The sequence below is a fragment of the Paenibacillus doosanensis genome (assembly GCF_025060755.1).
In the GTDB taxonomy this organism is placed as follows: Bacteria; Bacillota; Bacilli; order Paenibacillales; family NBRC-103111; genus Paenibacillus_S; species Paenibacillus_S doosanensis.
Genome location: NZ_JANYUY010000008.1, coordinates 57,149 through 164,017, shown reverse-complemented (window position 1 = coordinate 164,017; position 106,869 = coordinate 57,149). Strand labels below are relative to the sequence as shown.

Annotated in this window: 93 protein-coding genes (1 of these 93 running past the window's edge); 70 read left to right on the top strand and 23 right to left on the bottom strand. The window is 54.9% G+C overall.

What is annotated here, in order from left to right; translation table 11 throughout:
• The 3 genes from N0M98_RS09330 to arfA form a co-directional block, all read left to right on the top strand.
• Positions 1 to 254: transposase (locus tag N0M98_RS09330; RefSeq protein ID WP_259617646.1), on the top strand; the 254-nt coding region annotated here is incomplete at its 5' end.
• A gap of 566 nt (positions 255 to 820) precedes the next feature.
• Complete coding sequence (locus tag N0M98_RS09325) at positions 821 to 1,813, top strand: LacI family DNA-binding transcriptional regulator (RefSeq protein WP_259617645.1); 993 nt, start codon at positions 821 to 823, stop codon at positions 1,811 to 1,813.
• 246 nt (positions 1,814 to 2,059) lie between these two features.
• Positions 2,060 to 3,574 (top strand): arabinosylfuranosidase ArfA, encoded by a 1,515-nt coding sequence (gene arfA / locus N0M98_RS09320; protein WP_249861673.1) that lies wholly within the window; start codon positions 2,060 to 2,062, stop codon positions 3,572 to 3,574.
• A 241-nt stretch (positions 3,575 to 3,815) separates the two neighbouring features.
• Here the strand turns inward: arfA and N0M98_RS09315 are convergent, their stop codons facing one another.
• Positions 3,816 to 4,586 carry an IclR family transcriptional regulator gene (locus tag N0M98_RS09315; RefSeq protein ID WP_249861674.1) on the bottom strand — a complete coding sequence of 257 codons (771 nt, stop codon included), beginning with the start codon at positions 4,584 to 4,586 and terminating at the stop codon, positions 3,816 to 3,818.
• Positions 4,587 to 4,839: 253 nt separating this feature from the next.
• Between N0M98_RS09315 and N0M98_RS09310 the strand changes: the two genes are divergently transcribed.
• From N0M98_RS09310 to N0M98_RS09285, 6 genes are all read left to right on the top strand, one after another.
• Positions 4,840 to 6,228, top strand: a complete 1,389-nt coding sequence (locus tag N0M98_RS09310; protein WP_259617644.1) for an MFS transporter — start codon at positions 4,840 to 4,842, stop codon at positions 6,226 to 6,228.
• Positions 6,200 to 6,973: a 5-oxoprolinase subunit PxpB gene (gene pxpB / locus N0M98_RS09305; protein WP_259617643.1), complete on the top strand. Its 774-nt coding sequence runs from the start codon at positions 6,200 to 6,202 to the stop codon at positions 6,971 to 6,973. Before N0M98_RS09310 ends, pxpB begins: the two co-directional genes overlap by 29 nt.
• 4 nt (positions 6,974 to 6,977) lie before the next feature.
• Entirely contained in the window at positions 6,978 to 7,982 is a 1,005-nt protein-coding gene (locus tag N0M98_RS09300; RefSeq protein WP_259617642.1) for a 5-oxoprolinase subunit C family protein, read from the top strand.
• A 12-nt stretch (positions 7,983 to 7,994) separates the two neighbouring features.
• Positions 7,995 to 8,774, top strand: coding sequence for a LamB/YcsF family protein (locus N0M98_RS09295; RefSeq protein WP_249861678.1), 780 nt, complete (start codon positions 7,995 to 7,997; stop codon positions 8,772 to 8,774).
• 18 nt (positions 8,775 to 8,792) lie between these two features.
• Positions 8,793 to 10,487, top strand: coding sequence for an FAD-binding protein (locus N0M98_RS09290; RefSeq protein WP_259617641.1), 1,695 nt, complete (start codon positions 8,793 to 8,795; stop codon positions 10,485 to 10,487).
• 68 nt (positions 10,488 to 10,555) lie between these two features.
• Positions 10,556 to 10,867 (top strand): 2Fe-2S iron-sulfur cluster-binding protein, encoded by a 312-nt coding sequence (locus tag N0M98_RS09285; protein ID WP_249861680.1) that lies wholly within the window; start codon positions 10,556 to 10,558, stop codon positions 10,865 to 10,867.
• A gap of 167 nt (positions 10,868 to 11,034) precedes the next feature.
• On the opposite strand, the gene N0M98_RS09280 is transcribed toward N0M98_RS09285, so the two are convergent.
• Positions 11,035 to 12,129 carry a Fic family protein gene (locus tag N0M98_RS09280; RefSeq protein ID WP_249861681.1) on the bottom strand — a complete coding sequence of 365 codons (1,095 nt, stop codon included), beginning with the start codon at positions 12,127 to 12,129 and terminating at the stop codon, positions 11,035 to 11,037.
• Positions 12,130 to 12,339: 210 nt separating this feature from the next.
• On the opposite strand from N0M98_RS09280, the gene N0M98_RS09275 reads away from it, so the two are divergent.
• Positions 12,340 to 13,104, top strand: coding sequence for an exodeoxyribonuclease III (locus N0M98_RS09275; protein ID WP_249861682.1), 765 nt, complete (start codon positions 12,340 to 12,342; stop codon positions 13,102 to 13,104).
• A gap of 137 nt (positions 13,105 to 13,241) precedes the next feature.
• Here N0M98_RS09275 and N0M98_RS09270 read toward each other — a convergent pair whose 3' ends face one another.
• On the bottom strand, positions 13,242 to 15,506 hold the full coding sequence (locus tag N0M98_RS09270; protein WP_249861683.1) for a helix-turn-helix domain-containing protein: 2,265 nt from the start codon (positions 15,504 to 15,506) through the stop codon (positions 13,242 to 13,244).
• 227 nt (positions 15,507 to 15,733) lie between these two features.
• Between N0M98_RS09270 and N0M98_RS09265 the strand changes: the two genes are divergently transcribed.
• The 12 genes from N0M98_RS09265 (at position 15,734) to N0M98_RS09210 (ending at position 28,100) form a co-directional block, all read left to right on the top strand.
• On the top strand, positions 15,734 to 16,639 hold the full coding sequence (locus tag N0M98_RS09265) for an ABC transporter permease (RefSeq protein ID WP_259617640.1): 906 nt from the start codon (positions 15,734 to 15,736) through the stop codon (positions 16,637 to 16,639).
• 16 nt (positions 16,640 to 16,655) lie between these two features.
• Positions 16,656 to 17,537, top strand: a complete 882-nt coding sequence (locus N0M98_RS09260) for a carbohydrate ABC transporter permease (RefSeq protein WP_259617639.1) — start codon at positions 16,656 to 16,658, stop codon at positions 17,535 to 17,537.
• 53 nt (positions 17,538 to 17,590) lie between these two features.
• Positions 17,591 to 19,225, top strand: a complete 1,635-nt coding sequence (locus tag N0M98_RS09255; protein WP_259617638.1) for an extracellular solute-binding protein — start codon at positions 17,591 to 17,593, stop codon at positions 19,223 to 19,225.
• A 28-nt stretch (positions 19,226 to 19,253) separates the two neighbouring features.
• On the top strand, positions 19,254 to 20,273 hold the full coding sequence (locus N0M98_RS09250) for a Gfo/Idh/MocA family protein (RefSeq protein ID WP_259617637.1): 1,020 nt from the start codon (positions 19,254 to 19,256) through the stop codon (positions 20,271 to 20,273).
• Positions 20,266 to 21,285: a Gfo/Idh/MocA family protein gene (locus N0M98_RS09245; RefSeq protein ID WP_249861688.1), complete on the top strand. Its 1,020-nt coding sequence runs from the start codon at positions 20,266 to 20,268 to the stop codon at positions 21,283 to 21,285. The genes N0M98_RS09250 and N0M98_RS09245 overlap by 8 nt, the downstream gene beginning before the upstream one ends.
• A 37-nt stretch (positions 21,286 to 21,322) precedes the next feature.
• A complete protein-coding gene (locus N0M98_RS09240) occupies positions 21,323 to 21,907 on the top strand; it encodes an HAD-IIIA family hydrolase (protein WP_259617636.1) in 585 nt (194 codons plus the stop codon).
• A 189-nt stretch (positions 21,908 to 22,096) separates the two neighbouring features.
• A complete protein-coding gene (locus tag N0M98_RS09235) occupies positions 22,097 to 23,740 on the top strand; it encodes an ABC transporter substrate-binding protein (protein ID WP_259617635.1) in 1,644 nt (547 codons plus the stop codon).
• A 158-nt stretch (positions 23,741 to 23,898) separates the two neighbouring features.
• Positions 23,899 to 24,426, top strand: coding sequence for a hypothetical protein (locus N0M98_RS09230; RefSeq protein WP_249861691.1), 528 nt, complete (start codon positions 23,899 to 23,901; stop codon positions 24,424 to 24,426).
• A gap of 248 nt (positions 24,427 to 24,674) precedes the next feature.
• Positions 24,675 to 25,289: a nucleotidyltransferase family protein gene (locus tag N0M98_RS09225; RefSeq protein WP_249861692.1), complete on the top strand. Its 615-nt coding sequence runs from the start codon at positions 24,675 to 24,677 to the stop codon at positions 25,287 to 25,289.
• 118 nt (positions 25,290 to 25,407) lie between these two features.
• Positions 25,408 to 26,463, top strand: coding sequence for an ABC transporter ATP-binding protein (locus N0M98_RS09220; RefSeq protein WP_259617634.1), 1,056 nt, complete (start codon positions 25,408 to 25,410; stop codon positions 26,461 to 26,463).
• On the top strand, positions 26,460 to 27,272 hold the full coding sequence (locus tag N0M98_RS09215) for an ABC transporter permease (protein ID WP_249861694.1): 813 nt from the start codon (positions 26,460 to 26,462) through the stop codon (positions 27,270 to 27,272). Before N0M98_RS09220 ends, N0M98_RS09215 begins: the two co-directional genes overlap by 4 nt.
• Before the next feature lie 6 nt (positions 27,273 to 27,278).
• Positions 27,279 to 28,100, top strand: a complete 822-nt coding sequence (locus tag N0M98_RS09210) for an ABC transporter permease (protein WP_249861695.1) — start codon at positions 27,279 to 27,281, stop codon at positions 28,098 to 28,100.
• Between the two features lie 216 nt (positions 28,101 to 28,316).
• Here the strand turns inward: N0M98_RS09210 and gerQ are convergent, their stop codons facing one another.
• From gerQ to N0M98_RS09190, 4 genes are all read right to left on the bottom strand, one after another.
• Positions 28,317 to 28,766, bottom strand: a complete 450-nt coding sequence (gerQ, locus tag N0M98_RS09205) for a spore coat protein GerQ (protein WP_375295466.1) — start codon at positions 28,764 to 28,766, stop codon at positions 28,317 to 28,319.
• A gap of 194 nt (positions 28,767 to 28,960) precedes the next feature.
• A complete protein-coding gene (locus N0M98_RS09200; RefSeq protein WP_259617632.1) occupies positions 28,961 to 29,788 on the bottom strand; it encodes an aldo/keto reductase in 828 nt (275 codons plus the stop codon).
• 160 nt (positions 29,789 to 29,948) lie between these two features.
• Positions 29,949 to 31,505: an ABC-F family ATP-binding cassette domain-containing protein gene (locus N0M98_RS09195; RefSeq protein ID WP_249861698.1), complete on the bottom strand. Its 1,557-nt coding sequence runs from the start codon at positions 31,503 to 31,505 to the stop codon at positions 29,949 to 29,951.
• A gap of 522 nt (positions 31,506 to 32,027) precedes the next feature.
• On the bottom strand, positions 32,028 to 32,537 hold the full coding sequence (locus N0M98_RS09190; protein ID WP_249861699.1) for a GyrI-like domain-containing protein: 510 nt from the start codon (positions 32,535 to 32,537) through the stop codon (positions 32,028 to 32,030).
• A gap of 795 nt (positions 32,538 to 33,332) precedes the next feature.
• On the opposite strand from N0M98_RS09190, the gene N0M98_RS09185 reads away from it, so the two are divergent.
• From N0M98_RS09185 to N0M98_RS09175, 3 genes are all read left to right on the top strand, one after another.
• Positions 33,333 to 33,734 carry a hypothetical protein gene (locus tag N0M98_RS09185; protein WP_259617631.1) on the top strand — a complete coding sequence of 134 codons (402 nt, stop codon included), beginning with the start codon at positions 33,333 to 33,335 and terminating at the stop codon, positions 33,732 to 33,734.
• Between the two features lie 131 nt (positions 33,735 to 33,865).
• Positions 33,866 to 38,662, top strand: coding sequence for an NEAT domain-containing protein (locus tag N0M98_RS09180; protein WP_259617630.1), 4,797 nt, complete (start codon positions 33,866 to 33,868; stop codon positions 38,660 to 38,662).
• Positions 38,663 to 38,872: 210 nt separating this feature from the next.
• Complete coding sequence (locus tag N0M98_RS09175; RefSeq protein WP_259617629.1) at positions 38,873 to 40,186, top strand: sulfatase family protein; 1,314 nt, start codon at positions 38,873 to 38,875, stop codon at positions 40,184 to 40,186.
• A 48-nt stretch (positions 40,187 to 40,234) separates the two neighbouring features.
• Here N0M98_RS09175 and N0M98_RS09170 read toward each other — a convergent pair whose 3' ends face one another.
• Positions 40,235 to 41,098, bottom strand: coding sequence for a helix-turn-helix transcriptional regulator (locus N0M98_RS09170; protein WP_249861703.1), 864 nt, complete (start codon positions 41,096 to 41,098; stop codon positions 40,235 to 40,237).
• A gap of 449 nt (positions 41,099 to 41,547) precedes the next feature.
• On the opposite strand from N0M98_RS09170, the gene N0M98_RS09165 reads away from it, so the two are divergent.
• Positions 41,548 to 42,951, top strand: coding sequence for an SGNH/GDSL hydrolase family protein (locus tag N0M98_RS09165; protein WP_259617628.1), 1,404 nt, complete (start codon positions 41,548 to 41,550; stop codon positions 42,949 to 42,951).
• A gap of 71 nt (positions 42,952 to 43,022) precedes the next feature.
• Here N0M98_RS09165 and N0M98_RS09160 read toward each other — a convergent pair whose 3' ends face one another.
• On the bottom strand, positions 43,023 to 43,928 hold the full coding sequence (locus N0M98_RS09160) for an amidoligase family protein (RefSeq protein WP_259617627.1): 906 nt from the start codon (positions 43,926 to 43,928) through the stop codon (positions 43,023 to 43,025).
• A gap of 432 nt (positions 43,929 to 44,360) precedes the next feature.
• Between N0M98_RS09160 and N0M98_RS09155 the strand changes: the two genes are divergently transcribed.
• The 24 genes from N0M98_RS09155 to ptsP all read left to right on the top strand — a co-directional run bounded on the left by N0M98_RS09155 (position 44,361) and on the right by ptsP (position 70,340).
• Positions 44,361 to 45,809 (top strand): response regulator, encoded by a 1,449-nt coding sequence (locus N0M98_RS09155; protein WP_259617626.1) that lies wholly within the window; start codon positions 44,361 to 44,363, stop codon positions 45,807 to 45,809.
• A gap of 20 nt (positions 45,810 to 45,829) precedes the next feature.
• On the top strand, positions 45,830 to 47,641 hold the full coding sequence (locus N0M98_RS09150) for a cache domain-containing sensor histidine kinase (protein ID WP_259617625.1): 1,812 nt from the start codon (positions 45,830 to 45,832) through the stop codon (positions 47,639 to 47,641).
• 84 nt (positions 47,642 to 47,725) lie between these two features.
• The gene (locus tag N0M98_RS09145; RefSeq protein ID WP_259617624.1) at positions 47,726 to 49,255 is read left to right on the top strand and encodes an extracellular solute-binding protein; all 1,530 of its coding nucleotides are present in this window, start codon (positions 47,726 to 47,728) and stop codon (positions 49,253 to 49,255) included.
• Positions 49,256 to 49,299: 44 nt separating this feature from the next.
• Positions 49,300 to 50,073: an AraC family transcriptional regulator gene (locus N0M98_RS09140; protein WP_259617623.1), complete on the top strand. Its 774-nt coding sequence runs from the start codon at positions 49,300 to 49,302 to the stop codon at positions 50,071 to 50,073.
• Positions 50,074 to 50,232: 159 nt separating this feature from the next.
• Entirely contained in the window at positions 50,233 to 51,069 is an 837-nt protein-coding gene (locus tag N0M98_RS09135; protein ID WP_249861710.1) for a phytanoyl-CoA dioxygenase family protein, read from the top strand.
• Between the two features lie 15 nt (positions 51,070 to 51,084).
• Positions 51,085 to 52,146, top strand: coding sequence for an amidohydrolase family protein (locus tag N0M98_RS09130; RefSeq protein ID WP_249861711.1), 1,062 nt, complete (start codon positions 51,085 to 51,087; stop codon positions 52,144 to 52,146).
• 38 nt (positions 52,147 to 52,184) lie between these two features.
• Positions 52,185 to 52,595, top strand: a complete 411-nt coding sequence (locus N0M98_RS09125; RefSeq protein ID WP_249861712.1) for a Rieske (2Fe-2S) protein — start codon at positions 52,185 to 52,187, stop codon at positions 52,593 to 52,595.
• A 12-nt stretch (positions 52,596 to 52,607) separates the two neighbouring features.
• Complete coding sequence (locus N0M98_RS09120; RefSeq protein WP_259617622.1) at positions 52,608 to 53,678, top strand: amidohydrolase family protein; 1,071 nt, start codon at positions 52,608 to 52,610, stop codon at positions 53,676 to 53,678.
• A 190-nt stretch (positions 53,679 to 53,868) separates the two neighbouring features.
• Positions 53,869 to 54,903 (top strand): Ldh family oxidoreductase, encoded by a 1,035-nt coding sequence (locus tag N0M98_RS09115; RefSeq protein WP_249861714.1) that lies wholly within the window; start codon positions 53,869 to 53,871, stop codon positions 54,901 to 54,903.
• A gap of 35 nt (positions 54,904 to 54,938) precedes the next feature.
• On the top strand, positions 54,939 to 56,450 hold the full coding sequence (locus N0M98_RS09110; protein ID WP_249861715.1) for an extracellular solute-binding protein: 1,512 nt from the start codon (positions 54,939 to 54,941) through the stop codon (positions 56,448 to 56,450).
• Positions 56,451 to 56,468: 18 nt separating this feature from the next.
• The gene (locus N0M98_RS09105) at positions 56,469 to 57,428 is read left to right on the top strand and encodes an ABC transporter permease (RefSeq protein WP_259617621.1); all 960 of its coding nucleotides are present in this window, start codon (positions 56,469 to 56,471) and stop codon (positions 57,426 to 57,428) included.
• Between the two features lie 14 nt (positions 57,429 to 57,442).
• The gene (locus N0M98_RS09100) at positions 57,443 to 58,321 is read left to right on the top strand and encodes a carbohydrate ABC transporter permease (RefSeq protein ID WP_249861717.1); all 879 of its coding nucleotides are present in this window, start codon (positions 57,443 to 57,445) and stop codon (positions 58,319 to 58,321) included.
• A 50-nt stretch (positions 58,322 to 58,371) separates the two neighbouring features.
• The gene (locus N0M98_RS09095; protein ID WP_259617620.1) at positions 58,372 to 59,670 is read left to right on the top strand and encodes a hypothetical protein; all 1,299 of its coding nucleotides are present in this window, start codon (positions 58,372 to 58,374) and stop codon (positions 59,668 to 59,670) included.
• 61 nt (positions 59,671 to 59,731) lie between these two features.
• Positions 59,732 to 60,613, top strand: coding sequence for an NAD(P)-dependent oxidoreductase (locus N0M98_RS09090; protein WP_259617619.1), 882 nt, complete (start codon positions 59,732 to 59,734; stop codon positions 60,611 to 60,613).
• Positions 60,610 to 60,888: a YciI family protein gene (locus tag N0M98_RS09085; protein ID WP_259617618.1), complete on the top strand. Its 279-nt coding sequence runs from the start codon at positions 60,610 to 60,612 to the stop codon at positions 60,886 to 60,888. The genes N0M98_RS09090 and N0M98_RS09085 overlap by 4 nt, the downstream gene beginning before the upstream one ends.
• A gap of 277 nt (positions 60,889 to 61,165) precedes the next feature.
• On the top strand, positions 61,166 to 63,265 hold the full coding sequence (locus N0M98_RS09080) for a BglG family transcription antiterminator (protein ID WP_249861721.1): 2,100 nt from the start codon (positions 61,166 to 61,168) through the stop codon (positions 63,263 to 63,265).
• A gap of 27 nt (positions 63,266 to 63,292) precedes the next feature.
• Positions 63,293 to 63,736, top strand: coding sequence for a PTS sugar transporter subunit IIA (locus N0M98_RS09075; protein WP_249861722.1), 444 nt, complete (start codon positions 63,293 to 63,295; stop codon positions 63,734 to 63,736).
• Positions 63,733 to 63,996 carry a PTS sugar transporter subunit IIB gene (locus tag N0M98_RS09070; RefSeq protein ID WP_249861723.1) on the top strand — a complete coding sequence of 88 codons (264 nt, stop codon included), beginning with the start codon at positions 63,733 to 63,735 and terminating at the stop codon, positions 63,994 to 63,996. Before N0M98_RS09075 ends, N0M98_RS09070 begins: the two co-directional genes overlap by 4 nt.
• A 26-nt stretch (positions 63,997 to 64,022) precedes the next feature.
• Positions 64,023 to 65,318 (top strand): PTS ascorbate transporter subunit IIC, encoded by a 1,296-nt coding sequence (ulaA, locus tag N0M98_RS09065; RefSeq protein ID WP_259617617.1) that lies wholly within the window; start codon positions 64,023 to 64,025, stop codon positions 65,316 to 65,318.
• 197 nt (positions 65,319 to 65,515) lie between these two features.
• Positions 65,516 to 66,508 (top strand): phosphotriesterase family protein, encoded by a 993-nt coding sequence (locus N0M98_RS09060; RefSeq protein ID WP_249861725.1) that lies wholly within the window; start codon positions 65,516 to 65,518, stop codon positions 66,506 to 66,508.
• A 13-nt stretch (positions 66,509 to 66,521) separates the two neighbouring features.
• On the top strand, positions 66,522 to 67,274 hold the full coding sequence (locus N0M98_RS09055) for a creatininase family protein (protein ID WP_249861726.1): 753 nt from the start codon (positions 66,522 to 66,524) through the stop codon (positions 67,272 to 67,274).
• A gap of 47 nt (positions 67,275 to 67,321) precedes the next feature.
• Positions 67,322 to 68,056 carry an SIS domain-containing protein gene (locus N0M98_RS09050; RefSeq protein WP_259617650.1) on the top strand — a complete coding sequence of 245 codons (735 nt, stop codon included), beginning with the start codon at positions 67,322 to 67,324 and terminating at the stop codon, positions 68,054 to 68,056.
• A gap of 257 nt (positions 68,057 to 68,313) precedes the next feature.
• Entirely contained in the window at positions 68,314 to 68,583 is a 270-nt protein-coding gene (locus tag N0M98_RS09045) for an HPr family phosphocarrier protein (RefSeq protein ID WP_259617616.1), read from the top strand.
• Positions 68,583 to 70,340: a phosphoenolpyruvate--protein phosphotransferase gene (ptsP, locus tag N0M98_RS09040; RefSeq protein ID WP_259617615.1), complete on the top strand. Its 1,758-nt coding sequence runs from the start codon at positions 68,583 to 68,585 to the stop codon at positions 70,338 to 70,340. Before N0M98_RS09045 ends, ptsP begins: the two co-directional genes overlap by 1 nt.
• Positions 70,341 to 70,502: 162 nt before the next feature.
• On the opposite strand, the gene N0M98_RS09035 is transcribed toward ptsP, so the two are convergent.
• A complete protein-coding gene (locus N0M98_RS09035; protein ID WP_249861729.1) occupies positions 70,503 to 71,432 on the bottom strand; it encodes a phosphotransferase family protein in 930 nt (309 codons plus the stop codon).
• Between the two features lie 200 nt (positions 71,433 to 71,632).
• Here N0M98_RS09035 and N0M98_RS09030 point away from each other — a divergent pair, with 200 nt between their 5' ends.
• Complete coding sequence (locus N0M98_RS09030; RefSeq protein WP_259617614.1) at positions 71,633 to 72,316, top strand: DUF2238 domain-containing protein; 684 nt, start codon at positions 71,633 to 71,635, stop codon at positions 72,314 to 72,316.
• A gap of 9 nt (positions 72,317 to 72,325) precedes the next feature.
• Here N0M98_RS09030 and N0M98_RS09025 read toward each other — a convergent pair whose 3' ends face one another.
• Positions 72,326 to 73,654, bottom strand: a complete 1,329-nt coding sequence (locus tag N0M98_RS09025) for a hypothetical protein (protein WP_259617613.1) — start codon at positions 73,652 to 73,654, stop codon at positions 72,326 to 72,328.
• A 219-nt stretch (positions 73,655 to 73,873) separates the two neighbouring features.
• On the opposite strand from N0M98_RS09025, the gene N0M98_RS09020 reads away from it, so the two are divergent.
• Both N0M98_RS09020 and N0M98_RS09015 read left to right on the top strand, forming a co-directional pair.
• Complete coding sequence (locus tag N0M98_RS09020; protein WP_259617612.1) at positions 73,874 to 76,174, top strand: Ig-like domain repeat protein; 2,301 nt, start codon at positions 73,874 to 73,876, stop codon at positions 76,172 to 76,174.
• Between the two features lie 164 nt (positions 76,175 to 76,338).
• On the top strand, positions 76,339 to 77,961 hold the full coding sequence (locus N0M98_RS09015; RefSeq protein ID WP_259617611.1) for a DUF5050 domain-containing protein: 1,623 nt from the start codon (positions 76,339 to 76,341) through the stop codon (positions 77,959 to 77,961).
• On the opposite strand, the gene N0M98_RS09010 is transcribed toward N0M98_RS09015, so the two are convergent.
• Entirely contained in the window at positions 77,938 to 78,369 is a 432-nt protein-coding gene (locus N0M98_RS09010; protein ID WP_249861734.1) for an Lrp/AsnC family transcriptional regulator, read from the bottom strand. The two genes, N0M98_RS09015 and N0M98_RS09010, sit on opposite strands and share 24 nt — an antisense overlap.
• 125 nt (positions 78,370 to 78,494) lie before the next feature.
• On the opposite strand from N0M98_RS09010, the gene N0M98_RS09005 reads away from it, so the two are divergent.
• Complete coding sequence (locus tag N0M98_RS09005; protein ID WP_259617610.1) at positions 78,495 to 79,241, top strand: MBL fold metallo-hydrolase; 747 nt, start codon at positions 78,495 to 78,497, stop codon at positions 79,239 to 79,241.
• 125 nt (positions 79,242 to 79,366) lie between these two features.
• On the opposite strand, the gene N0M98_RS09000 is transcribed toward N0M98_RS09005, so the two are convergent.
• The 6 genes from N0M98_RS09000 to urtA all read right to left on the bottom strand — a co-directional run bounded on the left by N0M98_RS09000 (position 79,367) and on the right by urtA (position 85,883).
• The gene (locus N0M98_RS09000) at positions 79,367 to 79,780 is read right to left on the bottom strand and encodes a hypothetical protein (RefSeq protein ID WP_259617651.1); all 414 of its coding nucleotides are present in this window, start codon (positions 79,778 to 79,780) and stop codon (positions 79,367 to 79,369) included.
• Between the two features lie 734 nt (positions 79,781 to 80,514).
• Positions 80,515 to 81,210, bottom strand: a complete 696-nt coding sequence (gene urtE / locus N0M98_RS08990; protein WP_259617609.1) for an urea ABC transporter ATP-binding subunit UrtE — start codon at positions 81,208 to 81,210, stop codon at positions 80,515 to 80,517.
• On the bottom strand, positions 81,194 to 81,985 hold the full coding sequence (gene urtD, locus N0M98_RS08985) for an urea ABC transporter ATP-binding protein UrtD (RefSeq protein WP_259617608.1): 792 nt from the start codon (positions 81,983 to 81,985) through the stop codon (positions 81,194 to 81,196). Before urtD ends, urtE begins: the two co-directional genes overlap by 17 nt.
• 476 nt (positions 81,986 to 82,461) lie before the next feature.
• Complete coding sequence (gene urtC, locus N0M98_RS08980) at positions 82,462 to 83,577, bottom strand: urea ABC transporter permease subunit UrtC (protein WP_375295460.1); 1,116 nt, start codon at positions 83,575 to 83,577, stop codon at positions 82,462 to 82,464.
• Positions 83,578 to 83,644: 67 nt separating this feature from the next.
• Positions 83,645 to 84,550 carry an urea ABC transporter permease subunit UrtB gene (urtB, locus tag N0M98_RS08975; protein ID WP_259617607.1) on the bottom strand — a complete coding sequence of 302 codons (906 nt, stop codon included), beginning with the start codon at positions 84,548 to 84,550 and terminating at the stop codon, positions 83,645 to 83,647.
• A 94-nt stretch (positions 84,551 to 84,644) separates the two neighbouring features.
• Positions 84,645 to 85,883, bottom strand: coding sequence for an urea ABC transporter substrate-binding protein (gene urtA, locus N0M98_RS08970; RefSeq protein ID WP_375295465.1), 1,239 nt, complete (start codon positions 85,881 to 85,883; stop codon positions 84,645 to 84,647).
• Positions 85,884 to 86,319: 436 nt separating this feature from the next.
• Here urtA and N0M98_RS08965 point away from each other — a divergent pair, with 436 nt between their 5' ends.
• The 9 genes from N0M98_RS08965 (at position 86,320) to N0M98_RS08925 (ending at position 95,041) form a co-directional block, all read left to right on the top strand.
• Positions 86,320 to 86,628 carry an urease subunit gamma gene (locus N0M98_RS08965; RefSeq protein WP_249861740.1) on the top strand — a complete coding sequence of 103 codons (309 nt, stop codon included), beginning with the start codon at positions 86,320 to 86,322 and terminating at the stop codon, positions 86,626 to 86,628.
• Positions 86,629 to 86,688: 60 nt separating this feature from the next.
• The gene (locus tag N0M98_RS08960; protein ID WP_259617605.1) at positions 86,689 to 87,060 is read left to right on the top strand and encodes an urease subunit beta; all 372 of its coding nucleotides are present in this window, start codon (positions 86,689 to 86,691) and stop codon (positions 87,058 to 87,060) included.
• The gene (ureC, locus tag N0M98_RS08955) at positions 87,060 to 88,793 is read left to right on the top strand and encodes an urease subunit alpha (RefSeq protein WP_249861742.1); all 1,734 of its coding nucleotides are present in this window, start codon (positions 87,060 to 87,062) and stop codon (positions 88,791 to 88,793) included. Before N0M98_RS08960 ends, ureC begins: the two co-directional genes overlap by 1 nt.
• Positions 88,794 to 88,817: 24 nt before the next feature.
• Entirely contained in the window at positions 88,818 to 89,531 is a 714-nt protein-coding gene (locus N0M98_RS08950) for an urease accessory protein UreF (protein WP_259617604.1), read from the top strand.
• A gap of 65 nt (positions 89,532 to 89,596) precedes the next feature.
• Positions 89,597 to 90,259 (top strand): urease accessory protein UreG, encoded by a 663-nt coding sequence (ureG, locus tag N0M98_RS08945; protein WP_259617603.1) that lies wholly within the window; start codon positions 89,597 to 89,599, stop codon positions 90,257 to 90,259.
• On the top strand, positions 90,252 to 91,136 hold the full coding sequence (locus N0M98_RS08940) for an urease accessory protein UreD (protein WP_259617602.1): 885 nt from the start codon (positions 90,252 to 90,254) through the stop codon (positions 91,134 to 91,136). The genes ureG and N0M98_RS08940 overlap by 8 nt, the downstream gene beginning before the upstream one ends.
• Positions 91,137 to 91,762: 626 nt before the next feature.
• Entirely contained in the window at positions 91,763 to 93,037 is a 1,275-nt protein-coding gene (locus tag N0M98_RS08935; RefSeq protein ID WP_259617648.1) for a pectate lyase, read from the top strand.
• 302 nt (positions 93,038 to 93,339) lie between these two features.
• Entirely contained in the window at positions 93,340 to 94,281 is a 942-nt protein-coding gene (gene cyoE, locus N0M98_RS08930; protein ID WP_375295463.1) for a heme o synthase, read from the top strand.
• 145 nt (positions 94,282 to 94,426) lie between these two features.
• On the top strand, positions 94,427 to 95,041 hold the full coding sequence (locus tag N0M98_RS08925) for an SCO family protein (RefSeq protein WP_259617601.1): 615 nt from the start codon (positions 94,427 to 94,429) through the stop codon (positions 95,039 to 95,041).
• 10 nt (positions 95,042 to 95,051) lie between these two features.
• Here the strand turns inward: N0M98_RS08925 and N0M98_RS08920 are convergent, their stop codons facing one another.
• Positions 95,052 to 95,423 (bottom strand): ribonuclease M5, encoded by a 372-nt coding sequence (locus N0M98_RS08920; RefSeq protein WP_259617600.1) that lies wholly within the window; start codon positions 95,421 to 95,423, stop codon positions 95,052 to 95,054.
• Between the two features lie 261 nt (positions 95,424 to 95,684).
• Between N0M98_RS08920 and N0M98_RS08915 the strand changes: the two genes are divergently transcribed.
• Positions 95,685 to 96,464: a pirin family protein gene (locus N0M98_RS08915; protein WP_259617599.1), complete on the top strand. Its 780-nt coding sequence runs from the start codon at positions 95,685 to 95,687 to the stop codon at positions 96,462 to 96,464.
• A gap of 97 nt (positions 96,465 to 96,561) precedes the next feature.
• Here the strand turns inward: N0M98_RS08915 and N0M98_RS08910 are convergent, their stop codons facing one another.
• The 3 genes from N0M98_RS08910 to N0M98_RS08900 all read right to left on the bottom strand — a co-directional run bounded on the left by N0M98_RS08910 (position 96,562) and on the right by N0M98_RS08900 (position 99,814).
• Entirely contained in the window at positions 96,562 to 98,142 is a 1,581-nt protein-coding gene (locus N0M98_RS08910; protein WP_259617598.1) for an S-layer homology domain-containing protein, read from the bottom strand.
• 225 nt (positions 98,143 to 98,367) lie between these two features.
• Positions 98,368 to 98,463 (bottom strand): YjcZ family sporulation protein, encoded by a 96-nt coding sequence (locus N0M98_RS08905; RefSeq protein WP_249861750.1) that lies wholly within the window; start codon positions 98,461 to 98,463, stop codon positions 98,368 to 98,370.
• A gap of 172 nt (positions 98,464 to 98,635) precedes the next feature.
• The gene (locus tag N0M98_RS08900) at positions 98,636 to 99,814 is read right to left on the bottom strand and encodes an MFS transporter (protein ID WP_249866461.1); all 1,179 of its coding nucleotides are present in this window, start codon (positions 99,812 to 99,814) and stop codon (positions 98,636 to 98,638) included.
• Between the two features lie 322 nt (positions 99,815 to 100,136).
• Between N0M98_RS08900 and N0M98_RS08895 the strand changes: the two genes are divergently transcribed.
• From N0M98_RS08895 to N0M98_RS08870, 6 genes are all read left to right on the top strand, one after another.
• Positions 100,137 to 100,289: a hypothetical protein gene (locus N0M98_RS08895; RefSeq protein WP_249861751.1), complete on the top strand. Its 153-nt coding sequence runs from the start codon at positions 100,137 to 100,139 to the stop codon at positions 100,287 to 100,289.
• A 73-nt stretch (positions 100,290 to 100,362) separates the two neighbouring features.
• Positions 100,363 to 100,773 carry a hypothetical protein gene (locus N0M98_RS08890; protein WP_259617597.1) on the top strand — a complete coding sequence of 137 codons (411 nt, stop codon included), beginning with the start codon at positions 100,363 to 100,365 and terminating at the stop codon, positions 100,771 to 100,773.
• A 56-nt stretch (positions 100,774 to 100,829) separates the two neighbouring features.
• Positions 100,830 to 101,984 carry a transglutaminase domain-containing protein gene (locus N0M98_RS08885; protein ID WP_259617596.1) on the top strand — a complete coding sequence of 385 codons (1,155 nt, stop codon included), beginning with the start codon at positions 100,830 to 100,832 and terminating at the stop codon, positions 101,982 to 101,984.
• 210 nt (positions 101,985 to 102,194) lie between these two features.
• Complete coding sequence (locus N0M98_RS08880) at positions 102,195 to 102,908, top strand: HAD-IA family hydrolase (protein ID WP_259617595.1); 714 nt, start codon at positions 102,195 to 102,197, stop codon at positions 102,906 to 102,908.
• Positions 102,909 to 102,939: 31 nt separating this feature from the next.
• Positions 102,940 to 104,982 (top strand): peptidoglycan D,D-transpeptidase FtsI family protein, encoded by a 2,043-nt coding sequence (locus tag N0M98_RS08875; RefSeq protein WP_249861755.1) that lies wholly within the window; start codon positions 102,940 to 102,942, stop codon positions 104,980 to 104,982.
• Positions 104,983 to 105,179: 197 nt separating this feature from the next.
• Positions 105,180 to 105,719, top strand: a complete 540-nt coding sequence (locus N0M98_RS08870; protein ID WP_249861756.1) for a hemerythrin domain-containing protein — start codon at positions 105,180 to 105,182, stop codon at positions 105,717 to 105,719.
• Positions 105,720 to 105,805: 86 nt separating this feature from the next.
• Here the strand turns inward: N0M98_RS08870 and N0M98_RS08865 are convergent, their stop codons facing one another.
• On the bottom strand, positions 105,806 to 106,869 hold the 3' portion of the coding sequence (locus tag N0M98_RS08865; RefSeq protein ID WP_259617594.1) for an aminopeptidase. Its footprint extends 169 nt past the window's final position; the window shows 1,064 of its 1,233 coding nt (coding positions 170-1,233); its start codon lies off the right edge, out of view; its stop codon occupies positions 105,806 to 105,808.

The window sequence follows — 106,869 nt, the reverse complement described above, 5'->3', positions numbered from 1 at the left end:
CCAAAGTGCAAAGCGATGCCGGTAAAGACATTTACCGGTTACGTAAAGCCATCGTGGAACCCGCGTGGGGGCAAATGAAAGAATGTCAGGGCTTTCGTCAGTTTCACCTCCGTGGCGAAGATAAGGTTGAGGGTGAGTTCGTCCTTTTGGCTTTAAGCTATAATTTAAGAAAGCTTCATTCTGCCAAATATCCCAAACCATCCACGGTGTATAAACGGGAGAGGTCTGCCCAAAAACGTAAAAAAGCGGCGTAACTCCCACAAAGGCAAAGAAAGACACAGTGATTATACTCAAATCGTGATGAAAAATCATTTGAAAACCGAGTCTTACTCCGAAGGGACCTACAAAAGTAACTCCGTCGGACAGACTCTTAGAAGCGTGGTGAAAAAGCAAACTTCGCTAAGCGAGAGCAATCTGAAGAAGCGTAAGCGTTCGCCTTTGTTCTCGGATTTCCCCCGTTACACGGGCTTACTTATTCAAGAAATCCGGGAACAAGAGCGATCGGAAGATGCTTTCGCATGCGAAGTGGGCGTTTTTCACCATCCTCTTAGAAGCGTGGTGAAAAAATAGCGGAGGGGCCGTTTAAATCTGGAGAAGCGTAAGCGTTCGACTTTGCAGACGGCGATCTCCGCAGCAGCGAGTGAACCCCTTATCGACCCCAGGTCGCGCGGCAATCGCCGTACTTTTTAATATTGACTCCTGAAATGGATCGGTTTATAGTGAGATTAGCAATGAACGTGTGCGCACACGAAAAGAAGTAAGAGCATGCTGAAGAGCAATGGGGACCATGCCTGCGGCAGCCAGAGGTGCAGGAGGAGTTATGGGAGTTACAATCAAAGAAATCGCCGTCATCTGTGGAGTATCTCCCGGTACCGTCGACCGAGCCTTGAACCATCGCCCGGGAATTAGCGAGAAAACGAAAGCGAAGATCATCGAGGTAGCCAGACAGCTTAATTATCAGCCCGATTATATGGCGAGAAGCCTGGCCAAAGGAAGAACGATGACCATCGGCGTCGTGCTGTTCGATCTGTACAACCGCTCGTTCGCCCAGCTTATGAATGCCATTGAAGCCGAATCCAGGCGGCAGGGCTATTTCGTCGACCTTGTGCTGACGAACAAGGACCCCGGCAATGAGAAGAAATGCATCGAGCATCTGCTCCACCGCAAGGTGGACGGGATCATCATCTTTGCGATCAATTACGGAGAAGCGTTCGACCGTTATTTGAAAAGCTTGAACGTTCCGGTCGTTACCGTATGCAACCGGGTGTCCGGCGATTGGAGCTATATCGGTATCGACGACCGGAAAGCGATGAAGGAAGCCGTGCAATACATTTGCGGCAAAGGCTACGAAAGGTTCGTATACGTATGCCCGCCGCTGTCTTATCAAGGGAAAACCAATATTTTTACTCAGGAAGAACGTTTCGCCGGATGTCTCGAAGGCTTGAAGGAATTCGGAATGGACGAATTGCCCGTCATTGTCACGGACAAAGACTACGTTGGGGCGATCGGCCGGATGAGCTTCGGCGGCGGCGAGCCGCGTACGGCGATTGTTTGTTCTTGCGATATTTACGCGCTGGAAGTGATGAATCATTTGAAGGGCAGAGGGCTTCGCATTCCCGAGGACGTCGGCCTGATGGGCTTCGACAATATCGACGTGCTAAAATATGTAACGCCCGCCTTGACGACGGTAGAGTACGATGTAGAGCAGTTCGGCCTGCAAGCGGTCCGCTGCCTGGTGGAGCACATCGAGCAAGGATCGGCGGCGCCGGTGCCGCTGCTGCCCTATCGCATGATTGCCGGAGCTTCGATATGATCCGGCGGTTGTTTTTTACTCACGTCCGTGTGCGCACACGATGAGGGCGGGCAGACTTCCGCAGCGATCGGAGAGTACCGGCGTCGGTCGAAGCTTCCAGCCACGGCCTTAAAACCATGGTGAATAGATGGACCGCAGGCCGCGATGAAATCGCCATCCTTCTTTTTTACCTAAAAACGTGTGCGCACACGGGGAGCTTTCGCCATTATTTATACCCATAGGATAACGAGAGAGGAAGTCATTTCAATGAGCGGCAAACAAGCCAAAATGATTGTGGACAAAGACTTTATCATTTCGAACATAGATAACCGGATTTACGGCTCATTCATCGAGCATTTGGGGCGCGCCGTCTACGAAGGGATTTACGAGCCGGGGCATCCGCTCGCCGATGAGCAGGGCTTCCGCCAAGATGTCATCGAGCTGGTGAAGGAGCTGAACGTGCCGCTCGTCCGTTACCCCGGAGGCAACTTCGTATCCGGCTACAACTGGGAGGACGGCGTAGGTCCGAAGGAGGATCGTCCGCGCCGGCTGGAGCTGGCCTGGAAAACGATCGAAACCAATGAGGTTGGAACGAACGAGTTCGCCGACTGGGCGAAGAAGGTCAACTCCGAAGTCAATATGGCCGTCAACCTCGGCACCCGCGGGATTGATGCGGCGCGAAATCTGGTCGAGTACTGCAATCATCCGTCAGGCTCTTATTGGAGCGATCTTCGTATCAAGCACGGTTACAAGGAGCCGCATAAGTTCAAAACGTGGTGCCTTGGCAACGAAATGGACGGCCCGTGGCAGATCGGGCATAAAACGGCGGAGGAATACGGACGCATCGCCTGCGAGGCGGCCAAGGTAATGAAATGGGTCGATCCGACGATCGAGCTGGTCGCTTGCGGCAGTTCGAGCCGCGCGATGAAGACGTTCGCCGATTGGGAAGCGACCGTGCTCGATCATACTTACGATCATGTGGAGTACATATCCTTGCATACGTACTACGGCAACAGAGATAACGATACGGCCAACTTCGTGGCGCGATCGCTCGATATGGACGCTTTTATCCGCTCGGTGGCGGCGATCTGCGACTACGTCAAGGCCAAGAAGCGGAGCAAAAAGACGATCCATCTGTCGTTCGACGAATGGAACGTATGGTATCATTCCCATGATGCGGACAGCCAGAGAGACCCTTGGCAAATCGCGCCGCCGCAGCTGGAGGATGTGTACACGTTCGAGGACGCCATTCTGGTCGGCTGCATGCTGATCACGCTGCTGAAGCATTCCGACCGCGTGAAGATCGCCTGCATGGCGCAGTTGGTCAATGTCATCGCTCCGATCATGACGGAGAAGGGCGGCGGCGCGTGGAAGCAGACGATCTTCTATCCGTACATGCATGCGTCGGTGTACGGCAGAGGCGCGGCGCTGAATCCGATCGTCTCTTCGCCGCTGTATGACAGCAAGGACTTTACGGATGTGCCGTATTTGGAATCTACGGCCGTATATAACGAAGAGAAAGACGAGCTGACCATCTTCGCGGTCAATCGCGATCTGCACGAGTCGCTGCTGCTGGAATGCGATATCCGCAACTTCCAGGAGTACCGGGTCATCGAGCATATCGTGCTCGAGAACGACGACGCGAAGGCGCGGAACACCGCGGCCGCGCGCGGGCAGGTGCAGCCTCACAACCGCGGCGACGCCGGGGGGAAGGACGGCTTCGTCGTCGCCTCGCTGCCGAAGTTTTCCTGGAATGTGATCCGCTTGGCCAAGCGGCCGTAAGCGCGGAACCGGATAGAGAAAAGGACAAGTCGCTGTGATGGCGGGCTTGTCCTTTTTTTGTTGTTTAGGAAATGATGCGCAGCAATTTCCTATGGATATCCGGGGGGGCTCCCCCGAAAGGAAAGTCTACCCATAGAACGATCCCAGAGGAAGGGTTAGACGCCGATCCAGCTTAGGCTGGATGCGGCGGACGGAATAAGCTTCAGAGCATCACGTCACTTTTGGGGGATTTGTTCTACGATTAGCCGAATGATCTCGTCTCGTTGCAGCCGAGCCTCCGCGATATTTCTGCGGCGGCCTGTCTGACTTGATGTATCAGTTCAGGCAGGTTTTCCTCCCCGAACTGCACTTCGAGCGCTGCGGAGCTGAGCGCGGCGATAATTTGTCCCGTATGATCGAAGATCGGGGCGCTTAACTCGGCGGTATAATCTTCAAGCTCGGAACGGCTGAAGCTGTAGCCCCGTCGCCGGGTAAGCTCCAGCGAGGCGCGCAGCGCATCCTTATCGGTCATCGTTCCGGAGCTGATCGGCAATAGTTCAATCTCATCGACGTAGCGTTCCCGCTCATCGTCAGGCATGAAAGCAAGAATCGTCCGCGAGGATGCTCCGGCATACAGGGGGGCTTTTTTGCCTATTTTGGTGAACAGCCGAACGGGATGATTCGTATCCAGTTTTTCAATGTATATGCATTCTTGCCCGTCCCTGAGGACGAGATGGACCGCGTTCCCGATGTCGTCCCGCAGCTTTTCCATCACCGGCAAAGCGATCCGGCGGATGTCCAGCCGCTCGGCGACCAGATTTCCGAATTGAAGGAACAACAACCCGAGGGAGTAATACCCGTCTTTGTCTTTATGAAGAAAGCCCATGTCTTCCAGCGAACCGATCATTCGATGCACGGAAGTTTTGGGAATACCCGAGAGCTGTACGATTTCATTCATGCTCAGCTTGAAGCGATCTAAGAAAAGGTTAAGAATATCCATCGATCTGACGACGGTTTTATTTTTGTTCTGCACGTTGCGACGGTTCCTCCCGAATTGGCTGATGACGATTTTGCAATATTGACTGGCGTTTCCTTTCGTAAATCAAGTATACACTGAATGATGGGGGAACTCCATGGCCGCTGCCGTCATGCAATGAATCGGGTGCAAAAGTTTTTCTTGATTTTCGTTAAATACCGACTATAATGATCGTATATATATGGATTGAAAAACGGAATTACAGTTCCGAAAATCGGAACAAATAATCGAAGAAGGAGTCAATGACAAGATGAATGAGCAGGCGCGAGTATTGGAAGTCAGGAGCAGACGTGACATCGTCGATTTCATCAACTCCAATCCGGTAAGCAAGCCGGGATTCAAAATTATTTTGCTGGCGCTGGCGGGCGTGTTTGTAGACGCTTACGATTTCACGAGCATCGGAATCGGCACCGCCCAGCTGCAGCAGCAGTTCGGTTTGACGGCGGTCGAGCTGGGAAGCTTGACGGCCATTATGGCCGTAGGTTCTTTATTGGGGGCTGTATTCGGAGGGTACTATACGGATAAATTCGGCCGTAATAAAATGTTCTTGATCGATTTGTTTTTGATGGTGTTCGCCGCATTCGGCGCAGCCCTCTCGCCAAACTTCGGCTGGCTCGTTTTTTTCCGTCTGCTCATGGGCATCGGGGTCGGTCTTGATATTCCCGTAGCTTTAAGCTTCATTGCGGAATACAGCAATATGAAGAAAAAAGGCGCGAATGTCACATTATGGTGCCCTCTATGGTTTAGCGCCGCTTCGGTTACCGGGTTGATTGCACTGCCGTTTTATTTTTTGAATCAGCATGAATATATTTGGAGATGGTCTGTCGGTCTGGGCGGCGTGTTTGCACTCATCGTGTTATTTTTACGGTATTTCTATATGAACGAAAGTCCTTTATGGGCCGCTCATCATTTGTCGCTGGAGGAAAGCGCCAACGTGATCCGCAAAACGTATCAAATCGAAGTTCGCGTTCATCCGGCCGCCAAAAGCGCCCCCGATGCGCCGAGCAAGGCGAAGCTGTCTTACGCCGAAATCTTCAGGGGGAAATACAAACTTAGAACCATACTCGCTTCGATCATTACCTTTACGCAAAGTATGGAATATTTCGCCGTAGGCTTCTATATCCCGACGATTTCGACGATTATTTTCGGAAAAGGCGTCATCTACGCCATCATCGGCACGATTGTGTTCAATTTGTTCGGGGCGCTCGGCGGATTTCTCGGCGCATCCCTCAATACCCGCTGGGGCGTCCGCAAGCTGTCGATTGTCGGTTACGTGATAGCGGTTATCGGTTTGCTGCTCATGGGGACGACAGGGAATTCTTACGTCGGCGTCTCGGCCGTGCTGCTTGCAGCCTTTATATTCGGTCATGCTTTCGGACCGGGCTCGCAAGGGATGACGATGGCGACGCTGTCGTATCCTACGGAGCTTAGAGGACTTGGCGCCGGATTCGGACAAGGCATTACGCGCGTCGGCAGTATTTTGGGCTTCTTTCTATTTCCCGTCGTGCTCGCTGCAGCCGGTTTATACAATACGCTGCTGCTGCTGGCGATCGTACCCTTCCTCGGGCTCGCTGCGACGCTGCTGATCAAGTGGGAACCGATCGGACAAGATGTGGAAAGCGAAGGAATCGCTTCTTAAAAGTAAAGGGGTTGTTGTTATCCGATATGTAGAAATGTCCCCGCTAGGGGAAAGCGCCATTGCCGTGAAGCTGGGAGAGCGGGCGGATGAGGAGACCCATATGAAGGTCCGAGTATTGTCCGATCATTTGGCCAAGCATCCGTTCGACGGAATGGTTGAATTTATCCCGGCGTTTACTTCGGTTACGGTCGTATACGACCCTGTGCGGCTTTTTCTGAATGACGGCATGGCGCCGCCAGAAGGAGAATTGCGTTATCCGTATGACATTGCGAAGCATCAATTGCTTGCGATCGTGGAGCAGTTGAATGAAGGCTCGGTGCCTGAACCTAAGGTTGTCGACATTCCCGTCTGCTACGGAGACGAATTCGGGGCGGATTTGGAGCATGTGGCGGAGATCAACGGACTCAGTACGGACGAAGTAATTCGGATTCATTCCGGCGGACGCTATTTGGTCTACATGCTGGGGTTCGCTCCCGGCTTTCCTTACCTGGGAGGAATGGATAAGCGGATTGCGGCTCCTCGCAAGCCGTCTCCGCGTCTTGCCATTCCGCCGGGAACGGTCGGCATCGCCGGGGAACAAACCGGCATTTATCCGATCGAAACGCCGGGCGGCTGGCAGCTGATCGGGCGCACGCCGCTCTCTTTGTTTTTACCGGATCGGCAGCCTCCCACCTTGCTCGAAGCGGGGAATCTGATACGATTTTACCCGATCACCCGCAAGGAGTATGACCAGTGGAGGGAATAAACCGATGACGATTCATGTTCGCAAGCCCGGCCTGCTCACGACATTGCAGGATGCGGGCAGGTACGGTTACCAAAAGTACGGCGTCATTGTGAGCGGGCCGATGGACAGCTTCGCGCATCAAACGGCGAATTTGCTGGTCGGCAATGACGCGAAGGAAGCCGCTCTGGAAGCGACGCTGATCGGCCCGACGTTATATTTTGCAGCGCCTGCGCTGATCGCCGTCTGCGGACCGGGCTTTACCGCATCCATCGACGGCGTTCCGGCGCCTCTATGGAGACCGGTGTATGTAAACGCCGGGGCGACGCTGCTGCTCGGCTCTTCCCGCGAAGGCTGCCGCTGTTATATCGCCGTCTCGGGAGGCTTCGACGTTCCGGAGCAGCTCGGCAGCCGCTCAACTTATCTGCGTGCCGGTCTCGGAGGCTTGGAGGGCCGGGCGCTGAAGGAAGGCGACCGGCTGCGGCTTAAGGACGCAACGGAGCTCGGAGAGAACATAATGCGGCGGCTTCATGCCGATGCAGGCGATGCGGCCTTTCAATCCGTAAAATGGCGCGTATCCTACGAAATGATGCCCGCCTATAACCCGAATCCCGAAATTCGCGTCATGCCCGGCGCGCAATCCGATTTATTCGATGCCGCGGGCCTGGAGGCCCTGTTCTCGGCGGAATTTAAAGTTCAGCCTCAATCGGACCGGATGGGCTACCGGCTCGCGGGGCAGCCGCTGTACTTGCGGGAGCCGCTGGACATGCTGTCCGAGCCGGTGACGTTCGGAACGGTTCAGGTTCCGCCGGACGGGAACCCGATTGTATTGATGGCCGACCGGCAAACGACGGGAGGGTATCCGAAGATAGCGCAGGTCCTTGCGGCGGACTTGCCGTTGCTTGCGCAGGCGCAAATCGGCAGCAGCGTAAGGTTTAGGCAGGCGGATCTTATTGAGGCTCAAGAATCGTATTTGCTGATGGAATGGAATTTGCGCAATTTGAGAAAGAGCATTCAAATGTATTTCTTTTAAGGAGGCATTTTCATGAGATATGTGGATCTGAATTGCGATATGGGAGAAAGCTTCGGCGCTTACCGTCTCGGCAGAGACGAGGAAATATTATCGTATGTCACGTCCGCCAATATCGCCTGCGGGTTCCATGCGGGGGATGCCGGCACGATGAGAAAGACGGTCAAGCTGGCGCTGGAGAACGGAGTAGCCATTGGCGCGCATCCGGGCTTGCAGGATTTGATCGGCTTCGGCCGGAGGAAGATGGACATCTCCCCGCAAGAAGCTTACGACATCGCCGTATACCAGATCGGCGCGCTATGGGGATTCGTCCGGTCCGAAGGCGGTACGATGCAGCATGTGAAAGCCCACGGCGAGCTGTACAACATGGCGGCGGTCAACCCCGGTTTGGCCGAAGCGATCGCCGAAGCGGTCTATAAGGTCGATCCCGAGCTGATCTTGTTCGGGCTGGCGAACAGCGAGCTGCTCAAGGCCGGGAAGAAGGCCGGGCTGCGCACGGCGAGCGAAGTATTCTCCGATCGCACGTACCAGGACAACGGTACGCTGACTCCGCGCAGACAGCCGGATGCGATGATCACGGACGACCGGGAGGCTGTGAAGCAGGTCATCCGCATGGTCAACGAAGGCAAAGTGCTTTCAAGGCAAAATACGGATGTCCTCATTCAGGCGGATACGGTTTGCATTCACGGCGACGGAGCGCACGCGCTCGAATTTGCCCGGATGATTAACGAATCGCTGCGGCAAGCGGGCATCACGGTTCAATCGATCGGAAAAACCATTTCCGACAATTCCTGACACGGATAGGAGCGCGCAATGATGAATCCTTTGCATATCAACACGGATGTTTTGGTAATCGGCTCCGGCGCGGCCGGCATGATGGCCGCCAAAGCGGCCGCGCTCGAAGGGGCGAAAGTGGTGCTGGCCGATAAAAGCCTGGTCGGCCGCGGCGGCGCGACCATATTGGCGCAGATGACCGTCGCGGTTGCGCTGGGAGAAGCGGAAGAAGATCATCCGGATATTCACTTTGAAGATACGATGAACGGCAGCCGGGGAATGGCCGATCCGGATATCGTGCGGACGATTGTGGATCGCGGACCCGAGCTCATTCTGGAGGCGGAGAGCTACGGGGTCAAATGGGCGAGAACGCCGGACGGGAAGCATTCCCAAGTCGTGGCTCCGGGTCATTCGCGGCGGCGCTGCGTATATGTGGACATTTTGAACACAGGCGGCGCGACGTCGGCGGGGCTGAGAAAAGCGATTTGGAAAGACGAAGCCATCGAACGGCTCAAAAATATAATGATCACGAAGCTGGTCGTGGAAGACGGAGCGGTCGTCGGCGCGGTAGGATTTGCGATGGAACAATTCCGGCCTGTGACGATCGCGGCGAATGCGGTTATTCTGGCGACCGGCGGCTTGACCGAAATCTATGAAAGAAACAGCGCCTCGGCGAATATGACGGGCGACGGGTTTATGCTGGCGGCCGAAGCGGGAGCGGAGCTGCGGGATATGGAGATGGTGCAGTTTTTCCCGATCGCTCACCTGCATCCGCCTCTCGTCGGGATCGACCCGATTATGTGGGACCCGTTCCGCTATAAATTGGGCGGGCGCCTGTTGAACGGCCAACACGAAGAATTTATGGATAAATACAATAATGAAGTTGCGGGCAAATATACGGCGGCGCGCGACCAGACGACGCTGGCCATCTTCAAGGAAGTCGAAGCCGGGAGAGGGACGCCGCACGGCGGAGCGTATCTCGATTTTCGGATGGTGCCGGAGGAGCGATTGAAAGAAGCGTTCGGACCGGTCATCCCTATTTTGAAAAATCAAGGCGTCGATTTGACCAAAGATATGGTCGAGGTGGCGCCGATGGCGCATTTCACGATGGGCGGGATTCGCGTCAACAGCAGGATGGAAACGACCGTCCCCGGGCTGCTTGCCTGCGGCGAGCTGATCTACGGCATGCACGGAGCCAACCGGTTGTCGGGCAACGCGATTACAGAAGCGCTGGTGACGGGGCGCATTGCCGCGGAGACGGCCGCTCAAGCCAAGCCGAAGGCGCCGTCCGGCCGGCTGCAAGCCGAGCTGGAGCGGTTGGAACGGCTCTGGCATCCGCGCCAGGTTGAACGGGACGAAGCTTCGATGCTGTCGGTGAAGCGCGAGCTGCAGAAGCTGATGTGGGAAGGCGCGGGGCCGCTGCGCACGGAAGCCGGCTTGACCCGCGCGCTGGAGGAGCTGCGCGAGCTCACCGCACGTGTGGACAATATCGCCTTGGCCAGACAAAACTATTACGCGCTGACGTTGGTAGAGAAGATAGAGCTCGTTCATATGCTGAAATTGAGCGAAACGATCATTACCGGGGCGCTCGCCAGACGGGAATCCCGCGGCGCGCACACCCGTCTTGATCACAATCACGCTTATGAGACCGCGGTCAGCACGAAGTTCCGGCTGGATGCCGCGGGCCGATGGTCGATGGAGGAAATTCCGCTGCCCGGACCGGCAAGATCCTAAGCAACCGGCGGAGCAAGCGGCCGGAGCGAACCTTTTCACCACACTTCCCAGCAAAGGGGGATAAATCAATGTCTTACGTAACATTGCATGTCGTCCGCGGCGATGCGGAGGCGGGGAGAACAATCGAAGATTACGAGGTGCCGTATCATGAAGGCATGAGCCTGCTGGACGCGATCTTCTGGATTCGCGAGCATAAGGACACTTCGTTATCGGTCAGATATTCCTGCCGATCGGCCAATGCCTGTAAGGAATGTATGGCCGTCGTGAACGGCAAGGCCGGTTACCTGTGCAGTATTAGAGCGGTTCCCGAATCCGAGGTTCATATCGAGCCGCTGCCGAGTTTGCCTTGGATCAAAGATTTGACTACTGCGTTAGAGTAACCGGCGCTGAAGCCGGATTGCTGCGCAGCCGATACGATAGTTCAGCCGGACGAGATGTCCGTCGTCATCCCAGCCTGACCCGGTTCTTCCTAGGGTCGGGCTTTTTGGTATGATGCCGGGGGATTATATATCAAGCCGGCTTAAAAGCGAAGGGCTACTATGATCTATTAGCGTAGTTTGTCAAGGAGATTATAATAATAATAGGTTTTGGAACGCGTTTTTCCGTCAGAAAATATAATCTTCTGCGATTCCAAAATAGATAGATATCTTCTGCAAGTGGCTTCCGGAATTTCTGCCGCTGAAGAAATCGTCTGAACTGTGAAAATGGGCTTTTGGTATATGGCATCAATTAACTTTTTTACACCGCTGCTGTTAATTAGAGATTGAGCTAAATTCAAATCGTGCTCATACAAGCGATTAACATCATTGATTAATTGGATATTTTTATTTGCCTGAAGTATGATCGCTTCTAAGAAAAAGTGAATCCATTGATTCCAGTCGCCTTTATACCGTGTATCATTAAGAAATCGATAATATTTATGCTTATCCCTTTCCAATGCTTCACTTAAAAAGAAATTAGGATAATCGATAACATTCTTGCTGAATAAGTACAAAGGGATCAAAATGCGTCCGATTCTCCCATTTCCATTAAGAAATGGATGAATCGTTTCGAACTGTGCGTGTATGATGGCGGCTCGAACGAGTTCATCCAATTGATCCTGAGGATTATTAATATATATTTCTAAATTATTCATATAAGTATCGACCAGTTGAGGCTGCGGAGGAATGTATGTTGCTGTTTCCATGGTGCAGCCTTCAGGGCCGATAAAGTTTTGGATTTTTCTATACTCACCCGGAGAACGATTGCTTCCACGAACGCCATTTGACATTAGTGTTACGTGCATAGCTTTAAAAAGCCGCGTGGAGATCGGCAGAACGGCGAGATTGTCCATTCCATCCCGGAGCGCATGGTAGTAATTGAGTACTTCTTGTATATCTTTATTATTTTTTCTGCTATGGGCTTCAACTTCAAGAACTTCATCGAGAGTGACTTGGGTGCCCTCGATTTTGGTTGACTGCACCGCTTCATTCAGCATGACGGGGTTTAATAATAAATGGGAAGGTAACTTTGTATTTTGAAGCAGCACCTGATATTGGGCAATCTTTTTATTGGCTTCTATTAATTCCCGAAGGAACATTAGCTGGTTAATTCGTTCGCCGGTTAAAGGTAAATTTTCAGGTGTGAAAGGTGTTTTCGCCATGACTAAACCTCACTTTCCAAAGGGATGTAATATATTATTAACATTTTAACCGATTTGTGATTATAAATACAAGGAAAGTTGGGATTAACGATCAAAATATAGATAATTTGATTGCAACCCAGCCTGACCCGATGCTTCTTAGGGTCGGGCTTTTTGGTATGCTATACTATGTAATAGAAAAGAAACCGTTATAGTTGGGAGATTAAGAGAATGAAGCTCGTATCATGGAACGTCAACGGGTTGAGAGCCTGTGTTAACAAAGGATTCAACGATTACTTTCAAGCGGTCGACGCGGATTTGTTCTGCATTCAGGAGACCAAGCTGCAGGAAGGGCAAATTCAACTGGAGCATCTTGAAGGCTATGAGCAGTATTGGAACTATGCGGAGAAGAAGGGTTATTCCGGCACGGCCGTATTTTCCAAGCATAAGCCGCTTTCCGTACGGTACGGTCTGGAAGAGGACAGCGAGCCGGAAGGCCGGACGATTACGATGGAGTTCAAGGACTTTTATCTGGTCAATGTGTATACGCCGAATGCGAGACGCGACTTATCGAGGCTGGATTACCGGCTGGAGTGGGAAGAACGGTTCCGGGCTTATCTGCAGCAGCTCGATGCCAAGAAACCGCTAATTGTTTGCGGAGATTTGAACGTGGCGCATGAAGAGATCGACCTGAAGAATGCGAAGTCCAACCGGAACAATTCGGGCTTCACGCCGGAGGAGCGGGGAAAAATGACCGAGCTGCTGGAGGCCGGATTCGTCGACAGCTTCCGTCATCTCTACCCCGAGAAAACCGATGCGTATACATGGTGGTCATTTATGCCGAAGGTACGCGAGCGGAATATCGGATGGCGGATCGACTATTTTCTTATTTCTTCCCGGTTGACCGCTTCGCTGGAAGATTCGCAAATCGCCTGCGAGGTGATGGGCAGCGATCATTGCCCGGTCGTTCTTCAGATGAAGGAGCTGGAGGCCTAACAGGCTGCCGCCGGCCTGTCCGGGAGCCTCTTGCTTCGCCTTCAGCCGCTGTCGGACACCGCGGCGCTTTACCGGTTGCGATCGGCCCGGTTGCCCGCAGCTACAGCTGCAGCCGCAGCCGCTACGGCCGCCGCAGCTTACCGCTGGGCGACCATAGCGCTTCTCCGGTATTCGCTCGGCGTCATGCCGGTCCACTTCTTGAACATCCGGTTAAACGACGTAATATTGCGGTACCCAATCTGCACGCTGACGTCGTTGATGCTGGAATCGGTGCCCGCCAGCAGCTCCTGCGCCTTGCGGATACGGATGTCGTTCAGATGATCGCTGAAGTTGACGCCGGTTTTTTCCTTAATATAGACGGATAAATAAGCGCTCGACATATTGAGCTTATCGGCCAAGTAATCGAGGGACAAATCGTCCCCGTACTTGGTATGCAGATGATCCATCACGAACGTGACGATCGGATCGCTTTCCTCTTTTTTCTCCGAAATCAGCGCCGCGACCAGCTTCAGAATGTCCCGGCACGTTTTTTTATATTCCTCCAGCGTGCAGCATTCCTTCAACTGCTGCATCAGCGGCTTGAGCGGCCATGAGGCGCCGGGCCCGATACCGTACAAATCCATAAACTTCCATATCTTGGCTTCGAGCCATCCGGCGAAGGAAGCGAACTGCGTGATGCTCGCCTCTTTCGCATACATATCGTCGAGAAAGCGGACGACGAGCTCCAGCGAGCCGGATTCGTCGCCGGCCTGCAGCCGGGCGTTCAGCTCCTGATCCTGGGCGGGACTGAGCGTAGAGGCGGACGGAACGGCCCTATTCTCCAGCATAATCTGCGTCTCTTCCTCCAGCTTCGCCTGCTTGACCATCTCCAGCACTTGCCGGTACGCGTGATTGAACTGGGTCGAATGCTCGAACCAAGAGCTGACGGCGACGGTGAACAGGCTGTAGTCCTTGTCCCGGTCGAAGACGATCTTTAGCTCGCGCAGCACCTCGGCGATCTGTTCCTTCTCCTGCCGGCCGGTAATGACGGTAAGAATTTGATTTTTTTCCATTTGAAACGTATGGCAGCCGGGAAAACGCTCGGAGAAGATCAGCGCGATATGCTCCCGGAAATAGTAGGCGGCGCGCTCTTTTTTGATCAGATTATCGTCGAACGGACCTGAGCGGAATCGCAGCAGGTAGAGGACGATGGTGAAGCTCTCCTCGGCGGCCATGAAGTCTTTCCATTCGCTGATGTCGGTATTGATGCTTTTGAGCTTGTTGATGTAATTGTAGCTTTTCAGAATCGATTGCTTGCTGGACAGCTCGCTTTGAATGACGTTTTTTTCCTTGACCAGATCCATAATTTTGTTGTGAATAAAGGCGAATTCACTGATCGAGCTGGCCGCCTTCATCAGTTCGGACGACGAGCCGTTGACGATCGAAGAAATCAGCTGCTTCACCGGGCGGTTAATCCGCTTGCTGTAATAGAACGAAACGGCGATACCGAGAGCCAGCGACAAAATAAACAGCACCAACAGCGTAACCATCAGCCGGTTGAGCTGGGAGGCGATGGCCGCATTGGGCACGGTGGTGACGTAAGTGATCCCGTCCGCGTCGGTTTCCTTGAAATAATAATAGCCGTCCTCCAGTACATAATTGCTCCCCGGAGAAAAGGCCGGCAAATCGCCCGAGGACCACTCTCCCGCAGCCGGGTACAGAGCCGTGCCGTTCTTATCGATAATCATAAACCGGCGGGCGTTATCGGTATCGTCGAAGAACGCTTCCTGCGCCTTGGCGATATCCATAAAGGCCGTAATCATATAATTGCTGTCCGGGAGCTTGAAGCTGATCGGCAAAAGCGATTTCTTCTCGGGCACATTCCACCCCGTGTAAAAATCCGATACCGGCAGGATGGAGAAGTTCGGACTCTCGGCGAGCTGCTTGCTCCAGGAGTCGAACGGATACTGCTCGCTCGTATACAGCAGATTGTATTGATCCTCGGCCTGGCTGCTGCCGTCCTTGTCGAAGGTCATCGACTTGGAATTGTAATAAACGATCATATTGTCCAGGTACAGCTGCGGATTGAACACTTCGGCGCGCAGCAAACCGATAATTTTTTTGCCTTGCAGATAGTCGATATCGTTCTCGTCCTTCGTGAGCAGCTGGCGATTGAAGCCGACGACGTCGGTGTCGTTGTACGATTGGTAGAGCACGGACTTAATCCGATTGAAATGCGTGTTGTACCGCTCCGCCGTATTTTGCAAGGTGAGTCGGTTATAGCGGATCAGCTCGTCCTGATATTTGCTTTTGAAGAACACGAAAGCGACCATATCGAGAGCGAAGAACAGCAGCACAATGACCAAAAAGCTGATCAGGATGGTGACGAACAGAGATGTTTTTTTGGGCTGAGCTTGATACATCGGGACGCGCTCCTTTGACGGCTTGGTTATCTCTTCCATCTTACAGGAAGCGCTTTTGCGAGGGAAGGAGCAAAATTTTAGATTCTTATCACTTTTTTAGAAACGAAGGTAAAGCCCGAAAACAAAAGAAAGGTCTATAGGCAAAGCGGGCTTGACGGGCTTATGATTCGGGTCGGGGAGCAGGCCAGGTGACTGCCATGAGCAAGGGGGAAGAAAGGAAGGTGAACATGAATACAGCTTTCAAGCGCATCAAAAAAAATTACGATCTGTATCTGCTGTTTTTACCGGTGCTGGCATTTTTCATCATTTTTGAATATGTGCCCATGTACGGCGTGCAAATCGCCTTTAAAGATTTTATCGCAACCAAAGGCATCTGGGGCAGTCCATGGGTCGGGTTTAAACATTTTGAGCGGTTTTTCGACAGCTTCTATTTTTGGCGGCTGATCCGAAATACGCTGGGCATCGGACTGTATCAGCTGATCGTCGGCTTTCCCGTGCCGATTGTGCTGGCGCTGATGATTAACGAGGTGAAGTCGAGCCTGTTCCGCAGATTTGTGCAGACGGTGACATATGCGCCGCATTTTTTATCCACGGTCGTTGCGGTCGGGATGATCATGATGTTCCTCTCTCCGGAAACGGGGCTCGTCAACATCGCCATCCGCCTGTTCGGCGGGGAACCGATTTCCTTCATGACCGAGCCGGGCTGGTTCAAGTCGATCTACGTCTGGTCCGGCGTATGGCAGCAAATGGGCTGGAGCTCGATCATCTACTTGGCTGCGCTGTCCGGGATCGATCCGCAGCTTCACGAAGCCGCCCGGGTAGACGGGGCCAGCCGGCTGCGCCGCATTTGGCATATTAATCTGCCGGGGATTATGCCGACCGTCATCGTGCTGCTTATTCTGAACGTCGGGTCGATTCTCGGCGTCGGATTCGAGAAAGTGTTCCTGATGCAAAACTCGCTGAACATGGCCGCATCCGACGTCATCTCGACCAGCGTGTACCGCAGCGGCATTCTCGGGGCGGAATTCAGCTATTCCGCAGCCGTCGGCCTGTTCAATTCGGTGGTCAACTTTATTTTGCTGCTGACGGTAAACCGGATCGCCCGCAAAGTCAGCGAAACCAGCTTATGGTAAAGGAGGGGAGAAATCTATGCTGGAAAGCCGATCCGACCGATGGGTCAACGCGCTCATTCATACGCTGTTGATTGTCGTCAGCTTGGCGGTGCTGTACCCGCTGTTCTTCGTTCTGATAGCATCCTTCAGCAGTCCGGAGGCGGTCATTCGCGGCGAAGTATGGCTGTGGCCGAAGGGCGTCACCCTGGTCGGCTACGAACGCATTTTGCAGAACAAAGAGATATTGTCGGGCTATATGAACACGATCTCGTACACGGTCGTCGGAACCGCCATCAACCTGATCATGACGGTGGCGGCCGCTTACCCGCTGTCGCGCAAAGAGTTTTACGGACGCCATGTGTTTACGGCGCTGATTTTGTTCACGATGTTTTTCAGCGGCGGAATGGTGCCGACCTATCTTCTGATCAAGAAGCTGGGCATGCTCAATACGTACTGGGCGATGGTCATTCCGTCGGCCTTGTCGGTGTGGAACATCGTCATCATGCGCACATTTTTTCAAAGCAGCATTCCAGGCGAGATTCACGAAGCCGCTTCCATCGACGGCTGCTCCAATATGCAGACGCTGGTGCGGATCGTGCTGCCGCTGTCGGTTCCGATCTTGGCCGTCATGGTGTTGTTCTATAGCGTAGGACATTGGAACGCGTATTTTAACGCTTTGATCTACTTGACCGATCGCGCCAAATATCCGCTGCAGCTGATCTTAAGGGAAATTCTCGTGCAGGGTCAAATGCAGGAGATGGTCGACGTCAGCGACGATTCGCTGGCAAGAAGCATTATGGATGCGGAGGCGATCAAGTTTGCGGCCGTGATGGTGGCGAATTTGCCGGTGCTGCTGCTGTATCCTTTTTTGCAAAAATATTTCGTCAAAGGCGTGATGGTCGGCGCTCTGAAAGGGTAATGCCGAATGCAGCGGTATAATGATATGAGGGACTATTGAAGGAGGAGCAATATATGAAAAAAAACAATAGATGGATGGCGTCCGTACTGACCGTGACGATGGCTGGAACCATGCTCGCCGGATGCAGCGGCAATGCGGACAGCGCCGGCGAAGGCGGCAAACAGGGAGCGGCAAGCGCCCCCGAAGGGGTGAACAAGAGCGGCATGCCGATCGTGAATGCGCCGATATCGCTGAAGTTTTTTACCGGCAAGTCGCCGACGAACGGCAGCAAATTCGAGGATACGCTCGTATGGAAGGAATACGCCAAGCAGTCGAACATCAACGTGACGTTCGAGCTCGTACCCTTCGAGAATTTGACGGAGAAGAAGAACCTGGTGCTGGCCGGAGGGGACTATCCCGACGCCTTCTATTCCGCGCGCCTGTCGGCCGCGGACTTGACGAAGTACGGCGGCCAGGGCGTGTTCATCAAGCTGAACGATCTGATCGACCAATATGCGCCCAATTTCAAGCAGCTGATGGAAAAATATCCGGACATCAAGAAAGGCTTGACGATGCCCGACGGCAACATCTATTCGCTCCCTTCATTCTACGATCCGACCTTCCTGCCGATGCTGATCGGGACGCCGCTGTGGGTGAACAAGGACTGGCTCGATAAACTCGGGATAAAAGAACCGGCGACGACGGAGGAATTTTACCAGTACTTGAAGAAAGTGAAAGAGACCGATTTGAACGGCAATGGCGAAAAGGATGAAATTCCTTACAGCAGCGCCGGCATCGGCAATCTGATCAATCAGCTGAAAGGGGCGTGGGGACTCGGCAACCGGGGACTCGGGCATCCGTACGTCGATGTCGATCCTGCGACGAACAAGCTCCGGTTCACCAAAACCGATCCGAAATACAAGGAAGTGCTGCAATTCATTAATAAGCTGTACTCGGAAGGATTAATCGACAAGGAAATTTTCACGATTAAGGACAGTGCGCTGTACGCCAAAGGGCAGAAGGGCGTGCTCGGCTCCACCGTCATCCCGAACCCGGCCACGCTGATGAATCAGAAAAACTATATCGGGCTCGGCGCTTTGAAGGGACCGCACGGCGACCAGCTGTATTCGCAGGTGAAAGTGCCGATGGTGCATGTGGGCGCCTTTGCGATTACGAACAAAAATAAATATCCGGAAGCGACCTTGCGCTGGATGGATTATTTTTACGGCGACGAGGGAGCGAAATTTTACTTCATGGGGCAAAAAGACGTGACCTACAGGGAGGGCGCCGACGGCAAGCTGGAATATGTGGACGAGATTACGAAAAATCCGCAAGGCTTGACCCAGGATCAGGCGCTGGCCAAAAATTTCACCTGGCTCGGCGGAAGCTACCCGGGCTATGTGCAGGAGAAATATTTCAAAGGCTCGGAGACGCTTCCGGAATCGGTGGCGGCAGGCAAGAAAGCGGAGCCGTACGCGGTCAAGGAAATTTGGAACAACTTCAACTTTACCGATGCGGAAACGGAGATTATGTCGTCAATCGGCAAAGACATTCAAACGTATGTAACCGAGATGGAAGCCAAGTTCATCAACGGCACCGCTTCGTTCGACGAGTGGGATAAATACGTGGCGACGATTCAAAAAATGGGCCTTGATCAATATATGAAAACGTACCAAGCGGCGTATGAACGGTATAGTCAACAAAAATAACGTCCTTGTTGGAAAGGAGCGCGTTGCTATGAAAGCAGCAGTATTGGGCTGCGGTATTATGGGAAAAACGCATGCCAGAAACTGGCCGTCCGTGCCGGGAGTGCGGCTTGTCGGCGTCTGCGATGCGGATCGTCCGACGGCGGAGAAGGTTGCCGAGGAGAACGGCACGAAGGCGTACGCAAGTCTGGAGGAGATGCTCGAAGCGGAGCGTCCGGATGTGCTGAGCGTCTGTCTGCCGACTTATTTGCATAAGCCGTACGTGCTTCAGGCCGCCGGGGCGGGCGTGCATATCGTCTGCGAGAAGCCGATCGCGCCGACGCTGGAGGACGCCGAAGACATCATCGCAGGCTGCCGGTCGCACGGGGTCAGGCTGTTCATCGCGCAGGTCGTGCGTTTTTTCCCGAGCTACCGGGATTTGGCGGCGAAGGTGCGCGCAGGAGCCATCGGCGAGCCGGGCGTCATGCATACGAAGCGGATCGGCGGTCATCCGGGCAAAGCGAAGGCTTGGTATTACGACCGCGAGAAGAGCGGCGGCGTCATTCTCGATCTGCTCATTCACGACATCGATTATATGCGCAGTGTCTTCGGCGAAGTCGACACGGTGTTCGCCTTGAACCGCGTGACGGAGGAGACGGATTACGCGCTCGTCACGCTGCGCTTCAAGCAGGGAGCGATTGCGAATCTGGAAGGCCATTGGGGCTATCCGGGGCCGTTCACGACGGCGGCGGAATTTGCCGGAACGAAGGGCGTGCTGCGCTTCCACTCGGATGATGCGGTATCGCTGCGGGTGCATGCGTCCCGCCAATCGGCGGAGGACGGGCCGAAGGTGGCGGTGCCGAAAAGCCCCGCCTATCATGACCCGTATTATTACGAGCTGGAGCATTTTGCGGATTGCATCCGCAGCGGCGAGGAGCCGATCGTGACGGCGGAGGACGCCTACCGCGCCATGGAGATCGCCCATGCGGCGATCGCCTCCGCGAAGTCGGGGCAGCCGGTCCGGATGGACGAATTTGCCCGCGGCGGGAAGGGAGGAAGCCTTCATGTCTGAACAAACCAAAGTGAACATCGGCGTCATCAGTCTCGCCCATTCTCATGGACGCAGCTATTTCCGCGAGCTGGCATCGATGCCCGGCGTGGAAATCGCCGGCATCGCCGACAGCGATAAGCTGCGGGCTCAGCCGCTGGCGGACTCGCACGGCGCTTCGTATTATGAGGATTACCGCGAGCTGCTCGCGCGGCCGGAGCTGGATGCGGTCGTGATCTGCTCCGAGAATATCCATCATGCGCAGCTTGCGATCCACGCGGCCCGGGCGGGCAAGCATATATTGTGCGAGAAGCCGCTCGGGACGACGGTTCCCCAGATGCAGGCGATGATCGCAGCCAGCGAGGAAAACGGCGTCCTGCTGATGACGGCGTTCCCGTGCCGCTACCTGCCTGCCGTCGTGCAGGCGAAGGAAGCCGTGGACCGCGGGGCCGTCGGCGACATCCTCGCGATCAAAGGCACGAACCGCGGCTCCATGCCGGGCGGCTGGTTCGTCGATCCGGCGCTGTCCGGCGGCGGGGCGGTGCTCGACCATACCGTGCACGTGATGGATCTGATGCGCTGGTTCCTCGGCAGCGAACCGGCGCGCGTATACGCCGAGATGGGCACGCTGTTCCACGATCTGCCGGTCGAAGACTCGGGCATGGTGCATGTGACGTTCGAGAGCGGCGTCATCGCCGTGCTCGACACGAGCTGGTCGCGCAGCAAGTCGTTCCCGTTCTGGGGCGACGTGACGATGGAAATTATCGGAACGGAAGGCGTTATCAGCGTCGATGCGTTCGGACAGAAGAACGAAGTGTACAGCGACGAAGCGGGCAAAGCGCAGTGGAGCCACTGGGGCGACCGGATGGACCGCTATATGCTGCTCGATTTCGTCCGCGCCGTCCGCGAGAGGGGGCAGGCGCCGATCAGCGGCGAAGACGGCATGCGCTCCGCGGCGGTGGCGCTGGCCGCCTATGAATCCGTGCGCCGCAAGGCGTCGGTTGATATGAAGGACATTTTGGGGCCGACGGTGTAGTCCTTTTTTGAGCAGATGGCTCTACAGGGAAGAAAATATGGGGTTCATAGGATTCGAATATGCCGATGAGGGAGAGATGGGGATGAAGTATCAGGCGGTCTTTGTAGACAGAGACGGTACGATCGGCGGGAACGGGCATTTCGTACACCCGAAGGAGTTTCGCCCGTATTCTTTTTCGGAGGAAGCTATCGGCATGCTCAGGGCGTCAGGACTTCGCCTGTTCGCATTTACGAATCAGCATAGAATTTCCCGGGGCGAAGCGGCCGAAGAAGATTTTTACGAGGAGTTCGCAAAGCTCGGGTTCGAGCAAGCGTATATTTGCCCGCATGAACCGAATCAAGGTTGCGATTGCCATAAGCCGGCGCCGGGGATGCTGCTCCGCGCCGCGCGGGAGCATGCCCTCGATTTGACCCGATGCATCGTCATCGGCGACGTTGGCTCGACGGATCTACTGGCCGCAGCGGCCGTAGGCGCTACGAAAATATTGGTCAGAACGGGCTGGGGAGAAGGCTCCATCGGACGTTACCGCAACAGTTGGGCGCAAACGGAGCCGGACTACGTGGCCGATGATTTGCTGGATGCGGCCTTGTGGGTTGTAGAGCAGAACAACACACGACTTTAACAGCGGTTGGAACCCCGTATCCAATTCCCACTGCATGCACAAACGTATCGGTTTCGACAAGGACCCAGCCGCTAGGCTGGGTTATTTTGGTATTGAAGGGCTGTTCTTTTTGAATTACAATGAGATCAATGATAATGATTCTCATGTGATGCTTGCTTGCAAGAGCAGTCATCGCCGGGAGAGAGGGCCATGATAACTTACAGTGAATTTCAAGGAGAAGCGGGCCCGCCGACGCTGGACGAAACGGCGTTCAGACTGCGCGGCGCAGAGCTGCTCAAGGGAGAAGGATGCCTGGTCGAGCAGCGGCTGCTTAATTCGTATACGTTGATCGTCGTATCCGGCGGCGAAGGACTGCTGAAGCTGAACGAGGACGAAGGTTTGCTTCGCCCCAATACGGCGTACACGGCGAATCCGGGCGATACGATCGGCATTATGTCGGAGGCCGCCGAAGGGGTGCGGCTTTTTGTGCTCAGCTTTGACGTGTTCCGGGAAGAGCGTCTGCCGGATGCGGGTACGGCGTATTTTCAAGGTGGAGCGGCTCCGCTGTATCCCGAGCAAGGAAGCGCTCAAGTTCCGGTAACCGCGCCCATTGTAACCTTATGCGATACGGTGTACGGCCATTGGCAATCCGGCGACCCGCTGGAGCGGTTCCGCAGCCAGTCGGCATTTCAGGAATTGCTGTACCTGCTTATGAAGCACAGCCTGTACGGCTCGGATCGCGGCGCCCGATCCGGGCTGGAGCTGTCGAAGCGGTATATGGACGCGCATTTTCATGAGAAAATATCGGTGGAACAGCTGGCCGGCATGACCGGCTTAAGTCCTAAATATTACGTCGATTTGTTCAAAAAAACGTATGATATCGGGGTTACGGATTATTTGACCCTGCTGCGGATGAACCGGGCCAAGCAGCTGATGAGCCAAGCCGATCACCGGCTGAAGGATTTGGCCCAGCAGATCGGCTATAGCGACGAATATTATTTCAGCCGCAAGTTCAAGCAGGAGACGGGCGTTTCTCCGACCGTCTATATGAACAGCAGACGGCGCAAAATCGCCGCGTACCAGATTCCGATCACAGGCCAGCTGCTGGCTCTGAAAATGATCCCTTACGCGGCGCCGCTTCATCCGAAATGGACCGGATATTATTACAAGATGTACGGCTCCGAAATCCCGGTTCATCTGAGCGCCTACCGGTTTAACCAAGACTGGGAGGCGAATATCGAGAAGCTCCGGCTGCAGCCTCCCGATCTTATTCTTAGCCCTGATACGGTCGGCGGCCAAGAGCGGGAGCTGCTTGAGCGGCTCGGAGAGGTCTATTTCGTTCCTTCAAAGGCGACCTGGCGGGAGCAGCTGCTGTGGACCGCGCAAACGTTAAGGGAAGAAGGGGAAGCGGCGGCTTGGCTGCAAAGCTACGAGAAAAAGGTCAAGGAAGTCCGGGAACGTCTGGAGCGGGAAATCGGCGATGAATCCTGCCTGATCCTGAGCTTCAACGAGCGGACCGTGAACGTGTACAACAGCCGCAGCGTCAGAGAAGTGCTGTACGGCGATTTGCAGCTGCGGCCGGCTTGCGATCCCGGTGCGGCTCAGCCGGTGCAGCCGGTGACGGTAGAAAGGCTGGCCGAGCTGGACGCCCAGCGCTTGTTTGTGATGATCCGGCAGGAGCCCGTCTCGCTTGCCGGCTGGCAAGCGCTGCGGCAGTCTCCGGCGTGGCGGGATTTGAGGGCGGTGCGCACTCATAAAGTGAGCATCGTCCCGTCGAGCCCGTGGCGCGAATATTCGGCTTCCGCCCACTACCGGATTATCGGCGATATGCTGGAGCTGGTTGCGCGCAAATAGTCCCGGTCTGATGGATATCATCTATTGTGCAGGGAGCGGCTGATCGCATACGACCGGCGGCGGGGATTCAGGGGCAAGAATTCGGCGGTAGGCTTCACTTTTTGCCGTGTGGGCACATATAGTAAAAGTATCCATAGGCAAAGGTGGAGTTTTGAACGATGGCAATGAACAACCGGCAATATTCAACCGAATTTGACGAAGTATACAAGCTGCTGCTGCAGCTGAGCGTCAGCATACAGCATATCCGGGAAACGTCGTTTCACTTGACGAGAGCCGGGGGAGGCGCGCTGCCTCCGGCATGGAGCGGATTCCAGCATTTTTTTCAAACTGGCGAGTATTTCCATCACCGTTGTCAAGGGTACGTAGAGAGCCTGCTCGTCACCGGAGGCTATGCTCCGCGGTCCGTTAACATCTGGGTCAATCAGCTCGTCTACACGGCCAATGAGCATTTCAAGCAGGCGATGCCGTATTGGGACCAAGTGATGCGCAGCCCGGGCTTCGCCGCGCTGCCGCAGTTTGCCGCGCTGGATCGGCAGCTGAAGGAGTTTTGGCCGACGGAGGGCCGGATCATGGTGGCGGCGAACCGGTTGAATACGGCGGCGCCCCCTTCCGGCAAGGCAACCCAGCCGGCTGCGGGGCAAGCCGCCGCAGGAATTCCTCCCGCCCCCGCTCCCGCAGGGCAATAAGAATTGTTGTAAGCTTTGGCAAGCCATTTAGCCATAAGACGGTAAGCAAGACCGCTTTTAATGGAACTGGAAACGGAATAAGAACGACAACAGGCTGCCGCGTACATTACCGGCAGCTTCATTTTTTATTTGCCGGGCCGTCATGTTCAATAACTGCTGACGCAGGAAAATAATGGTCGTCCCTAGAATGTTTAATGATCTGTTTTGACGCTTTTTTTAGCGTTTCTTTTATTGAGGAGGTGAAGCTGATGGCTAGCTGGGAAAAAGCTTTATTGAAGATATGTGAGCTTTTAGAATCAAATTCAAATTTGGAATGGATATTAGTGGGCTCGGTCGGTTCGGTTTTGCAGGGATGCGATATGATCCCGGGCGATGTAGATATTTATGTGAAGAACCAAGCGGACGTTGCGCAATTTGCACACCTGCTTAAAGATTTTTCGCTGGTGTCCAGATGCGAGCTGCCTTACGGGGATCAATGGTTATCTTCGTTGGAAGAGCCGATTTTTACACAAACCTTCGGGTCGGGGTTCACATGGACAAAGGGGCGTTGGCGGATAGAAGATTTCAAAGTTGAAGTCGTTCAAATATCGAATTCGGCGGGTATTCCCGATTCATTGGACGGGGATGGAATTTGGGAAGGCGGGCGATTCATATGGAGCCATTGTAGGAACGTAACCTTTGGAAGGCACACAGTTCCTACGGTTCCTTTAGAAATACAATTGGAATCGAACTTAAGACGAAAACGAGCCGATAGAGTACAATCCATATTGGCAGCGTTAAAACAGTATGGTTACGATGAAAAATTAATTCAAAAAGCGTTATCCAGAGAGAACCTCATTTATTTTTCCACTGAAATGGATTAAAGCTATGCTGCTTTTTTATTGCCTAGACATCATGCCGCTCCCTTATAAAAAATAAATGTACCAAATAATGTAAAAGATGCTATAATACATTTCACGATTCATTAAGCATTATGGGGGGATGAGACAGGTGCCGCTGATCGAAGTCAATCATGTACGCAAAGTGTTCGAAATGAACGTAAGAAGGGAAGGCAGGTTCGGAACGATGCTTAGTCTCGTAAGACCGGAGAAGCGGGAAGTAGTCGCTGTCGAAGATATTTCCTTCACGATCGAACGCGGGGAAAGCGTCGCTTATCTCGGACCGAACGGAGCCGGCAAATCGACGACGATCAAGATGCTTACGGGGGTATTGGAACCGAGCGGAGGGGAGCTTCGGGTAGCCGGCAGGGTGCCGCACCGAAACCGCAAGCTGAGCAGCTATCAAATCGGGGTCGTATTCGGGCAGAGAAGCCAACTGTTGTTCGACCTGCCGGTTCAGGATTCGTTTGATTTCCTGCGGTATATGTACAGCATTTCATGGGAGCGCTATCACCGCAATCTGAAGGAATATGCGGAGCTTCTGGAGGTGTCGCATCTGCTGAAGCGGCCGGTAAGAACGTTGTCGCTCGGGCAGCGGATGCGGTGTGAAATTTTGGCGGCGCTCCTGCACGATCCCGATATTTTATTTCTGGACGAGCCCACGATCGGTCTGGATGTCGTAGCCAAGGAGCGAATCCGCGCCTTTATTGAGAGCATCAACCGCGAGCAAGGAGTCACGCTGCTCTTGACGACCCACGACATGCACGATATTGAACGGCTCTGCCATCGAACGATGATCATCGATAAGGGAAAGCTGATCTATGACGGCAGTCTCCAATATATTAGGGATCATTTTGCAACGGAACGTCAAATCCGCGCGGTCTTCTCCGACCCCGCAGCGGCGTCGAACGCAGCTCAAGTGTTCGCCGGCATGCGCGAGGTGGCCGTCCATACGGAAGAGCAGGTGGTCCGGGTAACCTACGACCAGCACGCGACGGATACGTCGGAGCTGCTGAGGCTCCTGCTGCAGAAGGCGAATCCGCGGGATTTGACGATGCAGGACGAGAGCATCGATGCGCTGATCAGCCGCATTTACCGCGAAGGGATCGATTCGGGGGCAAGGCGGCCGGCGGCAAGTGTGGGGGGATCGGGCAGATGATGCAGGCCGTTCAGCGTATCGCCGGGATGTCGCGGATTGCCGTCCGCCAGCGCATGCAATTCCGGTTCGATTTTGTTATGACGCTGATTTCGACGTTGATGTTCAGCGTTATGTACTACATGTTGTGGAAAGCGATTTATTGGTATTCCACGGAAACGGCGCTGCCTTGGGAGCAGCTGATCACTTACGTTATGGTGGGGCAAGCGATCAACTTCGCCCGCTGGTCTCCGGCGGAACGCGCGCCGACCTATGCGATGGCGTCTAGGGTGCGGAACGGAGATATCGCGCTCGACCTGATCCGCCCCGTCGATTTTCAAGCGCAGCGATTCGTAGAGGCGGCCGGCTTTTTCGCCGTGGAGATGCTCTGGGTGAACCTGCCCGCCATGCTGCTGCTTATTTTCATACTCGGCATTTCCCCGCCTCCGGATGCGGCCGCCGCTCTCGGATTCGCCGCGAGTCTGTGCATCGGCTTCCTGGTGGCGTTCAGCATCAATTCTATCATTATGATGATTTCCTTTATGACGACGAACACGTTCGGCGTACAACTGGCGAAGCGGGCCGTCGTCGATATATTCGCCGGTACGCTGATTCCCTTTGAGTTTTTCCCCGGGACGCTGCGCACGATCATGGAATATTTGCCGTTCCAAGCGATGGCTTATATCCCGCTCTCGATTTATACAGGCAAGTTATCCGGCGGGGCCATGCTGCAAGCGCTGCTGGAACAAGCGGTATGGGCTTTCATCATGATAGCGGTCAGCCGGCTGCTCTGGATGAAAGCCGCCAAAAGGCTGACGATCAATGGAGGGTGAGAAGGGATGCTCGTACCCAAACGAAATTGGCTGCAGCAAGCCGGCTTTTTAACCGGGCTGTACGGTCAATATCTCAAGGTCTACTTGAAAACGCTCGTCGAATACCGGGCGGATACGCTGATTGCGCTGGTTGCCGGTATTGTGGCGCAGGGAAGCACGCTGCTTTTCTTGACGGTCATCTTTCAGAAAATTCCGAAGCTGGCGGATTGGAGCTTTTATGAGCTTGTCTTCTTGTTCGGGCTCGCCGCTACGGGCAAATCGATCAATCAAGCGTTTTTCAACGCTCCGTTCTCGTTAACGGGGTATATCCGCCGCGGTCAAATGGACATCATGATGATCCGTCCCGTGGGCGTGCTGCTGCAGGCGATCGGAAGCTCGCAGGAATTGAACGGCGTCGGTCAGCTAGTGACCGGCATTGCGATCATGGGCTTCGCCGGGGCCCATCTTGATCTGCAGTGGACGGCGGGGACGCTGCTGTACGTTGTGATAGCGCTGCTGAGCAGCGCCGTTATCCAGTTCGCCGTCCTGCTGACGATCAGCGTGCTGACATTCTGGGTTCAAGAGGTGCGCTCGGTCATCTACCCGGTGAACTGGCTCTACGATTTTACCAGATATCCGCTTGAAATTTTTCACCCGCTGCTGCGAGGGCTTCTGACTTATGTCATCCCTTACGCGCTCGGCAGCTTCTTTCCGGCGGCGTTCCTGCTGAGGCCGGAGAGTTACGGCTGGGCGATGTGGGGCGTGCCGGCCGCAGCCGTTATCACGATGTCGCTGGCTTACTGCCTATGGACCTTCGGCATAAGGCGTTATTCCAGCGTAGCGGGTTGAATGCTCGTCGCGTCGGCCGGTTTAATGCGGCGGAGCGGAGGAAATCGAGAGGCGGCTGCACATCGGGGCCGCATAACAAAATGGTTGAACAGTCCGATTACGCGCTGTTCAACCATTTTTTGCAGCATTTAACGTTTTTTACAGCGATCAAGCGCTGTTAAGCGGTATTCCGGGCGGGCGAATCCCTATCCGCCCATCGGCACGGCCTGCAACTGTTTACCGCTGCTGCGCGAAAGGATAGCTGTACTGCAGCTCTCCTTCGAACGTAACGTAATCGAGATTGACCATCAGCAGCAGGTAACGCATGCCGGTTTTCGGGTCGCTGATAATAATGTGATCGCGGCCTGCGGCTTCAATGCGGCCTTTGAAAATTTTGGCGTTCCACTCGCTGTTGTTTTCGTAGGTCATGTAGAACGTGCCGATTTTGCCGAGATTAAGCCGCAATATGTTCTCGATATACGACTGCTCGATGGGCAGCCCCGGCTGCATCATCTGCTGGGAGGGGGCTCCTCCACCTCCGGGCGGCTGCATTATGTATCCTCCGCCAGGCCCTGCCGGTCCGGCTGCAGGAGCTCGTTGGACCGTAGGCTGGCCAGCGAAGCCTTGCTGCAAGCCCGGGAAACCGCCGAATTGCTGCGCTCCTGCATTGTTGTACGTGTTGTTCATCATTTGGCTGATTCCTCCTTAATCAAGAGTAAATGACTCCTACATTAATTACTATTATGGACGCTTGGACAATTAGACGTGTTGGAGGATAAAAAAAGTACTTGCAGGGGAAGGACAGGCGGCAGCCGCGCCAAAAAGCCGCCGTCTCGCGGGGGACGGCGGCTTCCTGCTAGTGCAGAGGCGGCAAGCCTAAGCTAGAAGTTAAAGTTATCCGGATCGGGGCCGAAGCGGTGGTCTTCGTTAAGCGCATCGAGCTTCGTCATATCGTCCCCCGAGAGCTCGAAGTCGAAGATATTGCCGTTCTCGCGGATACGGCTTTCGGTAATCGACTTAGGAATGACGACGACGCCGTTTTGCAGATCCCAGCGCAAAATAATTTGCGCCGGCGTCTTGCCGTATTTCGCACTCAGCTCGGACAGCAGCGGCAGATCCAAGTGGCCTTGCATAAGCGGACTCCACGCTTCCATCTGAATTCCGTTCTCGCGGCAGAAGCTGCGCAGCTTCTGTTGGCTTAAGCGGGGGTGCAGCTCCACTTGGTTCACCATCGGTTTGACTTCGCTTTGCGCCATAACGTCCTCAAGGTGGTGGACATGGAAGTTGCTGACGCCGATCGCTCGGACGGAGCCGTCCTTGTACAGCTTCTCCAGAGCGCGCCACGTATCTTTATATTTGCCTTTGACCGGCCAGTGAATCAGGTAAAGGTCTACGACGTCGAGGCCCAGCTTGCGGCGGCTTTCGTCGAATGCTTTCAGCGTGGAGTCGAAGCCTTGATCCGAGTTCCATACTTTGGTTGTGATGAACAGCTCGTCCCGGGCAATCCCGCTTTGTTTGATCGCTGCTCCTACGCCGTCCTCGTTGCCGTAGGCAGCCGCCGTATCGATGCTGCGGTAGCCTGCTTTCAGCGCTGCGGAAACGGACTGGATCACTTCGTCTCCGTTCTTGGTTTTCCATACGCCGAGGCCAAGCCACGGCATCTTAACGCCATTGCTCAGAACGGTGCTGTCGGAAATATGCTGGGTCATGATGATCCTCCTCCATGGTTGTAGTTTCCTTATTTATCATACCATAGGTTTCCTGCGAGACCAAAAAACGCCGGGCGGCGGAGCGTGAAGCACAGAGCACGGGTACGGCAAAAAACCTGCCTGACCGGATGCGGTCAAACAGGCCATATTGGTTAGCGAATTAGAACACTTTCGTCGTCCAAGACTCGCAGTTCCAGGTTTCCGTCACGATGTCGCGGTAAAATTCCGGTTCGTGGGAAATCATCAGAATGCTGCCTTTATACGCCTTCAACGCGCGCTTCAGCTCATCCTTGGCGTCCACGTCCAAATGGTTGGTCGGCTCGTCGAGCACGAGCAAATTCGTTTCGCGGTTGATCAGCTTGCACAGACGCACCTTCGCCTTCTCGCCGCCGCTCAGCACGGCAATTTTGCTCTCGATATGCTTGGTCGTCAGGCCGCATTTGGCCAGCGCCGCGCGAACCTCGAATTGAGTGAACGAAGGGAACTCATTCCATATTTCTTCGATACAAGTATTGTAGTTGGCATCCTTCATTTCCTGCTCGAAGTAGCCGATGTCGAGATTGTCCCCAAGCCGGACGGAGCCGGACAGCGCCTGAATTTCGCCTAGAATGCTCCGCAGCAGCGTCGTCTTCCCGATTCCGTTCGCGCCGACCAGCGCGATCTTCTGCCCGCGTTCCATACGCAGATCGAGCGGCCTGGATAACGGGCTGTCGTAACCGATGACCAGCTCTTGCGTTTCGAAAATCATTTTGCCGGACGTTCTGGCATCCTTAAAGTTAAATTGCGGCTTCGGCTTCTCCTTGGCCAGCTCGATAACGTCCATTTTATCCAGCTTCTTTTGTCTGGACATGGCCATATTGCGGGTAGCGACGCTCGCTTTGTTCCTGGCGACGAAATCCTTCAGGTCGGCAATCTCCTGCTGCTGGCGTTTGTATGCCGATTCGAGCTGCTGCTTCTTCATCTCGTACACTTGCTGGAAATGATCGTAGTCGCCGACATAGCGGGTCAGCTGCTGATTTTCCATATGATAGATCAGGTTAATGACGCTGTTCAAGAACGGAATGTCGTGCGAGATGAGAATAAATGCATTCTCATATTCCTGCAAATAGCGCTTCAACCACTCAATATGCTGTTCATCCAAATAGTTCGTAGGCTCGTCCAGGAGCAGAATATCCGGTTTCTCCAGCAGCAGCTTGGCCAGCAGCACTTTGGTCCGCTGTCCGCCGCTCAAATCGTTGACGTCCTTGTCCAGACCGATATCGGTCAGCCCCAGGCCGCGCGCGGTTTCCTCGATCTTGGCGTCGATCATATAGAAATCTTGATTGGTCAAAGTATCCTGAATCGTGCCGACATCCTCCAACAGCTGTTCCAGCTCTTCCGGGGATACCTCGCCCATCTTGGCATACATGTCGTTCATCTCCTGTTCCATGTCGAACAGGTATTGAAACGCGCCCTTCAGGACGTCGCGAATCGTCATCCCTTGACTGAGCACGGCATGCTGGTCGAGATAGCCGACGCGCATCCGCTTGGACCATTCGACTTTGCCGTCGTCCGGCTGCAGCTTGCCTGTAATAATGTTCATGAAGGTGGACTTGCCTTCGCCGTTCGCGCCGATGAGTCCGATGTGCTCGCCTTTGAGCAGGCGGAAGGAGACGTCGTTGAAGATGGCGCGGTCTCCAAAGCCGTGACTGAGTCGTTCTACATTTAATATGCTCATTAATGACACCTTTTCTAAGTAAACTTTTTTCTCGTACTATTATAAGCTTGAACAGGCGCAAAACTCAATGCGGCAGGCCGTGTATACCATAAATTTATATATGGGAAGAGGCAAGGGAAGGGCAGGCATCGTCTAGATGCCGGGGTTCGCTTCAAGGGGAGCGTAAGAAGCGAGGTGATTCGTCGTGTCCTGCGGTCGATAGAAGCTTCCATTCGCTGCTGCAGCGTCTACAAGGGAGACCGCTGACGCTGTTCCAACAGCGCATTTTTCAGAGAGTATAACGAAGATTTAGCAATTGGATCTTATTTTGTGCAATAGGTCAGGCAGAAGCGCAGGGCGATTTCCGTGAATCTAAAGAAGGGGGGAAAACGCCTGCTGCGTATGCGAAAGCATCTACAGGTCGCCGCCTCCGGTTTTTTCGAATGGCTGACTCAGTGAAACGGGTGAAATCCGGGAGCAGAGGCTAATCGCTTACGCTTTTCCAGATTCAAATGGCCCCTCCGCTCTTTTTTCACCAGGCTTCTAAGCGCCCTTGCGTTTAACGGGAATATAAATGTCCATCTGGACCTGCGTTCTTCCGGGAGCGCAGCGATCGTCGTACCATTCGAATTCGGGCGTGCCGGCGTGCTCGTATTCGGAGAAGGGCATCCATTGTTCGTGAATCGTTTTCCAAGTTTGCTGAATAGAAGAGCTGAACAGCTCCGGCGTTGTGAGCGGCGTCGTAAATACTGCATATTCGGCCCCCATGAAGGTGCGGCAGGCGAGCTCCTCGGGGACATGATCGAAATGCTCCGCTTCCATGCCGATCATATAAGTGAAGGTTCCGGACTCCATATCGAAGCTGTGACAAATGCCGAGCTCCACCGGATTGTCGCCGTGAACGCGGTTCGGTATGCGGCAGGACCACCCGTTCTGAAGATACTCTTGCCAGAAGGCGGGAATCTGCCGTTGATTTTCCCCGTCGCGCACCGATGTGCGCAGCTCGTACCCGATTGCTTTGAACGCCGGTTTGTTTACAATACGATATTCCATAGCCAATGTGTCCTCCAATACATTTCATCATCTTCGAGAGCCCTTTGTACAGACAGAGAAGTCTTCAAGAGAGCGCGAGGTTATTACTGTAAGTATATCGTAATATCGATTCGTATGAAACATACCGATTCAAGTCTGCCATTAGGCATTTAAGAGAATGATAATCAATATCATTTGTTTAGTCAATCCGTTTATATATAGAGAAATATTATAGATAGCGTTTTTCTTGCGGGTCGAGCTTTCCTGGGGCTGTCAAAGCCTAGGTATACCGGGCGTTTTCCCGGCTGCAGCCGTAATTTTGACTATTTTTGCTTTAAATAAGGCGCATTGACACATGAAAATACGGTATGTATCATCGGGTTGTGTATGAGTTTTCCATGCGCCGGAAATGCGGTGAATAAGCAGCCGGAAAGCGGGAAAAAGCAATGCCTCGAAACAGGGGCGAAAAAGTTTTTTGCCAAAAGCGGGTTGACAGTATTTTAAAAATGTGTATAAAATTGGATTGTCGATGGCGATGTACACGTCAGCGGCGATTCAAACATCAAGAGGACCTGTTTATAACGCGTGAAACAAGGACCTCTCAGCCGCAGGAAGTTTTTTTTTACTCACTAATTGATAATGATTATCATTATCTATAAAATCTGTCTTCTCTGTGGCAACGATAACTAGAAAGAGGGGTGAAGGCCGGTACGATTGATTTGATTTATGGTAGCTGATGCAGAGCTCGAATCCACGCCATTATTTAGTTTCTGAATACCATTAAACAATTTTAAAAAACCAAGGAGTGTGTTGAAGATGAATTTGTCCATGAAAAAAGCGTTCTCGATGATGCTGCTCGTGTTTGTCGTTGCCCTTGCGTTTGCCGTTCCTGCTTTCGCAGCAAGCCAGTCCTACGAGTTTTATTACCAAGGAGATCCGTCTTCGCCTTATAACTCCCATGTGAACGGATATATCGTCGGTGACGCAGATGTGACAGGAACGACAGTAACGATTACACTGGCTGGCGATAACTATGGCGACTTGCAAGCGGATAACGGCACTACCGGATTTGTAACGGCATCCAAATCGATTAATGGTAACGGCGATTCTGTTTTCACTTTCACTAACTCCGATCCATCGGAAGATATTGACACATTGCTTTATGTTAATGCCGGACCTCACACGCAAGCTTTCGATCTGACGATCCACTGGAACTAATCCGGAACGTAGTATAGCGCCATAAAATTGAAATGAATAAGCCAAGGCGAGAGGCGGTCTTTATTCGGCCGCTTTTCGCTTTGGCGTTTGCCTATGGTCCAAGACCGAATAAGAAGGAGTGTACATACACGTTGAAAAGCAATAGGAAGCAATCCATAGCTATATGGTTGTCGCTGGCTTTATTTCTGTCATCTTTTTTCTCCGCATTTCATATTAACACGGGAACAGCATTGGCTGCCGAAGCAATTACCGACGGAGAGCATGCAGCCCAATACCGTTATTTGAAAGACAACACGAACGAGTCTTCCGCTGCCAATCCCTTTATGTCCGTGGAAAACTCAGGGAAGCTGATTGTCCAGAATGGAAAAATACAATTTGAACATCAAATTACGAAAAGCAATTACAATTATTTTCAATACCTCGGTTTTCGTAAACCGGGAGCGGCTAAAGCTGTCATTAATCCTGTGACACAAGAAATTCAAGGGATGGACGGTTACCAGACTGTACCGGTTCGGGATGCGTCAGATAGTTCCGGCAACAAAATCGTAACGTACGATGTCGAAGACATCGCCAAGAAACCGGATGTCCTTATGCATATCGTTATTAAGAATGATCCTGCCTACCCGGGTTTGGATTATGACTACTGGTACAATGTGCAGTTGTCGATCAATACGGGCGATGAAGAATGCGCTACTATCGATCAGCCGGTGACGTTCAACTTGGAGCAGCTGCAAAGTCTTGTCGCCGAATCGAAGTCGGTAACGGCAAGCACGTATGAAGGAACGAATTTGGGAGAATATCCGACAGGCTCCAAGCAGCAGCTGAATACGAATATTTCGCTTGCGGAGGAATATATTGCATCCGGCAACCCTTCTCCCGAGCTGATTAACAGCGTCTACAACGCATTGACGAAAGCGTTGGATACGTATAAATTTAGCGTTAATTCTCAAGAAGGCAAGACAGAGCTTTTTGAGCAGTATTTTGCATCTCAGGAAGCTTATAAAAATATGCACGAGATCGGGTATGCGGAGTGTAAAGAAGGGTATACTTATCCTCCTGTCACACCGGGTGAGTATAGAAAAGGATCTAAGGATTCTCTGAATACGTATTTGACTTCAACTTCAAGCTCGACGATGCCGCGAACCGTATTGCAGAACGTGTACGCGACAGCAAGCCAAATTAGAACAGCAACGAATCGATTGAAATATTATCAACCAAACGAATACGCTGTTGTGGAAACGCCAAAGCTGATCGTGCTGGATTCACTGCAGCCTACCAGCGTGCCTTCGAATAAAGCTCCGGAGCTTGCCGGAACAGCTACATTTATCAATACGCTGGATAATTCTGACGCGTTGCGAGCCAATCTGACCTTCATTGGAGCGGCTCCGGAGGAGATGGTCCAATCCACAGCACATTTGTTCAGTCAAAATTACGGCGCAGGTTTCTCCATCGAGGGTCTCGATTACGCCAATGAAGCTCAGCGGGCGCTACCGCTGCTCAAGAGCTCCGACGAGCAAAAGAAAGTATATCAAGTGATCGTGCGCGGTTCAGGCAGCAGGGAGCCTTATTGGGAAGGCCGCTCCTATATCCGCTATAAACTGAACGGCGAAACGAAAGAAGTATACATCAGCTACAACGGCAATCAATTGGATGCGTTAAACCGGACGCTGAGCGAGGCGCAAAATTTGTATGACTATTCGGAACCATTGGCTGGACAGGAACAAGCATTTGCCGATGCGAAAGCCGATCTGCAGACGAAACTCGCTGACGCCAAGCCGATAGCGGCCAATCTGGCAGCCATTCGTCCCGACATTGTTGCGGCAAACGACGCTTTGACGCAGGCGCTCGACGTCTTTAAAACGACAGCGACAGCGGTTGAAGTTACTCCGCTGTATTACTCGGCTGTCGATGCAGCCGGAGATACGTTCTCCAGCATGGACAATTACTTCTTGAAGCCGGCTTCCGTAAGCACGGTCGGCGGAGCAACTTATGTTTCTTTCACGATTAAAGACAGCACGACGATCAAAGAGTTTAAAGTGAAGTCGGGCAATGAATATGTCGATACGACGGTTGTCAGCGAAGATACGGCAGCCAATACCCGGGTTGTCCGGTTCAAGGTAGATAACTTGGCTGCGTTGATTGACGCCAAAGTACACATCGTCGTTGCGGCGCAAAACTATGATAAAACGTACGATATTCGTTTGAACTTGAACGGTGTGGACAACAGCGCGCTGGCGCAAGCCGTGTCCGCTGCCAAAACGCTGATCCGGAGCGCGGTCGTCGGCACGGAGCCGGGCCAATATCCGCAAGCGGCCAAGGATGCGCTGCAAGCGGCCGTTAATACGGCCGGAGCCGAAGCGTCCAACGTAACGGGCACGACCGAGAAGTCTGCGGCTGCGCTGCAGGCGCTGGAGCAAGCGGTCAACACGTTCAAAGCATCCGTCAATGTGAAGAATCCCGATCCGGGAACTGGGATCGCCGACGGCGAATATGCGATCGATTTTGCAATTTACAAAAAAGGTTCTGACGAGAAGTCGGTTATGTATGATTATGTCGACGCCAAGAGCGGCAAATTGACGGTAATCGGCGGCAAATACTATGTATCTTTCGCGTTGAAGCAAAGCGCGGAGATCAAATCGTTCAAGACGGAAGTAAACGGCGTCTTGACGGAGACGGAAACGGTCAGCGAGGATACGGCGGCCAATACGCGCGTCGTTCGCTTTGAAGTCGGCGACCTGAACGCCCGCTTGAACGGCTGGGTGAAAATTTACTGGCAGCTGCCGCCTCCAATCGGCTTGTACGATCATGAGTACGAGGTTGAACTCGGCTTCAGCAACCTGCCTACAGGCAATCCGGAAAATCCGGGCAATCCCGATCCTTCCGTCGACAAGTCGCTGCTGCAATCCGTGATCGGAAATGCGCAAACGATATACAACAATGCGGTGGAAGGCAGCGCGTTCGGACAATATCCGGCAGGGTCGAAAGCAGAACTGCTGGCGGCGCTGGAGCAGGCGCAAGCCGTAAATGCAAATTCAGCGTCCACGCAGCAGCAGGTCGACGCAGCGAAAGCTTCGCTGCAACAAGCTCTTGACGCCTTCTTGGCTTTGGTTATTAAGACCGTGCAAACTTTGCCTGACGGCGAATACAAAATCGCTTATCAATTGTTCCAAAAGGGCACCGGCAATACGTCGCCGCTGGCTGACTATGCCGATCCGGCAAGCGGCAAGCTGGTCGTTCAAAGCGGTAAAATGTACGTTTCTCTCCAATTGAAAAAGAGCTCGGAGCTGACCAGCTTCCAGACTAAGCCTGACGGTTCGCTGGTTGATTCGATGGTGTTAGACACTGATGCCGCCGCCGATACGAGAATCGTTCGCTTCGACGTTGCGGATTTGACGAAACGTCTCGAAGGATTGGCCAAATCAACCGCCAACGGAGGGCAAGAATACGCGTTTGAAATCGGGTTCGGCGCGATTACCGTCGATTTGGCGAGTCCGGTCAAAGACGGCAATTACAGCTTCAGCTTCTCTGCATCCTCCAGCGACCCGGATGCGGCTCCAATCAGCAATTGGATGGAAAGCGCGGGAACGCTTAAGGTGCAAAGCGGCAAGCAGCTGGCAACCTTCAAGCTGAAAAAAGGAGTTACCGTCAAAACGATCAAGCAGTACAATCAAGACGGTTCCTTCAATAAAGACCTTACGCCGCAATACGCCGCAGCCCAGCCGGGTACGGTAAGAGCGCTGGCCAATGAAGAGACGACGAGCCTGCAATTCGAAACGGATGATTTGCAAGCGACTTATGCGCTCGCTCTGGCGGCAAGCGACGGAACGGAAGCGGAGTATAAGCTGCAGTTCAGCAGCGTAGCTCCCGTTAGCTCGATTCCGGGCACGATCGTGAACAATAACAACAGAAAAAACAGCAGCAGCGGCGGAAGCAGCGCTGTCGTTACAACGAATACGATTGCCGACGGCAAGTACAAGATGAACTACACCGTGCTGAAATACGGTACCGACGAGCAATCGGTTATGCAAACCTATGTCGTCACTCCGGGGCTGCTGACAGTGAAGAGCGGCAAGCAGTACTTCTCCTTCGAGCTCAAGCAAAGCAAGGAGATCACAGCCTTTAAGACCGATCTGAACGGCACCCTGAACGACGCAGCGGTGGTTAGCAATAATGAGGCGGCCAACACGCGCGTCGTGCAGTTCGAGGTGAGCGATCTGGCCTCCAAGCTGAAGGCATGGGTCAAAATCGATTGGGCTGAAATGAACTACTTCCATGAGTACGACGTTCAAATTACATTCGATCAAGCAAGCATGAGCAAAGTCAGCGATGATTTCACATTGGGCTCAGAAGCGGCTGCAGGTTCCGATAAGCCTTCGACTCCAAGCGCCAAAACGGATTTCGCCGACATGAAAAACCATTGGGCGAAGGCCGCGGTTGAACGGGCCGCCGCTCTCGGCATCGTCAACGGCTATGAGGACGGAAGCTTCCGTCCTGAAGGAGAGATCAGCCGTGCCGAATTTACCGTGATGGTAAGCCGCGCTCTTAAGCTGGACAGCAAAGGAACGAAGCTTCCATTCGCAGATATGAACAGCATCCCGTCTTGGGCGCTTCCATCTCTGGAGCAAGCCGTCGGGGCAGGCATCATTAACAGCTATGAAGACGGCACCTTCCGCGCCGACCGGAAAATTACGCGCGCCGAAATCGCCGTTATGGTGGCAAGAGCGCTGAAGCTGCCGCTGGATAACGCAGAGGCACCGGCTTTTGCCGACGCGAAACGGATCCCTGATTGGGCAACGGCTCAAGTTGCCGCAGCGGCTAAGGCAGGCATCATTAACGGCAGAGACAATAACTTGTTCGCACCGCAGGACAGAGCGACGCGCGCGGAAGCCGTTACGCTAATTGTTGCGATGCTGGATCATTCCAAGTAAAAGAACGCTGGAATTATGAGGAAGAAGCACCTTTCTGGCGCCGGCAGGCGGCAAGAGAGGCGCTTCTTTCTTTTTGCGGCGTCGAACTACTCTTTTATACCATCCGATTCGCCGTTTTTGACATTGGTTCTCGCGCGCGCATTCGCTACTATAAGAACATGTCGGAAGGGCAGCTTGAGGCTGCCGGGCAATAGAGGAGGCCAATACAAAATGAAGAAACCGAATGTCGTCATGATAGTTGCCGATGATCACCGTTACGATGCGCTGCATTGCGCGGGAGATCCGGTTGTAAGGACGCCCCATTTGGATGCGCTTGCAGCCAAGGGAGTCCGTTTTGCCAATACGCATATGATGGGAGGCCGTTCCGCGGCCTTGTGTACGCCTTGCCGCGCCTGCATCCATAGCGGCGTCAGCGTGTTCCGCTGCGCGGATGGACAGACGATCGCGCCGCGTTTGGCGCTGCTGCCCGAAACGCTGCGTCATGCAGGGTATACGACGTTTGCCGTAGGCAAATGGCATAACGATAAGAAGGCGTTCGACCGCTCTTTTGGCGGGGGGAGCCGGTTGTTTTTCGGGGGGATGAACGATCATTACGATGTTCCGCTTCATGACTATACTCCCGGCGGTACTTATGAGAAAGAGGACGCTTATCGTTTGGAGGCGCATTCGACGGATGTATTTACGGAGGCGGCTGCCGAGTTTCTCAGCCAATATGAACGGGACGAGCCTTTTATGCTTTATTTGGCCTACACCGCCCCGCATGACCCGAGGATGGCGCCCCCGGAATACCATGCGATGTATCGGGAGGAAGAGATACCGCTGCCGCCCAATTACATGCCGGAGCATCCGTTTGACAACGGAGAACTGCAAATTCGGGACGAGCAATTGGAGGCTTGGCCGAGAACGCCGGAGGCGGTGCGCAAGCATAACGCGGATTATTACGCGATGATTACTCATATGGACGCAGGCATCGGGCGGGTGATGAGAACGCTGCAGGAGCGGGGACTGGCGGACAATACGATCGTCGTCTACACCGCCGATCACGGGCTCGCGCTGGGCCGCCACGGATTAATGGGCAAACAAAACCTGTACGATTCCAGCGTACGGATTCCGCTTATCGTTGCCGGAAGCGGCGTGCCCGAAGGAGCCGTCGTAGCCGATTTGACCTGCCAGATCGATATTTTTCCGACGATATGCGAGCTGACCGGCACTCCCGTTCCGGAGACGGTGGAAGGCCGTTCCCTGGCGGCTGCCATGCGCGGCTCCGACGATGGCCGCAGGGCCAAGGTAGGCGCGGCGTATAAAGAGCTGCAGCGTATGATCAAGGACGAGCGGTGGAAGCTGATCCGCTATACGAAGACGGCGGACGGACAGGGCACGGACAAGCTGCAATTGTTCGATCTGCAGGAGGACCCGTGGGAGATCAACGATCTATCGGGCTTACCGGAGTACGCCGATAAAGTGGAGGAGCTGCTATATAAGCTGCGCAAGTGGCAGGAAGAGGTTGGAGATCCGTTCTTATAAGAGTCTGTCCGATGAACCCACACACAAAATTAACTTCGTTGGACAGACTCATAAGGCGGGGGTGACGGAAGACGGCGAATACCCTCTGTACTTTTTGAATTGCTTGGAAAACGTATACGGATCGGGATAGCCGATGATCAGCGCCAATTCTTTGACCGACTGATTCGAGTGTTGCAGCAAATATTCGGCATACTCCATACGTTTCATGACCTGGTATTCCTTTAGCGGCATCCCGTAAGCCTGGTGAAACTTTTTGGAGCAATAATGGGCCGACAGTCCGGCTACTTCCGCCAATTGCGGCAGGCTGGACCGTTCCGTCGGGCGATCGTCGATATATTCTTTCAGCTTTGCGATTCCGGGATGAATTTTGTGCCGGTTCAAGGCTGACTCGTAATCGCTGTGGATCGCCGCCAAAGCATGCGAGAGAACGGCGTGAACGAGGGCGTCCTTCGTGATCGACGGAGGCAGCTGACGGTATTTATGAATCGTTTCGAACAAGTTCTGAATCAGCATCCGATTGCCCGGGCAATAACAGAAATGAAACGGCTTTATGCGGGAGACGATCAGCTTATCCTCAGTCGGGTCGTAGATGCGAAACCGCATGGGAATGATCCGAAAGGAAGTGTCCTGCTTACGGTAAGCGTAGTGCCGCGTGCCGTTCATCAGAAATAGGAGATGGTTTTGCGTCAGCCGGATAGTCCGGTCTTCCACGACATAAGTGCCTTCGCCCGAAACGACGTACAGCATATGGATATCGTCGAGGATTCGATCCGGAATGAACCATTTGGAGTTTACGCCCAGGTGGACATTATGGCTGGAGATGGCCCGGAATGTATACGGCTGAAGCAGAACCTCGCTGATCAAGCCTTCCAGAGAGTTTAGCACAGATAGATGAGTATCTTCTTTTGACATGAATCGTCCCCCTTAAACATCCGCTATAGCTATAATAAAAAGCGGGGATACGAACTGTCAAATGGGATGCTCTTTTTCCATATTGTATCGAGTTATAACATGGTATGGCAGCCGCTGCCGGAAGTTTGGCTTGTTCGCCGGGGCAACGCTTGATTTGAACGGTGTTCAATCGTAAACTAGGGAGTGCGCCTAGAAGCCCGGTGAACAAAGAGCGGAGGGGCCATTTGAATCTGGAAAAGCGTAAGCGTTCGCCTTTGAACACGGATTCTCTCCACAGAAAAACGAAAAAACAATCCAAAGAATCCGTTTTCAACAGCGATTGGAGGATCAAATGGACGCCGCAGCGGACTTTTTCACAGCCCTTCTAGCGGAGCGCGATTAGTGCCCGCAGCGATTTTTGGCAATAATAGGCCAAACGACAATTCATGAAGGAGCAGCTGAGCATACCGATGAAGAAAAATATCGCAACCATCATGGCAGCTTGTACGATTGCCTGCACTATAGCATTTTCAGGCTTCACCGCCACCGCGGCGGCTTCCGCGCCGGGTCCTGTTCATTCGTTTTACGAAAGCTCCAAATCCGGCAAGCGGATCGATTTTGTCGGCGACAGCACGACGGAAGCGGCGGCCGCGATGTTTGACCGTTTGAAAAGCAAGTATGCCTTGCCGGGAGGACCGCTGGAAGGGGCGGTATTGCAGAACCGGGGAACCAGCGGCATTACGCTGCATAATTTTGTCAATAACAGCTCGAAGAACGGCAACACGCTGGATCAGGCGGTGGCCGACCAGGCCGATTTGTATATTCTGTCTTACGGCATCAACGATATAAGAGGCAGCTCCGATTCGCCGGGGCGCAGCCCGGAGCAGATCCGGGCGGATCTGCAGATTGCCGTCGACCGCCTGCTTCATGAGACGAACGGAGCCGTGCTGCTGAGAATACCGAATCCGTTTTTAACGCAGAATGTGTCTTCTTCCATTTATTTGTCGCCGATCGAGAATGCCCAGCTGTATTCCGATCAGTTGTGGGAAGTGTACAAAAGCTTCGAGGGCTATGACGAGCGGGTCGATGTGCTGGATATTCCGAATTTGGTGTTCGGCCGCAAAGCGATGCCGCATCATCCTTTGATGAACGACACGATTCACCCGGCCGCAGCCGGATACGAAGCGATTGCGGATGCGATTGCCGACCGGCTCAGCGGGAAGATGGTTGTCAATGAACTGCCTATGGATGCGTATCTTCAAGAAAGCCCGGTAAGCAAGACGCTGTCGATTTTCAAGCCGGAAAATTTGTTTAACGACATCCCGGCAGGCGGCGCGGCGTGGGCGATCGCCAAGATCACTCCGCAAATTCTTCAGGTCGTCGCGCAGAAGGGCGAATTTTATAAAGTGAAGACATGGCTGGGAGAAAAGTGGATTAACCCCGAAGGCGGCGCTTTGGAAATTATGCCGAGCAAGCCGGATGAAAGCTTGGAGCTTAAGTCCACGACCTTCGTATTCGACGACCCTTATACGGTCAATATGGGCAAAGGGAGCGGATTTCTGCTTACGCCGCAAACGGTGAAGGTGCTGGCCCGCTGGCACGGCTACGCTTATTGGAAAAACGAGTGGTATTATCAAATTCAGACGGTGCTGGGCCCCAAATGGATCACTCTGCGATACTCGCTTCCCGCGGATGTAAAGCCCGTTCAGGAGCCGGTCGAAGTGAAGCGCGTGACCGATTTGAACGTATACCCGTGGGACGACGCCTACAAGCTGGGCCAGATTACTCCGCAAAAAGTAACTGCTTTCGAAAAAGGCGGCGACGGATGGTACCATATCCATTCCTGGGCGGGCGATGCCTGGATCAAAATATGAAGCTTCTGCTTCTGTCGGTCGAGCCGTGAAAAGAAGACCCTCCCGCCTCGGCGGAAGGGTCCATGTCGTTGTTACGGAATGCGGCGTACGATGTTCCAGCCCGCCGCGGGAAGCTCAAGGGCGTATCGGCGCAATCTGCCGTCGTCGCCTTCTATGGCTACGGACAAGCCGTCCGCATACGGCAAAATGTGATGGATTTCCCCGCCGGGCACCAACTCGCCGGCCATAGGAGCGAGCAGCGGGATCAGGGCATTGTCCAGCCATGTCCGCTCCCGAAACCAGCGGGGCGGCGCGATCGGCGCCGGATAGCCGCGAGCGGGGACGCCGAGGAGGGCCGCCAGCTCATGCGGCTTGCCGGACAGCTTGTGGCCTGCGCCGACGGCGGCTATGAAGCGAAGGCAGAGCTGCACCGTCCGGAGGATCTCTTGATAGTCCATGCTGCCGTTCGCATACCGGATCTCGGCGGTGCCGATGTCGAACCATGCGGCGGCATTGATTCCGCAGCGATGGGACTGGGGACGCCCGCGGCGGCGGACGGAATCCTCGCTCGCTTCGGCTGCGCAGCGGTCCCGCATCTCCGCGGTCACAGGAGGGCAGAACAGCAGCCGATGCTCCGCCGTGCGGAGCAAGGCTCGGAGCGCATGCTGATAAGCCAGCGCCGCATCCAGCAAGGGGAGCAGTATCCGCTCTCCCCACGGCTCGAGCCCGACGTGAACATGCAGTCCGCAGCTCCAGTTGACGGCGGCTCCTTGGGCCTGCAGCCGCTCCAGCATGACGGCGATTTGTTCGCGTTCTCCCCATAAGAGGGGAGGCGTCTTCAGCTCGCTGCCCGATTCCTCCCCCGTTTCGTCGATCAGACGTTCGTCCAGCGACATTACCCAGCCGGGCAGCAGCTCCAAATGCTCCGGCTCGCCGCCGATAAATTCGATTTCCACTCCAAACTTCAAACTCGTCCAATCCGTTTCTTTAGGCCACATCGGTTATCCTCCCGCTTTCATTATCGATTTGTACCAGTACCAATAAGAAAACGAAGAGGCGGTCCTCGGGGTTACCGGGGAACGGCGCTTGGATCGGCTTCAAGGCTTAAGGATCGCTTGGCGGGGACATTAGGTTTTGCCGTCATCGCTTGTCCTCCTTAACATTTTGTGTTGGGTATATGGGAATTATATACAATAAAGCGCGGTTTAACAACGGCATGGCGAGCGTGCTGCACTTCCTTGGCCCGGACCCGGCGAAAATGCGTCGCATCGACCGTTTTCGACATAATCCCCGCGGATTCCCCAGCCACGTTTCGCATATTTTTTTAAAGTGCCTGCCGTATAATGAAGATTATAGTAGACTTAAACCGCATGCAGGCTTAATTGTAAGCCTGTGTTTTTTCTATCGTCAGAAGGGGGAGGGGGAGGGCTATGTACCGAGTAGCGATTGTCGATGACGAACCGTGGGTGTTGAAAGGAATCCGCAATACGTTCCGTTGGGACGATTACGGCTTCGAGGTAGCTATGGAGACGACGGATTCGCAGGAAGCCTGGGAGTACATCCGGCAGGAACGGCCCGATGCGGTAGTGACGGATATTCGAATGCCGGAAATTTCCGGCATGGATTTAATGCGCAAGAGCAGAGAGGAGGGGATCGGTTCCGAATTTATCATTATTAGCGGAGCGGCGGATTTTCATTACGCTCAGGAATCGCTTCGCTTGGGCTGCTTCGATTACCTGCTGAAGCCGCTGCAGTTCGAGGAGGCCGACGCCGTGCTGAAACGGCTGCATGAGCAGCTTGAAGCTGCGCAGCGTCAAAAGGATAAAGATGTTATGGAAGCGCTGTATAAAGGGGAAGAAGCCCGCATCGAGGAGCTGCTGAGTGCCAGAGGGTTCCGGCGGCAGGGCAAGCCGCTGCAGGCGCTGTGGATGGAATCGGCGTCCGAAGCGAGGCTGGCCGAAGCGGAAGGCTGGCTGGAAGGAACCGGGCATATCGCCTTCCGGGCCGATCCGGGCCGTACGGTTATACTGGCTGCGGACGCGTCGTGCATCCATTCGGCGCTGGAAGCGCGGTGGCAGGTTGCGGACGCGACCGGGCTGTTTATCGGCGTCAGCCGCCCGTCGCCCGGAGACAGGGGCATCGCGGAAGCGATTGAAGAGGCTCGTTCAGCGCTGCAATCGTCGTTTCTGTTCCCCGAAGGCGGCGTATTTCTGTTCCGAAAAGAAAGTCTCCCGGAGCTTAGAAAACGGGTGTACGAGCTTTGTTCCGCCCTGCAGCAGCCTGCGGGGGAATATCCGATTCCGCAGTACGAGTCGTTTCCCGAACTGTTCCGCAAGAAGAAGGCGGGGATCAAAGACGTCATTTACTTCTGGAATCAAATCGTCTCCGCCCTGCATAAGCCGTTCGGCGAAAGCTCCTTGCGGGAAGAGCTGCAATTTATGGATTACGAGGAATTAACGGCGCGTTTTGCCGATTTCGAGCAGCTGTGCGCTTACTTGAAGCAGCTGGCTGTGCCGGCTGCGGAGGCTTCCGGCGCGGATGCCAATTTTGCCGTCAACGAAAACTTCGGGCTGCTTCTGGAGTACGTCGACAGCCATTATATGGAGGAGCTTCACCTCAAAGAGCTTTCCCACCGGTTTTACATTAATTACACGTACTGCTGCGACTTATTCCAGAAAACGACCAAATCGACCTTCACCGATTATATGACCCGGCTGAGAATGAAAAAAGCGGAGCTGCTGCTGAGGGAGCGGAGCCATTCGATTCATGAAGTATGCGAGAAAGTAGGCTACAAGGATTATGCGTACTTCAACAAAGTGTTTAAGAAATGGTACGGGCTCACTCCATCGAATTACCGTAAGCTCAAGGCAACCTATTGAAACGGAGGCTGGCGAGAGAAGTGCGTATCGTAACCGGCATGACCCTGAAACAGAAGCTGCTGCTGATGGTCGGCATTTCGACCTTGATGATCTTTCTTTTGCAAATTTATTATTATATGAATTTTTACGGGCTGACCGAGGATAAGGAAAATATCCACACGTCGAACATTATGAAACAGGTGGAAGAAAGACTCGTATCGTTTAATCAGGATATTAAGGACGCCGCGCTCGCTTCCGCTTATAACACGATGACGCATGATTATCTGGGGTCGGGCGATCCGATTTACCGGCTCAAATTGAATAAAATGGTCATGGAGATTCTCTCCGGCGTAAAAGCCGCGAACAAGAACATTCAGTCGATTCTGATGGTCGACAAATCGGGCAACATCATCGGCGCATCGAACCCGGACGATTACGTCGTTCTGGACGGCGTCAAAAAGAAGTACAGCTTGAATATTCAAAATCCGAAGGCGCAGTTTTACGGCAAAATAACGGCCCCGGAATTGGCCAACCCCGCTTATGTTTATATTCAGCCCATCTTTTCGTCGATCAACGACGCCAGCGACACGCCGGAGCTTGGAACCTGCGTCGTCATCTACAAAACCGACGCGTTGGATCATATCGTCAGAGATATTAAGGGGACGCCGAATTCCCGCCTGATGATTGTCGACAACGAGCAGCGCATCGTCACGGCAAGCGAAGCCGCGGCCAAAGGAAAGTTCTTCGACGTCAAGTCTCTGGACGAGCTGAGCAAAGCCGATCACGTGCAGATCAAGGAAATCGGTCCCCTCCAATGGAAAATCGTCAGTTTAATCCCGATTAAAGAAATGACGGACGAGCTTCGCGCCATCCGCAATATCGGTCTCATCATCGGCATGGTGATGACGCTGATCATTCTGGTTATGGGGCTGCTGTTTATTCGCAGCGTGACGATCCCGTTAAGCGCGATTATTCGATTTGTCAATTATATCGGCAACTACGGCGGGAAGCAGCGTCTTTTGCTGTCGGTGCGCAGCGAAATCGGCATATTGGCGGCGGAGATCAACCGGATGCTCGATAAAATCGATGAGGCGAATGAAAGGTTCATTCAGGCCAATACCTCGCTGTACCAAATGGAACTCGCCAAAAAACAGGCGGAACTGTCCTCCCTGCAAAGCCAAATTAATCCCCATTTTTTGTATAACACGTTAGAATGCATCCGCAGCATCGCCCTGGCGAGCAAAGTGATGGAAATTGTCGAAATTTCCATCGCGATGGCGCAAATTTTCAGATACGGCATTAAAGAGGAGAACTTCGTGCTGATCCGCAGCGAGATCGGCTGCATTCAAGATTATTTGCGAATCATGTCCATCCGGTACGTCGATAAGTTTCATGCGGATATCCGGATTGAAGAAAGCCTGCTCGATTTGAAAATGCCCAAAATGATTTTGCAGCCGATCGTGGAAAATGCGGTATATCACGGGCTGGAGCGCAAAAGCGGCAAAGGCGGCATCAGCATCAAAGGCTGGAAAACCAAAGACGGCTGGGTTTGCTTTGAAATTTCCGACGACGGCAAAGGGATCGAGGAAGAGGAGCTGCGCGATCTTCAGCATTATTTATCCCGCTCCGAGACGTATCAGCAGGTTCCGGGTGCGAGAGGCATGGGGCTCCTGAACATTCACAAGCGCATCCGGCTGGCCTTCGGAGATCAGTACGGCATCGAGATTGAAAGCCGGATCGACGCCGGCACCCGGGTGACGCTGCAGCTGCCCGCGCTGGATCGCGAGGACGATGAAGGGGACGAACTTCCGAAACCGGAACCAAATCGTCCGAAACGAGTCCCTAGCATCTAAAAAGAATGCGCTTACAATAATAATAAGATCTATCCGTTAACGAGCTTTCCTCAAAGGCAAGGAAGGCAGGAGGAGGATTGGCTAATGGCTCGTCTGCGCTTTGGGAACAAAATATTGACATTAGCGTTATCATCGGTCGTTTGCTACACGATGGCCGCCTGCGGCACGGGCAAATCGGAGCGAATGCTTCCTAAACCGGACGCGGTGAAACCGCCCGAGCAAGCGGCCCGGTGGGACTGGGGGAAGCCGTTCACGCTGAATGCGCTGTCCAATACGCCGAGGGAAATTCCGGATCTGGACAACCGCTTTTGGACCAAGGTTCAAGATTTGTTCAAGGTGAAGCTGCAGGCGGAATTTGTTCCGCTGGACGATTACGAGACGAGGCTGCGGCTGGTGCTCTCCTCGGGCAGCTTGCCGGAAGTGCTGGTGGTCAACACGCTCGACGACGGCGTCTTTACCAAGGCGGTCAAGCAGGGCATGTTCTGGGAGCTTGGCGAGCTGGCCGGAGATTGGAGCGATTTCCCGAATTTGGCGAAATACATTCCGGAGGAGGTGTGGAAATACACAAGCATCGACGGCAAGCGGTATGTGATCCCGAGGGTGCGCCCCCTGCTCGACGGAGGGCTCCATTGGCGGCCGGATTTGTTTCGGGCGCTGGGGCTTCCCGAGCCTGCTACGCTGGACGACTATATCGGCGGTTTGAAACAAATCGTCGACGCTTATCCCGAGCGCCAATATGTCGGGCTGCATTTTGAGGAGTCGTTCTTCGGAGCCTTCGGCGGGTTCGAACCGGTTTACAACGGGGAAGGAGGGCTTGTTCACAAATATTTTACCGACGCTTATACCGATTTTGTAGCCTGGTACCGCAGCGTGTACGCGATGGGGCTGATGTCCAAGGAGTTTGCCGTTCTCAAAGGGAGCGACAAGGAATATATGTTCCGCTCGGACAAGGCGCTGACGTTTCAGAAAAATATGTATCACAGCTATACGTACGACCAGGATTTGAAGAAGCTCGACCCGCACTACGAGGCCGGCGTCATTACATATTTGAACGGTCCCGACGGGCATACCGGAGAATTCGGGGTCGGATATACGGGAGGCTTCGTCATTTCCCGGGAGGTGCCGAAAGAGAAGGCGCTGCGCATTCTTCACATGTACAACCAGGCGGTTTCATCCGAAGTGACCGAGCAGCTGCTGCACGGCTTCCAAGGCATTCATTACCGGGTCGTCGGCGGGGAGAGGGTACCGACCGAGCTGGCCCAGAAGGAAATCAGCAATGCGGTAATGCAAATTTTCCCGAATGCGCTGGACCCGTGGCAGAAGGTGATTAATACGGCCGCCCCCAAAGAGTGGAACGACCGGATGAAGGAGACCGCCAGAACGCTCTACGGCGCCGAGCATGCGATCGACCCGTTCCGCGTCATCCGTTCGGAGACGTGGCTTAAGGAATGGCCGAAGATTCAGGACGAATACATCGCGATGAGAACAGCGGCCATTATGGGAGTGATTTCCATGGACGATTACCGCGAGTATGTCAGGAAGCAGCGGGAGCAGCCGCAATTTCGCAAAGCGTTTCTGGAGTTTGCCGAAAGCTACGAGCTGATGTTTCAGTAGATGTCCAAGAGAGAGAAGTTACCGCGAAGGGAGCCGATGTCGATATGTTAAACATTCATTCCTGTTATGTGAGAGATTTGAGCGGCAAATGGGCTTTGGGCCGATCGTTGACGCCGAGCTATTTGCTGATCTTTATTACGAGCGGGAGGCTGGTTTATCACGTGGACAACGAGGACTATCCGCTGCAGAAGGGAGACGCGCTGCTCATTCCGGCGGGCTCCTTTCGGTGGGCGAAAGCGCTGGAGGATCATCAGCGGTATGCCGTTTTTTTCGAGCCTACCGGAGACGACAAGCAACTGCTGCCCATCTTATCCGAGAACCGGGCGTATAAGCTTAGGCTGGACAACACCGCCTACTTTAAGCAGAGGCTGTCCATCCTGCTGCATCATTGGCTTCAGAAGGGGCCTTACGTCAATGCGGCCTGTTCGGCGATTTTGATGGAGGTGCTCAGCGTTATCAATCATGAATTGGATCATAGAGGAATTAAAGGTAAAAAAACCAAGATGGTCAAAGATATTAAAAATTATATCGCCGCCCATTACAGCGACCCTCTGAAGCTCCAGGATTTGTCGGCTTACAGCGGGAGAACGCCCAATTATATTACGTGCGCCTTCAAGGAAGTGACCGGATTTACGCCGATTGAATATTTGCATGTCGTCCGGGTTTCCGTCGCCAAGGACTTAATGCTGGAGAAGTCGATGTCGGTAAGGGAAATTTCCGAAAAGACCGGATTTTGCGATCAGGCCTATTTCAATCGGGTGTTCAAAAAGGTGACCGGTCATTCGCCGACCGCTTTCCTGCATCAGAAGTCGGGGTAAGCATCGACAAAAATATTTGCCGCCGAACCGTAGAATCGTACAAATGCCAACGGATCATTAATGGTCTGAGCCGTGAAAACGAACTATGATGTAGTGGAAAGCCGGCGGTCTTCATTCGGGCCGCCCGCCATTAGACCAAAGAACGGAGGCAATGAACCCATGGATGCCAGCTGCTTGCGGTACTCGCTAACGGAAGAAGAACGCCAAACCTTTGACAAGACGGGTTATCTCGTGCTGGAGGACGCTTTAACCCCGGAGCAGGTCGAGGCTTTGACCCGGGAGGTCGACCGGATTCACGATGAGAAGGTCCAGGCCGGGCATGAGGCCAACAAGGCTTTGTTTTATCCGAACTTTATTCCCGATCACAAGCTGTTTCTCGACCTGGTGGACTATGAGAGGGTGCTGCCCAAAGTATGGGGGATTCTGGGCTGGAACATTTATTTGTATCATGCGCATATGATCGTCACGCCGCCGAGCGGTCAGGAGAAAAGCGACAAGACGTTCGGCTGGCATCAAGACAGCGGACGAATGAACGTGGATATGGAAACGGTGCCGAGACCGAGAATGTCGCTGAAAGTGGCCTACTTTCTGTCCGACTTGCAGGAGCAGGGAAGGGGCAACTTCTGGATCGTGCCGAACAGCCACTTGAACAATACGCTGGATAAGCCCGCAGGCGGCCACGGCCAGCCGGAAGGCGCGATTCCGATCTGCGTGAAGCCCGGGACGGCGGTGTTCTTCGACCGGCGGCTGTGGCATACGGCGAGTCCGAACTGGTCGGATATTACCCGCAAAGTATTGTTCTACGGATACGGCTACCGCTGGATTCGGACCAAGGACGATATGACCGTGCAAAGCTTGTGGGCCGATAGCGAACCGATCCGCCGGCAGCTGCTGGGAGCGGGGACGAACTGCAACGGATATTACACGCCGACGGAGGAAGATGTGCCGCTGCGAGGTTGGCTGGAGCGGCACGCTCCCGATCAGGTGGCCAGATAAGGAGGGGGAGCGGCAATGGCAGGAAAAGAAAAACCGGGAATTATCGATTGCGACGTTCACCCGATTCCGAAGAGCCTGGATCAAATCCGGCAGTATATGCCGAAGTTTTGGCGGGACCGGTTTCGCGGAGGCGGCAGGGGGCTGTTCTACGGCAATCCGTCGCACGGCATGCGGCTTGATTCGAATCCGCCGGACGGCGGTCCGGCCGGTTCCGACCCGCAGTTCGTTCGCAAGCAATTAATCGAAGAATACAACATGAAACATGCGATTCTCATTCCGCGCGAAAACAGCTGCCAATTTCCCGATCTCGACTACGGCAACGCGATAGCGTCCGCCTACAACGAATGGATCGCCGATACGTGGATCGGGCCGGATAATCCCGACGGCGTGTTCAAATCGTCCATCGTCATCAACCACAGCGACCCGATCGCTTCCGCGAAGGAGATTGACCGCTGGGCCGGCCATAAGCATATCGTGCAGGTGACGACCGACTCGGGGGCCCGGTTTCTGATGGGGCACCGCAATTTCCATCCGATCTTCGAGGCGTGCTGCCGCCATAATCTGCCGCTCGCCATTCATCCGGGACTCGACGGCATCGGCATTAACATTTTGCCGTCGCCGGGCAATCCCAGCCATTATATCGAATGGCATACGTGCATGTCGCTCAGCTTCATGGCGCATCTGGTCAGCCTGCTGACCGAAGGCACCTTCGAGCGCTACCCGGATTTGCGCATCGTGCTGGTGGAGGGCAGCTCCACATGGATCGTCCCCTTAATGTGGCGGCTCGATATGGAATACAAGGCGCTGCGCCATGAAATTCCATGGGTGAAGAAGCGGCCGAGCGAATATTTGCGCGATCATGTCCGCATCACTTCGCAGCCCTTGGAGAGACCGGACAGCGACGAAGACATGATGCACATGCTGAGGATGATGGACGCCGAGCATATTCTGATGTTCTCCAGCGATTATCCGCACTGGGACTTCGACAGTCCGAAGCTGGCGTTTCCGAGATTGCCGGAGAAGCTGTACAACCGGATCTTTTTTGAAAATGCGCAGGAGTTTTATGGGCTGGCGTAAAGCTTGACTGCCGTTCATCGGGGAGGAGAGTATGGTCAATGGGCAAACATGTCGTAGGAAGCACCGGCGATATTAAAGCCGGGGAACGGAAAATCGTTCGTCTGGAAGGCATTTCGATCGGCGTTTTTAATATTAAAGGAACATATTATGCGGTAAAAAACAGCTGTCCGCATCAGCTGGCTCCGCTCTGCCTCGGCAAGGTGACGGGAACGACACTGCCGTCCAAGCCCGGGGAATTTCTGTACGGCAAGGAGGGCGAGGTTGTCCGCTGCCCTTGGCACGGCTGGGAATTCGATCTGACGAACGGGCAATCGCTGTTCGATCCCAACAAATGCCGGGTCAAAACATATGAAGTCGGAGTCGAAGCTCCCGGCGAGGAAGAACCGAGACTGGAGACCTTCCCCGTCGATGTTGAGGAGGAGCAGGTCGTCGTCACCATTAACCGGTAAGGAGCAGATCGTATGGACAAAATCAACCGGCACAGCCATTATCCGTATGGCATCATCGATTGCGACGTGCATCCTTATCCCGCCGATAAGGACGCGATCAAAGCCTACTTGAGCCAGCCGTGGCGCGACCGGTACAACGGCGGAGGCCGGGGCCATTACAGCAATCCCGTTCACGGGGAGCGGCTCGATTCCCGGCCTCCCGGCGGCGGTCCCGGAGGATCGGACCCCGATTTTCTAAGGGAGCAGCATATTAAGCCGTACGGAATCGACCACTGCGTGTTGCTTCCGCGGGCGTTCTGCAACCTGCACCCGGACCCCGATTTCGCCACGGCGATCGCTGCGGCCTACAATGAATGGCTCGCCGAGACATGGCTCGGCAAGCATAACTATGACGGCGTATTCAAGGGCTCGATCACGATCGCGCATCAAGATCCCGCCGCCGCAGCCGCCGAGATCGACAAGTGGGCGGGGCATCCGCATTTCGTGCAGGTGATGACCGATTCCGGCGCGAGAGCGCCGTTCGGGCAGCGGCAATATTATCCGATCTACGAGGCTTGCGCCCGCCACGGCCTGCCGTTCGCCATTCACCCGGGCACCGACGGAATGGGCATTAACATTCAGCCTTCGCCGGGGTATCCGACCCATTATATCGAGTGGCATACATGCCTTTCTCTCGGCTTTCAAGCGCATTTGGTCAGCTTTATTACCGAGGGCGTCTTCGAGAGATTTCCGGACTTCCGGATCGTTCTGGTCGAGGGCGGCGTCGCCTGGCTGCCGGCGCTGATGTGGCGGCTCGACGCGGAATATAAAGCGCTGCGCTATGAAGTGCCGTGGCTGACGAAGCGGCCGAGCGAATATTTGCGCGATCATGTCCGCATCACCTCCCAGCCGCTGGAGCGGCCGGATCAGGACAGCCACCTGCTGCAGACGCTGGAGATGATGGATGCGAAGCAGCTGCTGATGTTCGCCAGCGATTACCCGCATTGGGATTTCGATTCTCCGCAATTCGCGTTTCCCAAGCTTCCGGTCGATTTGCGCAAGCGCATATTTTCCGATAATGCCAGAGCTTGGTATGGATTATAAAGAACGGCGGGACCGCCTGATGCGCACCGGCTTCAATAAGCTCCCCGCGTCAGGCGAATCAGGTGCAAAGACTGCGTTGGGCAAAAGCCCGGTGAAAAAAGAGCGGAGGGGCCATTTGAATCAGGAAAAGCGTAAGCGTTCGCCTTTGCAAACGGACTTTTTCACCACATTTTTAGAGGAGGGACAGAGCTTGGTTCGCATTTCGTTATCGGAGCTGGAACGGTTAACATATGAGCTGCTCAAGGCGGCCGGGTTATCCGCAGAGCATGCGGGCGTAGTAGCCGACGTCTTCATGCGGGCGACGTACCGGGGCGTCGGGCATCACGATATTTATGAGCTCCCGGGCCGGATTGACCAATTGCTGAAAGGCGGCATTAACGCCAAGCCCGCGATCAAAAGGCTGCATAAATATGCCGCGCTGGAAAATTACGACGGAGATAACGGGCTCGGCGAGCTGTGCGGCATGTTCATTATGAGACGCGCCGAGAAGCTGGCGGACGAACACGGCATCGGCTTGTGCGCGATCCGCAACACCCGCCATATATTGGCGTCGTCTCCGTATGTGGAGGCGGCTGCGCAAGACGGCTACATCGGCTATATCGTAACGAGGGGCGCGCCGACGATGGGAGCTCCCGGCCGCAAAGAGAAAGTGATCGGCACGAGCCCGATGGGCTACGCGGTGCCTACGGACAAAGGCTACCCCTTAATGTTCGACGCCTGTCTGGCGTACGCCTCGAACGGCGTATTGTCCGATAAGGCGCAGGCGGGGGAACGGGTGCCGGCGCACTGGGGGCTGGATGCGGACGGCAATCCGACCGACGACCCTGCGGCGATGTCGCTACCGAAGGGAGGCACGCGACTGCCGATCGGAGGACATAAAGGCTTCGGCCTGACGATTCTCGGTGAAATACTGACCGGTCTCCTGTCCGAAGGCCAGCTGATCGACGAGCCTCAACCAGGCACAGGCGAAGTCGGCGTGCCGTCTCATACGGCCGTCTGCATTAAAGCGGACGGACTATTGGGACGGGAGGGTCTCGCCCGCAGAACGTCCGAGCTGATCGGCCGGATGGAAGCGCGCGCGCCCGGTCTGATCGTCCCCGGCAAACGTTCTTCCGAGAGCAGGGTCGGCATCTTGAGCCGGGGCGGAATCGATGTGCCGAAGGGATTGATCGACAAGCTGAATGAACGGGCGTCCCTGCTGGACGTGACTCCGTTAACGGGTTGAGAATGGCGTCTATTCAAGATAAGGAGTTGGTTGAAATGGAAAAAAGGGTGATCAAGAAATCGGCCGCTTTCCTTACGCTGGCTTTATCGCTGGCCGCACTATCCGCATTATCCGCTTGCAGCTCGTCCGAAACCGCGGGAACGAAGTCAGGCGGCGGCGACGGAGCCGAGGCGGGGGCTGCGGATAAGCCGTTCCGCTACAGCACGATGGTCTCGACATTCGCCGAAGTGCCGGATATGAAAAATCAATTTTGGACGCGCTTTCAAAAGGAAAACAATTTGGAGATGGACGTTCAGTGGATTCCCGATCCCGAGTTTCAAACCAAGCTGAACCTGGCGCTTGCCTCCGGGGAGCTGCCGGATGTGGTCTCCGCGCAAAACCCCGACGACATCAACACGCTGAATGCGGTCGAGAAAGGCGTATTCTGGGATTTGGACCCGTTCCTCGGCGACTTCAGCCAATATCCGAATTTGAAGAAAAACATTCCCGAATCGGCGTGGAAATATTCCAAATACAAAGGGACGCATTTCTTCATCCCCCGGGCCCGCTCGCAGATTAATACCGGGTATTTGATCCGCAAAGATTTGCTCGATGAAGCGGGAGTGCCGCTGCCGCAAACGACCGACGAACTGTATAACGCCCTGAAGGCGGTCAAAGCCAAAAATCCGCAAATGATCGGCACCTTATTTATGGAAAACATGCAGTCTGCCTTCGGCTCGTTTAAGCCGCAGTACAATGCGGAAGGCGGGATGTACCGGAACGTGCTGACGGACGGGTATACGAGCATGGTCGAATGGTACCGGATGCTGTACAAGGAGGGCTTGATGTCGCCGGAGTTTTCCGCGATCAAGGGGGCGGAGCCGGACAATTTCTTCGCAGCCGGCAAAACCGTATTCCATACGAAAAACTTCTGGCATCAGTACCGGATGGAGCAGGAGAACAAGAAGATCAAGCCGTCCGCCGAAGTCGACATCGTTCCGTATATTACCGGCCCCGGCGGCAACGCCTCTTATTTGGAACCGGGCTACACCGGCGGTCTGTTCATCCCGAAGAAAGTGCCGGAAGACAAGGTGAAGAAAATACTGGAGGTGTTCAACCGGGCGGCGAGCGAAGAGAATTCCAAAGCGCTCTTCTACGGCTACGAGGGCACGCATCATAAAGTGGAGAACGGCAAATATATTATGACGGATGTCGGCTTGAAGGAAATTCAAAGCTTCACCAACGATCCGTTCTCGATTAAACGCAATGAATGGGATAAGGTAGACAGTCCGCTGGCGCCGGTCGAAGTCGACCTGGCGAACCGGGAAACGGTCAAGGTCGTGTACGATAAGCTGACGGTCGATCCGTTCAAAATCGTCCGCTCGGCGACATGGGCCGCCGAATGGCCGAAGTATGCCGATGAATTCGAAACGAAGCGGACGGAAGCGATTATGGGGAAAATTACGATGGATGAATACAAAAAATTTATCGACGGGCTCAGAAACAACGCCGCCCTCAAAAAAGCCTTTATGGAGACGGCCCAAAGCTACAAAGAGTATTTTGGCTAAGCCGGAAGGAGCTGGCATATGAAATCCAGGGAGCTTGCGTTACACAAAGCCTCTTTCAAACTGAACGAACGGCTCGGCCGGCGCTGGTCCGCTTATGTGAAATACCGGCACATGTATTTGCTGGTGCTGCCGGGCTTTCTGTTCTTCGTCATTTTCAAGCTCGTTCCGATGTGGGGGCTTCTCATCGCCTTCAAAGATTATAATCCGGTCGTAGGCTTCGCCCAAAGCCAGTGGGTCGGACTCCAATATTTTGCGGAGATGTTTGCCGACGAGCATTTTTATATTATGCTGCGCAATACGCTGCTTATTAATATCTTCGGGCTCGTCTTTTTTTTCCCGCTGCCGATTCTGCTGTCGGTCATGCTGAACGAAGTCAGGCATGAGGCGTTTAAACGGATCAACCAGTCGCTTGTGTATATGCCCCATTTTTTGTCGTGGGTCGTCATCGCCAGCCTCACCTTCTTCATGCTGTCCGTGGACGTGGGGCTGGTCAATAAAATCGTTAGAACGATGGGGCTCGAGCCTTATTCCTTTATGAACGACAGCAGGCTGTTCTGGGGGCTGCTGACCGTGCAGGGCATATGGAAGGATACCGGCTGGGGGACGATTATCTTCCTCGCCGCCATCGCCGGCGTCAACCCGGAGCGTTACGAGGCGGCCGTCGTCGACGGAGCGAGCCGCTTCCGGCAAATATGGCATGTCACCCTGCCCGCGATCCGGCCGACGATCGTCGTGCTGCTCATTCTCCGTTTGGGCCATATGACGGATGTGAACTTCGAGCAGGTGCTGCTGATGATGAACCCGCTGGTGCGGAATGTGGCCGATGTGTTCGATACGTATGTGTACAACAACGGCATCCTGCGGGGGATGTACAGCATCGGCGTCACGGTGGGCTTTTTCAAAGGGTTCGTCGGTCTCGCTTTAGTGATGACTTCCAATTATATCGTCAAAAAAATGGGGCACGAAGGCATTTATTAGGAGGGATACGAAAGATGAGCTTTGTGCACCGCAAAAAAAGCACCGCATTCGATTATGTCAATTACGTACTGCTTGCGCTCATTTCGGTCTGCTGCATATTTCCTTTCTTCTACGTATTGGTCGTGTCGCTGACGGACCGTTCCGTGTACGTGCCCTATTCGTTCCAATGGTTTCCCAAGAAATGGTCGCTCGAAGCTTACAGCTACATATTGTCGTCGAACAGCTTTATCAACGCCTTAAAGAGCACCGTCTTCATCACGTGCTGCGGAACGGTTCTGAATTTGCTGTTTACCTTCACGATGGCTTACGGTTTGACGGAAAAGCGGCTTCCCCACCGGAAGCTCATTTACGGCCTGGTCGTATTCTCCCTTGTGTTCAGCGCAGGGATTATCCCGAGCTTCCTGCTCGTCAAGCAGCTCGGGCTTATGAATTCGTACTGGGCGCTCATTTTGCCGGCGCTGACCAACGCCTGGAGCCTGATCGTCGTCAAAAGCTTTATGGACTCGCTGCCGCACGAGGTTATCGAATCGGCCAAAATCGACGGCTGTACCGATCTCGGCGTATTTATCCGCATCATTTTGCCGCTGTCCAAACCGGCGCTGGCCGCGTTCCTGCTGTTTTTTGCGGTATCGCATTGGAACACGTACTTCAATGCCGTCATGTTTTTGACCGACTCCAAGAAGTGGACGCTGCAGGTGCTCGTCAAGTCGCTCGTGCTCGACAACAGCGCCAAGACGGCGGGGATGGAGGCGTCCATCGGAGATTCCTCGCCGCCGTCGGAAACGGTTCGCTCGGCATCGATCATGCTGGCCGTTCTGCCCATTTTATTCATCTATCCGTTTTTGCAAAAGCATTTCGCCAAAGGCGTCATGATCGGCTCGGTGAAGGGCTGACCGCCGGATGAACGCCCCGTTCAATTACAACGTAATCGGGAGGGAAACCCATGTATATTAAAGAAATTGCCGCCAGCTTGTACCCTTGGGATTTGCACGATGAAGGCGCCGATGCGTGCGTCGGCAATCTGATGGAGCACGCCGATGTCAACAGCGTGTATTTGGTAGGCATTATGCATAAAGAAAAGCGTCCTCTGCGGGGGCTGTACTATCCGCACAATCCGAAGCGCAAGTTTTACTTGCCGGAAGACAGCCGGGTTTATTACCGGATGGACGAGAACAACTTCCGCAATACGCCGCTGAAGCCTATCTACAGCTCCGTGGAATGGCTGAAGGGAACCGATTGGCTGGATACGCTCATCGAGAGCGCCAGAAAAAACGGCCTGAAGGCGGGATGCGAAATATCCCATACGATTTTTGACGCGAAGGTCGCGATGTCCGAGTTTCCTTATACGATGCAGCGCAACGTAAAAGGCGAGATCGTGGGCAACATCGGAAAGCTGCTGTGTCCGAACAACGATCATGTGCGGGAGTATATTTTGGCGCTGTTTTACGACACGGCCAAAAATCACGATATCGATTTTATTCAAAGCTGCCTCATCTTGTTCCATGAAGGCGCGAGGACGAAGGTGCCGAACGACGGCGCGAGCACCGATCATGAGCTGGACCTGCTGATCGGCTCGCTGGAAGGAGGATGCTTCTGCGACAGCTGCAAAGCGAAGGCGCAGCAGATGGGGTACGATTGGGAGAAAATAACGGCCGATCTGTCCCGCTTGTACGACGTGGCGAAGCAGGCCGAGCTGGGGGATTTGATGGAGAAGAAGCTGCTGGATGCCGGCAATTTGACGGCGGCGGGCTTTCTGCTGGAGAATCCGTCCTTATATCAATGGCTTGAATTCAGGCAGAAGAGCATCACCTCGCTGTTCCAGGGCATTTACGCCCGCGTGAAGGAAGCGAATCCGAAGGTGGAGTTCCGCTATAACACGTATTTGAAATATCCGGAGATGGCCGGATTAAGCTTCTCGGCGATCAAGGATTATATCGATTCGGTGCGGGAATCCGATTATGCCGAACGGCTCGGCGACATTGCCCAGTTGAGAGCGAAGCGGGAGAAGCTGATGAAAATCAGGAGGGGTATCGGCTACGAGAAGGATTTGATTGCGGCCGTCGACGTGCGGCCGACGGATAAAGGCGAATCGAACGAGCAGGTGCTGCGCACGAGCGTCAATCTGCTCAGCAACTACGGCATTGACGGCATCTCTCTCGGCCATTACGACGAGGCGACGTTCTCCAGGCTGAAGGCGGTTAAGGACGGCATGGCGGACGGGGAAATTCAGTTGTTCAAGTAAGGACCCGGCGGGCGGGGCTTCCGGCTGGGAGCTCTCGCCGCACAACAAGGAGGAGTGGAGCATGAAGCTGGCTTTTATCGGCCTGGGCAATATGGGGCTGCCGATGGCGGCGAACCTGGTTCAGGCAGGCTACGAAGTGTACGGATTGAACCGGAGCAAAGGAGCGGAGGAACGGTTCCGCGAGAGAGGTGGGAAAGTCGCCGGCTCGCTGTCCTCGGCCGCCATGCAAGCGGATATTGTGATGACCTGCCTGCCGATGCCGCAGGACGTCTTGGACGTCTACACGGGAGGCGACGGCTTGATCGCGAGCTCCCGAGAAGGCGCGCTGCTGATCGATTTCAGCACGGTGTCGCCCGATGTGAACCGGACGATCGCCGAGGCGGCGGAGGCCCGAGGCGTCCGCTTTCTCGATGCGCCGGTCAGCGGCGGCACGACAGGAGCTGCGGCGGGAACGCTGAGCATTATGGTCGGCGGACGGCAGGAAGATTTCAAGGAGGCGCTTCCGGTGCTGGAGAAGCTGGGCTCCAACATTTATCATGTCGGCGGCACGGGCAGCGGCACGATCGTCAAGCTGCTGAACCAGCTGATGGTCGGCATCCATACGCAGGCGGCGAGCGAAGCGCTGGCGCTGGGTGAAGAGATGGGTGTGCAAGCCGATGTGCTGGTGCCGATACTGACCAACAGCTTCGCGCAAAGCCGGATTCTGGAGCGCCATTATTCGCAGTTCATCTCGCGCAGCGAGTACGCCCCCGGCTTCGCGCTCAAGCTGCTGCACAAGGACGTCGGCCTGGCGCAGCAGATGGCGTCGGGACGGAGCATGGACATTCCGCTCGGACGGCATGTGCTGCAGCTGCTGTCCGAAGCGGCGGATACCGGTCTGGCCGCACAGGATATGTCGGCGATGTATTTGCGGCAAAAACAGCAAGGAGGCGTAACCCGATGAGCATATTCGTTTGTTTGCTGCCGATGCTGGATGCGGAGAAGAGCGCGCAGTTTCGGGAGGAGCATCTCGCCTACCTGGACCGCCAGCGCAGCCTGGGGCGCATTATCGCCAACGGACGGTTCGCCGACGGCTGGGGCGGCATGGTGATTTACAAGGCCGAAAGCTTGGGCGAGGTGAAGGCTTGGGCCGAGAACGATCCGTATGTGATCAAGAAGGCGAGAACGTACGACATTCACGAATGGGATATGGTGTCCGAGCATTTCAAGCTCGGCTAGAAGTTTGTCTGACGGAACTTGTTCGCCAGGCTTCTAGAATCGCCGGGCTTCCCGAAGATGTTCATGTTAAGTATGCCCGAAACGGCAAATGTTTACCACTGCTTCGAAACTTAAGCCCCGCGCTGCGGGGTTATTTTGCGTTCACTTTTGCACAAACGGACCTCCACAAATTGAACTGTCTTTCCTTTCCCGTCTGTAGGTATAATCGAACTGAAAAAAGCGTCACACTAAACGGTAAAGGAGTTGATGCCGTATTCTGGACGAACGCAGTACCCGGATGCTGACGCTGCTTCTGGACGCAGCGGATTATGTATCGCTGGAAGAGCTGATGCAAAAGCTCGGCATCTCCAGACGAACCGTTTATTATGATATGGACAAAATTAACGGATGGTTGAAAGCGATTCATCTTCCGCCGGTCGAATATGTCAGGACCGCCGGCTATTATTTGCCGGACGAGAGCCGCAGCGGCATTCCGCAGCTGGCTGAAGGGGGCGGTGCCCAGCCATACTATTTATCCCCGAGAGAGAGGCTTGCCTGGCTGGCGCTTCAGCTGCTGTCGGCGGAGGAGCCGCTATTCGTGCACCATCTGACGGACCTTCTGCAGGTAAGCAGAGGAACCGTGCTCAAGGATTTGAATATCGTCCGTCCGGAGCTGGAAGATTGGAAGCTCCGGCTAACCTACGACCGCAAGCAGGGCTATCGCGTTCAGGGAGACGAGAGCGACAAGCGGAAGGCGCTAAACGGTTACTTCGGGCATATTGCCGGGGGACCGGGCTGGGAGAGAGCGTTTCACCGCAAGCATGAGCCGGGCGAGCCCGATCTGACCGAGGCGCTGTTTCCTCCTATGAAGGAAGAGCAGCTGAAGCAGGTGTACCGACTTATTGCGGATAGCGCAATGGCGATGGGCGCAGATTTGACCGACGAGATGATTTTTAATTTGACCACCCGCTTCCTGCTGTATACGCGGCGGATTCAGGAGGCGCGGTTCATTTCGATCGACGAAGACGAGCGCGGCGTGCTCCGCAAGATGCCGGAATTCGCGGCCGCCGCCCGCATCGCGGAAGAACTCGGCCGGATGTTCGGCGTCTCCTTTCCCGGCGAAGAAGTCTGCTACCTGACGATGCATCTGCTCGGCGCCCGGGTCAACCGGGTGGAGCAAATGACCGGCTCCGCAGAAGTCATTCAGCGTCTGCGGGAAGCGGCCAAGCAGATGGTCGACGATTTTCAGCGCCATGCCTGCGTATTTCTGCCGAACCGGGAGACAATGGAGGACAATCTGCTCGTCCATCTGAAGCCGGCGTACTATCGGATCTTGTACGGTCTTGAGCTGGAAAATCCGCTGCTGGACAATATCCGCTCCAAATACGGGGAAGTGTTCGAGATCACCCGCCGTTCGGCGGCGCCGTTTGAACGGATGGTCGGACGAAAGCTCAACGACAACGAAATCGGCTATTTGGCGATGCACTTCGGCGGCTGGCTGCGCAGGGAGAACACGCAGCCGGCGGCAAGAAAGCGGGCGGCGATCGTCTGCGTCAACGGCATCTCCGCTTCGCGGATGCTTAAGATCCAGCTGGACCATCTGTTCTCGGCCGTCGATATTACGGCGGTGCTGTCGCTGCGCGAATACGAGTCGTTCAATGAGGAGAGCGTCGATTTTATTTTCTCGACGGTGCCGCTGCCAGGCAGCAAAGCGCCCGTGTTCGTGGTCAATCCGATTTTGAGCGACAAGGACAAGGAGCATCTGTTGAACCGGATCAACACGGTCGCCGGCCTCAAGTCGAGAACGCAGGCGAGCACGGTTCAGGCGCTGCTGGATATTGTCCGCAAGCATGCCGAGGTCCATAACGAGCAGGGGCTTGCCGAGGAGCTGAACCGTTACTTGTCTGCGGGGAAGACGTGGCTCAGCGAGGCGCGCAAGCCGTCTCTGACCGATCTGCTTACGGAGCCGATGATCCGCGTGAAGAAGGAAGCGGCCGATTGGCGGAGCGCCATTCGCGAAGCCGCCGAGCCGTTGCTGAGCGACGGGCGCATCGACGAGGCTTATATCGAAGCGATGATCGCCAAGGTCGAGGCGCTCGGCCCTTACATCGTCGTCGCGCCCGGCATCGCGATCGCTCACGCAAAGCCGCAGGACGGGGTGAAGAAGCTCGGGATCAGTCTGCTGCGGCTCGCGAAGCCGGTCGCTTTCTCGGAGGAAGCCCGCCATCAGGTGCAGATTATTCTCGTATTGGCGGCGATCGACGGCGAATCCCATCTGAAGGCGCTGTCGGAGCTGACGCTTCTGCTGAGAGAGCAGGAGAGCCTGACTCGGCTCAAGGAGGCCAGCACGAAGAAACAAATATTGCAGCTATTACACGCCGGTCCATACACCCGATGAAGCGACCGGATTGGGGAGAGATGAGAAATGAAATTTTTAGAACCGTCATTGATTGCCTTGGATGTTGAAGCCGAGACGGCGGAGGAGGCGATACGCCTGGCGGGAGCGCTGCTGGCGGAAGCGGGGGCTGCGGAAGCGCGCTATGCCGAAGCGATGGTGCAATCTTACCGCGACAAAGGCCCTTACTTCGTTCTCGCGCCTCGCATCGCCCTGCCGCACGCCCGTGCGGAGGACGGGGTGAAGGAAGCGTCCGTCTCGCTTCTGCGGTTAAAGAAGCCTGTCGCATTCGGCCATTCGGCCAACGATCCGGTACAGCTTGTATTCGCGCTCGGCGGCTCCAACAGCTCGGAGCATATCGCCATGCTGCGCAAGCTGACCACCTTGCTAAGCAATCCGGACAACGTGGAACAATTCAAGCAAGCATCCGATGTGGAAACCATCCAACAACTAATTAGGGGGAACGAACAATGAAAATTTTATGCGTATGCGGTCTGGGACAAGGAACAAGCCTGATTTTGCGAATGAATGTGGAAAATGTGCTGAGCGGCATGGGAGTCAGCGCGGATGTGGAGCATACGGATGTTTCTACGGCATCCGGAACGGCCGCCGACTACATCATCACCAGCAACGAGCTGGCACAAAGTCTGCAAGGACATGCGGCCAAAATCGTGATCGTCAACAACTATTTCGACAACAATGAAATTAAACAAAAATTGGAAGAAGTAATGTAATTCACTTTTAGAAGGGAGAGGGCTTTATGGACGTGCTTTTTTGGATCGCCACCAATATTTTCGGAACACCGGCCATTCTGCTCGGCTTTATCGTTCTGGTAGGTCTTCTGCTTCAGAAGAAGTCCACGAGCCAGCTCGTCAGCGGCACCTTTAAGGCGATCATCGGGTTCCTCGTCATCGGCGCGGGTTCCGATGTTATCGTCAAAGCCTTGAACGTGTTCGAGCCGATGTGGAAGGAAGTCTTCGGTCTGGAGAGCGGCTCGCTCGGCACTTTTATGGGGCAGGATGCGTTTAACGGCAAGTTCGGCAGCGCCGTCACTCTGGCCATGCTCGTCGGCTTTTTGATTAACGTGGCGCTGGCCCGCTTCACCCGGTTTAAATTCATTTATTTGACAGGACATATGATGTTTTGGACATCGACGATTTTTGCCGGGGTTATCGTGCATGCCGCCGGCGGCGTCGCGATCTGGAAGCTTGTGTTGATGCTTGCCGTCGTGCTCGGCTTGTACTGGACGTTCCAGCCCGCGCTCGTTCAGCCGTTTCTGCGCAAAATTACCGGCAACGACAATATCGCCCTCGGTCATACGTCGGCTTCGGTTGCTTTGCTGGCGGCGTTATTCGGCAAGCTGCTGGGCAATAAAAACAATGATTCCGAGAAAATTAAAGTGCCGAAGGGCTTCGAGTTTCTTCGCGATTCCAACGTAATTACTGCGCTCAGCATGGGGATTTTGTTCCTGATCGGGGCTGTCATCTTATCGACCAAAGGAACGCCGGCCGCCGAGGAATTGATCAAGCAATCGGGCGACCAGAACTTTATTATTTATTCCATTATCCAATCGTTTACATTCGCAGGCGGTATCGCCATCGTGCTGATGGGCGTCCGGATGTTCGTCGGCGAGCTGGTGCCGGCCTTCAACGGGATTGCAACCAAGCTCGTGCCCGGAGCCAAGCCGGCTCTCGATGCGCCGGTAGTGTATCCTTACGCTCCGAATGCGGTCGTTCTCGGCTTCCTGGGAGCTTTCGGCGGTGCCATCATCTGGCTGCTTGTACTGGGCAACACGGTTTCCTACATCTTCGTGCCGACGATGATCGTCTTGTTCTTCCACGGGGCTACGGCCGGCGTGTTCGGCAACTCGACGGGCGGCGTGCGCGGTGCCGTGATCGGCGGCTTTATTACATCGACCATTGTCGCATGGGGACAATTTTTGATGGTCCGCTTCTTTATCGCTTCGACGGTGCCGGATACGGCCATGTGGGCGGCGGATTCCGATATGTTCATCATCGGGCCGGTGCTGCATTTCCTGGCGAAGCTGTTCTTTTAACGGGAAACAATCGCTTTTGTCCCCGGGTTTCTTGAATCGTTAATTCGCAAGACGGTTGAACTCCGGGGATAAAGGCGAACGCTGCCGCTTCTACAGACTGTTTTGGCTTACCAGAGTCTGCTTGTTCACCGGTATCCATTCGATCTTCCTGTCGCTGCCGGCGTTCATACTTAAATAGAGAGTGGAGGAGAAACCTTATGAGCTTTATACGTACTTTACATGGAGATATCCGCAAGGAAGAACTCGGCTTCACCTATTCTCATGAGCATATCGTATGCCGTCCGGCCTTCTGGCAGGAGCGGGGAGAAGACGATCTGCTGCTCGACGATAAGGAGAAATCCAAGCTGGACGTTCTCGATTTCAAACGGCACGGCGGCCGCGCGATCGTCGATGCGACGGCGGTCGATTACGGGCGCGACGTTCAGGCGGTGCAGGAAATTGCTCTTGAGACCGGCATCCGCATCGTCGGCACGGCCGGTTTCAACAAGAGTTTCCTGTGGGACGCGCAAATCAAGGAGGAGCTGAAGCCGCTCACCGGCGACTATGCGACGTATACGCAGTGGATCGAAGCGAAGAGCATCAATGAGCTGGCGGACTTCGTCATCCGCGAAGTGGAAGAAGGGCTCGAGGGCTCGCCGTTCAAAGCCGGTCAGGTGAAATTCGGCACAGGGTACAACCGCATCACGCCGCTGGAGGAGAAGACGCTGCGCGCCGTCGCCCGCGCCCATCACGAGACGAAAGCCCCGATCCATTCCCATACGGAAGTCGGGACGATGGCGCTGGAGCAAATCGAGCTGCTGAAGAGCGAAGGCGTCGATTTGACTTACTTGAGCCTCGGGCATATGGACCGCAATCCCGATCCGTATTATCATGCGCAGATTGCGGCGACCGGCGCTTATATGAGCTTCGACGGCATCGGCAAAATCAAATATGCGCCGGAGAGCACGCGGATTGCGCTGATCTTGGAGCTTGTCCGCAAAGGCCACGAGGATCAAATACTGATCAGCGGAGACACCGCCCGGAAAACGTATTACAAGCATTACGATCACGGCCTCGGCTTGGAGTACATTATAGCCAAATGGGTGCCGCGTTTTATAGATGAAGCGAATCGTGCGGGCTTTGACGGGCAGAAGCTGATTAATAAATTTTTTATAAGCAACCCGGCAAACTGCTTCTCATTCAAAAAATAAGGAGGAGCGCGCGATGAACTTCGAACTCGAAAATTCCTATGAAGTGCAGGAGAAAATCCGCAGCAAGCGCTCGGTTATACTTCCGGTCGGAGCGGTCGAGGCGCATGGCCCCCATCTGCCGCTCGGTACGGACAACCTGCTGGCGGCCAGACTCGCGGACAAGCTGGCGGAGCGGACGGACAGCTTCGTTCTGCCGGTTCTTCCTTACGGCCAAGTGTGGAGCCTGCGCAATTTCCCGGGGAGCATCAACGTCTCCAACGAAGCTCTTATCCGGCTGCTGGCCGATATCGGCGAAAGCTTGTACAAACAGGGGTTCCGCGTCTTTGTCATGGTCAACGGCCATCTCGGCAATGCGGTGGCGCTGAAGGAGGCCGCGCGGGTGTTATATGACAGGGTGCCCGGGTTGAAAGTGTTTTATTTCTTTTATCCGGGAACGAAGGAAATTACCGCCGAGGTACGGGAAACTCCCGCCGCCCACGCCAGCTATATGCATGCGGATGAGATTGAAACGTCTTATATGCTTTATCTCGCAGAGGAATACGTGGATATGAGCCGGGCGATCGACGGAGCTCCGCATATCCCGGACGATGCCGATTGCACGCCTACGCCATGGGAGGAAATGACTTCCTCTGCGGTGCTCGGGGATGCAACGCTGGCGACGAAGGAAAAAGGGCGGAGGATTATCGAGCGAAGCCTGGATGTTATGGCTGAGATGGTGCTTCAGGCGAAACGGGAGCACGCCGAATCTCCGGCTGGAACAGAATGACGGACTGCTGAAGAAAGTATGACAACAGGAGCTATGAGGTGAGAACGATGATGACCAAATACTTTGATATTATAGGAGAGCTGCTTAACAAGGTTCGTGACGAACAGGCCGGAACGATACGCGAAGCGGCCGGTAAAGTGGCGGACTGCATCCGGGGCGGAGGCATTATTCATTTGTTCGGCTGCGGACATTCGCATATTTTGACCGAGGAAGTGTTTTACCGGGCCGGAGGGCTCGTGCCGATTCGTCCGATTTTCGTCGAAAAGCTGATGCTCCATGAAGGAGCGGTGCGCTCGTCGGAGCTGGAGAGGCAGAACGGCCTTGCCGCCGGGTTTATGAAGGAACAGGATATCCGGCGGGATGAAGTCGTCTTCGTCCTGTCCACATCGGGCCGCAATCCGGTGCCTGTGGACGTGGCGATGATGGCCAAGGAAAAAGGAGCCTATACGGTAGGCATCACTTCGCTGGAATATTCCAAAAGCCAGCCGTCGCGTCACGAAAGCGGCCGGCATCTGGCGGACGCCGTCGATCTGGTGATCGACAATTACTCGGTTAAAGGGGACGCGGTGTTAACTCATCCCGGTCTGCCGGTGCCGTTCGCGCCGAGCTCGACGGTGATCGGAGCGGCCATATTGAACGCGCTGCTGGCGGAATCCATTGAAATAATGATTGAGCAAGGGTTCCGGCCTCCCGTATTTTTAAGCGGAAATATCGACGGCTCGGATGAGCATAACCGGGCGTTGATTGCAAAGTATAAGGATCGGATTGCCTTGTTGTCCTAGTAAGCGTGTGAACAAGCGGCCGGAGAGCGGGTAAGGAGTTGGAATAGCGAGTGGAAACTTCTATCGACCGCAGGCCGCGAATAACTCGCCACCCTTTTAAATCCAACGCATGAAAACGATAATGATAAATCAAGCCGACTGCCGGGCCTGGATGAGCCGAAGCGGATCTAGCGATAAGGCGGGGAAGAAGAGCGCCCGTGCAACCGCACATTTCGCAGGCCGCGAAGCCGCCCGGCGGTTCGGGAAGGAGGAAAGACATGTTCGCACAAACCGTAACGATACAAAATGAGCAGGGCTTTCATGTCCGTCCGGCGCAGCTGTTCGCAGAGACGGCAGGACAGTTTAACGCAGAGGTTCGTTTGAAAACCGGAGATGGAGGCTCCGCGGATTGCAAAAGCATGCTGGAGCTGATGACGCTGGGCATTGAAAAAGGGACCGTTGTCACGATCGAAGCAAGCGGCGAGGGCGAGCGGGAAGTCGTCGAGGCTTTGGCGCAGCTGGTCGAAAGCAAGTTCGGTGAAGCCTGATGAACGGGCTGCATATTCAAGGAATCGGGGTGTCGGAAGGCATTCGGATCGCAAATGCCTATGTCTATAAGCCCGAGTCGGCCGCCGGCGTCGAAGCTTCCGCAGTGGAGCTTATCGCCGATCAACCGTCTGCGGTCGAGGCTGAGCTTGCCGAGCTGAGGGAAGCCAGAGCGCGCTGCGCGGGGCAATTGGATGAGCTGACGGCGAAAGCGAAGGAAGCGGTCGGCGAGGAGCAAGCCGGCATTTTGGCGGGGCAGAGGAAGCTGCTTGACGATCCGGCCTTCTATCCGAAGATGGAAGCTCGGGTTAGAGAGCAATTGGAGCCGGCGCCGCGAGCCGTTTCCGCCGTTGTAAGCCATGTCGCTTCGCTGTTCGAAGGAATGAACAATGATTATATGAAAGAACGCGCCGCGGACATTCGCGACATCGGCAGCCGTCTGCTGGCCTGTCTGTCGCCCGAACAGCCGCTCGGGCTTGCAGCTATTGCCGGAGAAGTAATTCTCGTTGCCGACGATTTGGCTCCGTCGGATACGGTGCAGCTCGACCCGGCTTCGGTGGTCGGCTTGATCACCCGCACCGGGGGAGCCACCTCGCATACCGCGATCCTCGCGCGGTCGCTCGGCATTGCCGCGATCGTCGGCGCAGGCGACGGCATCGACGCGATCCGCGACGGCGACACGCTCGTCGTCGACGGCTCCGCCGGGCTTTGCATCGCCCGGCCGCAAGAGGCCGAAGCGGAGCGGTATCGGCTCCGCATGAACCAGGACCTCGAGCGCAGGCGGTCGCTCGAGGCGTACGCGGCGCGTCCGGCGGTGACCGCCGACGGAGCGCGCGTCGAGCTCGCGGCGAACATCGGCAGCGCCGCGGAAGCCGAGGCCGCCGTCCGGCAGGGCGCCGACGGCGCAGGGCTGTTCCGCACGGAGTTTCTGTTCATGAACGCCCGGTCGATGCCGGGCGAAGAGGAACAGTTCCGTGCGTATGCGGAGGCGGCCCGCAACCTGGAGGGCCGCCCGCTGATCATCCGCACGATGGACATCGGCGGGGATAAGGAGCTTCCGTATTTGCAGCTGCCGAAGGAAGCGAATCCGTTCCTCGGCTTCCGGGCGATACGGATCGGACTTGCGCGCCAGGAGCTGCTTCGCACGCAGCTGCGGGCGGTCGTCAGAGCCAGCGCCTTCGGAACGGTAAAGGTGATGTTCCCGATGATCTCCGGCCTCCAGGAATGGAGGCAGGCCAAGGCGGTTCTGACCGAAGCGCAGGCGGAGCTGAGAAATGAAGGCGCCTCGTTCGACGAGAGCATGGAGGCCGGCATCATGGTGGAAATTCCGTCCGCGGCCGTCATGGCGGGGCAGTTTGCGCGGGAAGTCGATTTCTTCAGCATCGGAACGAACGATCTTGTTCAATATACGGTCGCGGCGGACCGGATGAACGAGCATGTGGCTCACTTGTACGATTATTTTCACCCGGCCGTCCTGCACCTGATCCGCAATGTCATCGAGGCTTCCCACGCCGCCGGCAAATGGACCGGCATGTGCGGCAGCATGGCGGGCGACCCGCTCGCCGCTCCGCTCTTGCTCGGGCTCGGGCTTGACGAATGGAGCATGGAGGCGGGCGGCCTCAGCCCGATGAAGGCGCTGCTTGCCGCGCTGGATCGCGGGGAGTGCCGCGCGCTTGCGCAGCGCATTCTCGCCCTCGACACGCCGCAAGCGGTGCGCCGGGAGCTGGAGGCATTCCGCGCCGCCAAGTCCGGACGCTGAACCGCTTCGCTCATACACGAATCATCGCTCTCCGGCTTGCGTTCAGGCAAGCCGGAGAGCGATTTTTCGGGACCGGCCAAACGGGCCGGATTACGATCGACTATCCGTTCGAAGGGTACGGGAAGATCGTATCCGTGTAAAGGGAATGAGGAGTACCGTATTTTAAGACAGGGCCGCAAAAGAGGACAGCTTATTTTTCATAAAATCATAGGCGGCCCGGTCTTCTTTCTTCGCGTAAAACCGCAATCCGTCCAGCCCCTTGAAGAGCAGATAGCACAGCAGCCGTTCCTCAAAATAAGGGATGGCGCGCCCCTCGGCCGCCCAGCGCTCGCGCACACGATAAGGAAATTGCAGCTGCGGAGCCCACATGTGCAGTACCGCCGCGTCCAGCATAAAATCGCCGTACATCGCGATCTCCCAATCGACGATCCCCGTTATGGTCCGCCCGTCGGACAGCATATTGCCGAAATGAAAATCGCCGTGAACCAAATAGCGCTCGGCAGGAGCAAAGCGAGACAGCTCCACCATCCTCCCGTAGTACGCGTCGAAAACATCCTTCTCCAGTATGCCTCCATCGAATAAAGCCCGCCAATTTTCAAAAAATCCTTGTTGCCGCTCCGCAAAGGCCGATTCCAGGAAAGCGGTCCAATCGTCGAACGGAGCTTTGCCCGAAGGGGCGATCCACCCGCAGCCCGCCGCTGAATCGATCGGGATGCCGCACAAGGCAGTGAAGGTGTCGATAAGACGGGGAGCGATTTCCCGAATCTCTTGTGGCGAGAGCAGGCTGACCGGCTTTCCCGGCACTTTCTCGGAGATGGCGTAGTACATGTCCCCGAGCTCTCCTACCGCTTCAAGCCGCGGAATCGGAACTCCGCAGCCTGAATAATGCTCCGCTATAAACCCGGCTCTATCGAAGCTTTCCCGGCTGTTTTTGAAATGGATGACATGCTCGCCCCGTTCGTCGCGGAAGCTGAACACTCTGCTGAGTTCTCCCATCTCGATCGGCGTTACGCCGGTTATATCCTCGCCTGCGATCTGCTGCAAATAATGCAAAGCCGATTCCGCGCTCATTTCCGGTTTGAATGTTTTCACTTCTGCTCCTCCTAACGCCATTAGGCTATGGTTGCCGCGCTGCTCCATTGTAGCAAAGCCGTCCGAGCTGCGTCCCAAGTCAGTTTGACTATAACGAAGCTTTCCCGGCCGGGCCGGCCGAGTGAAAAGGGGCATCCGGGTATAAAAGGAAACATCCCGTGGGGAAGATAAACCATCAGGTATATTTTGGAGGGAAACTTATGCCGGAATCTTCGGAACTATTTTCACGCAAACGGACGCTGTGGCTGCGGAAGCACGATATCCCGTTTTTGCAAAACAGGCCGCTGCATATCATGCTCGCGGTTATGGCGCTATTCTGGATCGCGGTGGCAATCCGCCCGGTCGATCCCAAAGATTTTTGGCTGGAGAGCGCGCTTCCTGCAGCATTTATCGCTGCGCTGGGCTTTCTGTACCGGCGCTTTGCCTTAAGCAACCTTTCCTATTTGTTGATCGTCTTGTTTCTCATGCTGCATTTGACCGGGGCGCATTATGCGTATAAGGAAGCGCCGCTGGATTTTTGGTTCCAAAATACGTTCCACACCGAGCGTGGCATTTCCGATAGAATCGTTCATTTCGCCTTCGGTCTGCTGATGACGTATCCGTTCTTCGAGACGATCGAACGGGAGATCGTTAGGCGCAGCGTCTGGTCGTACTTCACGGCGTTTGCCGTGCTGCTCGCCTGCAGCGCCTTGTTCGAAATCGTCGAGATGCTGGTGGCGCTGATCGCTAACCCTCAGCTCGCCGCGGAGTATTTGGGCATCCAGGGCGATATTTTGGATACGCAGAAGGATATGACGATGGCGCTGATCGGATCGGTGCTCAGCTTGGCGTGGATCGTCTATTTCCGCTACCGCCGGGAAACCGTCTGGCAAACCAGACTGTAGAGGCTCAGGCTACTCTTCGAACCATTCGATGTCTGCCCTCGGTATCTTTTTCCTCCGTTTAAGGTTTGCCGGCGGCTTGGCGGCCTTTCTTTTCTTGGAGGAGCGGGCCGGGGCTGCGAATTGCGGCGTTGCGGCATCCTCGGTAATGAATACTTGCCTCCTCAGCACCGGTCCCAGCAGTTCGAAGTAAGACCGGTTGCTTCCGGGCAAGGGACCGTAATGGGTAGCGCCGACGTAAGGCGTTGCATTAAAATTCGTTACCGGGTGGACGGAATTGAGCGCCCCCGTTTGCCCAAGCGCCAGCTGTTTGGTGGTCAAATCGTAAAACGGCAGCACGGAATCTTGAATGGAGTACCATACGCTGGTGCCTATGATTAACCCGTTGCCTCGCGGAGGGTTCGTTACTAAAGGAGCATTTGGCGTTATGCCTGTTCCGCTGAACGCATTCGCAGGAAGCGCGGCGGCCATACAAAGCCACTTTTGGAAAACCGGTCTTTGTCCCGGATTGGCCGCCATAAACCGGTTGGCTCCCGTTGCCGCGACATAGCATCCCAGTGAGTGGCTGACCAGCGCGTTAACGAACGGAGCTTCGTTCAGCTCTTTCATTTTGCCGAGAAAAGGGATCAGCACGCGATTGGCTGTTACAGAGGCTCTGCGCTCCAGCTCCTTCCAGGCTACTGCGGCGATAAGGTCGGGCGAATTTCCGGTAACGACAGTGCCCAGCACGGTAGCTATAGCATTGCGAATGTTGACGACGTCTTGCGAAAAGATCTGACTATCGTAGCTTACCAAATAGATGTCGGCAAATTGATTGTAGTCGAACCGCGTATCGGATGAAGTAGACTGAAACAGCCGGGCTCCCGCTTCAAAGGAACTGAAATAATCGACGGCCGCCTGTACGGTTTGGGGGACGAAAGCTCCGTGAATAAAGACGATCGGCCAGCGACCGGGGGTCAGCCGAAAGTTGTTGAATTGAATCTCGGTGCAGACCGGGTTGTCATCCAGGCCGGTGTAATACCTGCTTGCGTTTTGAAAATAATACATTTTGGGTTTCGGATCTCTCACCAGTCTTTGCCCCGTTACGCGAAACGCCCGGTCCACAAGATCCGTCGGCAATATCCCCGAGTCGAATAGCACCCTCGCAGTAAACGTCTCGTATTCCAACGCTCTTTGCGTTATTCTGACGCCTAACCGGCCGGCGGCCTCCGCGCATGATCCGATGCCGCCGAGGATGGCGTTAATGTCGCTGATGGAATTATTAATGAACGCTTCCGTAGTATCGGCAACGGATTTAAAGGCGCTTTTCGTTTTATTTTCCAAATCTTTGAGACTTACCATGGAACCCCTCCTTAAGTGTCGGAATATACGCATTTCTGAAAGTATACTCCGCGGCAGACCGTCCAATTCTCTCCCCAGGGAATGTCCTGCGGCAAATGGAATGCGAAAAGCAATTTCCCCAAAATTTTAAGCTTGCCTCCTTACCAGCCGGGGAATATGTGGTAAGATGAAAGGGTGTGAAGAAATCGGGAAACCGCTAAAGCTGGAGGCTAGTAAGCGATGAATGGCGCTAATAGAGAATGGACACGGGTAAGACGCAGATTGGCTATCCTGATGATAGGGATTCTTCTTGCGGCGGCGGTATGCTCCGGAACCGCCTTCGGGGAGAACGGCGTCAGAATCAGTATGACAAGCAGTCAGGCGATGCCGGTCTACGGAAGCGAGTTCGTGCTGAGCTCTACCGTCACGGATGCGACTCCCGGAGGAAGTACGCCTGCCGGTACGGTGACGTTTACCGAGAATGGAACCTTGCTCGGTACGGCGGCCCTGCAAGCATCGATGCCGGTTGTGGAGACGGCTGCGGAAGAGCCTCCCTCGATTCCGGCGGGGGATAAGGTTACATGTATCGCCGATCCGAACAGCTTGACGCCGGCGAGCTGCCCTGTACTGAAATGGGGCGATCATACATATTGGGCGTTCAGTCTTAGCGACAACTCCGATGATTTCGACATCGTCGCCTTCGATTCGAGCGGCGCGATCGTCAAGCAGCAGAAAGTGAGCGGCGCCCGCTATTTGTACCGGATCACCGTCGACCAAGCCGCTCAGACGGTGACATTCCGCGGGCAGGGAGACTATTCGGTGACGCTGGCTTGGTCCCAATTGGAAGGCTGGAATGCGCGGGCGAGCCTGTCTCTTGCTTCCTTGCCGGTAGGGAGCCATACCATTCAAGCGCAATATTCGGGCGATGCCAATCATACCGGGGGCGTTACGGCTATGGAAGTAACGGTTAGGCCGGTGCCGACGTTCATCTCGCTAAGCAGCGCCGAGCCGCTGTCCGTGTACGGCGAGAAAGTCGTCTTGACGGCCGCGGTGACGGGCGGATTGGCGGCGACCGGCACGGTGACGCTGCTGGACGGGGATCGGCCGCTCGGAACGGGCGAGCTGCAAGCGGATGGCACAGCCGTATTTTCCCTCTCCGGACTCGGAGCCGGGATGCACTCGATAACGGCGGTGTACTCGGGCGACGACCGCAATGCCGGGAGCGTATCCGTTGCGGTCAACCAGATGGTGGCTCAGCGCCCGACCTCGCTCGCAGTGAGTACGAACGCTCCCGCCTCCCGTTACGGCGATACCGTGACATGGACCGCCGCGGTCATCGGCGGATCGGAGCCCGGCGGGACGGTAACATTTAGCGACGGTGCTCAGGACTTGGGTACCGTAACGGTACAGACGTACGGAGAGGCTTCCTTCTCCATGGCGGCGCTGCCGGTAGGAGATCATTCGATCCAGGCCTTCTATTCGGGTGATGCGAATCATACGGGAAGCTCCGCGGATCTGATCCAGGTCGTGGACAAAGCCGGCACGTTAACGAAGGCGAATGCGAATGTGACGCAAGCCGTATACGGAACCGCGGTTACGTTGTCCGCGGCGGTTGCCGGCGGAGGCGGCGGGAGCGTTCCGACCGGCCGGATTGAATTTGCGGATGGGTCGGCCGTGTTCGCTTCCGTCCCGATGCAGGCGGACGGTACCGCTTCTTGGACCGTGAGCGGCCTGCTTCCGGGAATTCATCCGATAACGGCCGCATACTCCGGCGATGCCAGTTACGACGGCAGCAAGTCGGGAGCTTATTCTGTGGTAATCAATAAAATTCCGACGGCAACGACCGTCGGCGCCAGTGTCTATCAGGCGACCTACGGGGGAGATATCACATATACGGCCCGGGTAGCGTCGCAGAGCGCGTATATCCCGACGGGGACGGTGATGTTCCAAGCCGACGGAGACAAGCTGGCATCCGCTTCGCTGCAGCCGGACGGAACGGCAACCGTAACGGTTCCGCTGCTGGCGGTCGGATCGCATCAAGTAGCTGCGGTTTACTTGGGCGATACGATATTTGCGGAAAGTGCTTCGAACGGCGTTCCGGTTATTATCGATCCCAGCAGCCAAGCCGGTTTATCGGAGCTAAGCGTCCAAGGGGCCGCCTTGTCTCCTGCGTTTCGCCCGGATCAAACCCGTTATCTGGCGCTGGCAAGGCAGGAAGCGGACAAGGTTGCGCTGACGGCCGTAACGAGCGATCCGAACGCGGCCGTCACCGTCAACGGGCAGCCGCTGACCGGGATGAATCCCGTTCCGCTGCAAACGGGACTGAACCCGTTTACCGTTACGGTTACGGCGCAGGACGGATATACAAGCAAATCGTATGTTGTCTTTATCATTCGCGCGGCATCATCCCGCCTGGATATCGGCCAGGTCGTTTCCATGATGCAAGCCGAGCCCGATCTGAACCAGAACGGCGTATTTGATTCGCAAGATGTGCAAGTATTACTCGAACTCATCGAACCTTTATCCGTCATCAAGCCATAAAGACGATCATGGCCCCGAGAACACCCGTCTAACACCGCAGCTTTGCGGCGCTGGACGGGAGCCGGGGCCATTTCTTTTTCCATCCGCTGTAACAATTCCCCGAGGGGTTTCGTCTAACCTGTATGAGCATGCCGCAAGAAACCTGTACATGAGGAGGACTTTCCATGGGGAAAAGAACGCTTTCCTTCACGACGGCCTTGACCATAGGACTTGGTCTGGCATTGTCTCCGGCGCACAGTAATGCCGCTGAGCCGCGCGTGAGCGTAGCCTTGCCGGATTTTGCCGTGAAGCTGAACGGAAATTTGGTGGAAAACCAATATCGCCAATATCCGCTGCTCGTTTATAAAGACATCACATACGTCCCTATGACCTGGTACGATTCGAGGCTGCTTGGGCTTGAGACGTCCTGGTCGCAGAATAGCGGCCTTGCGATAAGCAAAGGAGACGTGTCTTCATCCTATGCGCCTTACCCGACGGAGACGAAGAACCCTGGCAGATCCCAAGCAAAGGTGCCTAATTTCGCGGTAACGATCAACGGCCGAGCCGTCAATAATGCGGCGGAGCCTTATCCGCTGCTCAGTTATAACGATATCATTTACTTTCCGCTGACCTGGAAATTCGCCCATGACGAATTCGGCTGGGACTATGAATGGAGCGATGCGGAAGGGCTCGCCATCCGTTCCGGCAATCTTCAGACGGAGGCGGTGAAGCTCCCTCCTTCTGCGGGCGACAACGGGGTGGCGTTGTTTCAAGGGCATTATTACTTTGTGGAGACGGAGGGAACAACGAACCGGGTGTACCGTACGCCCGAACGGGATTCGGCCAACAAGCAGCTGGTGTACTCCTATGACGGCGACAGTTCGTACGGCTTCAATAAACGCGTTTCGTTTTGGACTCAGGATAATGAGTTGTGGTTTTCCTATCATGTCGGCGGAGCGATTATGGGGTCCGACGTATACTGCAAAGTGAGCGAAGACGGCAAGGCGTCCGTGGAGCATCGGGGTTATCTCGATTTTAAACGTACATCCCGGGGAACCTTGATGATCGATCAATCGGTGCCTCCGGGAGGCAATAATTTATCCCTCGTCCGCGAGGGAGGGGAGGAGCGGGACGGAAGCCATGTCGGCGATCCGGGGCTGATCTACGGGTGGCATGTGACAATGGACGAAGGAAGCGACGGCTACGGGGGGGACGATTCGACGACGGTGGTCGGTGATGACGTATATGTCATGGGCTCGCCGTACCCGATTGAACAAGGCAAGCTGAACCGCATTTACAGAATCAATCTGGATGCGAATCAAACGGAACCCATTGTATCGTCTGCCGTCACCGGCTTCAAGGTAATGGGCGGCAAGCTGTATTACGTCAAAGAGCAGGATCATCTGCTGTACCGTTCAGAATTGAACGGAAGCGGCGAGACGCAGCTGTCGGATCATCCGGTTGCCCGTTGGTACGGCGAATGGTCCGGGCAAGTCTATTATACGGCGGCGGAGGATGGCGGAGCGGGAGGAGCGTTCCGGCTGTATCAAGTAAACCCGGAGGGCGAAGATTCGCTTGTTATGCAGGACACCGTGGAGAGCGTCCAATTCGCGGACGGCGTTATGGTATGCAAGCTCGCCGACGGAGCGGATTACGGTATCAAGCTGCTGGACGCCGCCGGACATGTTAAGATGGCGTTCGCCGATCATCCGTCTTCCGTATTTACGGATCAGCATACGATCTTGTACGTATCCGCCGAAGATCAATCCGTCAAGCGGATCGAGCTACTTGATTTGCCCGATCGATAAACTGAGCTTATAATTGCCGTATTTCAGCAGCTCGTCCAAAAATGTATTCAGCTCGGCGGCCGAGGCGACGCGCACCCGCAGCCAGTAGCAGCCTTCCCCGCTGACGCGATGCGTCTCGGCGATGCACTCCGCTTGCCTGACGAACGTTTGGAACGACGAGTGAGCGGTATTCGATTTCATAAAAACGGTAACGAACGCGTGCACCGACTGTCCGATTTTATCCGGGTTCCAGCGCACTGTATAGCCTTCGATCACACCGAGCTCCTGCAGCTTCCGTATGCGCGAACCGACGGCCTGTCCGGTCAGATGAACGAGCCCGCCGATCGCCTTATGGGACAGAGTGGCGTCTTGGAGCAAGCAGTTTAATATACGCAGATCGACTTCATCGATGGAAGATTGGTTCGGCATGATGAAATTCCTTTCAATGTGAAAATGAAAGTCCGCTTTTCGTTTCACGGGACGGTATGCGGCTCTCTTCGGCTTATTATACAATGGGAACAGAACGATAAGCCAGAAGATAAGAGGTGTATAGTATGAAGCTTCAGTTGATTCGCCATGCTACGCTATGGCTGCACTATGCGGGAGTTACTTTGCTGATCGACCCGATGTTCGGCCATCAAGGGGCTAATCCCCCAATCGCCAATTCGGCTAACGATCGCCGTAATCCGCTCGTGCCGCTGCCTTTTGCCGAGGCGGAGAAGCTCCGCCCGGATGCGGTGCTGGTTACGCACCTGCATCGGGATCATTGGGACGAAGCGGCCGCGGCCGCGCTGCCCGAATCGACGCCGATTTGGTGCCAGCCGGGAGATGAAACGGCCTTCGCCGCCGCCGGATTCGCTTCGATAACCGCTATCGCGGAAACATTCTCGTTCCAGGGCGTGAAGGTTACCCGCACGTCCGGGCGGCACGGGACCGGAGAGATCGGACAGCGAATGGGTCCGGTATCCGGTTTCGTGCTGCAGGCGGAGGGAGAACCGACGCTGTATATTGCAGGGGACACGATCTGGTGCGATGAAGTCAAGCAAGCGCTGGACGCATATCGTCCCGAGATGACCGTGGTCAATGCGGGGGGCGCGCGCTTTGTCCAAGGTGACCCGATTACGATGGATGCCGACGACGTAGCGGACTTATGCCGGTATGCGCCTTATACCCGAGTCGTCGCAGTTCATATGGATGCGATTAATCATTGCCTCGTGACCCGAGCGGATTTACAAGCAGCGCTTGCCGCCGCGGGATGGCTCCGGCAAGTCGCAATACCCGGCGACGGGGAGTGGGTGTAAGGGCAGCGCCCGTCGGATCGAAGGCTGCCGCTATGATTTCATGCGGTAACTAAGGGGGGCGCGCTGCTCCTGGCTAACATTTTTCGGAGAAAATAAAGCGGGAGCCGCTGCGCCAGCCCGTTGAGTTAATGACTTAATTGAACAATAGTTAAAGATCGATTCATATAACCTAAAACAGGAAAATCCGTACTAATACTTGCTCCTATTGTGTCTCCTGCCGCCAGCGTAGCTTGAACCACAAACGATGAACTGCTTCTATTGGCTATCTTGAAAAAGGTAGTGGTGTCCCCGAAAATCGGCGCGCCATTGTTAGTAATAATAGCGTCTAAATAGGGTTCATTCGGGTCTGGATCAGTCGTGGCTTCAGCGTTAATCGATATCGTTATTTGATAAATTCCGCTTTCTCCTACCACTAATTCATTGCCTGTAGCGCTAACTGTGATAGTAGGCGATAAAGGTCCGACTATACTAAATGGTACGGATGTAAATGTCGACCCGGGTGTTTCTACGCTAACTCCCCTTAAAGAGCCGTAAGCCAAAACAACGTCCCCGGTAGGTCCCGTAGCGCCGGTAGGCCCGGTAACGCCCGTGGCTCCAAGGGCGCCCGGCAAGCCCATGGCGCCGGTAGGTCCCGTAGCGCCGGTAGGCCCGGTAACGCCCGTCGCTCCAAGGGCACCCGGCAAACCCATGGCGCCGGTAGGTCCCGTAGCGCCGGTAGGCCCTGTAACGCCCGTGGCTCCAAGGGCGCCCGGCAAGCCCATGGCGCCGGTAGGTCCCGTAGCGCCGGTGGGCCCTGTAACGCCCGTGGCTCCAAGGGCGCCCGGCAAGCCCATGGCGCCGGTAGGTCCCGTAGCGCCGGTGGGTCCTTTCAAGCCCGTGGCTCCGGTCGCGCCAGTAGGTCCAGTAGGTCCGGTAGCCCCTCTTCGTCCTCGTTTGCCTTTTATATAAACAGGACAACAATAATAACTTGTTTTACAACTCGTTTTACAAATACGCTTTAGTTTTGAGGTAGTTTTTTGAGAAGGACGTTTAGAGCGGGATTCCATATTTTTTCCAACTCCTTTCTGTCATAAGATATTCCATTCCTATAATAAGGGCTGTACTTGTACCTAACTCATATAAAAATTAGGCCGTATTATAAGTCTGAAGCCGTATCAAAATTGGAAATGGATGGATGATAAGCAAGTTTGAGAAACATCAAAAAGCCGCATTAGAAATTAATCTAATGCGGGTTAAATAAGTAAGCAATGACCTACTTTACTTTTGAACACCGTTACACCGCCAAATGCTTCTTGACCTGCTCTTCGCTCAGCTGGGCGGAGCTGCCTTCGGCGACGATGGAGCCTTTATCCAGCACGTAATAGTAATCGGCGATGCTGGTGGCGAAGGTCAAGCTTTGCTCGACGAGCAGCACGGACATTTGCTTGCTCGCTTTGATCGATTCGATCACGTGCTCGATCTCCATGACGATCGAAGGCTGGATGCCTTCCATCGGCTCATCCAGCAGTAGGAGCTGCGGTCCGGCGACCAGGGCGCGGGCGATGGAGAGCTGCTGCTGCTGGCCGCCGCTTAAGTCGCCGCCTTTGCGCCGCTTCATGTCGTAAAGCACCGGGAACATGTCGTACACGCGCTCCGGTACGCTGTAAATGCGAGAGCTGGAAGCTTCGAGCCCGAGCAGAAGGTTCTCTTCAACCGTCAGCTGGGGGAAAATATCCCGGCCCTGAGGAACGTAACCGATGCCGCATTTCGCTCTGCGGTCGGTGCTCGCATGCGTCAGGTCTTTTCCGCCGTACGAGATCGCGCCACGCTTCATCTTGATAAGCCCCATGATCGTTTTCATCAGCGTCGTCTTGCCTACGCCGTTGCGGCCCATCAGACAGACGACCTGCCCGGGCTCTACCTTCATACGAACGCCGCGCAAAATCATGCTCTCCCCGTAACCGGCCTCGACGTCACTCAGCATCAGCATCGCGCTCACCCCGTCTTCCCAAGTAAACTTCGGCGACTTTATCGTCGTTTTGAATATCCTGCATCGTCCCCTCCCGCAGCACGGAGCCCTCATGCATAACCGTTACGGTTTTGGCGTATTTGCGGACGAAGTCCATATCGTGCTCGACGACGATAACCGTCTGCCGGTCGCTGATTTTGTGCAGCAGCTCGCCCGTTTTCTCCGTTTCGCTGTCGGTCATGCCGGCGGCAGGCTCGTCGAGCAGCAGCAGCTCCGGCTCCTGAATCAGCAGCATGCCGATCTCCAGCCACTGCTTCTCCCCATGGGAGAGCGAACCGGCTACTTGCTTGGCTTTATCGGCGAGGCCGATCATGCGGATATAATACTTCATTCGCTCCCGCTGTTCGGGCGTCGTCTTGGTAATCAGCGAGCTGAGCAATCCGCGCTTTTGGCGCATCGACAGCAGCAAATTTTCCTGCACGGTCAATGTGACGAAGATGGACGGCGCCTGGAATTTTCTTCCGATGCCGAGCTGGGCAATTTGATGCTCCTGATGCTTGGTCAGATCGATTTGCTTGAACCTTACCCTCCCTTTGGAGGGCTTGACTTTGCCGCAGAGAACGTCGAGCAGCGTCGTTTTTCCGGCGCCGTTCGGCCCGATCAAAAAGCGCAGTTCCCCGGGTTCAAGCGAAAAGTCGAGGCCGCGGATCGCCTTGAATCCGTCGAAGTCGACTTCAAGCTGCTCGATGCGAACCAGCTCCGCCGCCGTTTCTTTTCTTGGTGATGGTTGTAGCATGGTTTTCCCCTCCTAAGAGTTTTGCGAAGCAAAACTTGCTTCGAAAGCATATGCCGAGTATTGCTTCGGCATTAAGGCAGTTTAACATTTCAACGACGCCCCGCAACATTCCCGAATCGGCTTCGAAGCCGAAGTTCCGCTGTTTGATAGAGTTTGCTTCATAAAAACAACAAAAACATCGTATGCCGAAGTTCATAGCGCGCCGACGGCGGGAGCCCGGCGGCCTGTGCCGGTTTTGCCGCCGCATGGTTACGGTCTACGGTGAAAGCCGGAGCCGTAAGAGAAATTCCTGTGCATCGGCGTCAGATGCCGCCGTAATATTCGGGCTATCGAGTTGATCTAAAAGAGCGAAAGGCGTATGAAGCCGGCACAGCTTGAGCGTTCGGCTTTGCCCCCGGACTTGAACCCTTTCAAGGGTTAACCCTTCAAGGAATCCGGGAACAAGAGCGATCTGAAGATCAGGGGGAGGCTGCTGTTTACTTGGTTTGCAGCGAATCTTTATCCAGCTTGGCATAAACCGGCAGCGATGCGCTCAGCGAAGCCGCGCCTGTCTTGCGCATAAACCATCCCCGTTTGACGGCCGTTTCCTTGATCGTCCCTACGATGCCTTTGGGCAGGAACAGCACGACGGCGATAAACATGGCGCCCATAATGATCGGCCACCATTCCGGGTACGCTTCGCTGAAGGTCGTCTTGGCCGCATTCGTCACGACGGCTCCGAGAATAGCCCCGAAGATGGAGGCGCGGCCGCCGATCGCTACCCACAGCACCATCTCGATCGACGGGACGATGCCCATTTGCGCCGGAGAGATGATGCCTTCTTGAAGGACGAACAGGATGCCCGCCAAACCGGCCAGACCGGCGGAGAAGCAGTAGATGAATACTTTGAACGTAACCGGATTGTAGCCGATGAAGCGGACCCGGTTCTCGGCATCGCGCACGGCGACGAGGATTTTGCCGAGACGGCTTCCGGCCAGCCACAGACATAGAAGCAGCGTTCCGATCACGACGGCGACCGTAATGTAGTACAGCATCAGCTTGGTCGAATGGTTGGCCACGGAGAAGCCGAGGAATGTATCGAAGTTGGTCAGGCCGTTCGTGCCTCCCGTATAGCCCTGCTGACCGACGAACAGCGTAACCGTAATAATGACGAGAGCCTGCGACAAGATCGAGAAGAAGGTTCCCTTAATCCGGTTGCGGAACGTCAGAAAGCCCAGTATAAAAGCGACCGCCATCGGCACGAGCAGGGCGAGCAGGATCGCGATCGGGGCGGACTGGAACGGCTGCCAAAACCAGGGCAGCTTCTCGACGCCGCTCCAGGACATGAAATCCGGCAGCTCGCCATGAGAGGCGACCAGCTTCAGATGCATTGCCATGCAGTAAGCACCGAGCCCGAAATAGACGCCGTGCCCGAGGCTTAAGATGCCGGTGTAGCCCCAAATCAGATCAAGTCCCATCGCAACAATCGCGTAGGCGAGAAATTTGCCGAGCAACGACAGCCGGAACTCGCTGAGAAACATCGGCGCCGCCGCCATCAGCACGAGCAGCAGCAAGGTAAAGCCGATTTTTATTTTCGTATTGGTCATGGTCATAGTGTTCACTCCTAAGAGTTTCCGGTAGGAAACTTACTTCGAAAGCATAAGCCTGTTTTCCGCAATCTTAATCCAGCGCCCGCGACTTGATCGTAACAAGTCCTGACGGCCTCCACTGCAGGAAGGCGATAATCAGCGTAAATACGATTACTTTGCCGATCGTAGCGCTCGTCGAATACTCGAACGCGGTGTTCAGTACGCCGATGCCGAGTGCTCCGGCGACGGTGCCGACGATTTTGCCGATGCCGCCGAGCACGACGACCATGAAAGCATCGACGATGTAGTTCGTGCCGATCGTCGGCCCGATCGGTCCGATCAAGGTCAGCGCGCAGCCGGCGATACCGGCCATGCCGGAGCCGAAGGCGAACGCCTGAGCGTCGACGCGCCGCGTGGAAATGCCGAGGCACGAGGCCATGCCGCGGTTTTGCATCACGGCCTGCATATTGCGGCCGCCCCGCGTATGGTACTGGTACACGTAAATGATCGTAATGCAGACGATGACGAGCCCGATAATAAACAGCCTTTTGTAAGGCAGCATCAGATCGGCGGTGACCGCAAGGCCGCCTTCGAGCCATTCCGGGGCTTTGACCGCTACGTTGGGCGCGCCGAATATTTCTCTGGCCAGCTGCTGCAGCACGAGGCTGACGCCCCATGTCGCAAGCAGACTGTCGAGCGGCCGCCCGTACAGGAAGCGGATCAGCAGGGCTTCGAGCAGCCAGCCGACGGCAAAGGCGACCGCGAACGCAACGCCGAGCGACAGCACGAAATACCAGCCGAAGGCCGAGGCGGGGAGGAGTTTCTGGAACAGCTGCTGGATCGTATAAGCCATATAGGCGCCGATCATAATGAACTCGCCGTGCGCCATGTTAATGACATTCATCAGGCCGAACGTAATCGCCAGACCAAGAGCGATCAATAGCAGAATGGAGCTCAGCGACAAGCCGTTAAATAATTGAAGCAATACGATGCTCATTAGGTCATCCTCCTTGATAAAACGGGGGACCGCCCTTATAAGGGCAGCCCCGGTCTAATAATCGAGTTCGTCTGCGGCTTGCCTGAAGCCCATATTATTTGGCGGCGGACTTCGTCACCTCGGCGCCCCAAGGATACGTCTCGAGGAACGGGTCCGGCTTCACCGGCTGCCCGGAATTCCACACTTCCTTGATCATGCCGTCGCCTTGAATTTGCCCGATGCGCACCGTTTTGTAGACGTGCTGGTTGTCGCCGTCGATCGTTACTTTGCCGCCCGGGGCGTTGAATTCGAGACCTTTGGCCGCCGCTTTGACTTTCTCGACGTCGACGGAGCCGGCTTTCTTCACCGCTTCCGCCCACAGATAGACGCCGAAGTAGCCGGCTTCGATCGGATCGTCCGTAACGCGGTCTTTGCCGTACTTGGTTTTGTAAGCTTCGACGAATTTCTTGTTCTCCGGCGTATCCGTCGTTTGATAGTAGTTCCAGGCCGTATAATGGCCTTCCAGCACCGACGCGCCGATGCCGCGGATTTCTTCCTCGGCGATGCTAACCGACATCGTGGTCAAGTCTTTGGAAGTGATGCCTGCGTCCTTCAGCTGCTTGAAGAAAGCGACATTGCTGTCGCCGTTCAGCGTATTGAAGACGACGTCCGGCTTTTCCTGTTTGATTTTACTGATTATCGTGTTGTAATCCGTATGTCCGAGCGGAGTGTATTCTTCGGCGATCAGCGTGCCGCCTTCGGCTTTTAGCTGTTCTTTAATAATTTTGTTAGCTGTTCTCGGGAAGACGTAGTCGGAGCCGAGCAGGAAAAATTTCTTGCCTTTGTTTTGCAGCAGCCAGGTGACGGCGGGAACAATTTGCTGGTTCGTCGTAGCGCCGGTGTAGAAGATGTTAGGCGAAGCTTCCAAGCCTTCGTACTGCACCGGATACACGAAGAGGCCTTTGTTCTGCTCGACGACGGGCAGCACGGCTTTGCGGCTCGCCGATGTCCAGCCTCCGAAAATGACGGCGGCTTTGTCTTTTTGCAGCAGCTTTTTCGTTTTCTCGGCAAAAGTAGGCCAATCCGACGCTCCGTCTTCAATGATCGGCTTCAGCTGCTTGCCGAGCACCCCTCCGGCTTTGTTGATTTCTTCGATAGCCATCATTTCGGCGTCTTTGACCGAAACTTCGCTGATCGACATCGTGCCGGTGAGCGAGTGGAGGATGCCTACGGGAATCGTATCTCCTTCCGCTTTCGTATCGGCGTCGGACGGCGCGGACGATGCGGCTGTGTCCGTTTTCGATTGAGTGGCGCAGCCGGCCAGCAGCGCGGATAAAGACATGCACACCGCCATTAATACCGGAAGCCCTTTTCTGCTTACTTGGTTAATCATCGACCATCCACTCCTCTTCATAATGGGTTCTTGCGCGAATCCACCGGCGGCGTCGGCATTCGTTCCGCTATGTTTGTATCGCCCTGCCTCGTGGAATTTTTTATTACACGAACTATCATAGTTGCAACGTAACTTGTATGTCAATATACTTTACATAAAATTGTTTAATCAAGTTTAAAATCCTGATATATGTAAAAAAACGCTTTTTATTAATTTGTTTTATACAAGTTTGTATGTAATATGGAAATAAAATCCTTTTATAATGTTATTTTATTTAACATTAACGGTTTACAAAGCAAAAAGCGGCGAATATAATAAACGTAATGGCAGTCGATTATGCGCATTTTTAAATGTCACATAACATAACATAATGCTTCGACAAGGAGGATGCCCTCACGTGCATTTAACGGAACGGGAAAAAGAGAAGCTGCTCATTACGGTAGCCGCCGATTTGGCCAGAAGACGGCTGCAGCGAGGGGTGAAGCTTAACTATCCGGAGAGCGTCGCGCTCATTACGTCCGAAATGATGGAAGGGGCGCGCGACGGCATGACGGTGGCGCAGCTGATGCAGTACGGCACGACGATTTTGAAAGCCGGTCAAGTGATGGAAGGCGTACCTGAAATGATCCATGAGGTGCAGGTGGAGGCGACGTTTCCGGACGGGACGAAGCTTGTTACCGTTCATCAGCCTATCGGATACGAGTAAAACATTTAGATGAAGGAACGCATTCGGCGAAAGGCCGGGCGACAAGAAAGGAGTCGGGCTATGGTTCCGGGGGAATACCGCGTTCAAGCGGGAGAGATTGAGCTGAATCAAGGCAAGCGGACGGCGCGGATCATCGTCGTCAATAAGGGCGACCGGCCGATTCAGGTCGGCTCGCATTATCATTTTTTTGAAGTGAACCGGGGCTTGGCGTTCGACAGGGAAACGGCGTTCGGGATGCGGCTCGATATTCCGGCCGGCACGGCCGTCCGGTTTGAACCGGGTGAGGAGAAGCCCGTGCAGCTCGTCACTTTGGGCGGGGCCGGACGATCCTACGGTCTCAACGGGCTTACCCGTGGCGATACGGCCGGCGGCGCGATGCCGGAAGAAGTGAAGCGTCGGCTGGAGCAATGGAAGGAGGGCGTCACTACCTGATGGTCAGGATGAATCGGACGGCTTATGCGCAAATGTTCGGTCCGACGGTCGGCGATGCCGTGCGGCTGGCCGATACGGAGCTGTGGGCGCAAATAGAGCGGGATTACACCGTATACGGGGAAGAATGCAAGTTCGGCGGAGGCAAGGTCATCCGCGACGGGATGGGGCAATCGAGCCGGCATACGCGGAGCCAGGGAGTTCTGGACACGTTAATTACCAATGCGGTCATTATCGACCACTGGGGGATCGTCAAAGCGGATATCGGCATCCGCGACGGCGTTATTGTCGGTATAGGCAAGGCCGGCAATCCCGATCTGATGGACGGGGTGCATCCGGAGCTGGTCGTCGGGGCGAGCACGGAGGTCATCGCCGGCGAAGGAAAAATAGTTACGGCTGGGGGCATCGACACGCACATTCATTATATATGCCCGCAGCAGATCGAAACCGCGCTGGCCTCGGGGGTTACGACGATGATCGGCGGCGGCACGGGACCGGCCGCAGGCACCAGCGCGACGACATGCACGCCGGGAGCGTGGCATATGCGCCGGATGCTGGAGGCGGCCGAAGCGTTCCCGATGAATCTCGGCTTCACGGGCAAGGGCAACGCCTCCTTCGCGGAGCCGCTCGTCGAGCAGGTGGAGGCCGGAGCGATCGGGCTGAAGCTGCACGAGGATTGGGGCACGACCCCGGCTGCGATCGATGCGTGCCTGCGGGTGGCGGACGAGTACGACGTACAGGTCGCTATCCATACCGATACGCTGAACGAGTCCGGGTTCGTTGAGGACACGCTAGCGGCGATCGGCGGCAGGACGATCCATACATATCATACCGAAGGAGCCGGCGGCGGTCATGCTCCGGATATTATCCAAGCGGCGGCGGAGCTGAACGTGCTTCCGTCATCCACGAATCCGACGCGCCCGTATACGATCAACACGGTCGAGGAGCATCTCGATATGCTGATGGTATGCCACCATCTCGACAGCCGGATTCCCGAGGACGTCGCTTTCGCCGATTCGCGGATTCGCCCGGAGACGATCGCCGCCGAAGATATACTGCACGATATGGGCGTATTCAGCATGGTGAGCTCCGACTCGCAGGCGATGGGCCGGGTCGGCGAAGTGATCATCCGCACGTGGCAGACGGCGGATAAGATGAAGAAGCAGCGCGGCTATTTGCCCGCGCCGGATGAACCGCCGGGCGCGGCGGAAGCGCAGCACGATAATTTCCGCATTAAGCGCTATATCGCCAAATATACGATCAATCCGGCGATCACGCATGGCGTCGCTCATTTGGTCGGCTCCGTCGAAGCCGGCAAGCTGGCCGACCTGGCCCTTTGGAGCCCGATGTTTTTCGGGATCAAGCCGGATATGGTGCTCAAGGGCGGAATGATCGCCTACGCGCAGATGGGCGACCCCAATGCGTCGATTCCTACGCCGCAGCCGGTGTTCGGGCGCCCGATGTTCGGTGCCTTCGGCAAGGCGGTGCGCCACTGCATTACATTCGTCTCGCAGGCTGCCTTCGATAAGGGAGTGCATAAGGAGCTCGGCCTTCAGAAGCGGATCGAGCCCGTCCGAAACTGCCGCAGCGTGACCAAGAAGGATATGATCCATAACGGCGAGACGCCGCGGATCGAGGTGAACCCCGAAACGTACGAAGTGAAGGTAGACGGCGAGGCGATTACTTGCGAACCGGCGGCGGAGCTCCCGATGGCTCAGCGGTACTTCTTGTTCTGACGAAGGGGAGGGGGAGTGAGAGCAATGCAACAACCGGCTATGTCCATGTCATTGCCGTCGTGGCTGTCCTACGTTCAGATGCTGGACTCCGCGCTGCCGATCGGCGGCTTCTCCCATTCCTTCGGACTGGAGACGCTCGTGCAGATGGGGATCGTCGAGAAGCCGGAGCAGCTGCAGGAATATATCGCAACGATGCTGCTTCAGAGCTGGGCGCCGGTCGACGCGCTGGCGGTCAAGGCGGTGTACCTGTACGCTCCCGCCGAAGATTGGCAATCGCTCTGGGAGGTCGACCGGATGCAGCATGTACAGAGGGCGGCCGTCGAAACGCGGGAAGGCGTTCTGAAGATGGGGCGGCGGCTGTTTCAATTGGCGTCGTCGATTCATCCGCGGCTCGACTGGGAGCCGCTGCAAACGGCCGTGCGCGAGGGGCGGTGCTTCGGAACGCATCCTCTCGTGCACGGATGGGTCAGCTACCGGCTGCAGGTACCGCTCGCGATGGCGGCCGAAGGCTATCTGTACACGTGTACGATGACCTGCATTAACAGCGGCTTGAGATTAATGTCGATCGGCCAAACCGAAGGGCAGCGGCTGATAGCGGAGCTGGCGCCGATCATTACGGAGGCTTGGCGGAATGTGCGGCATCTGGACCCGCTGGAGGACGGATTCTCCAGCACGCCGGCCGCGGAGATTGCAATGATGCGCCACGAGGCGTTGTATTCGAGATTGTTTATGTCCTAGTCAGTTTGCAAAAAAAGATTGGATAAACCAAAACCTACCTACTCTATATAAGGAGGCATCCGCCTATGTGTCAAGGAGGATCGCATCACCATCATCATTGGGAAACGCCGGAGCACCGGCATTCGGATAGGCCGATGAGAATCGGCATCGGGGGCCCAGTCGGATCGGGGAAGACCGCGCTGGTGGAACGGCTGGCGCGCAAGCTCAACCACCGCTACAGCATCGCCGTCATTACCAACGACATTTACACGAAGGAAGACGCCAACATTTTGATCCGCTCGGAGGCGCTGTCGGCGGAGCGGATCATCGGAGTGGAGACGGGCGGCTGCCCTCATACGGCTATCCGCGAAGACGCCTCGATGAATTTTGAAGCGATCGAAGAACTGGAACGCCGGTTTGCGCATCTTGATCTCATCTTTATCGAGAGCGGCGGCGACAATTTGGCGGCGGCGTTCAGCCCTGAGCTGGTGGACCGCTTCATCTACATTATCGATGTGGCGCAAGGGGAGAAAATTCCGCGCAAAGGCGGCCCCGGCATTATGCGCTCCGACATGCTCGTGATCAACAAGATCGACCTCGCCCCGCATGTCGGCGCCAGCTTGACCGTCATGGAGGAAGATACGCGCAAAATGCGCGGCGACCGCCCGTTCATTTTCTCCAATTTATTCGACGGCCAAGGGCTGGACGACATCGTCGACTGGATCGAGCGGGAATGCCGTCATGCCTAGAGTAACCGGCCGCATTTCGGCCGCTTTTCTGGAAGCGGACGGGAAAACGCGGCTCGGTGACCGGTATCACGCTTATCCGCTCAAAATCGCCAAAGCGTTTCCGTTTGATGATGGGCAGCTCGGCGTCTATATGATGGACGCTTCCCCCGGGATTATGTCGGGCGACCGTTACGAGCTCGACTGGCATTTCGGAGCGCATACGAAAGTATACGTGACGAATCAGTCGTATACCAAAGTGCATCCGCAGCGGCTTGATGAAACGGGGCAGGCCGTTCATCCGCCGAGCGAGCAAACGCAGCGGCTTACGCTCGGCCAGGGCGCATATGTGGAATATATGCCGGAGCCTTTGACGCTATATAAGGACGCCTGCTTCCATAGTACGACGGATGTGCGGATGGAGCGGGGATCGACGCTTATTTTGTCCGAGGTCGTCTGCCCCGGTCGAACGCAGCGCGGCGAGTTGTTCCGATACTGCCGCTATCGGAGCCGGCTTGCCGTTCGCTTCGGCGACGAATGGGTATACTGCGGCAGGCAGCAGGTGGAGCCCGGCGTTCAGCGGCTTGCGAGCATAGGCGCCTGGGGGAGCTTCACCCATATGGGGACGCTGTACGTGTTCAGCGAGCTGGCGGACGCCGCGATGGCCGAAGCGCTGCGAATCTTTATGAACGGGGAACGGGACGGCTTCGATGCCGTCGCCCGGGGCAGGCAAGACGCTTCGTCCGGTCTCTATGCCGGGATAAGCCGCACCTACAAGCACGGTTTGATCGTATCCGTTATGGGGCGCAAAGCGTACGAGATTCAGGATTATTTGGAACGGGCCTGGGCATTTATCCGCAGCCGGTATTTTGCCTCGGCTCCGCTTCTGGTCAGAAAGTAGAACGGTGCTGCGGGAAACGGCAACCGATTAGCCAACAGCCCTTGAAGGGGAGGGAGGGGCCGCTAGAGCGGCTCTTTTTGCTGTTTAGGAAATGATGCGCAGCCATATCCTGTGGAAATCCGGGGTCTCCCCCGAAAGTAAAGTCTACCCATAGAACGATCCCAGAGGAAGGGTTAGACGCCGATCCGGCTTAGGCTGGATGCGGACGGAATAAGCTTCAGAGCATCACGTCACTTTTGAGGGATTGGTTCCTGCGCTTTTCTTCTCGTTTTCACATACATCGATTTCAACTTGAGGCTCATTCCGTTCTACCCGCGGTAGATTAAAAGCGGCACGCTTAGTTATGCAAAGACTATTTGTCATTCAGATCACTTCCGCGGAAGCCGCTGCTGCCGAATGTTAAATAAAGTTAAATTCGGACTATAGCCAATCGATTGCGATCTGCCGAATAATGGAAACAGCGAACGGATAGCGCTTACATCCGTTTCGCTTTTCATAAGGGCAAGGAACCGAAATTTGGAACGAGGGAGGCGAAAATAAGGGCAATCATTCATCAGGAGCTGCAGCAGCGGATGGCAAAGCAATCCAAACTATGTATCCGGAGGGATCGAATGATGAACAAGCTTATGAAATCGTTGATGGTGACTACGGTCATCGCATCTTTGGCCGGGGCCGTTCCGGCGACGGCGGCCACTGACCTCGGACACCAGGTGCTCGCGTCCAATGACGGCTGGGCGGCATACTCGACCGGAACGACCGGAGGCTCCGCGGCCACTTCCGCCAATGTGTTCACGGTGACGAACCGCAAGCAGCTGGTGACGGCGCTCGGCGGCGGATCGAACACGACGCCCAAAATCATCTATGTGTCCGGCACGATCAATATGAACGTGGACGACAATAACAATGCGATGGGACTTAACGAATATAAAGATTCGGCCTATGATTTCAACGCCTATTTGGCGGCTTACGACCCTGCGGTATGGGGAACGTCGAAGGTGCCGAGCGGCACGCAGGAGGATGCGAGAAAACGGTCGCAGCAAAAGCAGGCCGGCCGCATCGTCGTGGACATCCCTTCCAATACGACGCTTGTCGGCTCGGGGACGAACGCCAAAATCGTCGGCGGCAATCTGAATTTGAAGAGCGGCGTGACGAATGTCATCATCCGCAATATCGAATTCCAGGACGCGTACGATTATTTTCCGCAATGGGACCCTACCGACGGCAGCAGCGGCAACTGGAACTCGATGTACGACAGCATTACGATCAAGGGCGCCAATCATATTTGGATCGATCACTGCACCTTCGACGACGGCTCGCATCCGGATAGCGGCAGCGGCACTTATTTCGGCAGGGAATATCAGCATCATGACGGCACGGTGGACATCTCCAATGCGGCCGATTATATTACCGTCTCTTATAACTATTTCCACGACCATGACAAGACGACGCTCATCGGCTCCAGCGACAGCGCAACCTCCGATGACGGCCATCTGAAGGTGACCATGCATCACAACTACTACAAGGATGTCGTGCAGCGCGCGCCGCGGGTCCGCTTCGGACAAGTCCATCTGTACAACAATTATTATGAAGGAAGCAAGAGCGGCGGAACCTATCCGTTCAGTTACGCGTGGGGCATCGGCAAATCGTCGAAAATTTACGCGCAAAATAATTCGTTCAGCATTCCCGGGCTGTCCGCAGCCAAAATCGCCAGCGTCTTTAGCGGCGGGACGGCGCTGTACGATTCGGGAACGCAATTGAACGGCTCATCCGTCAATGTCGCTTCGAGCAACAGCCTGAGCACTTCGGTCGGCTGGACGCCGTCCTTGTACGGCACGATCGATGCGACCGCCAATGTGCCGTCCGTCGTTAAGGCGAATGCGGGCGCAGGCAAAATCCAATAATCGACCGTTCGATCCATAGTCCATCCTCAGACCGGCCGCCCCCTGCGGCCGGTCTTCTCTTGCCGCATAGACGAGGACGTCGAACCGTTTCGGGCGGTCGGTCAGGGACAAGCTCGGTACGCCGATAAACTATCGACAATATTTTGAACTCGCGCGCGGTTTGTTGTCAAACGGGTTCCGTGTTGATATGATGGAAGGAGATTAAAGGAAGAACGGTTTCGTTACGTCACGAACATTCGTTTTTCGACACAAGGTTTCCTTTACGGAAGCTTTTGAGGGAGGTACTATAGGTGGAAGAGCAAATGAGGCTGGATCTTCCTTCGGAAGGTTTGGCTGCAGGGCAGGACACACAACTGGAAACCACTCAACAACACGGACCCGTCACTTGGAGAGACTTCGTACAGCTTGCCAAACCGGGTATTATTTTTTCCAATTCGATCACGGCGTTCGGCGGCTTCTGGGTAGCTTCCGGCTGGCACGTCAATTGGCTGCAAATGCTCTACACGCTGATCGGTACCGCGCTGGTTATGGCTTCCGGCTGTGTTCTGAACAATTATTTGGACCGGGACATGGATGTGAAGATGGCAAGAACGCAGAAGCGCGCGCTCGCTACGGGTAAAATGTCTCCGCAAACGGTGCTCGTGTACGGAATCATTCTCGGTGTAATCGGGGTGTCCGGGCTCGGCCTGCTCGTCAATCCGATGACCGCGCTGCTCGGGATGATCGGCTTGTTCGTTTACGTCTGGATTTATACGGCCTGGTTTAAGCGTACTTCCGTCTGGAGCACGGTGGTAGGCAGCTTCTCCGGAGCGATGCCGCCGGTCATCGGCTACTGTGCGGTGACTCCGACGATCGACGCCGGGGCGATTATTTTATTCGGCATTTTGTTCCTGTGGCAGCCGCCGCACTTCTGGGCGCTCGGCATTCGCCGCGCGGAAGAATACCGCGCCGCGGGATTTCCGCTGCTGCCGGTAGTGAAAGGATCTTATACGACGAAGATCAGCATGATGCGCTATATCGTTCTGCTGGTTCCGGTATCGATGCTGCTTTACGTCTACGGCTACGTGAACGTCATTTTCTTTTACGCCGCGGCTGCGATGGGATTGTATTGGGCTTTCCTGACGATGAAAGGGTTCAAAGCGGAGGACGAAGTCCAATGGGCGAAAAAAACATTCATCTATTCCATCAATTACTTGACGCTGTTGTTTATCATCATGGTTATTACGACCGTGAAGCAAGGATAATTCGGCTCCCGGCACGGGGCAAGGCGGACGGGCTTCATCCCATGGCAACATGGGATCTTTTTTTGCAGTGCAATAGGGGACAGGTTTTGCGAGGAAAACTTACGATCATTAGAAGCTGAATTTGGATTAGAGGAAGGGATGAACCATGAACGCAACCCTGCAAAAGAACGGTTTTAAAATTGTTGTCATCATCGTACTGCTGGCTATGATCGGAACTTTCAGCTATATGCTGATGAAGGGCAATGACACGAAGATGGGCGTCATCAAGAAAGCCCCGGACTTTAAGCTGACCAATCTCGATGGCAAGCAGGTAGGGCTATCCGATTTGGCAGGGAAGACGAAGCTGGTTTATTTCTTCTATTCGACTTGTCCGGACGTATGTTTGCCGACGACCTATACGTTGTCCAAAGTTCAGGATACGCTTGTCAGTAAAGGGGTTTTCGGGGATAAAACGGCCATCGTATCGATTACCTTCGATCCTACTCGGGATACGCCGGAGCAGCTTAAGGATTTTTCCGGCCATTATCATGCCGATCCGAAAGGCTGGTATTTCCTGCGCGGGGACGAGGCGACGGCCTTCGATATCGCTAACAAATTCGGCGTCATGGTCGTAAAAGACCAGCAGGGCAATTTCACGCATAACAACGTCATTTTGCTCGTCGACAAAAAGGGGGATTTGCGCACGTATTATAATGGCAACGACGCCGATCTCGACGTCGAGAAGATTGCCCAGGATATGATTGCGCTGAGCAAGGAATAGCAACGATCGATTACAATTTAACCGAGGGAAAGTCCAGAGCCGGTTCTTGCGGAGGGTATATAATGTACTCTTCCAGGCCGGCCTTTTCCAGTTGCTGGATTAGATACTCGTCCGGAGTTCCTTCTACGCCGGCGTACCCTCTTCTCGTATAAATTTGCTCCGCATCCGGAAACGTATCGCGCAGTATGCCGCGGATTTTTTTGCCGGAAGAGTCGTTGTCCGTAAACAAATACACTTCGCAAGAGCCCGCTTTCTTCTTCAGATCCTCCAATTTCTCTGTATTTAAAGAGCCATAGGTGCAAAACAGCAAAACCTCCTCCTTCAAAAGGCGGCGAAGTCTGCTTCGGTCGTTTTTGCCTTCCACGATGATGGCGATGGTCATAGCGATTCTCCTCCGATCAATACCGAACATTACCTCGCTTTAGTATACCCAGTTCCCCGGTTTATTCCAAGTATGCGTGATGCTGGGATTTCCCAGGAAATGTCGAAACAATGACCAAAAAAGTTTCGCCGTCAGTCTCTTGACGAAACGGATAATAATTATTACAATGAAATTATTAACTAATAAATAATAAGTTAATTACTTTATATTAGAAATACGCTTTTTGTTGCGATCAATCGATTCCATTCGGGAGGGATACACGTGAACATCGTTATTTATCCGCAAGAGCAGCAGGCGTCGGGAGGCTTTGACGGAGGCAAAATTACCGAACAAAAGCCTATTGGTTTTCCGGGCGAAGGTTCGGCGGTTAAACGCATCGGTCCGTTATTTTATTGGGCGTGGGCGCATGCTAAGGTCGAAGGTTTTATTCCGATGCATCCGCATCAAGGCTTTGAGATTATTACTTATATGGTGAACGGCCAGGCGGAGCACGCCGATACGCTCGGCACGCAGAGCCGCGTGGCTGCCGGAGGGGCTCAGGTAATGCAAACCGGTTCCGGCGTGTCGCACAGCGAACGGTTCATCGGTCCGGATTCTGAAGGCTTCCAGATTTGGTTCGAGCCTCATCTCCGGGATGCGCTTCAGAGACGGCCGACATATAACCAATATGAGCATGGGCAGTTTGCCTTCTCCCGGGAAGACGGAGCGACGGTGAAGACAGTCATCGGGGAAGGGGCTCCGGTTGAACTGACGGCCGATGTCCGGATGTGGGATATCGAGCTTTCGGCAGGGAAGACGTACCGCCATCGGCTGGCAGCCGGCCGTGCGCTGGCAGGTCTGGCGATTCGGGGCGACGGCGGATGGTCCCTGGGGAAAGCGGGACAGTCTTCGCTCGTCAGCTTCGCACATAAAGATTTCTCCGTGCTCGGCGCTGATGCGGGGGAAACGGAGGAGGCGCTGCTGACAACGGATATCGGCCTGCGGATGATTCTGATCGAAGCGCCGGTTCAGGTGGATTATCCGTTATACCCGAAACGGTAAGCGGACGGGCTTCTTCTCATACAAAAAAACAGCCTGACATGTCAAGATGTCAGGCTGTTCTTATGAAATGGAGAGTGGATACCGCCCGAGAGCAGTATTAGTTGTTGATAAAATCGGCTTTGGTCAGCAACCGTTTCAGCATCGCTGCCGATTGCGCCCGGGTAGCCTGTTTCGAAGGAGCGATCGTAGTATCGGTCATTCCGTCTACGATGCCTGCTTCGATAGCTGCAGCCAATTCTTGCTGTGCCCATACGATTTGATTGGAATCGCTGAATTTGGCGAGCAATTCCGCTTGACGGTCAGCCGATACGTCCGGTTTGGCGCCTGCATATGCCAAGGCGCGAACGACCATGGCCGAGAGCTCTTCGCGGGTAATCGGTTGGTTCGGTCTGAATGTGTGGTCTTCGTAGCCGTCGATGATTTTGGCGTTGACAGCCGTTGCGACTACACTGGAGAACCAATCGCCGGAAGATACATCCGTGAAGGAGCTGCCGCCGGCAAGTTGATCAAGACCGAGTGCGCGAACGACCAAGGCTGCGAATTCGGCACGGGTAATGTTGCGTTCCGGCTCGAACGAAGTATCCGTTACACCGTCGATGACCAGCTTGTTAGCCAGCAGATCGATGTAGGATTGCGCCCAATGCCCTTGGCTGTCGGCAAAGCTTTTGTTCAATTCGATGACGGTATAGATGCTGTTGCCGTTGCGTTTGATCGTCGCTTCGTTGCTGTCGTCCTCGGACGAGAACAGGGCAGGAGCGAAGCTTAATTTTTTGCTTGCCGGGTCGAATACTACGGCCGTTGCTTTGGAAGGATCGACCGCTTTCGTCAGCGGAAGCGTACGGCTAATGTAGTTGTTGCCTAATTCGACAGGCGTCGTCGTTGTGCTGTCCGTGCCGTAAGCGACAAGATCGAAGTCGACCGATCCGCTGGCTACGGTGCCGCCCAGCGCTTCTGCAGCCGCTTGGATATCGCTTGCGACGCTATCGCCGGCAGCGCTGATGGAAACCTTGATGGTCATGTCGTCTACAGAGGCAGAGAGCTTGTCGGCAAGGCCGTCCAGGTTCAGAACATAAAGAGGAAGCGTATAAGTGCCGTTTCCGTTAGAGATAACAAGCGCTTTGTTTTTGTCGCCGACAAAGTCCTTCAGCGCTTTGGCCGGAATGAGTACAGTGTCGCCGCTCAGAACCAGCTCAATGACGTCGTTGTTGGTCAGTGCGTTGATCAACGTATTGGCGTCAATATAGCCGTCGGAAGAAACGGTAATGCTAGGTCCGGACGGAATGTAGCTGCCGCCGCCCCCGCCGCCTTTATGACCGCCGCTGCTGGATGAAGTCGAATTGTAGACCGTGCCGTACACGGAATCCGTTACCTTTTCCAGCAAATTCAAGTAAGTGTAGCTGTTAGAAACGCTGCTAGAGAAATTGTAAGTGTACACGCCATCGTAAACGCTGTATGTAGCGGTCGATGCGGTGCCAAGATAGTTACCGTTCGGATCGTACAAATATACTTGTGCATTCTCGGAATACACATCGGAGTAGACCGAACCGGAAACGGTGCCGTCGCGGTAAGTCAGATTTTTAAAACCGGTCGCCGCGAAGGCTAATACGGGCAGTAGCGCCGAAATGATCAGCATCAATACGGTTACTTGCGCCGTCTTTTTAAAGACAGCTGGCTTCATGAAAAATTCACTCCTATCTTCTTTACGTGAATAATGGGGTATGCTGCCGGAAGGCTTCTTCATCAGATGTATTTCACCTCCTTTTCGGAACATCTCATTACAAAGTTCGAACGGGCCTGGCGGTATAGGTCCGTCTGTTTCGATCGGAAAAAGATAAATAATGTCCAATAAGCCGTCCGGCATGCCGGACGGCTTTGACTGCTTAATTCGAGAAGCGTATCTAAATTAATAAATAAAGCCGCGACTTACAATAACAAGCAGAATGAACAACACCAAAATGACTCCGGTAGAGGTCCAGATTCCAACGCCGTCAACTCCCATGGATATTCCGCTCCTTTCAACTTCAGTAATCATTTGACACTATCTATATTATGTGAAAGGAGCGGAGCGGCTTGTGTGTACACCCAGTCGCTATAAATTTGATAGTTACTTGTCTTGTGGGACACCTATCTGCATTTGCCGGCCGACGAAGAGCGTACGCGCTGTCCGCCGTTCAAGCGGGGGCCGGTTTGAAGAAGCTTCTTAGAGGAAGCGCGCAGAGCGCCAGCATTAAAGCTAGAAAAGCAATAAAATAAGGCGAAGTATGACTTCTCATATGTCCGGCAACAATGGGACCTATAAAAGCGCCGATCGAGTAGGCGATGGACAAGTACGAGAAAATGCGTCCGTACCGGTTGGAAGCCGTGACGCTGGCGAGCAAGGACGCTATCGACGGGAAGATAACCCCCTTGGTCATGCCGATCAGGAATAAGGCGACGTGAATCGGCACAGGCCAATGAACGGACATGCCGAAGAAGATGAGCGCAAGCGACAAGCTCCCCGATATCATCCGGACAAACGGCGAGACACGGTTAAGAAACAGCATGCTTAACGTCACGAGGGCGCCCAGGCTGACGAGGGAGAAGAGAATGCCCGACGTCATGATCGAGCCGGCGGCTTCCTTCATTAGAGGAAGCTCGAAGAAGAGGATGCCTTGCGAGCAGGATAGCGCGAGCGGAACCCCGAAGAACAGCCACGGAATGCCGCCGTAGGGCTGGCCCTCGGCTTCCGCATTCGCGCCGCTCCGGCCGGCGGCGGGAAGCCCGTGCGCGTCGGTGGGGAATACGGCTTGCGCCGCTTCCGTAACCTGCCGTTCTTTCACGCCGAATAAGGCGAGCACCCCGGTGACGATAAGAATCCAGCCCAGTACGGTGAACGATTGGACAAATCCCAGCTTGGCTACCAAATAAGCGCCCACCGCAGGGCTGAGCACGGAGGCCATCGTATGCACCAGCCCGTTGCCCGCCATCAGCTTGCTTTGCTGCACTTGATCCTTGGCGATTTTGGCCAACAGGGAGAGACAGGCGGGCGACAAGAAGGCGAGAACGAACCCGCTGATCGAGCGGATGATAAGCAGCTGCCACGGGTCGGAAACCCGGGATTGAATTAATAGTACGATACCTGCTACAATCAGGCTGAATACAATGAAACGCTTGCTGCCATACTTGTCGACGCCGTACCCGGCCAGTAAATTTCCGGGCAGATGAGTAATGGAATACACGCCCAGAATAAGACCGATGAACGAAGGGGCTGCGCCTAGCGAAATGGCGAACGGGGATAAGATCGGATACTGCGCATGAAGATCGAAAAAGGCTACGAACATGAACAAATAAAGCCAGATTGCGGTTTTCAACATCATCACCTCGCATTTCACGATTGTAGGAGCGTCCTTCGAAGCTCTGCGGCACCGGCGGGCCTGCCGCATCTTTCACCGGGTTTGGGCCGTTCCGCCTACAGTATGGCTTGGTTCTCTATCGAGCATCGGGCGGGGGCGCAGTTTTACGGGCGGACGCTTACAGTTCATTGGAACGTTTTTTGGTTTCCGAGACATTACTCCAGGGTTGCAAAGAGACGGCCTTATCATTACGTTTACGTGACAAGCCTTAGGGTTAGTACCATTATTTTGGAACTCTTTGTGACGGTTCTCGTACTACATTTCCGGGAGGGCGGCATTATTGGATTCATTTCTGATCATCGTATTGGCCGCCGTTGCGGCGGGCGTGCTGCTGCGCGTAAGATCCACCTATAAGAAGATCAAGCGGGCGGACAAGTCGGAGGAGATCCAGCGCAAACTGGCCGAGCTTAGAAGGCGCAGAGAAGAGGAGTAAACGGCGGCGCGTCAGAGCGTCGGGGTGCAAGAAGATTGAAAGGGGAGAGATGGATTTGGATGCGAATTTCATTATGACATTTTTACAAGAGCGATGGTTCGTCGTCGTGGCGGCGATCGTCGTATTGTTCATCGTCGTCAAAATTGTCAAGACATTAGTGAAATGGATTATCGTGCTGGCGGTTATCGCCGGGCTGTTCTTTTACGGAGCGAGCTACAAGGATAAGCTGATGGAGATCGGCACCGCGGTAACGGCGGAAGCGAAGGCTCAGGCGATCAAAACCATTTCCGGGGAAATGAAGGACGCGCAGTACAAGCAAAATCCGGACGGAACGTTCACCGTAACGACCAAAAGCTTGCGAATTGACGGAAATCCCGGAGCCAATGAAGTGAAGGTGACGTTCATGAATCAAACCTTTACGATGAAAATGGATGATGTCGTCAATGCGCTGATCGAACAAGCTAAGAAAAATACGAAGATATAAATAACGAAGCTTTCAGGGCTTTCGCAGCCTTGCGAAAAAAGAGAGAGGTGACAGGCATGGCTTCCTGGCTGAGTTCCATCGGCTCGTACAATTGGATCACGATCGCGCTGGCGGTCGTCGTGGCCGCGTCGGCCGTTCAAGGGGTGGTGCGCGGCGCGTCGGCGTCGGCCCGCCATTTGCTGCTAATGCTGGCCGAAGCGCTGGCGACCGTACTGGCGCTGCTGCTTGCCTGGAAGCTGGCCTCGTGGGCTTCGCCGCAGGTGCAAACATGGCTTGCCTCCCTGAAGCTGGACATCCCGGCGGAGGATCTCGGAGCGCTCAAGCAGCTCTACTACACGCTGATGACAAGCATGCGCGATTTCTCGCTGCTGCGCTACGGCATATTATTCGTGCTCGGCTATTGCCTGATCAAGCGTGTGCTTTACATCGCTATCGATCCGCTGATGGACAGCTGGATGTCCGGACCGCCGCGGCCTGGGGGCCGTCGGGGAGGATTCTCCCATATCGTCAGCAGTCTTGCCGGCGGCGTCATCGGCTGCGCTACGGGAATCGGGCGCTCTCTGGTTATTATCGCCGTCCTGTTTATTGCGGCCGCTTTGTTTCCGCAGACGCCCGCCGCCGATTATATTCAAGCCTCTGCTTTATACCAAAAAGGCGCAGGCACCGTCATCAAGCCGGTCACCGGCGATTTTTTCGAGAATCGGCTGCCCGTGTTCACCAAAGCGGTGGAGCAGGAATTCAGCAACATTTTGCAGCGCAAATACGAGGTGCTCGATGCGAAGATTCCGAACGACATTTCTGAAGCGGCCAAGGAAGTGACGGCCAAGGGCAAAACCGACGAGGAGAAGGCGCGCCTGCTGTACGACTGGGTCGGAACCCGCGTCCAGTACGATTGGGATAAAGTCGATCTCTACGAGCAGCAAAGAATCTGGAAGGAGCAAACGCCGGAGCAAACCTTTGCGACGCGCAAAGGGGTCTGTATCGATTATTCGCGTCTGTATGCGGTGATGGCGCGCTCCGTCGGGCTCGACGTCAAGGTCGTGACGGGACTCGGCTTCGACGGCAAAGGAAGCTACGGTCCCCATGCCTGGAATGAAGTTTATTTGAGCGATAAAGAGAAATGGGTTCCGCTTGATTCGACCTGGGTTTCCAGCGGAGGCAACTGGTTCAACCCGCCGAATTTCAACGAAACGCATATACGCGAGGTTTGAGCCATTGGGCAAATAACCGATGAGGCCGGACATCCAACCGCAAGGTTCCGGGATGGCTGGCTTTTTCCCTTTGGGCCGAATTATGTTACACTACAATATAATAGGGTGCTAGAGCCCGATTGCTGTCGAATTTGGGGAAATTTAGAAGAACGGTGGGTAACAGCGATCGGAAGACGTTTCCGCGTACCTAGGGGAGAAGGAGCCATTCTTATGATACCAAAACCATTACATGCGTATAAAGCCGTCTTTTTTGACGTAGGGGATACGCTGATGACGATACCGGCATCACAGACGATAATGCGGCAATATTTGGCCGATCGGTCGCTTCGGCGCGACGAAGAACGGGTGGGACGGCTGTTCACCGAAGCGTTCCGGCTCTTTTACTACGGCAGACAGGTCGATGCGTACGAGCCCTGCACGCCGGAGTCAGACCGCGCTTTCTGGATGAAGCTATACCGTTACATTCTGGAAAAGCTCGGCGTGCACGAGGAACGGTGGACCGACGAGCAAATCGACGACTGCTGCCGCGGCATGTACGAGCTGTTTACGGGACCTCAGCCGTACCGGCTTTTCGATGATGTGAAGGAAAGCGTGGAGGCGCTGAAGCAAAGAGGATTCCGGCTCGGCATTATTTCCAATTTTGCGCCGACGCTGACGGACATTCTCCGGCACCAGGGGATTCTGCATCATTTCGATCCGGTCATCGTATCCACGGAGGTTGGCCTGGAGAAGCCGGACCCGGCTATTTTTCATCTGGCGCTGGAGCGTTCGGGACTTGCCGCGTCGGATATTTTGTACGTCGGCGATCACGATACGAACGACATTTGGGCCCCTGCGCAGGCGGGGATCGACGCCGTTAAGATCAAACGTTACGATTATCATTCGGGAGCCGGGATTCATTCCCTGCTCGAGCTGCTCGCATGACTTTTCAAGGATTTAAAGGAGCTGTAGCAACATGAGAAAGTCCATGTCGACGGATGACCCGCAAAAGCACGAATCGAACAAGCGGCGTCATTACACCGTTCGAATCAATCTATTTTTCTTCTGCACGTTCGTTTTATTTTCCGTCCTGATCGTCCGGCTGGCGATTTTGCAGTTTGTCGAGGGCAAGCAGCTGAAGGCGGCAGAAGCCCAGACGACCAAACGGGATACGCCGATCGCGCCGATCCGCGGCAATATTTTCGACAGCAACGGTTACCCGCTGGCGTTTACGAATTCGACCCAGTCCTTATATTTCCGTATGGAATCCGATCAGAAGAAGGATGACGTTATCGCACTGGCAGGCAAGCTGGAAGCCTTGTTCAAGGAGTACGGCGATCCGGGCAAGCCGCAGATGACGGCGGCCGATATTATTAAATCGATGGACGTCGGATACGATCTGGACAAAAATTCGACGACCGCGCCAAGCTATTCGTTCGTTCCGCGGCGGATCAAATCCGGCTTGTCGGATAAGGAAATCGCTTATATCCTCGAGCACCGCGACGAGCTGAAATGGCTTGAGGTGATGGAGGAGAGCATCCGCACCTACGATCCGGATAAGATCGCCGTACAGCTTATCGGCTATATGCGGCCGTTTTCGCAGGCAAGGGAGCCGAAGAACGGGCTCGATTTTTATAAGAACAAGAGTACGACGGACGGCTATCTGGATACCGAGGACGTCGGCTATGACGGCATCGAGCTGATGTATCAGGATGAGCTGCGCGGGAAAAACGGCATGAAGACGTATCCGGTCAACGCCTCGCAAAAAATTATCGGCAAAGTGTCGATCGAAGCCCCGGAGAAAGGGAACAATCTGTTCCTGACGATCAACAAAGATATTCAGCAGGTGGCCGAGCAGGCGATTATCGATCAGCTTGCCTACGCCAAGTCGCCTGCGGCCCGCGCGTCCCATTACGGCTATGCGCCGAACGCGAAGGCGGGATATGCGGTGGCGATGGAGGTCGACACGGGAAGGGTCGTCACGATGGCGAGCATGCCGGACTACGATCCGAACGTGTGGAACGGCGGCATTTCCACGCAGGAGTACCAGCGCATCCAGCCGTTCATCAATAACGGCACGATTACGACGGCGTATCCGGACTATCCGGAGAACGAGCTGAAAAATCACCCGACCTCGATCGTGTACGTCGGTTCCATCATCAAGCCGCTGTCGGTGCTGATCGGCTTGAACGAAGGCTTGTTCGGCGTAGGGACGACCTATAACGATACCGGGGTGTTTACCTACGGTAAAGACAACAACGCCAAGCTGACGAACTCCGACCGGGCCGCGTACGGCCTGATCAATGCGGCGGACGCGATCTGGCATTCCTCCAACACGTTCATGTCGGCGATGATCGGCAATCCGCTGTATATGCGCAGCGGGCAGCAGGCCGTCGACATCTGGGAATCGTATTTGAACAAATTCGGTCTCGGCGTGCTGACGGGCAGCGGGCTGCCTCGGGAATCGGCGGGGATCAGCGAGTTCAAGACGAATACGAAGGAAACGCTGCAGTCCCGGATGGTATACGCCTCCTGGGGGCAGAACGAGAAATATACGACGCTGCAGATGGCGCAGTATGCGGCGACGCTTGCCAACCGCGGCAAGAAGCTGAAGCCGCTTTTGGTCGACAAGATCGAAACCTACGACTTCAAGCCGGTGAGCAAAGTGGAGCCTGAGGTGATGGAGGAAACCTCGTTCCCGGACGCTTACTGGGATGCCATCCAAAAAGGAATGCTAAAGGTTAACGTGCAGGGCTTCGAAGGCTTTCCGTACTCGGTAGCCCGCAAGACGGGAACCTCGACCCAATCGGTCGGCGGCAAAATGATCGACAACGCGGTCTTTATCGCCTATGTGCCCGCGGAGAAGCCGAAGCTGGCCGTAGCGGTCGTCGTGCCGGAAGGCGGCTTCGGAGCTTGGAACGCGGCGCCGATCGCGCGCAAAATATTCGACGCATACGACCAGTATTACGGGCTCGACGGCGTGCCGAAAGGCAAGAAGGCGGACACGGACACGCCGTAGCCGCAGCCGGCCGCGCCACGCAAAAAACTCTTTGGAAGACCGCTTTCTTGATGAACGCGGCCCGCCGAAGAGTTTTTTTGCATTCTCCGCCGATAAAAAAATAAGCGGCAATTGTGATAAGTCACACATACAACCAAGGGGTCCGGGAGTAATCTGTAAAGTATACATGTAAACAACATTCATTTGGAGGTGGAGCTATGAGTGGGCAATTTCAGCCTCGGGAGGAGTACACAAGCGCACATGTGACAGAGTTGTCGGAGCTCGTAGACCGTTTGAAGCGGGAGCACGGCGAACTGCTGCAGGTGCTTCGCGATATGGCGGAGCAATCGGTGCTGGCGGAGCGCGAGCGCGATCCGGTCAAAGCCAGAGGGACATTGCTGCATCTGAGGCTGTGGGCGATGGCTTTTCAGGAGGAGCTGGAGAGGCATTCCCATTGGGAGGAGAAGGAGCTGTATCCTTTTCTGAACCTGTATTTTCATAAGTATAAGCGGCCTTCCGTCGTACCTTCCTTATGGATGTTGGAGAAGGAGCACGAACGGGCTATGGATCATATGAATTCGTTCTTCCGGGCCGTTCACGCGCTCAAATCGGATTCGGATGCGCTGCCGGTGAAACGCGCGGCCGCGTACTTGACCCAGGCTTGCCGTATACTGACAGACCATCTGGAGAAGGAGGAGCAAATTATTTTTCCGCTGACCGACCAGGTGCTTACCGATGTCGATTTCCTGTTCTCCTAACGCCGGCAGACCGGCGAACGTTAAAGGGGCCTTTGAAGGCCCCTTTTTCCATGAAAATTCCGCTTGAAACGTCGGTTCGGGTCATATCAGAATGCCCAGCCGCCCTTTTGGAACACAGGTTCCTCGGCGCCGTCCGCCATCACCCCGTAAATGTCCATCTCCGCAGAACCGATCATAAAATCTACATGCGCAATGCTCGTGTTAAGCCCTCTGGACTTCAGCTCGTCTTGAGACAAGCCTTTGCCGCCTTCGAGGCAGAACGCATAAGCGCTTCCGATCGCCAAATGATTGGAGGCGTTCTCGTCGAACAGCGTGTTATAGTACAAAATATTCGATTCGGAAATCGGTGAGCGATGAGGAACAAGCGCCACCTCGCCAAGATAATGGGAGCCTTCGTCCATCTCGATCAGCCCGCGCAGCGTCTCCTCGCCCTGCTTGGCGGATACGTCCACGATGCGGCCGTTCTCGAAGGTCAACGTGAAGCCGTCGATGATGTTGCCTCCGTAGCTGAGCGGCTTGGTGCTGGATACTTTGCCGTTTACGCCGGTAGCGAGCGGGGCGGTGAACACCTCCTCGGTCGGCATGTTGGCGACGAACGCGTGCCCCTGCTCGTTAATGCTGTCCGCGGCGACCCAGATATGGCCTTCCGGAAGCTCGATGGTCAGATCGGTGCCGGGAGCGATGTAGTGCAGCTTCTTATATTTTTTGGCGTTCAAATAGGCGGATTTCTCGTTGAGCGTTTGGATGTGCTTCTCCCAGGCGGCTACCGGATCGTCCTGATCGACGCGCACGGTGGAGAGGATCGCTTCCCACAGCTTAGCGAGCTGTTCTTGCTCCGGCAAATTCGGGAACACCTTGGCCGCCCATGCCGGAGAAGGCGCCGCGACGACGCACCAGCTGAATTTATCCGACTGCATATACTGGCGGTATTTGGCCATCGCTTTGCCGTACGTTTTCTGATAATTGACGATCCGCTCCTGAGGCACGCCCTTCAGCAGATCCGGGTCGGACGAGACGACGCTGATGACAGCGAAGCCCTTCTCCGCCAGCTCCAGCATTTCGCCCGCATACCACTTGGGCTCTTCGAGGAAAGACTCGTCCGGAGCGAGGTCGTACCGCAAGCGGGAGACGGTATCGTCGGACCAGTTGA

What these genes read in the sequence shown, in the direction of transcription:
- N0M98_RS09165 (WP_259617628.1), top strand. Translation starts at nt 41,548, where the DNA reads ATGAAGAAAAATATCGCAACCATCATGGCAGCTTGTACGATTGCCTGC.
- N0M98_RS09135 (WP_249861710.1), top strand. Translation starts at nt 50,233, where the DNA reads ATGGATGCCAGCTGCTTGCGGTACTCGCTAACGGAAGAAGAACGCCAA.
- N0M98_RS09235 (WP_259617635.1), top strand. Translation starts at nt 22,097, where the DNA reads ATGATAACTTACAGTGAATTTCAAGGAGAAGCGGGCCCGCCGACGCTG.
- N0M98_RS09025 (WP_259617613.1), bottom strand. Translation starts at nt 73,654, where the DNA reads ATGGTAAGTCTCAAAGATTTGGAAAATAAAACGAAAAGCGCCTTTAAA.
- N0M98_RS09060 (WP_249861725.1), top strand. Translation starts at nt 65,516, where the DNA reads ATGAGCTTTATACGTACTTTACATGGAGATATCCGCAAGGAAGAACTC.
- ureG (WP_259617603.1), top strand. Translation starts at nt 89,597, where the DNA reads ATGTGTCAAGGAGGATCGCATCACCATCATCATTGGGAAACGCCGGAG.
- N0M98_RS09020 (WP_259617612.1), top strand. Translation starts at nt 73,874, where the DNA reads ATGAATGGCGCTAATAGAGAATGGACACGGGTAAGACGCAGATTGGCT.
- urtB (WP_259617607.1), bottom strand. Translation starts at nt 84,550, where the DNA reads ATGAGCATCGTATTGCTTCAATTATTTAACGGCTTGTCGCTGAGCTCC.
- N0M98_RS08910 (WP_259617598.1), bottom strand. Translation starts at nt 98,142, where the DNA reads ATGAAGCCAGCTGTCTTTAAAAAGACGGCGCAAGTAACCGTATTGATG.
- N0M98_RS09170 (WP_249861703.1), bottom strand. Translation starts at nt 41,098, where the DNA reads ATGTCAAAAGAAGATACTCATCTATCTGTGCTAAACTCTCTGGAAGGC.
- N0M98_RS09075 (WP_249861722.1), top strand. Translation starts at nt 63,293, where the DNA reads ATGAAATTTTTAGAACCGTCATTGATTGCCTTGGATGTTGAAGCCGAG.
- N0M98_RS09045 (WP_259617616.1), top strand. Translation starts at nt 68,314, where the DNA reads ATGTTCGCACAAACCGTAACGATACAAAATGAGCAGGGCTTTCATGTC.
- N0M98_RS09240 (WP_259617636.1), top strand. Translation starts at nt 21,323, where the DNA reads ATGGGGTTCATAGGATTCGAATATGCCGATGAGGGAGAGATGGGGATG.
- N0M98_RS09160 (WP_259617627.1), bottom strand. Translation starts at nt 43,928, where the DNA reads ATGTGGCCTAAAGAAACGGATTGGACGAGTTTGAAGTTTGGAGTGGAA.
- N0M98_RS08875 (WP_249861755.1), top strand. Translation starts at nt 102,940, where the DNA reads ATGAGAAAGTCCATGTCGACGGATGACCCGCAAAAGCACGAATCGAAC.
- N0M98_RS08885 (WP_259617596.1), top strand. Translation starts at nt 100,830, where the DNA reads ATGGCTTCCTGGCTGAGTTCCATCGGCTCGTACAATTGGATCACGATC.
- N0M98_RS08935 (WP_259617648.1), top strand. Translation starts at nt 91,763, where the DNA reads ATGAAATCGTTGATGGTGACTACGGTCATCGCATCTTTGGCCGGGGCC.
- N0M98_RS09220 (WP_259617634.1), top strand. Translation starts at nt 25,408, where the DNA reads ATGAGACAGGTGCCGCTGATCGAAGTCAATCATGTACGCAAAGTGTTC.
- urtD (WP_259617608.1), bottom strand. Translation starts at nt 81,985, where the DNA reads ATGCTACAACCATCACCAAGAAAAGAAACGGCGGCGGAGCTGGTTCGC.
- N0M98_RS08950 (WP_259617604.1), top strand. Translation starts at nt 88,818, where the DNA reads ATGCAACAACCGGCTATGTCCATGTCATTGCCGTCGTGGCTGTCCTAC.
- N0M98_RS09195 (WP_249861698.1), bottom strand. Translation starts at nt 31,505, where the DNA reads ATGAGCATATTAAATGTAGAACGACTCAGTCACGGCTTTGGAGACCGC.
- ulaA (WP_259617617.1), top strand. Translation starts at nt 64,023, where the DNA reads ATGGACGTGCTTTTTTGGATCGCCACCAATATTTTCGGAACACCGGCC.
- N0M98_RS08920 (WP_259617600.1), bottom strand. Translation starts at nt 95,423, where the DNA reads ATGACCATCGCCATCATCGTGGAAGGCAAAAACGACCGAAGCAGACTT.
- N0M98_RS08925 (WP_259617601.1), top strand. Translation starts at nt 94,427, where the DNA reads ATGAACGCAACCCTGCAAAAGAACGGTTTTAAAATTGTTGTCATCATC.
- N0M98_RS08870 (WP_249861756.1), top strand. Translation starts at nt 105,180, where the DNA reads ATGAGTGGGCAATTTCAGCCTCGGGAGGAGTACACAAGCGCACATGTG.
- N0M98_RS09245 (WP_249861688.1), top strand. Translation starts at nt 20,266, where the DNA reads ATGTCTGAACAAACCAAAGTGAACATCGGCGTCATCAGTCTCGCCCAT.
- N0M98_RS09095 (WP_259617620.1), top strand. Translation starts at nt 58,372, where the DNA reads ATGTATATTAAAGAAATTGCCGCCAGCTTGTACCCTTGGGATTTGCAC.
- N0M98_RS09105 (WP_259617621.1), top strand. Translation starts at nt 56,469, where the DNA reads ATGAAATCCAGGGAGCTTGCGTTACACAAAGCCTCTTTCAAACTGAAC.
- N0M98_RS09260 (WP_259617639.1), top strand. Translation starts at nt 16,656, where the DNA reads ATGCTGGAAAGCCGATCCGACCGATGGGTCAACGCGCTCATTCATACG.
- ureC (WP_249861742.1), top strand. Translation starts at nt 87,060, where the DNA reads ATGGTCAGGATGAATCGGACGGCTTATGCGCAAATGTTCGGTCCGACG.
- N0M98_RS09185 (WP_259617631.1), top strand. Translation starts at nt 33,333, where the DNA reads ATGAATTTGTCCATGAAAAAAGCGTTCTCGATGATGCTGCTCGTGTTT.
- N0M98_RS09030 (WP_259617614.1), top strand. Translation starts at nt 71,633, where the DNA reads ATGCCGGAATCTTCGGAACTATTTTCACGCAAACGGACGCTGTGGCTG.
- cyoE (WP_375295463.1), top strand. Translation starts at nt 93,340, where the DNA reads ATGAGGCTGGATCTTCCTTCGGAAGGTTTGGCTGCAGGGCAGGACACA.
- N0M98_RS09070 (WP_249861723.1), top strand. Translation starts at nt 63,733, where the DNA reads ATGAAAATTTTATGCGTATGCGGTCTGGGACAAGGAACAAGCCTGATT.
- N0M98_RS09225 (WP_249861692.1), top strand. Translation starts at nt 24,675, where the DNA reads ATGGCTAGCTGGGAAAAAGCTTTATTGAAGATATGTGAGCTTTTAGAA.
- N0M98_RS09230 (WP_249861691.1), top strand. Translation starts at nt 23,899, where the DNA reads ATGGCAATGAACAACCGGCAATATTCAACCGAATTTGACGAAGTATAC.
- N0M98_RS09270 (WP_249861683.1), bottom strand. Translation starts at nt 15,506, where the DNA reads ATGTATCAAGCTCAGCCCAAAAAAACATCTCTGTTCGTCACCATCCTG.
- N0M98_RS09155 (WP_259617626.1), top strand. Translation starts at nt 44,361, where the DNA reads ATGTACCGAGTAGCGATTGTCGATGACGAACCGTGGGTGTTGAAAGGA.
- N0M98_RS09145 (WP_259617624.1), top strand. Translation starts at nt 47,726, where the DNA reads ATGGCTCGTCTGCGCTTTGGGAACAAAATATTGACATTAGCGTTATCA.
- urtE (WP_259617609.1), bottom strand. Translation starts at nt 81,210, where the DNA reads ATGCTGATGCTGAGTGACGTCGAGGCCGGTTACGGGGAGAGCATGATT.
- gerQ (WP_375295466.1), bottom strand. Translation starts at nt 28,766, where the DNA reads ATGAACAACACGTACAACAATGCAGGAGCGCAGCAATTCGGCGGTTTC.
- N0M98_RS09010 (WP_249861734.1), bottom strand. Translation starts at nt 78,369, where the DNA reads ATGCCGAACCAATCTTCCATCGATGAAGTCGATCTGCGTATATTAAAC.
- N0M98_RS09175 (WP_259617629.1), top strand. Translation starts at nt 38,873, where the DNA reads ATGAAGAAACCGAATGTCGTCATGATAGTTGCCGATGATCACCGTTAC.
- N0M98_RS08905 (WP_249861750.1), bottom strand. Translation starts at nt 98,463, where the DNA reads ATGGGAGTTGACGGCGTTGGAATCTGGACCTCTACCGGAGTCATTTTG.
- urtC (WP_375295460.1), bottom strand. Translation starts at nt 83,577, where the DNA reads ATGACCATGACCAATACGAAAATAAAAATCGGCTTTACCTTGCTGCTG.
- N0M98_RS09130 (WP_249861711.1), top strand. Translation starts at nt 51,085, where the DNA reads ATGGCAGGAAAAGAAAAACCGGGAATTATCGATTGCGACGTTCACCCG.
- N0M98_RS08940 (WP_259617602.1), top strand. Translation starts at nt 90,252, where the DNA reads ATGCCTAGAGTAACCGGCCGCATTTCGGCCGCTTTTCTGGAAGCGGAC.
- N0M98_RS09090 (WP_259617619.1), top strand. Translation starts at nt 59,732, where the DNA reads ATGAAGCTGGCTTTTATCGGCCTGGGCAATATGGGGCTGCCGATGGCG.
- N0M98_RS09080 (WP_249861721.1), top strand. Translation starts at nt 61,166, where the DNA reads ATGCTGACGCTGCTTCTGGACGCAGCGGATTATGTATCGCTGGAAGAG.
- urtA (WP_375295465.1), bottom strand. Translation starts at nt 85,883, where the DNA reads ATGGCGGTGTGCATGTCTTTATCCGCGCTGCTGGCCGGCTGCGCCACT.
- N0M98_RS08890 (WP_259617597.1), top strand. Translation starts at nt 100,363, where the DNA reads ATGACATTTTTACAAGAGCGATGGTTCGTCGTCGTGGCGGCGATCGTC.
- N0M98_RS09055 (WP_249861726.1), top strand. Translation starts at nt 66,522, where the DNA reads ATGAACTTCGAACTCGAAAATTCCTATGAAGTGCAGGAGAAAATCCGC.
- N0M98_RS09275 (WP_249861682.1), top strand. Translation starts at nt 12,340, where the DNA reads ATGAAGCTCGTATCATGGAACGTCAACGGGTTGAGAGCCTGTGTTAAC.
- N0M98_RS09120 (WP_259617622.1), top strand. Translation starts at nt 52,608, where the DNA reads ATGGACAAAATCAACCGGCACAGCCATTATCCGTATGGCATCATCGAT.
- N0M98_RS09265 (WP_259617640.1), top strand. Translation starts at nt 15,734, where the DNA reads ATGAATACAGCTTTCAAGCGCATCAAAAAAAATTACGATCTGTATCTG.
- N0M98_RS09190 (WP_249861699.1), bottom strand. Translation starts at nt 32,537, where the DNA reads ATGGAATATCGTATTGTAAACAAACCGGCGTTCAAAGCAATCGGGTAC.
- N0M98_RS09210 (WP_249861695.1), top strand. Translation starts at nt 27,279, where the DNA reads ATGCTCGTACCCAAACGAAATTGGCTGCAGCAAGCCGGCTTTTTAACC.
- N0M98_RS09300 (WP_259617642.1), top strand. Translation starts at nt 6,978, where the DNA reads ATGACGATTCATGTTCGCAAGCCCGGCCTGCTCACGACATTGCAGGAT.
- N0M98_RS09295 (WP_249861678.1), top strand. Translation starts at nt 7,995, where the DNA reads ATGAGATATGTGGATCTGAATTGCGATATGGGAGAAAGCTTCGGCGCT.
- pxpB (WP_259617643.1), top strand. Translation starts at nt 6,200, where the DNA reads ATGTGGAAAGCGAAGGAATCGCTTCTTAAAAGTAAAGGGGTTGTTGTT.
- N0M98_RS09085 (WP_259617618.1), top strand. Translation starts at nt 60,610, where the DNA reads ATGAGCATATTCGTTTGTTTGCTGCCGATGCTGGATGCGGAGAAGAGC.
- N0M98_RS08960 (WP_259617605.1), top strand. Translation starts at nt 86,689, where the DNA reads ATGGTTCCGGGGGAATACCGCGTTCAAGCGGGAGAGATTGAGCTGAAT.
- N0M98_RS09200 (WP_259617632.1), bottom strand. Translation starts at nt 29,788, where the DNA reads ATGACCCAGCATATTTCCGACAGCACCGTTCTGAGCAATGGCGTTAAG.
- N0M98_RS08880 (WP_259617595.1), top strand. Translation starts at nt 102,195, where the DNA reads ATGATACCAAAACCATTACATGCGTATAAAGCCGTCTTTTTTGACGTA.
- N0M98_RS09015 (WP_259617611.1), top strand. Translation starts at nt 76,339, where the DNA reads ATGGGGAAAAGAACGCTTTCCTTCACGACGGCCTTGACCATAGGACTT.
- N0M98_RS09125 (WP_249861712.1), top strand. Translation starts at nt 52,185, where the DNA reads ATGGGCAAACATGTCGTAGGAAGCACCGGCGATATTAAAGCCGGGGAA.
- N0M98_RS09050 (WP_259617650.1), top strand. Translation starts at nt 67,322, where the DNA reads ATGATGACCAAATACTTTGATATTATAGGAGAGCTGCTTAACAAGGTT.
- N0M98_RS09285 (WP_249861680.1), top strand. Translation starts at nt 10,556, where the DNA reads ATGTCTTACGTAACATTGCATGTCGTCCGCGGCGATGCGGAGGCGGGG.
- arfA (WP_249861673.1), top strand. Translation starts at nt 2,060, where the DNA reads ATGAGCGGCAAACAAGCCAAAATGATTGTGGACAAAGACTTTATCATT.
- N0M98_RS09255 (WP_259617638.1), top strand. Translation starts at nt 17,591, where the DNA reads ATGAAAAAAAACAATAGATGGATGGCGTCCGTACTGACCGTGACGATG.
- N0M98_RS09310 (WP_259617644.1), top strand. Translation starts at nt 4,840, where the DNA reads ATGAATGAGCAGGCGCGAGTATTGGAAGTCAGGAGCAGACGTGACATC.
- N0M98_RS09290 (WP_259617641.1), top strand. Translation starts at nt 8,793, where the DNA reads ATGATGAATCCTTTGCATATCAACACGGATGTTTTGGTAATCGGCTCC.
- N0M98_RS09140 (WP_259617623.1), top strand. Translation starts at nt 49,300, where the DNA reads ATGTTAAACATTCATTCCTGTTATGTGAGAGATTTGAGCGGCAAATGG.
- N0M98_RS09005 (WP_259617610.1), top strand. Translation starts at nt 78,495, where the DNA reads ATGAAGCTTCAGTTGATTCGCCATGCTACGCTATGGCTGCACTATGCG.
- N0M98_RS09110 (WP_249861715.1), top strand. Translation starts at nt 54,939, where the DNA reads ATGGAAAAAAGGGTGATCAAGAAATCGGCCGCTTTCCTTACGCTGGCT.
- N0M98_RS09325 (WP_259617645.1), top strand. Translation starts at nt 821, where the DNA reads ATGGGAGTTACAATCAAAGAAATCGCCGTCATCTGTGGAGTATCTCCC.
- N0M98_RS09215 (WP_249861694.1), top strand. Translation starts at nt 26,460, where the DNA reads ATGATGCAGGCCGTTCAGCGTATCGCCGGGATGTCGCGGATTGCCGTC.
- N0M98_RS09250 (WP_259617637.1), top strand. Translation starts at nt 19,254, where the DNA reads ATGAAAGCAGCAGTATTGGGCTGCGGTATTATGGGAAAAACGCATGCC.
- N0M98_RS09100 (WP_249861717.1), top strand. Translation starts at nt 57,443, where the DNA reads ATGAGCTTTGTGCACCGCAAAAAAAGCACCGCATTCGATTATGTCAAT.
- N0M98_RS09280 (WP_249861681.1), bottom strand. Translation starts at nt 12,129, where the DNA reads ATGGCGAAAACACCTTTCACACCTGAAAATTTACCTTTAACCGGCGAA.
- ptsP (WP_259617615.1), top strand. Translation starts at nt 68,583, where the DNA reads ATGAACGGGCTGCATATTCAAGGAATCGGGGTGTCGGAAGGCATTCGG.